This is a genomic window from Marinimicrobium sp. C6131, from assembly GCF_026153455.1.
Lineage (GTDB): Bacteria > Pseudomonadota > Gammaproteobacteria > Pseudomonadales > Cellvibrionaceae > Marinimicrobium.
On record NZ_CP110629.1, the window covers coordinates 173,015 to 288,357 of the forward strand.

A 115,343-nucleotide genomic window follows, 5' to 3' on the forward strand; every position below is an offset into this window, starting at 1 on the left:
GTTGGGCGTTAGGGCCGGATAAGCAGGTCTGGTTTACGGAGAATCAGGGGGAATTTGTGGGCACGTCAAAACTGTTTGTGCTCAAGAAAGATGCCTTTTTTGGTCATCCCTCCGGTCTGGTCGACCTGCCGGGAATGACGCCTGAATCGCCGGAAATTGCCTGGGATCGAGTGCAGGGTAAGCGCGAGCCCGAACGTTTGTTGATGCCTCAGAATTTACTCGCCAACTCTCCGGGACATCCCGTATGGGACACCACGAATGGGCGGTTTGGCGCGTTTGCGGGACAGATGCTGATCGGGGACCAGACGCAGTCCAACCTGTTTCGCGTCGCGTTGGAGGAGCTGCCGGATGGAACCGTTCAGGGAGCGGCCATGCCGTTCGCCCGGGACCTGGCGTCCGGTGCGATGCGTCCTGTGTTCTTGCCTGACGGCAGCCTGCTGTTGGGGCAGACCGGTCGCGGATGGCAGGCTAAGGGAGGTCACGTTGCCAGCTTGCAACGTCTGAGTTGGCATGGCGATCAGGCGCCGCTCGCCCTGGAGCGGATTTCGGTTACCCAGGAAGGTTTTACGTTGCGCTTCACCCGGGCGCTGCCGGAAGCAATGACCCACGAGGATCTGGCGGATGCGCTGGAAGTCAGCTCCTGGACCTATCGGGACGCGCCGGACTATGGTTCAGAGCAATTGGGGCAACGCGACGAAGTGCTCGCCGACCTGACCGTCAGTGACAACCGCACCGCCGTGACAGTGAAGCTGGAAACAACCAAAGTGCCGGAGGTGCATCCGCAACAGACGGCTCGGGTATACCACTTCAAGCTCGAATCCGATGCGTTGACCCGCGATCATGGCGGCGTGCCGATGAGCGCGTTCTATACCTTGCATCGCTTCTCCCCCTGAACATAGGTGAGACATCCAGGGATGGATGTATTTATTGTTTTCATCTGGATTTTCCCCGTCAGGTTTGCTTAGATGCCTCCATCGACCAGCCTGATGGACACCTGTTCTATGAGTACCGCAACCGGCACCCTCACGATTGATCTCTCTGCCTTGTGTGCCAACTGGCATACCGTCTGTTCCGCTCTTGAGCGTAAACCGGCGGCGGTGATTAAAGCCGATGCCTATGGGTTGGGGGCCGAAACGGTTGGAGCGACGCTTTACCGGGCGGGCTGCCGGGAGTTCTTCCTGGCTACTCTGGAGGAGGCGTTGACCGCCCGCAGTTTTCTGCCGGATGATGCCATTCTCTATATCCTCGGAGGCGTTCGGCCCGGGGAGGAGGATGAGTGCATCAATGCTGGACTGATCCCGGTGCTGTACAGCAAGTCCGCCATGAAGCGCTGGGCGTCGGTGTGCCGGGAGCTGGATGTTGTCTCACCCTCAGTGATCAAGGTTGACACGGGCATGACGCGTATGGGACTCAGTCTGGAAGACTGGCACGCTTGCGTTGAGCAGCCCGAGGTGCTTGCGGACTGTCACCCTGTACTGGTGATGAGTCATCTTGCCTGTGCCGACGAGCCAGATCACCCCATGAACAGGGATCAGCAGCAGCGGTTTGCCCAGGTGGCTCAGAGTGCGCGCGGTCTGTTCCCGGGCATACGCTGCAGCCTGGCTAATTCGTCTGGTATTTTTTTGGGGGCCGATTGGCACTTTGATTTGGCCCGTCCGGGCGCCTCCCTGTATGGCTTTGATCCCCTGGCAGGTCGTGAGCCGGCCATGAAAGCGGTTGTGAAACTCGAGCTGCCGGTGCTGCAGGTACGCGAACTGGGTCAGGCGGCGAGCATCGGCTATGGTGCGGAGACCCAACTGCCGGCCGGGCGCCGCCTGGCGGTGGTGGCCGGGGGCTATGCTGATGGCCTCAATCGCACCATAGGCCGTGAAGGCGGCGTGGGCTATCTGGGGGATACGCGCGTTCCGGTGGTCGGTCGTATTTCCATGGATACCACCATTTTCGATATCACCGAAGCATCGCTGCCGTCATCTCCGGACAATGCCCGGATCACCGTGCTTGACCATCGCCTGCGCGTGGCCGATGTGTCCCGTCGCATTGGTGCACTGGGTTATGAAGTCCTCACCAGCCTGGCGGGACGTTATCGTCGTATCTATCGAGAGGTGGCGCAATGAGTCGTGACGAGGCGACCCTGTCCAGGCTACTGCAAACGCTCTCCAGCGGTGACTACCACTCCGGGGATGAATTGGGACAACGGCTTGGCATCAGCCGGGCGGCGGTGTGGAAACAGTTGCAGAAGCTGGGTGAGTTGGGTGTCGAGCTGGAGTCTGTTCGCGGCAAGGGATATCGTCTTAAGGGCGGGTTGGAACTGCTTGAGCGGGATTGTCTCTGGGCGGGGCTGAGTGACCTGACTCGCGCCCGGCTCACGGAACTGGACGTTCTCTCCGTTACCGACTCGACAAACTCACAAGCCATGCAGCGGGCTGCCCGGGGTCAGAGTGGTTATGTCTGTTTGGCGGAACAGCAAACGGCGGGGCGGGGACGCCGCGGGCGTACCTGGGTCAGTCCGTTCGGGCGCAATCTCTATCTGTCGGTAAGTTGGGGGTTCGACGGCGGCGCGGCGCAACTGGAGGGGCTCAGTCTGGCAGTGGGAGTCGCGATGTGCCAGGTGCTTGAAGCAGAGGGGGTCAAGTCGGTTGGCTTGAAGTGGCCCAATGATGTCCTGTGGCAACAGCGTAAGCTTGCTGGCGTGCTTTTGGAGATGACCGGGGATCCGGCCGGCGCCTGCCAGGTGGTAGTGGGTGTTGGGCTGAACCTTGCGATGCCGGGCTCGCCCGCCCTCGATATCGAACAACCCTGGGCTGATCTGGAAACCGTCTGCGCTGCTGAGCACTGCCCGATGCCGGGACGCAATGCCCTGGCGGCCCGTCTGATTGATGCTTTGGTGGGCCTGCTGTCCAGCTATCACCTTGAGGGCTTTTCGGCCTGGCGCGATGATTGGCTCGCTCGCGATGCGTTCGCAGGGCGGCGGGTGGTCATCAGTTCCGGTGCTCGAACGGAAGAGGGGATTGCTCGCGGTGTCGATATCAATGGCGCATTAATGCTCGAACAGGCGGGTGAGCGAATTCTGTGTCACGGGGGCGAGCTGTCGATGAGAGCTGTGTCATGATTCTGGAAATTGATTGGGGAAACAGCCGGATTAAATGGCGCCTGCAGGGGGAATCCGGTACGCTGGCCGCCGGTACCGAGGCGGAGGATAACCTCGACCGGCTGAGTGAACAGGTGCGCGGAGCCCTGCCTGTTGGCTTGGTGTTGGACGCCGTGCGGGTCGCGTCTGTCCGTCCGGAGGGTGATGAGGCTCGGCTGGTGCAATGGGCTCAGGCGCAGTGGCAGGTTACTCCCTGGTTTGCGCGCGCGAAGGCGCGCTGCGACGGTGTGGTGAGTGCTTACTCGCATCCGGAGCGTCTGGGGGTAGATCGGTGGCTCGCCCTGTTGGCGGCGCGGCAGGTGGCCGAGGAACCCGTCGTGATTGTCCAGGCGGGGACCGCGCTCACGGCCGATCTGATGGATGGGCGGGGAGCGCACCTCGGAGGGTACATCGCACCGGGCTGGCAGGCAATGCGTCGCGCCCTGAATCAGGGGACCGCTCGGGTGCGCAGCCTGCAGGGGCCGCCAGACAGACTTCAGCTGGCGCCTGCGGACAACACCGAAAGGGCGGTAGAGGCGGCGTTGTCCGCGATGGTGGTCGGTTTCGTCGAGAATGCGTGCCGGCAGATTGAGGGATCCGCCCGGTTGGTCGTGGCCGGCGGTGATGCCGGGCTCATTTGCTCTCATTTTACGTGGGCGAGGCTGTGGCCGGAAATCGTGCTTGACGGTCTGGCCGTGGCGCATCGTGCAGAGGGTGTGTCCTGACGGATCCGGATTGGTTTTTTTCAGGGTAGAGCAGGTTTATGCGGGCAATACTGGTGGTCTTGGTGGTAATGAATGTGCTGTTGCTGGCGCTGCACCAGTTGGGCGTTATTTCATCGTCCGGAGCCTCCCGCGCCGGAGAGGCCGCCGTGGTTCCCGATTCTGCGCCATCCCTCCGGCTTCTGTCGGAGGTGTCCGATGATCTGCCCCCGGCTGACAGGACGCCTGGTGGCCAGGGGGGCGGTACCGTCTCGGATGTATTGCCGCTGTGCGCGTTGGTTGGCCCATTCACCGAGCGCGGAGATGCGCAGTCCATCGGTGAGCGACTCCGGGCATTGGACGTGTCGGCTGAAACCCGGGACCTGGAGGTATCCGATGGTCGGGGTTACTGGGTCCATCTGGCGCCGGAATTGTCCCAGCGAGAGGCGCTTCGGCGACTCCATGAGCTGCAGGCCAAGCAGATCGACAGTTATGTGATCCCCCGGGGGGAGCTCGCCAATGGTATCTCCTTCGGCATGTTCAGTCGCAGGGCGCTGGCTGAGGCGCGCCGGGACGAGCTTCAGGCGCTTGGATACGACGCCAAAATCCGCGAAGTGGAGCGAACGCACCGGGAAATCTGGGTTGTAATGCCTGCTTTACAGGCCCGCGCGCTCTCGGACCAGCTGTGGGAAGAGCTGCTGGCCGAGTCCCCGGCGCTGGAGCGAAGACAAAATTTGTGCCCAGGTGTTGCTTCTGAGTAAAAGTTTCTCTAGAATCCCGCCTCCACGTTGAGACGTGGTCAGGTCTAAGTGCTGGCGTAGCTCAGTTGGTAGAGCAGCTGACTTGTAATCAGCCGGTCGGGGGTTCGACTCCTCTCGCCAGCTCCATTTAACCTGAAACCCTGCATGTAACTGTGTGAAAAGATTGAATTTTCGGTTGACAGGCAGGGTTGTGAGCCGGACAATGCCGGCTGCTTTTTGGCAGGGGTTCCCGAGTGGCCAAAGGGATCAGACTGTAAATCTGACGCGCAAGCTTCGGAGGTTCGAATCCTCCCCCCTGCACCATAATTGAAGAACGCTCTTGAGTGTGTTCTGTAAGGCCTGGCTGGAAGCGGGCCCGAGATTGCGGGCATAGTTCAATGGTAGAACCTCAGCCTTCCAAGCTGATGATGCGGGTTCGATTCCCGCTGCCCGCTCCACTTTGCGGTGGAGCCAAGTAAGGCCTGAAACGTTTTCAAAGCTGATGTAGCTCAGTTGGTAGAGCACACCCTTGGTAAGGGTGAGGTCGGCAGTTCAAATCTGCTCATCAGCTCCATTTTGTTGGCTGCAGAGGTTTGCCTCTGCAGCGGTTTTTTGTCTGAGTATCCGTTGTCCTTGTGGCGCTTTGTCGCGTTGGCAGAGCCCGAAGTGCGCGGAATGGTTAACCCATCTGTAAAGCTTGAATGTGAGGAGGCGCTCGCAATGGCGAAGGAAAAATTTGAACGCAGTAAGCCCCACGTCAACGTGGGCACCATTGGTCACGTTGACCACGGTAAAACCACGCTGACCGCGGCTCTGACCCGCGTATGTCACGAAGTCTGGGGCAGCGGTTCTGCTGTTGCCTTTGACGGTATTGACAATGCGCCGGAAGAGCGTGAGCGCGGTATCACCATTGCGACCTCTCACGTAGAGTACGATTCACCGATTCGTCACTACGCGCACGTGGACTGCCCGGGTCACGCCGACTATGTGAAGAACATGATCACCGGTGCGGCGCAGATGGATGGCGCGATCCTGGTGTGTGGTGCGACCGACGGTCCGATGCCCCAGACCCGCGAGCACATCCTGCTGTCCCGTCAGGTAGGCGTACCCTATATTGTGGTATTCCTGAACAAGGCTGACCTGCTGGCAGAAGACTGCGGCGGCGTAGGCACCGACGAGTACAACGAAATGCTGGAGCTGGTCGAGATGGAGCTGCGTGAGCTGCTGTCCGACTACGACTTCCCGGGCGACGACACGCCGATCATCGCCGGTTCTGCCCTGATGGCTCTGAACGGTGAAGACGAGCACGAGCTGGGTACTACCGCTGTGAAGAAGCTGGTAGAGACCCTGGACGAGTACATTCCGGAGCCCGAGCGTGCCATCGATCAGCCGTTCCTGATGCCGGTAGAGGACGTATTCTCTATCTCTGGTCGCGGTACCGTAGTAACCGGTCGTGTTGAGCGCGGCATCGTGAAGGTAGGCGAGGAACTGGAAATCGTTGGCCTGAAGGACACCACCAAAACCGTCTGTACCGGTGTTGAGATGTTCCGCAAGATGCTGGACGAAGGTCGTGCCGGTGAGAACGTGGGTGTTCTTCTGCGCGGTACCAAGCGTGACGAAGTTGAACGTGGTCAGGTTCTGGCCAAGCCGGGTTCAGTGACCCCGCACGCCAAGTTCGAAGGCGAAGTGTACGTACTGTCCAAAGACGAAGGCGGCCGTCACACTCCGTTCTTCAAGGGCTATCGTCCGCAGTTCTACTTCCGTACCACGGACGTGACCGGTGCTTGTGAGCTGCCGGAAGGCGTTGAGATGGTCATGCCGGGCGACAACGTGAAGATGAGCGTGACTCTGATTCACCCGGTGGCGATGGAAGAAGGTCTGCGCTTTGCGGTGCGTGAAGGCGGCCGTACTGTTGGCGCTGGCGTGGTCTCCAAGATCATCGAGTAAGCGTTAAAAGATGTTGTGGCAGGGGCCAATAGGTCCCTGTTCCCTTCAAAAGTTACAGGCCAGTAGTTCAATTGGTAGAGCACCGGTCTCCAAAACCGGCTGTTGGGGGTTCGAGTCCCTCCTGGCCTGCCATCTTTCGAGAGTGCACTAAGGTTTCTGCAAGCCTATGAATACAAAAACCGAAGCGAAAGAGTACCGCATGGACCCACTGAAGTGGCTGTTGGTGCTTGGCCTTATTGCGGTTGGGGTTGTTGGAAACTCGCACTTCTCCGCCGAGCCACTGTTGTATCGTGTGCTGGGTTTGCTGGTTATTGCTGCGGTAGCCATTTTGATCGCTCTGCAGACGGAGAAAGGGGCCGGCTTGTGGCGTCTTCTTCGCGAATCCATGGTCGAAGTACGCAAGGTTGTTTGGCCGAGCCGACAGGAGACCAATCAGACCACGCTGATCGTGATCGCGGTGGTGATTGTCATGTCGATCATTCTCTGGCTGCTGGATACGTTCTTCGGCTGGATTGCATCCCTGATTATTGGGTAGGTGATAAATGGCTAAACGTTGGTATGTAGTACACGCCTATTCCGGTTTTGAGAAAAAAGTCGCTGCGTCTTTGAAAGAGCGTGTAGAGCTCAACAACATGCAGGACTACTTTGGTGAGATTCTGGTTCCCACCGAAGAGGTTGTTGAAATGCGCGGTGGACAGAAGCGCAAGAGTGAGCGCAAGTTTTTCCCGGGTTACGTACTGGTTCAGATGGAGTTGAATGACGATACCTGGCATCTGGTGAAAGATACCCCTCGAGTCATGGGGTTCATTGGTGGTAAGGCCGATCAGCCGGCGCCAATCACCGAGAAAGAGGCTGAAGCGATTCTTCAGCGCGTGGACGACTCCATTGAAAAGCCCAAGCCGAAAACGATTTTCGAGCCGGGCGAGATGGTTCGTGTTATCGATGGCCCCTTCAACGACTTCAATGGTGTGGTTGAAGAGGTTAATTACGAGAAAAATCGCCTGCGTGTAGCCGTACTGATTTTCGGTCGGTCAACACCGGTTGAGCTTGAATTCGGACAGGTTGAGAAAACCTGAGCACTGAAGGAGACGTTAGCCAGGAAGGCAGATGCTTTTTTTACCTTTCTTCGCCTTCGGGCGAAGGGAGGTTTTCGTGTCTCCGGATAAAAATTTTATCCGGAGAGGGGAGCCGGCGACAGAATTCCCTGCCAGGGCATTCTCGAGGCGCTAACACCCAAATTGGGGAGTAAATACTATGGCTAAGAAAGTAACTGCCTATATCAAGCTGCAAGTTGCAGCTGGTAAGGCAAATCCAAGTCCGCCGGTTGGTCCTGCATTGGGTCAGCACGGTGTGAACATCATGGAATTCTGTAAGGCGTTCAACGCTCAAACCCAGAGCATTGAGCCCGGTGCTCCGGTGCCTGTTGTCATCAGCGTATACAGCGACCGCAGCTTCACCTTCACCATGAAGACCCCGCCGGCGTCGTTCCTGCTGAAGAAAGCCGCAGGTATCAAATCCGGCAGTGGCAAGCCCAATACCGATAAGGTAGGTAAAGTCACTCGTGCGCAGCTCGAAGAAATTGCGACCACGAAAATGCCGGATCTGACGGCAGCCGACATGGATGCCGCAGTGCGGACGATCGCGGGTTCTGCCCGTGCCATGGGTCTTGATGTGGAGGGCGTGTAACATGGCTAAATTGAGTAAACGTCAGCGCGCCATCAATGAGAAAGTGGACGCCAACAAGCAGTACAGCATCGACGAAGCAGTGGCCCTGCTCAAAGAGCTGTCTACCGTGAAGTTTCCGGAAACCTTTGATGTTTCCATCAATCTGGGTGTGGATCCACGTAAATCGGACCAGGTAGTACGTGGCGCGACCACGTTGCCCCATGGTACCGGTAAAGACGTGCGCGTCGCCGTGTTCGCTCAGGGCGCTAACGCTGACGCGGCCAAGGCAGCGGGTGCCGACATTGTCGGTATGGAAGATCTGGCTGAGCAGGTTAAAGCCGGTCAGATGGACTTCGACGTGGTCGTTGCCAGCCCCGACGCAATGCGCGTGGTGGGCCAATTGGGTCAGATCCTCGGTCCTCGTGGCCTGATGCCGAACCCGAAAACCGGTACTGTAACGCCGGACGTGGCTACTGCGGTCAAGAACGCCAAGGCGGGTCAGGTTCGCTACCGTGCTGAGAAGGGCGGTATCGTTCACGGCGGTATCGGCAAGATTTCCTTCGACGCCCAGGCCGTTAAAGAAAACCTGGAAGCCTTGGTCAACGATCTGAAGAAGGCCAAGCCCTCTACCGCCAAAGGTGTGTACCTCAAGAAGATTGCCTTGAGCACCACCATGGGGCCGGGCCTGGTCATTGATCAATCCTCTCTGGCGATTTAATCAGCCTTTGAGGTCAACGAGCTTTGGGGTCTGCGCTTCGGCGCAGGCTGTCAAAGACCGTAGGTGATCCGGTTGCACTGGTGGCCGGTTCTTAATACGAGACTGTAGCAATACGGTTTTTGCCTACGCAGACGGTGGGACCCGCTCCGGCTTGCCGGAGGACAGAATATCACCGAGTTAGGGTGTCAGGCTCATAACGAGTCTGATACTGGATGTTAACGACAGAAGGCTTAGGCCCGCTCTGTCAAACCCAGGAGAAATCCCGTGGCATTAGGACTTGAAGGCAAAAAAGCGATTGTCGCAGAAGTCCAGGAAGCTGCGAAGAGTGCTCTGTCGGCGGTCGTTGCGGATTCCCGCGGCGTTACCGTCAGCGACATGACTGCTCTGCGCAAAGAGGCCCGCGAGAACGGCGTTTGGTTGAAAGTCGTTCGCAATACGCTGGCCCGTCGCGCGCTCGCCGGTAGTGACTACGAATGTCTCACAGAGAGCTTCGTTGGTCCTACTCTTATCGCTTTCTCTAACGAACATCCTGGTGCGGGCGCCCGCATCCTCAAGGAGTTCGCCAAGAGCAACGATAAACTGCAGATTAAGCTGGCCGCCTTTGAAGGTGAGCAAGTGGACTTCTCTATGTTGGCAACTCTGCCGACTTACGAAGAAGCCCTGGCGAAACTGCTGAGCGTGATGAAAGAAGCTTCTGCTGGCAAGCTGGTCCGCACTATTGCGGCCGTTCGCGACGCGAAAGAACAGGAAGCGGCCTGAGGTACTCGGCGCTTCAACTGAACCCACGAGCACTTTGCTCAATTTTGTAGGAATAGCATCATGGCTGTAACTAAAGAAGATATCATCGAAGCGATTGCGGAAATGTCCGTAAGAGACGTTGTCGAGCTGGTTGAGGCAATGGAAGAGAAGTTTGGCGTTAGCGCCGCTGCTGCCGTTGTTGCTGGTCCGGCCGGCGACGCGGGCGGTGCCGCTGAAGAGCAGACCGAATTTGACGTCGTTCTGACCGCCATTGGCGAGAAGAAAGTCAACGTCATTAAGGCTGTTCGCGAAATCACCGGTCTGGGCCTGAAAGAAGCCAAAGACATGGTTGAGAACGCACCGAAAGCGGTTAAAGAAGGCGCTTCCAAGGAAGAGGCCGAAGAAGCCAAGAAGAAGCTGGAAGACGCCGGCGCTTCTGCCGAACTCAAGTAATTGGGTTCGTGCTTCGTCTGTCCAAATGCGTTTTTGGACCGAGGCTGGTGGGCTTTCGCCCGCCAGCCTTTTTCCGTTTCCGGTCGTCGGTAACGGCCGAAGTAGTGACCAGGCACTGATTTAGCGCCTCGTCATGGTTAGCCTACCACGGTTTCTGGCCGGGTAGTGCAGGGTAGAGCAACGATACTCGAGGAGATTTTCTCCCGGTGTCAGCCCGATCCGTGAACAAGCTGGGGATTACAGATGGCTTACTCATACACTGAGAAAAAACGTATCCGTAAGGACTTCGGCAAATTGCCGCATGTTATGGATGTTCCTTACCTTTTGGCAATTCAGCTGGATTCGTACAGACGATTTGCCCAGGCAGATGTCCCCCCCGAAGAGCGGGCCGATATGGGTCTGCATGCCGCATTTCGCTCGGTTTTCCCCATTGTCAGCTACTCCGGCAACGCGGCGCTTGAGTATGTGAGCTATAGCCTCGGCAAGGCGGCGTTTGACGTCAATGAATGTATTCTGCGCGGGGTGACCTACGCCGTGCCGCTGCGCGTCAAAGTGCGGCTGATGATTTATGATCGCGATTCATCCAACAAAGCGATCAAGGACATTAAAGAACAGGAAGTCTACATGGGTGAAATTCCCGTGATGACTGAAAACGGTACCTTTGTCATCAACGGTACCGAGCGCGTGATCGTCTCCCAGCTGCACCGCTCACCCGGTGTGTTCTTCGATCACGACAAGGGTAAAACCCATTCGTCGGGCAAGCTGTTGTACTCCGCTCGCGTGATCCCCTACCGTGGCTCCTGGTTGGACTTTGAGTTTGATCCCAAGGATCTGGTGTATGTGCGCATCGATCGCCGTCGTAAGTTGCCGGCGACTATTCTGCTGCGCGCCCTGGGCTACAGTTCCCAGGAAATGCTGGACATGTTCTACGACACCAGTACTTTCCAGGTGGGTAAGGACGGCCAGTTCCTGTTTAAGGTGGTGCCGTCACGTCTGCGTGGCGATGTGGCCACGTTTGACATCAAGGACAAGAAAGGCAAGGTGTTGGTCGAGGAAGGCCGCCGCATTACCGCCCGTCATATCCGCCAGTTGGAGAAAGCCGGCGTCGATGAGATGATCGTGCCCCCTGAGTACCTGTTGGGGCGCGCGCTGGCCCGGGATGTGATCGATAACGAAACCGGTGAGCTGCTGGTCGAGTGTAATACCGAGATCACCGAAGAAGTACTGGCGATTCTGGAAAAGCAGGGTGCAGAGACCATTGAAACTCTGTACACCAACGAACTGGATTGCGGTCCGTTCATTTCCGACACTCTGCGCCTGGATCCGACTCGCACCGAACTGGAAGCGCTGGTGGAAATCTACCGGATGATGCGCCCGGGCGAGCCGCCGACCAAAGAGTCGGCCGAAGCGCTGTTCCAGAATCTGTTCTTCACCCAGGAGCGCTACGACCTGTCCTATGTGGGCCGGATGAAGTTCAACCGTCGCCTGGGTCGCGAAGACGAGACCGGTGAGGGCACGCTGTCCAATGACGACATCGTCGATGTCCTGAAGACCCTGATTTCCATTCGCAATGGTCAGGGTACCGTGGATGACATCGACCACCTGGGGAACCGTCGCGTACGGTCCGTGGGTGAGATGGCGGAAAACCAGTTCCGCGTGGGTCTGGTACGGGTCGAGCGGGCCGTCAAGGAACGCCTGTCCATGGCCGAAAGCGAAGGCCTGATGCCTCAGGATCTGATCAATGCCAAGCCGGTGGCCGCTGCGGTGAAGGAGTTCTTTGGCTCCTCTCAGCTGTCCCAGTTTATGGATCAGAACAACCCGCTGTCGGAAGTGACACACAAGCGTCGCGTGTCGGCGTTGGGCCCGGGTGGTCTGACCCGTGAGCGCGCCGGCTTCGAAGTGCGTGACGTACACCCGACTCACTATGGTCGCGTATGTCCGATTGAGACGCCGGAAGGTCCGAACATTGGTCTGATCAACTCCCTGGCGACCTATTCGCGCACCAATAGCTACGGTTTCCTGGAAACTCCCTACCGCAAGGTGGTGGATGGCAAGGTTACCGATGACATCGAGTTTCTGTCGGCGATCAATGAGTCCGAGTTTGTCATCGCCCAGGCGTCCGCCAAGGTCGACAAGAACGGGAAGCTGTGCGAAGAGCTGGTCTCGGTGCGTCACCAGAACGAGTTCAACCTGAAGAGCCCGGAAGAAGTCCAGCTGATGGACGTTTCTCCGCGTCAGGTGGTGTCCGTTGCCGCCGCCTTGATTCCGTTTCTGGAGCACGATGACGCCAACCGCGCACTGATGGGTTCCAACATGCAGCGCCAGGCAGTGCCGACCTTGCGCGCGGAAAAGCCGTTGGTTGGTACCGGCATGGAGCGCAATGTGGCCTCCGACTCCGGTGTCTGTGTGGTCGCACGTCATGGCGGCGTGGTCGACAGCGTGGATGCGGGCAAGATCGTGATCAAGGTGAACGACGACGAAGTCGAAGAAGGCGATGCCGGTGTCGACATTTACAACCTGATCAAATACACCCGTTCCAACCAGAACACCTGCATCAACCAGCGCTCCATCGTGAACGTGGGTGATGTGGTGGCCCGTGGCGACATTCTCGCTGACGGTCCGTCGGTCGATATGGGTGAGCTGGCCCTTGGCCAGAACATGCGTATCGCCTTCATGCCCTGGAACGGCTACAACTTCGAAGACTCCATTCTGGTCTCGGAGCGCGTGGTGCAGGAAGACCGCTTTACCAGCATCCATATTCAGGAACTGACCTGTATCGCCCGTGATACCAAACTGGGTAGTGAGGAAATCACCTCGGATATTCCCAATGTGGGCGAGAGTGCGCTGAGCAAGCTGGATGACTCCGGCATTGTCTACATCGGGGCCGAAGTCGGTGGTGGTGACATCCTGGTCGGCAAGGTGACCCCCAAAGGGGAAACCCAACTGACACCGGAAGAAAAGTTGCTGCGTGCCATTTTCGGTGAAAAAGCGTCAGACGTTAAGGATACGTCCCTGCGTGTGCCGGCCAGCACCAAAGGCACCGTGATCGACGTTCAGGTGTTTACCCGAGATGGCCTGGAGAAGGATCAGCGCAGCCTGGAAATCGAGCGCGATCAACTGGATGAAGTCCGCAAGGATCTCAATGAAGAGTATCGCATTGTTGAACGCGCCATTTTCGGTCGCCTGCGCTCTGCGCTGGTGGGTCAGAAAGTGTCTTCCGGTAAAGGCGTCAAGAAGGGCGAAGTACTGACCGACGAGAAACTCGACGAACTCGAAAAGGATCAGTGGTTCAAACTTCGTATGGCGGACGACGCGCTGAACGAGCAACTGGATTCCGCCGAGGCTCAGTTGATCGAGCGACGCAAGATTCTGGATGATCGCTTCGAAGACAAAAAGCGCAAGCTGTCTACTGGCGACGATCTGGCGCCGGGCGTGCTGAAAATCGTCAAAGTGTACCTGGCGATCAAGCGTCGTATCCAGCCGGGTGACAAAATGGCCGGCCGTCACGGTAACAAAGGGGTTATCTCGGTGATTATGCCGGTTGAAGATATGCCCTATGACGACAAAGGCGAGCCGGTGGACATCGTGCTCAACCCGCTGGGTGTGCCGTCGCGGATGAACGTGGGTCAGATTCTGGAGACTCACCTGGGTATGGCTGCCAAGGGGCTCGGGGTCAAGATCAACGAGATGCTCAAGCAGCAAAAAGCCGTCAAGGACATTCGCGATTTCCTGGAAGAAATCTACAACAAAACCGGTGACTCGCTCACCAAAGAGGATCTGGCATCGTTCAGCGATGAAGAAATCCTGGAGCTGGCTCGCAACCTCACCGGTGGCGTGCCCATGGCAACACCGGTGTTCGATGGTGCCCAAGAGCATGAAATCAAGGCGCTGTTGAAGTTGGCGGACTACCCGGATTCCGGCCAGTTCACGCTGTATGACGGTCGTACCGGGGACAAGTTTACCCGTCCGGTGACCGTGGGCTACATGTACATGCTCAAACTGAACCACCTGGTAGACGACAAGATGCACGCTCGTTCCACTGGTTCCTACAGCCTGGTTACTCAGCAGCCGCTGGGTGGTAAAGCCCAGTTTGGTGGCCAGCGTTTCGGGGAGATGGAGGTCTGGGCTCTGGAAGCCTACGGTGCCGCCTATACCCTGCAGGAAATGCTGACCGTCAAATCGGACGATGTGGCCGGTCGGACCAAGATGTACAAGAACATCGTGGATGGCGACCACCGGATGGAGCCCGGTATGCCCGAATCCTTCAACGTGTTGGTGAAAGAGATTCGCTCGCTCGGGATCAGTATGGAGCTGGAGCAAGACGACTAGCCCCGCTGGACCCACTTAAGGTGCGAGGCCGGATTTTCCGGCCTCGCTGTGCGGAACCCACGCACTGATGCCCACTAGAGCTTACTGGAGAAAACGCCTTGAAAGACTTACTGAATTTGCTCAAGTCCCAGGGACAAGTCGAAGAATTTGACTCCATTCGGATCAGCCTGGCCTCGCCGGAAATGATTCGATCCTGGTCGTTCGGGGAAGTAAAAAAACCCGAAACCATCAACTACCGTACCTTCAAGCCAGAGCGCGAAGGCCTGTTCTGTGCCAAGATTTTTGGCCCGGTAAAAGATTACGAGTGTCTGTGCGGCAAGTACAAGCGCATGAAGCACCGTGGCATCATCTGTGAAAAGTGTGGCGTTGAAGTCACCTTGGCCAAAGTGCGTCGTGAGCGCATGGGTCACATTGAGTTGGCAAGTCCGGTTGCCCACATCTGGTTTCTGAAGTCCCTGCCCAGCCGTATCGGTTTGCTGCTGGATATGACCCTGCGCGATATCGAGCGGGTGCTGTACTTCGAGTCCTACGTGGTGACCGACCCGGGCATGACCACCCTGGAGCGCGGCCAACTGCTGACCGATGAGCAGTACTTCGAGGCCATGGAAGAGTTCGGGGATGAATTCGAAGCGAAGATGGGGGCGGAAGCCATCCAGATTCTGATGAAAGACATCGATCTGGAATCGGAAGTCAATCGTCTGCGCGAAGAGATCCCGAACACCAACAGTGAAACCAAGATCAAGAAGTTTTCCAAGCGTCTGAAACTACTGGAAGCCTTCCTGCACTCCGGAAACAAGCCGGAGTGGATGGTCATGGAAGTGCTGCCGGTACTGCCGCCGGATTTGCGTCCGCTGGTGCCGCTGGATGGGGGCCGCTTTGCGACCTCTGACCTGAACGATCTGTATCGCCGGGTGATCAACCGTAACAACCGCCTGAAGCGTCTGTTGGATCTCAATGCGCCGGACATTATTGTGCGCAACGAAAAGCGCATGCTGCAGGAGTCTGTTGACGCCTTGTTGGACAACGGCCGTCGCGGTCGGGCGATTACCGGTTCCAACAAGCGTCCGCTGAAATCCCTGGCCGACATGATCAAGGGTAAGCAGGGCCGGTTCCGCCAGAACCTGCTGGGTAAGCGTGTGGACTACTCCGGTCGTTCGGTGATCGTAGTGGGCCCGACCCTGAAGCTGCACCAGTGTGGTCTCCCCAAAAAGATGGCTCTGGAGCTGTTCAAGCCGTTCATCTTCAGCAAGCTGGAGCTGCGCGGTCTGGCCACTACCATCAAAGCGGCCAAGAAAATGGTCGAGCGTGAAGAAGCGGTGGTGTGGGACATCCTTGACGAAGTGATTCGCGAGCACCCGGTGCTGCTGAACCGCGCGCCGACATTGCACCGTCTGGGTATTCAGGCGTTCGAGCCCGTGCTGATTGAAGGTAAGGCGATCCAGCTGCACCCGCTGGTGTGTGCGGCCTATAACGCCGACTTCGACGGTGACCAGATGGCGGTTCACGTACCGCTGACCCTGGAAGCCCAGCTCGAGTCCCGTGCGCTGATGATGTCCACTAACAACATCCTGTCGCCGGCATCGGGCGATCCGATCATCGTACCGTCTCAGGACGTGGTTCTGGGGCTCTACTGGATGACCCGTGAGCGGATTAACGCACAGGGCGAAGGCATGGTGTTCTCCGATGTGGCGGAGGTCTCCCGGGCCTACTATGCCAAACAGGTGGATCTGCAGGCGCGCGTCAAAGTCCGCCTCAAGGAAACCCTGGTCGGCGCTGAGGGTGAGCGTGAGGAAAAAACCCATATCGTCGATACCACCGTCGGTCGTATGCTGTTGTGGGAAATTGCCCCTGAGGGCATTCCCCTGGAGTTGATCAACCGGCCGATGGTCAAAAAGGCCATCTCCGGAGTGATCAACTACTGCTATCGTGTGGTCGGCCTGAAGGCCACGGTCATCTTTGCTGACCGCCTGATGTACATGGGTTACGACTTCTCCACCAAATCCGGTGCGTCCATTGGCGTGAATGACTTCACCATTCCGGAAGAAAAGGCCGGCATTATCGGTCGCGCGGAAAAAGAAGTTAAAGAGATCGAGACCCAGTTCGCCTCGGGTCTGGTAACCGCGGGTGAGAAGTACAACAAAGTGATTGATATCTGGTCCCGGGCCAACGACCTGGTTGCCAAGTCAATGATGGAAGGTATCAGTAAAGAGTTTGTGACCAATAAAGACGGTGAGGAAGAAGAGCAGGACTCATTCAACTCGGTCTTTATGTATGCCGACTCTGGTGCTCGTGGCTCCCCGGCGCAGATTCGTCAGTTGGCGGGTATGCGGGGTCTGATGGCCCGCCCGGACGGTTCCATTATCGAAACGCCGATTGTTGCCAACTTCCGTGAAGGTCTGAACGTACTGCAGTACTTCATCTCCACCCACGGTGCCCGTAAGGGTCTGGCGGATACCGCCCTGAAGACGGCCAACTCCGGTTACCTGACCCGTCGTCTGGTGGACGTCTCCCAGGATCTGGTGGTCACTTCTGTAGATTGTGGCACCGATGAAGGCCTGAAGATGTCGCCGGTCATTGAGGGCGGTGACGTCATCGAGTCGCTGGGTGATCGTATTCTCGGTCGCATCGTGGCGCGTGACGTGGTTCGTCCCGACAGCGACGAAATCCTGGTGCCGGCCGGCACCATGATTGACGAGGCTTGGGTTGAACGCGTTGAAGCCATGGGTATCGATGAGGTGATTGTCCGTTCACCGGTGACCTGTGCCTCGCGCAACGGTGTCTGCTCCATGTGTTATGGCCGTGACCTGGCTCGTGGTCATCGGGTGAACCAGGGCGAAGCGGTGGGGGTTATCGCCGCCCAGTCCATTGGTGAGCCGGGTACCCAGCTGACCATGCGGACTTTCCACATCGGTGGCGCGGCGTCCCGAGCCTCTGCGGCCGACAATGTGCAAGTGAAGCAGGAAGGCAAGGTCCGCCTGATCAACGTCAAGGTGGTGACCAACAAAGATGGTCACCTGGTGGCAGTCTCTCGTTCCGGTGAGCTGGCGGTAGCCGATGCCGCCGGCAGTGAGCGTGAGCGTTACAAGATCCCTTACGGCGCCCTGATCACCGTCAAGGACGGAGACCAGGTCGACGGTGGGCAGATCATCGCCAAGTGGGATCCGCACACGCACCCGATTGTCAGTGAGGTGGCCGGTAAGGTCCGCTTCTCCGGTATGGAAGACGGTCTGTCGATTCGTCGCCAGACGGATGAGCTGACCGGCCTGAGCTCTATTGAGGTGCTGGATCCGTCAGAGCGTCCCTCCGCCGGTAAGGACCTGCGTCCGGCAGTGACCCTGGTGGACGAAGCCGGTAACGAGCTGATTCAGGCGAACTCCAACGCGCCCGCTCATTACCTGCTGCCGGCGAAAGCGATCCTGAGTATTGCGGATAACGACGACATCCAGGTGGGTGACGTTATTGCCCGTATCCCACAGGAAGGTTCCAAGACCCGGGATATTACCGGTGGTCTGCCGCGTGTGGCCGACCTGTTCGAAGCGCGCAAGCCGAAAGAGCCGTCCATCCTGGCGGAAATCTCCGGTACGGTGAGCTTCGGTAAAGAGACTAAAGGCAAGCGTCGTCTGGTGATTACCCCCACCGATGGTCAGCCCCTGCCGGACGGCTCCACGCACTACGAGGTGCTGATTCCGAAGCATCGTCAGCTGAACGTGTTTGAAGGTGAGAAGGTCGAGAAAGGGGAGATGATCTCCGACGGCCCGAGCAATCCTCACGATATTCTGCGACTGCAGGGCATCGAGGCGTTGGCTCACTACATCACCAACGAAATTCAGGATGTTTACCGTCTGCAGGGCGTGAAGATCAATGACAAGCACATTGAAACCATTGTTCGTCAGATGCTGCGCAAGGTTGAGATCACCGAAATGGGCGACTCCAGCTTTGTGAAGGGTGAGCAGGTTGAATTGAGTGCCGTTCTGGAAGAGAACGAGCGCCTCCGTGCTGAAGACCGTCAGCCGGCCCAGTTCGAGCGGCTGTTGCTGGGTATCACCAAGGCGTCTCTGGCGACGGAGTCCTTTATCTCGGCGGCCTCTTTCCAGGAGACCACCCGGGTACTGACCGAAGCCGCTGTCACAGGCAAGAAAGACGTCCTGGCGGGCCTGAAAGAGAATGTGGTCGTGGGTCGTCTGATCCCGGCCGGTACGGGGCTGGCCTACCATGCCGAGCGGAAGCGTCGTCGCGAAGCGGCCCTCAATGCCCCGGATGCGGGTGTGAGCGCTGAGGATGTCGAAGCGGCGCTGACCGAGGCATTGAAGTCCAGCAGCTGACAAAAGGTGGGGACGGACCGGCTTCGGCCGGCCCGTCAGGTGCAGAGAGGCTCTTTGGCTTGACGCTGGGGGTTGACCTCATTACAATGCGCCACCCGCTTTTTCCAAAGTGGGGAGCGGACTTGACCGCTCTCTTTAATCAAGCCTTCCAGGGGAAGGCGTTTTTATACTTGTGGAGTTTATTTTCATGGCAACGATCAACCAGTTGGTTCGTAAGCCGAGAAAACGCAGGGTTCAAAAGAGCGACGTTCCCGCTCTGCAAGCCAACCCTCAGAAGCGCGGCGTTTGCACCCGCGTTTACACCACCACGCCGAAGAAGCCCAACTCGGCCTTGCGTAAGGTTTGCCGTGTGCGCCTGACCAATGGTTTCGAAGTGTCTTCTTACATCGGTGGTGAAGGGCACAACTTGCAGGAGCACAGCGTTGTTCTGATCCGTGGTGGCCGAGTGAAGGACTTGCCGGGTGTGCGCTATCACACCGTGCGCGGTTCTCTGGACACCTCCGGGGTCAACAACCGTAAGCAGGGTCGTTCCAAATACGGTACCAAGCGACCCAAGTAACCCTGAGTGGACCATCTGGTCCCCCGGGTTGTTATGCGTTTTCGGCGGCGCCTGCGGGCGCGAACCGAGTAAGGCTAAGCGCGGCATAAGCCGGAGTCTTAGACAAATCCTGAAGAGAGGCTATTTAAGATGCCAAGAAGAAGAGTTGTCGCCAAGCGCGAAGTTCTGCCGGATCCCAAGTACGGCAATGTGACGCTGGCGAAATTTATGAACCACGTGATGGTCAGCGGCAAGAAGTCCGTGGCTGAGCGTATTGTGTACGGTGCTCTGGAATCGGTTGAGTCCAAGCTGAATCGTGACCCCATCGAAGTGTTCGATGAAGCGCTGGAAAACATCGCACCGCTGGTGGAAGTTAAGTCCCGCCGCGTGGGTGGTGCCACCTATCAGGTGCCGGTTGAGGTCCGCCCGAGCCGTCGTATTGCCTTGGCAATGCGTTGGTTGGTGGACTTCTCTCGCGGTCGCAGCGAGAAATCCATGCCCCAGCGTCTGGCCGGTGAGTTGATCGATGCCTCCCAAGGCAAAGGTGCAGCGGTCCGTAAGCGTGAAGATGTTCACCGTATGGCCGAGGCCAACAAGGCCTTCTCGCACTATCGCTTCTAAGGCCGTCGCCTGAAAAACGCCGATAGATAGAGAGGGTGAGGGCAGCCAAGTGGCTGCCTTTTCCCGTTTTAATGAATTAGCAATTGGGGATACTGTCGTGGCACGTAAAACTCCTATCGCACGCTACCGCAATATTGGTATCGTTGCCCACGTAGACGCCGGTAAGACCACCACTACCGAGCGCGTTCTGTTCTATACCGGCCTGTCTCACAAGGTGGGTGAGGTTCATGATGGCGCGGCTACCATGGACTGGATGGAGCAGGAGCAAGAGCGCGGTATTACCATTACCTCCGCAGCGACCACCTGCTTCTGGCAGGGCATGAGTCAGCAGTTTGATCAGCACCGTATCAACATCATCGATACCCCCGGGCACGTTGACTTCACCATCGAGGTGGAGCGTTCGCTGCGGGTACTGGATGGTGCTGTTGTGGTGCTGTGTGGCTCCTCCGGTGTGCAGCCGCAGACCGAAACCGTATGGCGTCAGGCCAACAAGTACGAAGTTCCCCGTATGGTCTTCGTCAACAAGATGGACCGCACCGGTGCCAACTTCAAGCGTGTGGTTGATCAATTGAAAACCCGTCTGGGCGCCAACGCCGTGCCTTTGCAGATGACTATCGGTACTGAAGAAGACTTCAAGGGCGTGGTTGATCTGATCGAGATGAAGGCCATTCTGTGGAATGAAGCCGATCTGGGTATGACGTTTGATTACGCGGAAATCCCGGATGACCTGAAAGAAACGTGCGAAGAAATGCGCGAATTCATGATGGAAGCGGCCGCAGAAGCCAACGAAGAGTTGATGGAAAAATACCTGGAAGAAGGGTCTTTGACCAACGACGAGATCAAGGCCGGTATTCGTGCCCGCACCCTGGCCAATGAAATTGTTCCGGTTCTGGGTGGTTCAGCCTTTAAAAACAAAGGTGTGCAGGCAGTGCTTGACGCTGTTGTTGAGTACCTTCCGGCCCCGAACCAGGTTCGCGCGATCGAAGGGGTTCTGGATGACGGGAAAGACACCGTTGAAACCCGTGAGGCGGACGACGACGCACCGTTTGCGGCATTGGCTTTCAAGATTGCCACCGACCCCTTTGTGGGCACGCTGACGTTCTTCCGGGTTTACTCCGGCAAATTGAACTCCGGTGATTCGGTGTTCAACCCGGTAAAAGGCAAAAAAGAACGTGTTGGTCGTATGGTGCAGATGCACTCCAACAACCGCGAAGAGATCAAGGAAGTACTGTCCGGCGATATCGCTGCGGCCGTAGGCCTGAAAGACGTTACCACCGGTGACACACTGTGTGACCCGAACCACATCATTACGCTTGAGCGAATGGAATTCCCGGATCCTGTGATTCACGTTGCGGTTGAACCGAAAACCAAGGCGGATCAGGAAAAAATGGGTGTGGCTCTGGGTAAACTGGCTCAGGAAGACCCGTCATTCAGCGTCAAAACTGACGAAGAAAGCGGTCAGACCATTATCGGTGGCATGGGCGAGCTTCACCTGGACATCATCGTTGACCGCATGCGTCGTGAGTTCAAGGTTGAGGCAAATATCGGTAAGCCCCAGGTGGCTTATCGTGAAGCGATTCGCAACACCTGTGAGATCGAAGGCAAGTTTGTTCGTCAGTCTGGTGGCCGCGGTCAGTACGGTCACGTCTGGATCCGTTTCGAGCCGGGCCAGGACGAAGACGCCGAAGGCCTGGAGTTCGCCAACGAGATCGTGGGTGGTGCCGTTCCGAAGGAATACATCCCGGCGGTACAAAAAGGTATTTCCGAGCAGATGCAGAATGGTGTTCTCGCTGGCTATCCGCTGCTGGGCCTGAAAGCCACTCTGTACGATGGTTCGTTCCACGATGTTGACTCCAACGAGATGGCCTTTAAAATTGCTGCCTCTATGGCCACCAAGAAATTGGCGCAACAGGGCGGAGCCGTCCTGCTTGAGCCGATCATGAAAGTGGAGGTCGTGACGCCTGAAGAGAACATGGGTGACGTGGTGGGTGACCTCAACCGTCGTCGCGGCATGATTCAGGGCATGGAAGAAGGTGTATCCGGCAAGATCGTTAATGCTGAGGTGCCTCTCGCGGAGATGTTTGGTTACGCGACGGATCTGCGCTCGGCCACCCAGGGTCGCGCTACCTACGCGATGGAATTCAAGGGTTATGCCGAAGCTCCCCGCAACGTAGCCGATGAAGTGATTGCCAAAAGCAAAGTGGCTAAAGACGATTAATTTCTGATTTGCAGACATTCTAGAGGAAGAAGACAGTGGCAAAAGAAAAGTTTGAACGCAGTAAGCCCCACGTCAACGTGGGCACCATTGGTCACGTTGACCACGGTAAAACCACGCTGACCGCGGCTCTGACCCGCGTATGTCACGAAGTCTGGGGCAGCGGTTCTGCTGTTGCCTTTGACGGTATTGACAATGCGCCGGAAGAGCGTGAGCGCGGTATCACCATTGCGACCTCTCACGTAGAGTACGATTCACCGATTCGTCACTACGCGCACGTGGACTGCCCGGGTCACGCCGACTATGTGAAGAACATGATCACCGGTGCGGCGCAGATGGATGGCGCGATCCTGGTGTGTGGTGCGACCGACGGTCCGATGCCCCAGACCCGCGAGCACATCCTGCTGTCCCGTCAGGTAGGCGTACCCTATATTGTGGTATTCCTGAACAAGGCTGACCTGCTGGCAGAAGACTGCGGCGGCGTAGGCACCGACGAGTACAACGAAATGCTGGAGCTGGTCGAGATGGAGCTGCGTGAGCTGCTGTCCGACTACGACTTCCCGGGCGACGACACGCCGATCATCGCCGGCTCTGCCCTGATGGCGCTGAACGGTGAAGACGAGCACGAGCTGGGTACTACCGCTGTGAAGAAGCTGGTAGAGACCCTGGACGAGTACATTCCGGAGCCCGAGCGTGCCATCGATCAGCCGTTCCTGATGCCGGTAGAGGACGTATTCTCCATCTCTGGTCGCGGTACCGTAGTAACCGGTCGTGTCGAGCGCGGCATCGTGAAGGTAGGCGAGGAACTGGAAATCGTTGGCCTGAAGGACACCACCAAGACCGTCTGTACCGGTGTTGAGATGTTCCGCAAGATGCTGGACGAAGGTCGTGCTGGTGAGAACGTGGGTGTTCTGCTGCGCGGTACCAAGCGTGACGAAGTGGAGCGTGGTCAGGTTCTGGCCAAGCCGGGTTCAGTGACCCCGCACGCCAAGTTCGAAGGCGAAGTGTACGTGCTGTCCAAAGACGAAGGCGGCCGTCACACTCCGTTCTTCAAGGGCTATCGTCCGCAGTTCTACTTCCGTACCACGGACGTGACCGGTGCTTGTGAGTTGCCGGAAGGCGTTGAGATGGTCATGCCGGGGGACAACGTGAAGATGAGCGTGACTCTGATTCACCCGGTGGCGATGGAAGAAGGTCTGCGCTTTGCGGTGCGTGAAGGCGGCCGTACTGTTGGCGCTGGCGTGGTCTCCAAGATCATCGAGTAACAGCGGCACAGGCCCTGAGAAGGCCCCTGCGGGGGCCTTTTTTTGTCCCTGGAGTGTTTTTGGGCGTCTCGCCGGGGCGTTTAATAGCGATAAGTCCTTGATTTTAAAAAGTAATGGTGAATCACCCGGGATTCCGGGAATATTCCGGCATATCCCTTGACAGGGGCCGGCCTCGCCATTAGAATTGCGCCTCCATTTTGCAGGGTATCAACGAGCTCAGCTCGGACGCCATCGCCAATTTGGATAGTTCTTTAAAGTTTATTACTGGAGTTTGGTTCACATGCAGAATCAACGCATTCGGATTCGCCTGAAGGCCTTTGATCATAAGCTCATCGATGCCTCTACCCAGGAAATTGTTGAGACCGCAAAGCGCACAGGCGCACAAGTCCGTGGCCCGATTCCGCTGCCGACTCGCAAAGAGCGCTTCACTGTATTGATCTCCCCGCACGTCAACAAGGACGCGCGTGATCAGTACGAGATTCGTACACACAAGCGTTTGCTGGACATTGTTGAGCCCACTGAAAAAACCGTTGATGCCCTGATGAAGCTGGATTTGGCTGCAGGTGTAGAGGTTCAGATCAGTCTTAACTAATACAAAGTAAATGTTAATCCCGGTTTCGGCCGGGTTTGTGTAACGCTCTGAAATGGGCGGCCATAGCGGGTAAAAGCCCCGTACACTGAGAGGTTAGCAACATGACGATTGGTATTGTCGGCCGCAAGAGCGGCATGACTCGCATATTTACCGATGATGGTGTTTCCATTCCTGTTTCCGTGATTGAGGTCTCCCCCAATCGCGTCACCCAGGTGAAGAATGTAGAAACCGACGGATACTCTGCAGTGCAGGTTACCGTAGGGTCTCGTCGCGCCTCACGTGTTACCAAGCCCGCAGCGGGCCACTACGCCAAGGCGAATGCCGAAGCTGGTCGTGGTTTGTGGGAATTGCGTAACGATACTCAAGAATCCTTCGAAGTTGGTGCAGAGATTACGGTTGACGCCTTTGAGGCTGGCCAGAAGATCGATGTCACCGGTTCTTCCAAAGGTAAGGGCTTTGCCGGTACCGTCAAGCGTTGGAATTTCGCCACGCAGGACGCTACCCACGGTAACTCCCTTTCTCACCGTGCCCCCGGTTCCATCGGACAGTGTCAGACACCGGGTCGCGTCTTTAAGGGCAAGAAGATGTCAGGTCACATGGGTTCCGAACAGGTAACTGTTCAGAATCTGGAAGTGGTCCGCGTCGACGCTGAGCGTAATCTGCTGTTGGTCAAAGGCGCCATTCCGGGAGCTCCCGGTGGTGACGTCATTGTTCGTCCCGCAGTTAAAGCGCGCAGTAACGGTTAATTGTCCGAGGGGAAACGACCATGGAATTGAATATTGTAAAGCCCGATGGTGCCAAAGATACGCTCAACGTATCTGAGGTGGCGTTTGGCAAAGAATTTAATCAAGACCTGGTGCATCAGGCGGTAGTCGCCTACCTGGCGGGCGGCCGTCAGGGTACCAAGGCTCAGAAAACTCGCTCTGAAGTATCTGGCGGCGGCAAGAAGCCGTGGCGTCAGAAGGGCACCGGTCGTGCGCGTGCGGGTACCATCCGCAGCCCGATCTGGCGCTCTGGTGGCAAGGCATTCGCTGCCAAGCCGCGCAACTTCGAGCAGAAGCTCAACAAAAAGATGTACCGTGCGGCACTGCGCTGCATTCTGTCTGAGCTGAATCGCCAGGAGCGTCTGGTGGTGGTGGAAGAATTTTCCGTCGACGCGCCCAAGACCAAAAGCCTGGTACAAAAGCTGGCTCAGTACGATCTGTCAGAAGCGCTGATCGTGACTGAGGATGTGAACGAAAATCTTTACTTGGCGTCTCGCAACCTGCATAAGGTTGATGTTCGCGACGTCCAGGGTGTTGATCCGGTTGCCTTGATCGGCTTTGAAAAGGTTGTGGTCACCGTTCCGGCTCTGAAAAAGTTCGAGGAGATCCTGGGATGAACCAAGAACGCATCTACAAAATCTTGTTGGGTCCGGTAGTGTCCGAAAAGTCCGCCATGGCGGGTGAGAACGGCAACCAGGTTGTTTTCAAAGTGGCCACTGATGCCAGCAAGCTCGAAATCAAAGCGGCCGTGCAGGCGCTGTTTGATGTCAAAGTTGAAAGTGTTCGCGTGCTTAACGTGAAGGGCAAGACCCGCCGCACGCGCTTTGGTATCGGTAAGCGCAGCGACTGGAAGAAGGCCTACGTTCGTCTTGAGCAAGGTCAGGATATCGACTTTGCGGTAGCTGAGTAAGAGGATTGTTGCAATGCCTATTGTAAAACGTAAACCAACCTCGCCCGGTCGCCGCTTTGTAGTAAGTGTCGTCAATCCGGATTTGCACAAGGGTGCTCCCTACGCACCGCTGCTGGAGAAAAAGTCCAAGAGCGGTGGCCGTAACAACGGTGGTCGTATTACTACCCGCCATGTTGGTGGTGGCCACAAGCAGCACTACCGTGTAATTGATTTTCGTCGTAACAAAGACGGCATTCCGGCCACCGTAGAGCGGCTGGAATATGATCCGAACCGCACTGCCTACATTGCGCTGGTTTGCTACGCGGACGGCGAGCGCCGCTACATCATTGCCCCGAAGGGCTTGAAGGCGGGAGATAAAATCGAATCCGGTGATGCGGCGGCAATCAAGGTGGGTAATGCCCTGCCGTTGCGCAACATCCCGGTCGGTAGCACCGTTCACTGTGTTGAGCTGAAGCCTGAAAAGGGCGCTCAGCTGGCTCGCTCCGCTGGTGCTTCTTGCCAGTTGGTGGCTCGCGATGGTACTTACGCGACGCTTCGTCTGCGTAGTGGTGAAACCCGTCGTGTATTGGTGAACTGCCGTGCAACCCTGGGTGAAGTGTCCAATAGCGAGTACAGCTTGCGTTCATTGGGTAAAGCCGGTGCCAAACGTTGGCGCGGTGTTCGTCCTACGGTCCGTGGTGTCGCCATGAACCCGGTGGATCACCCGCACGGTGGTGGTGAAGGTCGTACATCCGGTGGTCGTCATCCGGTAACACCTTGGGGTGTTCCGACCAAGGGTTACAAGACGCGCAAAAACAAGCGCACTACCAAGATGATTGTCCGTAGTCGCTCCAAGCGCTAACGGTAAATCAACAGCGGAAAAGAGGAAGCAACAGTGCCACGTTCACTGAAGAAAGGTCCTTTTATCGATCTTCACCTCATTAAGAAGGTCGAAACAGCGATCGAAAAAAATGATCGTCGTCCAATTAAAACCTGGTCGCGGCGCTCAATGATCATGCCAGAAATGGTTGGTCTGACGCTGGCAGTACACAATGGTCGTCAGCACGTGCCCGTCCTGGTGAATGAAGAGATGGTTGGACACAAACTTGGCGAGTTTGCGGCTACCCGCACCTATCGCGGTCACGCTGCAGACAAAAAAGCGAAAAAGCGCTAAGCGCTAATAGTGCCTACGAGGTAACACGATGGAAGTAGCAGCAAAACTCAGCGGTGCTCGTCTGTCGGCGCAAAAAGCGCGCTTGGTAGCCGATCAGATTCGCGGAAAAGGTGTTGAGGAGGCGTTGGACCTTCTGGCATTCAGCCCTAAAAAAGGCGCCGCGATTATCAAGAAGGTGCTCGAGTCCGCAATTGCGAATGCCGAACACAACGAAGGCGCCGACGTCGATGAACTGAAAGTGTCCACGATTTTTGTGGATGAAGGTTTGAGCATGAAACGCATCAAGCCTCGCGCTAAAGGTCGTGCTGATCGCATTCTTAAGCGCACTTGTCATATCACCGTTAAAGTAGCCGACCAGTAAGAGAGCAGGCGTTATGGGTCAGAAAGTAAATCCGACAGGTATTCGTCTGGGTATCGTCAAGAAGCATACCTCAGTGTGGTATGCCGGCAGCGATCAGTACGCAGACAAACTCAACAATGATTTGGCAGTGCGTTCTTACATTCAGGACAAGTTGTCCAGTGCGTCTGTAAGCCGCGTGGACATTGAGCGTCCCGCCAATACCGCACGTATTACCATTCACACCGCCCGTCCGGGCATTGTGATCGGTAAGAAAGGCGAAGACGTGGATCGTCTGCGTGCAGAAGTGAGCGAGCGCATGGGTGTGCCAGTGCACATCAACATTGAAGAGATCCGTAAGCCTGATCTGGATGCTTCACTGGTTGCCCAGAACGTCGCTCAGCAGTTGGAGCGCCGCGTGATGTTCCGCCGTGCCATGAAGCGTGCCGTGCAAAACGCCATGCGTCAGGGTGCGGAAGGTATCAAGATCCAGGTGGGAGGCCGCCTGGGGGGTGCCGAGATCGCTCGTAGTGAGTGGTATCGTGAAGGCCGCGTACCGTTGCACACATTGCGTGCAAACATCGACTACGCAACCGCCGAAGCGTCAACCACCTACGGCATCATCGGTGTGAAAGTTTGGATTTTCAAGGGTGAGGTCATCGGCGATATCGACGAAGCTGAAGCTGCACCTAAGAAAAAAGGCTCTAAGTCCAAGTAAGGGGTACGCAAGATGCTGCAACCAAAGCGTACGAAGTTTCGCAAGCAAATGAAGGGCCGCAACCGCGGCTTGGCCCATCGGGGCGCCAAAGTAAGCTTTGGTGATTTTGGCTTGAAAGCTACTGGTCGCGGTCGCATTACAGCTCGCCAAATTGAGGCGGCCCGTCGTGCGATGACTCGTCACATTAAACGTGGCGGTAAAATCTGGATTCGTGTGTTTCCGGATAAACCAATTACCGAGAAGCCCCTGGAAGTGCGTCAGGGTAAAGGTAAGGGTAACGTGGAATATTGGGTCGCGCAGATCCGTCCTGGTAAAGTCCTGTATGAAATGGATGGCGTCAGTGAAGATCTGGCTCGTGAGGCCTTTGCGTTGGCCGCAGCCAAGTTGCCTATTACAACAACTTTCGTAAAACGTTCGGTGATGTGATGAAAGCTTCAGAACTCCGGGAAAAATCCGTTGAAGAGCTGAACGGCGAACTGCTGACTCAATTGAAGGAGCAGTTCAAGCTGCGTATGCAGGCTGCTACTGGCCAGCTGGGTCAGACTCACCTGCTCAAGCAAACTCGCCGCGATATTGCTCGAATTAAAACGGTGCTTAAACAGAAGGCAGGTAATTAACGATGACTCAGGCAGATAATCTGGCTCGTACACTGACCGGCAAGGTTGTTAGCGACAAGATGGATAAAACCATCACAGTGCTGATCGAGCGTCGCGTAAAGCATCCGCTTTACGGCAAGTATGTGAGCAAGTCATCAAAGCTGAAAGCGCATGATGAAAACAATGACTGCAAGATCGGTGATACGGTGACTATCGCTGAATCTCGTCCGCTGTCAAAGACCAAATCATGGGCTTTAGTGAACATTGAAGAGCGCGCTACTGAAATCTAAGTGATTCAGGCGACTTAATAGTTTCGGAGACGGACGATGATTCAAACAGAAACCTACTTAGATGTAGCTGATAATAGCGGCGCTCGTCGGGTTCAGTGCATCAAGGTTCTTGGCGGCTCCCATCGGCGCTATGCCGCTGTGGGTGACATCATCAAAGTTACTGTGAAGGAAGCGATTCCTCGCGGTAAGGTGAAGAAAGGCCAGGTGATGAAAGCGGTGGTAGTGCGCACCAAAAAGGGTGTTCGCCGCCAGGATGGTTCGTTGATCAAGTTCGACGACAACGCTGCTGTGCTGCTGAACAACCAGGATGCTCCGGTGGGTACTCGTATCTTTGGGCCGGTGACTCGCGAGTTGCGTGGCGAGAAGTTCATGAAAATCATTTCTCTCGCACCGGAAGTGCTGTAAGCACTTGGTACGGGCAGAGAGCTGAGGGCAGACAAATGCGAAAGATTAAACGTGATGACGAAGTGATTGTTATCGCTGGTCGCGACAAGGGTAAGCGCGGGAAAGTAACTCGCGTAATGGCTGATGGCCGCCTGATCGTGTCTGGTATTAACATGATCAAGAAGCACCAGAAACCGAATCCGCAAATGGGCGTGCCCGGCGGAATCGTAGAGAAGGAAGCCTCGATCCAGGCCTCCAATGTTGCCATTTACAATCCGGCGACTCAGAAGGCGGATCGTGTTGGCTTCAAGATCCTTGAAAACGGCGACAAGGTCCGCGTTTTCAAATCCAATGGCGAAGCCGTAGAGGCGTAAGTAGACATGGCTAGGCTAAAAGAACTGTACAGCAAAGAGCTCGCGCCCAAGCTGAAAGAAGAGCTGGGTCTCGCGAACGTGATGGAAGTTCCACGCATCACCAAGATCACCATCAATATGGGTGTCGGTGAGGCTGTGGGCGATAAGAAAGTGCTTGAGAATGCGATCGGTGACTTGGAGAAAATTGCCGGCCAGAAGGTCGTCGTTACCAAGGCACGCAAGTCAATCGCGGGTTTCAAAATCCGTGATGGCTGGCCGATTGGCTGCAAAGTAACTCTGCGTAAAGATCGTATGTATGAGTTTCTGGATCGCCTGGTCAGCATCGCCATTCCGCGCATTCGTGACTTCCGTGGTATCAGCCCGAAGCAATTTGACGGCCGCGGTAATTTCTCCATGGGCGTAGGCGAGCAGATTATCTTCCCGGAAATTGACTACGATAAAGTCGATAAGCTCCGGGGTCTGGATATTTGTATCACAACGACAGCACGGAACGACGAGGAAGGTCGCGCGCTGTTGAAAGCGTTCAACTTCCCGTTCAAAGGTTAAGGGTAGCGTCATGGCTAAGAAATCAATGGTTGCACGTGAAGTGAAGCGTGCCCGCACAGTCGCCAAATACGCCGCTAAGCGCGCGGAATTGAAAGCGATTATTGCCAGCCCTGCTTCTTCCGAAGAGCAAGTCTGGGAAGCGCAGATCAAACTGCAGCAACTGCCTCGCGATGCGAGCCCCAGCCGCGGGCGTCGTCGCTGCCGCGTAACTGGCCGTCCGCACGGTGTGTATCGCAAGTTCGGCTTGTGTCGTCACAAGCTGCGTGAAGCTGCCATGCGGGGCGACGTTCCCGGTTTGGTCAAGTCCAGCTGGTAAGCCCAGGGCTTAACATTAGGAGCAGAATCAGATGAGCATGCAAGATCCGTTGGCCGATATGCTGACTCGCATTCGAAACGCCCAGCAGGTGGGAAAGTCGAATGTCACCATGCCCTCTTCCAAACTGAAGGCCTCTGTGGCAAAAGTTCTGGCAGAAGAAGGCTACGTTGATAGTTTCTCAGTGAGTGAAGGCCCGAAGCCTGAGCTGACCATTGAGCTGAAATATTTTGAAGGTAAGCCGGTTATTGCTGAGCTGGATCGGGTCAGTCGCCCCGGCTTGCGCAGTTATGCTGGTAAGTCGTCCATTCCGTCCGTGCGTGGTGGGTTGGGCGTTGCCATCGTTTCTACCAGTAAAGGTGTAATGACTGATCGTGCCGCTCGCGCCGCTGGCGTCGGTGGTGAAGTCCTCTGCACAGTATTTTAACGGGAAGTCGTCATGTCACGAGTTGCAAATAGTCCGGTTGAAGTACCGTCCGCTGTTAAGGTCACCCTTCAGGGTCAGAGCCTTAGCGTCAAAGGCGGAAAAGGTACATTGGCTCTGGAAATTCACGACAGCGTTGAAATCAAGCAGGAAGATAGCCTGCTCAAATTCACCGCTCGTGATGGGGCCAAGCAGTCCCGCGCGCTGGCAGGCACCATGCGTGCTCTGGTCGGCAGCATGGTAAAAGGCGTAGATCAGGGCTTCGAAGAGAAGCTGCAACTGGTCGGCGTCGGTTATCGTGCCAAGGCGTCGGGTAAAACTGTAAACCTGTCTGTCGGTTATTCTCAGCCGATCGATTACACCTTACCGGAAGGTGTAACGGCAGAGTGTCCGGCCCAGACAGAAATTGTGCTGAAGAGCGCTGACAAGCAGCTGCTCGGTCAGGTGGCATCCGAGATTCGCGCATTGCGTGAGCCAGAGCCCTATAAGGGCAAAGGCATCCGCTATGCGAGCGAACAGGTTCGCCGTAAAGAAGCCAAGAAGAAGTAGGGCCAGGATATGAGCGATAAGAAGCAATCTCGTCTTCGCCGTGCGCGTCGTGCCCGTGCCAAGATTCGTGAACTGAGTGTAAACCGTCTGTCTGTTCATCGTACGCCGCGTCATATTTACGCGCAGATCATTGCAGAAGACGGCGGCCGCGTATTGGCCAGTGCCTCAACGTTGGATAAAGACCTGCGTCAGGGCAAAACGGGTAACAGCGAGGCGGCGAAAGCTGTCGGCGCTCTGATCGCAGAGCGCGCTAAAGCTGCCGGTGTCTCCCGGGTGGCGTTCGACCGTAGTGGTTTCAAGTTCCACGGTCGTGTAAAAGCCCTGGCAGACGCTGCGCGTGAAGCTGGACTGGAATTCTAAGGGTTAAGATATGGCATACGCGAAGAAAGAAGAAGGCAACAACGAAGGCTTCCAGGAAAAGCTGGTTCAAGTCAATCGTGTTGCCAAGACTGTTAAAGGTGGTCGTATCTTTGCCTTCACCGCACTGACTGTCGTTGGTGACGGTAACGGTAAGGTCGGCTTTGGCCGCGGTAAGGCACGTGAAGTGCCGGTTGCAATCCAGAAAGCGATGGAAGCAGCTCGCCGCAACATGATCGACGTTGAGTTGAACGGCGACACTCTGCAGTACCCGACCAAAGGCCGTCATGGTGCCTCCAAGGTGTTCATGCAGCCCGCCTCACAGGGTACGGGTGTTATTGCTGGCGGCGCCATGCGCTCTGTACTGGAAATTGCCGGTGTTCAGAACGTACTGGCCAAGTGTTACGGCTCTACCAATCCGGTAAACGTTGTTCGTGCCACTTTTAATGCGCTGAAGTCTATGGCGTCTCCGGACTCTGTAGCAGCCAAGCGTGGCAAAAGTGTCGAAGAGATCCTGAATTAATTGGCATTGCCAGTTAACTGATTGCGGAATACGACCATGGCTAAGAAAATGATCAAAGTGACTCAAATCCGGAGTACAGCGGGTCGCCTGAAGAAGCATCAGGCTAGCGTCGCCGGCTTGGGTCTGCGCCGTATCGGCCACACCGTTGAGGTGGAAGACACTCCCTCCGTGCGTGGGATGATTAACTCTGTAAACTATCTGGTACAGGTAGAGGGAGAATAAGATGCGTCTTAACGAGCTGAGTCCCGCCCCCGGTAGCACCCATAGCAAAAAGCGCGTGGGTCGCGGTATCGGTAGTGGCCTGGGTAAGACCGCAGGCCGCGGTCACAAAGGTTTGAAGTCCCGCTCCGGTGGTAGTGTTGCTCCGGGCTTCGAAGGCGGCCAGATGCCGTTGCAGAAGCGTCTGCCGAAGTTTGGTTTCAGTTCTCGTATTGGTCGTGTCACTGCCGAAGTTCGTCTCTCTGAGCTGAACAAGGTAGAGGGCGATACCATCGATATCGAAACTCTGAAGCAGGCCGATGTCATTGGTGCTAATATGAAGCGCGCCAAGATCTTCGCATCTGGCGAGCTGAAGAAAGCGGTTACCGTACGCGGTATTGCGGTCACCAAAGGTGCCAAGGCTGCGATTGAAGCGGCTGGCGGGAAAGTCGAAGAGTAAGGGGCGCCAACATGGCAACTCCCGGTAATCCTTCGTTGGGGAATCAGAAAGGTTTGGGCGAGCTTTGGGCTCGCCTGCGTTTTTTGTTCCTGGCGATCGTAGTCTACCGAATTGGTACTCATATTCCGGTTCCCGGTTTGGATCCCGAGCGGATTGCCAACCTGTTTAATCAGAATCAGGGTACCATTCTGGGTATGTTCAACATGTTCTCCGGGGGTGCCCTGGAGCGCATGAGTATCCTTGCGCTGGGCATTATGCCGTACATCTCTGCATCGATTATCATGCAGCTGATGACCGCAGTGACCCCCTCGCTGGAACAGCTTAAAAAAGAAGGTGACGCGGGCCGCCGTAAAATCAACCAGTACACACGCTACGGTACAGTAGTGCTGGCGACGGTGCAGGCCATGGCGATGTCAGTGAGTTTTTCCGGTTTTGCCTATGGTGGCGAAGCGGATTTTGCGTTTCACTTCATTGCGGTCACTTCTCTGGTTACCGGCGCGGTCTTCATGATGTGGCTGGGTGAGCAGGTTACTGAGAAAGGTATTGGCAACGGTATCTCAATGCTGATTTTTGCCGGTATTGTGGCTGGTTTGCCAAGTGCAGTGGGGCAGGCGTTTGAGAGTGCCCGTCAGGGTGATCTTCATCTGTTGCTGCTGTTGGTTATTGCGGTAATCGCTCTGGCCGTTATCTGGGGTGTGGTCCGGGTTGAACGCGGACAGCGTCGTATTACGGTAAACTACGCCAAGCGTCAGCAAGGCCGAAATGCCTACGCCGCTCAGACCAGTCACCTGCCGCTCAAGATCAACATGGCGGGCGTGATTCCGGCGATCTTTGCCAGCAGCATCCTGCTGTTCCCGGCGTCCATTGCCCAGTGGTTTGGCGAGGGCGGTGACGGCTTTGCCAGCGACTTCCTTCAGGATCTCGCTCTGGCTATTGGTCCGGGTCAGCCTCTGAACATTCTGCTGTTCGCGGCACTGATCTCGTTTTTCTGCTTCTTCTACACGGCGTTGATGTTCAACCCGAAAGAGGTGGCGGATAACCTGAAGAAGTCCGGTGCCTATATCCCGGGGATCCGCCCGGGTGAGCAATCGGCCCGCTATATCGACAGTGTTCTGACCCGTTTGACGGTGGTGGGTGCTGTTTATATGTCGGCTGTGTGCCTGATGCCCCAGTTCCTGGTGGTGGCGGCAAATGTTCCCTTCTATTTGGGGGGGACGTCGTTGCTGATCGTGGTAGTGGTGGTCATGGACTTTATGTCCCAGGTTCAGGCGCACTTGATGTCTCATCAGTACGAGTCACTGATGAAGAAGTCTAACTTGAAGGGATATGGCAGCGGCAACGCTCGCTAATCCCCATTACTAGGGTAGGATCATGAAAGTTCGTGCTTCTGTTAAAAAGATCTGCCGCAACTGCAAGATGGTTAAGCGCAATGGCGTTCTGCGAGTAATTTGCCACGCTGAGCCTCGTCACAAGCAGCGGCAGGGTTAAGAATTGGACGCCAAGCCCCCTCCAGGGGCGGGGCGTACATGAGGGGGCGTTGACTGTCGTCCGGGGAGAAATCCCCGGGCTATTGATTTTTGGTGATTTTACCGCTATCCTTGCGCGCCTTTTAGGGTGTTGGGTGGCGTAAGTTGCCGTCAACGCTGCAATTTTAGTGTTACTGGAGTAATTTGAATGGCCCGTATTGCTGGTGTAAACATACCAGATCACAAGCACGCGGTTGTCTCCCTGACTTACGTCTATGGGATTGGCCGTACTACTGCGCAACAGATCTGTGCCGCTACTGGCATCGCCGAAGACGCCAAAATGGGTAGTCTTTCCGAAGAACAGCTCGACGCGATCCGTAACGAGCTTGGCAAGCATACCGTAGAGGGTGACTTGCGCCGTGTTGTGTCGATGAACATCAAGCGTCTGATGGACCTGGGTTGCTACCGCGGTCTGCGTCACCGTCGGAGCTTGCCGGTCAATGGTCAGCGCACCAAGACCAACGCTCGCACACGTAAGGGCCCGCGCAAGCCGATTAAACGTTAATCGATCTGCGCCAGTCATTCAAATACGGTAACTACAGGTTAGGAAGAGATTGCTATGGCGAAGCCAGGTAATAAAACCGCAACGAAAAAGAAAGTCAAAAAGACGGTGGTCGATGGGGTTGCCCACATCCACGCGTCTTTCAATAACACCATTGTCACTATCACCGACCGTCAGGGTAATACCCTGAGCTGGGCCACCTCTGGTGGTTCTGGTTTCCGCGGTTCGCGCAAAAGCACCCCGTTTGCTGCCCAGGTGGCTGCGGAGCGCGCCGGTGAGGCAGCGAAAGAATACGGTCTTAAGAACCTCGACGTAGAAGTGAAGGGCCCTGGCCCTGGCCGCGAATCTGCGGTCCGTGCACTTAATAATGTTGGTTACAAGATCACCAACATTGTCGACGTTACGCCGATTCCGCACAACGGCTGCCGTCCTCCCAAGAAACGTCGAGTGTAAGGGGAACTAGATAATGGCTCGTTATATTGGACCTACATGTAAACTGTCCCGTCGTGAAGGCACCGACCTCTTTCTGAAGAGTGGTGCTCGCGCGCTGGATTCGAAGTGTAAACTGGAAAGCGTCCCTGGCCAGCATGGCCAGCGTCGTGGTCGTCTGTCGGACTATGGTGTACAGCTGCGTGAAAAGCAGAAGGTACGTCGTACCTATGGCATGATGGAAAAGCAGTTCCGCAGCTACTACAAAGAGGCTGCTCGTCGTAAGGGCGCCACCGGTGAAAACCTGTTGAAGCTGCTCGAAGGCCGCCTTGATAACGTTGTGTACCGGATGGGCTTCGGTTCTACCCGTGCAGAAGCGCGTCAGCTGGTCACTCACAAGGCGATCAGCGTTAACGGCAAAACGTTGAACATTCCCTCCTACCAGGTGCAGGAAGGGGACGTGATTGCCGTTCGCGAAAAGGCCAAGAATCAGTTGCGTATCCAGAACGCCCTGACCCTTGCCGGCCAGCGCAGCAATGTTGAGTGGATCGATGTGAACGCGGACAAGAAAGAAGGTGTCTTCACCCGAGTTCCCGATCGCAGTGAATTGCCCGCTGAAATCAACGAGAACCTTATTGTCGAGCTTTACTCCAAGTAAGGGACTAACCGCTAACAGGTGTGGCTATGCAGACTGCAGTAAACGAATTTTTGACTCCGCGTCATATCGATGTGACCGAAAACAGCCCAACTCACGCTCGCGTGGTGTTGGAGCCGCTTGAGCGCGGTTTTGGTCATACTCTGGGCAATGCCCTACGGCGTATTCTGCTCTCCTCCATGGCGGGCTGTGCCATTACTGAAGCCGAGATCGATGGTGTGCTGCACGAGTACAGCGCGATTGAGGGTGTGCGGGAAGATGTCATTGAAATCCTGCTCAACCTGAAAAACGTCGCTGTCGTGATGCACGGTAAAGATCGCGCGGTTCTGACTCTCAAGAAGAAGGGCCCGGGTGTCGTTACCGCTGGGGATATTCAGGTTGATCACGATATCGAGGTAAAAAACCCCGATCACGTGATCGCCCATATCACCGGTGATACCGAACTCAATATGCGCCTGACAGTGGCCCGTGGCCGCGGTTATGAGCCGGCCGATGCCCGTCGTCATGACGAGGACGAAAGCCGCGCTATTGGTCGTTTGCAGTTGGATGCGACTTACAGCCCGGTTCGCCGGCTTGCGTACACGGTCGAGAGTGCCCGTGTTGAGCAGCGTACGGACCTGGATAAGCTGATTCTGGATCTGGAAACCAATGGTACGATTGATCCCGAAGAAGCGATTCGTCGTGCGGCGACCATCTTGCAGCAGCAATTGGCTGTGTTTGTCGACCTGGAGGCCGAGAAGCAATCTACACCGGAAGAGAAAGAGGAAGCGATTGATCCTGTTCTTCTGCGTCCGGTGGATGATCTCGAGTTGACAGTTCGCTCCGCGAACTGCCTGAAAGCAGAGAATATTTACTACATCGGTGACTTGATTCAGCGCACTGAAGTTGAGCTGTTGAAAACACCGAACCTGGGTAAGAAGTCTCTGACAGAGATCAAAGATGTCCTCGCCTCGCGCGGTTTGTCACTCGGTATGCGTTTGGAAAACTGGCCGCCGGCCAGCTTGAAAAACGAAGACTGATAATACATTGTTTCGTCGCCGGTCGTTTGACCGGCGGTTAACGAGATCGCTGTGAAGCGATCGTTAGTGAAGGGTTTAGCGTCATGCGTCATCGTCATAGTGGCCGTCAACTGAATCGTAACAGCTCTCATCGCAAAGCCATGTTTCGCAATATGACCGCGTCTCTGGTTGAGCACGAGCTGATTAAAACCACCTTGCCCAAGGCCAAAGAACTGCGTCGCGTAGCCGAGCCGCTGATTACTTTGGCCAAGAAGGACAGTGTAGCCAACCGTCGCCTGGCGTTCAGTCGCCTGCGTGATAAAGAAGCGGTAGGCAAGCTGTTTGCCGAGCTGGGTCCTCGTTATGAGTCTCGCCCCGGTGGCTATATCCGCATCATGAAGTGTGGCTTCCGTGCCGGCGATAAGGCCCCCATGGCCTATGTTGAGCTGGTGGATCGCCCTCAGATTGAAGCGGGTGAAGAGCCGGTAGAAGCGGCAGCGGATTCCGCCGAGTAAGTAATATCGGTTCCGCGTTAATGGTGTCTTTTGTGGACGTCATTGAAGCAGATACAAAAAAGCCAGGCTGATGCCTGGCTTTTTTGTATCTGCGGGAAATGCCTATACTCAGGCTTTCTCGGCTTTCTTTTTACTTTTCTTGCGTTTTGTCGCCAGCTTCAGCATTGGTTTGAGAAACCGACCGGTGTGCGATTGTGGTTGCTCAGCAACAGCTTCCGGCGTACCGGTGGCGATAATCTCCCCTCCACCCGAGCCTCCTTCCGGCCCCAGGTCGATAAGCCAGTCAGCGGTTTTGATCACGTCGAGATTGTGCTCAATCACCACCACGGTATTGCCGTGATCCCGCAATCGGTGCAGAACTGCCAGAAGCTGCTCGATATCGTAAAAGTGCAGGCCGGTAGTCGGTTCATCGAGAATGTAGAGGGTCTGGCCGGTGTCCCGTTTTGAGAGTTCGCGGGAGAGCTTGACCCGCTGCGCTTCCCCGCCGGACAAAGTCGTCGCCGCCTGGCCGAGCCGGATGTAGGAAAGTCCCACGTCCATGAGCGTTTGCAGCCGATTGGCAATCGCCGGGACCGGATCGAAGAAGGTTCTGGCTTCTTCGACCGTCAGTTCAAGCACTTCGTGAATGCTTTTGCCTTTGTATTTCACCTCCAGTGTCTCGCGGTTATAGCGCTTGCCTTTGCACACGTCGCAGGGCACATAGACGTCCGGCAGAAAGTGCATCTCCACTTTGGTGACGCCGTCTCCCTGGCAGGCTTCGCAGCGGCCGCCTCGGACGTTGAAGCTGAATCGTCCGGGTTTGTAGCCGCGTGAGCGGGCTTCCTGGGTTCCGGCAAACAGCTCTCTGATGGGAGTAAAAATACCGGTATAGGTTGCCGGGTTGGAGCGTGGCGTGCGGCCGATCGGGCTCTGATCAATGTCGACGCATTTATCGAAGTGATCCATGCCTTCAACGGTTTCATAGGGCGCCGCTTTGAGCGTGGTGGCGCCATTGAGTTCCGTCGCCGCCAGTGGGTGAAGGGTGGCATTGATCAGTGTGGACTTTCCGGAACCCGATACCCCGGTTACACAGGTCATCAGGCCCACAGGGAGCTCCAGGGTGACACTTTTCAGGTTGTTACCCCGGGCGCCGGTGATTCGGAACATACGGTCAGGGTCCACAGGACGACGTTCCGCCGGCACGGCGATTTCCCGCTTGCCGCTGAGGTATTCCCCGGTAATCGAGCCGTCGGTGGCCATGATGGCGTTGACGTCGCCCTGGGCGATCACCTGGCCGCCATGGACGCCGGCGCCCGGGCCGATATCGATCACATGGTCGGCCTGGCGTATGGCATCTTCATCGTGTTCGACCACTATCACCGTATTGCCGATATTGCGCAGGTGCGTGAGCGTGCGGAGTAAGCGCTCATTATCGCGCTGGTGCAGCCCGATCGAGGGCTCGTCCAGAATGTACATGACGCCCACCAGGCCTGCACCGATCTGACTCGCCAGGCGGATTCGCTGCGCCTCGCCCCCGGACAGGCTGTCCGCGCTGCGGTTCAGGGACAGGTAATTCAGACCCACATCCACCAGAAAACGGAACCGGTCGCGCAGCTCCTTGAGTATTTTCTCGGCAATACTCGCCTTGCTGCCGTGAAAGTTGAGGGCGCTGAAGTAGTCGTAGGCTTCCCCCACCGGCAGTTCGGTCATCTGGGGCAGGGTGTGTTCGTCGATGAACACATTGCGCGCCTCCTCTCGCAGACGCGCGCCGCCGCAACTGGGGCAGGATTGGGTGGACATGTACTTGGCCAGTTCCTCGCGAACCGAAGAGGATTCGGTGTCCCGATAGCGCCGTTCCATATTGGGAAGGACGCCTTCGAACCGGTGTCTGCGCCGATAGAGGTCGCCGCGCTCGTTGATGTAACTGAAGTCAATTTCCTCATCGTCCGAGCCGTAGAGCACCACCCGCCGGTCTTTGGCTTTAAGCTTCTTCCAGGGGGTATCGATATCGAAGCCGTAGTGCTCAGCCAGCGAGTCCAGCATGTGGTAGTAGTAGATATTGCGCCGATCCCAGCCGCGAATGGCACCTTCGGCCAGGGACGCCTCGGGGTTCTGGATCACCCGGGATTCATCAAAGAACTGCTTCACACCCAGGCCGTCGCAGGTCGGGCAGGCGCCGGCGGGATTGTTGAACGAGAACAGGCGAGGCTCCAGCTCACTCAGGCTGTAATCGCATACCGGACAGGCGTGTTTGGCGGAGAACAATTGGTCGCTCTGCTCGCCGTCCATAAAGCTGATGCCGGCCAACCCTTCGGTCAGGTTCAAGGCGGTTTCAAAGGACTCGGCAAGCCGGGTCTGCAGATCGGGCCGGACTTTGAACCGGTCTACCACCACTTCGATGGTGTGCTTTTTCTTCTTGTCCAGCTTGGGCAGATCATCCAGATCCACCAGAATGCCGTCCACCCGGGCACGAATAAAACCCTCCCGCTTCAGCTGCTCGAAGATATGTAGGTGCTCACCTTTGCGGTCCCGGATAACCGGGGCCAGAAGCATGAGCTTGGTCCCCTCGGGCAGGGCGAGTACCGTATCGACCATTTCGCTGACTGTCTGGGCCGACAGCGGTTCACCGTGGACCGGGCATCGCGGCTCGCCCACGCGGGCAAACAGCAGGCGCAGGTAGTCGTAAATTTCGGTGATGGTGCCCACGGTGGAGCGCGGATTGTGGGAGGTGGATTTCTGTTCGATGGAGATGGCCGGGCTCAGCCCTTCCACGTGGTCGACGTCGGGCTTTTCCATCATGGAGAGAAATTGCCGGGCGTAGGTGGACAGGGATTCGACGTAGCGCCGCTGGCCCTCGGCGTAGAGGGTGTCGAAGGCGAGTGAGGACTTACCCGAGCCGGACAGGCCGGTAATCACGACGAGTTTGTCCCGCGGTATGTCGAGGTCGATATTCTTGAGGTTATGGGTGCGCGCCCCCCGAACCAGAATGGTATCCATCATGTCTCCCGAAACGACCAAATCCCCCATTATACGCATTCCCACCGAGGGGCGGTCACCCGGGTTGTAAAGGATTGTAGGTCTTTGGATTGGGACAATATCAGTGGTTGAGTGAAGACCGGGAGCAAATGGATTGGGCGTGCAGTGTGTTAGAATCCGGCTCCCATTTACCCATGTGAATCAGGAGCTGTCCTTGCCGATTGTTCAGGCCCCTTTCGAGCGCCGCACGGTGGTCTCCCTGGCACTGCTGTACGCCTTCCGCATGCTCGGGCTGTTCATGGTCCTGCCGGTGCTGACCCTCTATGGCGACGACTACCGCCACGCCACGCCACTGCTGCTTGGTCTGGCCTTGGGCGCCTACGGTTTCAGTCAGGCTCTACTGCAGATACCCTTTGGCATCCTCTCTGATCGCATCGGCCGAAAGCCCGTCATCACCGTCGGCTTGTTGGTATTCACTCTCGGTAGCGTGGTGGCCGCGCAGGCCGACTCGGTCTATGAACTCGTGCTCGGGCGCCTCCTCCAGGGCGGCGGCGCCATCGCTGGAGCGGTGATGGCGCTACTGGCGGACCTGACCGCCGAAGAAAACCGCACCAAGGCCATGGCAACCATTGGTGGTGCGATCGGTCTCTCCTTCTCGCTGGCGCTGGTGATCGGTCCCCTGTTGGCCAACTGGGGCGGTCTGGCCGCCGTTTTCTGGCTTACGGCCGCCCTCGGACTGATCGGGCTCTGGATCGTCTGGCAACTGGTGCCAACGGTACGGCGTCCACCTCGGAGGCGGCGTGAGGTGGGGGCCGTGCCGGAGCTGGTCCGACAGGTCCTGGCCAACCGGGAGCTGCTGCGCCTGAATCTGGGCATCTTTGTGCTGCATTTTGTGCTGATGGCCCTGTTTCTGGTCATGCCCCAGCGCCTGGAGGCCGACCTCGGTATTGCCCGGGGGGACCACTGGTATGTCTACCTGCCGCTGCTGGCCGGTGCGTTTGCGGCCATGCTGCCATTCATCATCATCGCCGAGAAGCGACGGCAGATGAAGCCGGTGTTCCTGGGGGCAATTGCCTTGCTGGGTATCGCGCTGGCGGCGCAGCCTTGGGCGAGCTCCATGCCCGCAGTGCTGGCGATACTGTTTGTGTTTTTCATGGCCTTCAACCTGTTGGAAGCCAGCCTTCCCTCGCTGGTGAGCAAGATCGCGCCAGCGGGGGGTAAGGGCACTGCCACCAGCATTTACGCCAGTTGCCAGTTCTTCGGCGCCTTTGCCGGCGGCGCCTTGGGCGGCTGGGTGTTTCAGGTGGGCGGGCTGCCGGCGGTATCGGCCGTGGCGGTAGGGCTGGTGTTGCTCTGGTGGCTGGCCGCAGTGGGCATGCGCCCGCCCCGTTACCTGGCCAGCGTTCTGATTCCGCTCAAGGGCAAGGTCAGCGACCGGTTCAGTGAGGAGTTATACGCCGTGCCCGGCGTGGCTGAAGTGGTGGTCGTGGAGAGTGAGGGGACCGCTTACCTCAAGGTGGACCCCCGGATGGTGGACCGCAAGCGGCTGTCCACCATTGCCGAACAGTGTGTGTTGGCCCGGTGAACCCATTCACCGACTGACAGCCACGGGCCGCTGGTGTATCCTGACGGCCATTTAAGACAGTTTTTTGAACAGGAGAAAATCATGGCTCGGGGAATCAATAAAGTCATTCTGATCGGGAATCTGGGCGCCGATCCGGAAACCCGCTACATGCCTTCTGGTGGGGCAGTGACCAACGTCAATCTGGCCACCAGTGAACAGTGGAAGGACAAGCAGACCGGCCAGCCTCAGGAGCGTACCGAGTGGCACCGTGTGGTCTTTTTCAACCGCCTGGCCGAGATTGCGGGCGAGTATCTGAAAAAGGGCAGCAAGGTCTATGTCGAAGGCTCCTTGCGTACCCGCAAGTGGCAGGGGCAGGATGGTCAGGACCGCTACACCACTGAAATCGTCGCCAACGAGATGCAGATGCTTGACGGCCGTGGCGGCGATAACAGCAATTACGGCGGCGGTGGCGGTTATGGCAATCAGTCCGGTCCGTCGGACGATTACTCTGCGCCACAAGGTGGGGGCAGCTACGGTGGTGGCGCTCAGAACGCGCCCGCTCAGGGGGGGCAGCAGAACGCGCCTCGTGGCGGCGGCCAGCCTCAGCAGCCGGCAGGCGGCTTTGACAGCTTTGATGACGACATTCCGTTCTAGACCCGTGTCAAGGTGAGTTGCCGCGTTTGAAACTGCTGTTGACTGACGCCTCCCACGCCCTGGGAAAAGCGCTTGAGCATGAGCTTGAGCGCGAACCCTTTGCGCTGATCATGCCTGAGTCGGCCCGTCTGAACTGGACCGATATCGGGGAGGTTCGTGCCTGGATCGAGCATCAGCGTCCCAAACTGGTCATCAACACCCTTGGTTGGGCCGATCGGCCCGATAGTGCCCACTGCTCACTGATTCCCCGGGCGGCCGCTATTCTGGCGCAAGTCTGTGAGGAACAGCGCCTTCCGATGATCCAGCTTTCCAGTTATCAGGTCTTTGGCGGGGACAATAAAAGCAGTCACGCCGAGAAAGACGAACCCATGCCGCAAAGTGAGGCCGGGCGCGCCTGGCTGGCCGCAGAGCAGGCGGTCAACGAGGCGCTGTCAAAGCGGCTGATTCTGCGTTTGAGCTGGATGATAGGCAGTTATGGTGATAACCGCCTGACCCGACTTCTTGGTGCGATTTTCAGCGGTCAGGGGGCTGTACCGGTCCATACTCGGCTTAAAGGCTCACCCACGGCGTTATCCGATGCGGCGAGGGTCATTGTGGGCGTGGTCAAGCAGATTGATTGTGGTGCCGAGAATTGGGGAGTCATGCATTACGCCAGTCGTGAACCCTGCAGTGAAGCGGATTTTGCGGAAAAGGTGATCGGTGTACTCCGTCAGCTTGATAGCCTGCCGGAGGGCGTTGAGCTGACAAAGCTGGAGTCATTGCCGCCGGATGAGCCGATCAGTGCGGTGTTGGGGGGGCGTCGGCTGCGAGATGGCTTTGGCGTGCAGGCGCGAGCCTGGGAGCCCTACCTGGTGCCCATGATCAAACAGTGGCTTCATCAGCGCCGGGGTTGATCCGCAGGAGGGGGCAGAAGCCCAGACACAAAGAACGCGGCCTTGGCCGCGTTTTTTGTGTCCATCTGAACAGGCTCTGGCAGATCAGTCTGCCATGCGCTGGAAGACCAGGCAGGCATTGGTCCCGCCAAACCCGAAGCTGTTGGACATGACCCGCTCCAGGGTCACCCCATCCTGACGTTCGGTTGCAATGGGCAGTCCCTCGGCTTCGGGGTCCAGTTGAGTAATGTTGGCCGAGGCACAGATGAAGTCGTGTTTCATCATCAGGAGGCTGTAGATGGCCTCCTGCACGCCGGTGGCGCCCAGAGAGTGCCCGGTGAGGGATTTGGTGGAGCTGATGGTCGGCACCTTGTCGGTAAAGGTGGCGCGAATGGCCTTCAGTTCGGCCAGGTCGCCCACCGGCGTGCTGGTGCCGTGGGAGTTGATGTAATCAATATCACCATCGGTTGTGGCCAGTGCCTGTCGCATGCAGCGGATGGCGCCTTCACCGGAGGGGGCCACCATGTCATAGCCATCGGAGTTGGCGCCGTAGCCAACCAGTTCGGCGTAGATTTTAGCGCCTCGAGCCTTGGCGTGTTCGTACTCCTCCAGCACCAGGCAACCGCCTCCACCAGCGATGACAAAGCCGTCACGCTCGGCATCATAAGCGCGAGAAGCCTGCTCCGGCGTATCGTTGTATTTGGTGGACAGGGCTCCCATGGCGTCGAACAGACTGGTCAGCGTCCAGTGTTCTTCCTCGCCACCGCCGGCAAAAACGATGTCCTGCTTACCCAACTGGATTTGCTCCATGGCACTGCCAATGCAGTGGGCACTGGTGGCACAGGCGGAGGAAATGGAGTAGTTCAACCCCTTGATTTTGAAAGGAGTGGCCAGGCAGGCGGAGGTGGTACTGCCCATGGTCTGGGTGACCCGGTAGGGGCCAACCCGCTTCAGGCCTTTTTCCCGCAGAACGTCTGCCGCTTCCACCAGGTTCTTGGAGGAGGCGCCGCCAGAGCCCATGATGATGCCGGTGCGTTCGTTCGACACCAGTGACTCATCGAGACCGGCGTCTGCAATGGCCTGGTCCATGGAAATATAGGCAAAGGCGGCCGCATCGCCCATAAAGCGAAGCACCTTGCGATCAATGCGCTCTTTCAGGTCAATGTCGATGGAGCCCGCCACCTGGCTGCGGAAACCCATCTCGGCGTAGCTGTCCTGAAATTTGATACCGGAACGGCCTGCGCGCAATGCCTCGAGTACGGTGGCAATATCATTACCTAAGCAGGACACAATGCCCATGCCGGTAACTACAACGCGTTTCATAGGCTACCTCTTATCTCTGTTTGTAGCGGAAGCAGTGGGCGCCATTATGCCATACAAACCGCTCTGTCGGGGCGGCGATTGGACCGCTCGACAGAGGCTGAGTTCAGCGCCACGGGCTGGCCCGGCTGCACGATTTAGAAGGAATCGGTGTTCTGAAACAGACCGACGCGCAAATCCTTGGCAAAGTAGATGTCTTTGCCATCGACGGACACCCGGCCATCGGCAATACCCATGATCAGTTTGCGCTCAATGACCCGCTTAAGGTTGATGTGATAAGTGATCTTTTTGGCGGTGGGCAGAATCTGCCCGGTGAATTTCACTTCACCACAACCCAGGGCGCGCCCTTTACCCGGGTTCCCTTTCCAGCCGAGGAAGAAGCCCACCAGTTGCCACATAGCGTCCAGGCCCAGGCATCCGGGCATCACCGGGTCACCGGGGAAGTGGCACTCGAAGAACCACAGATCGGGAGAGATGTCGAGTTCAGCGATGATTTCGCCTTTGTTGAATTCCCCGCCAGTTTCGCTGATATGGGCTATCCGGTCGAGCATCAGCATATTGGGCACAGGCAACTGGGCGTTGCCGGGGCCAAACAGGCGGCCGTGGCCACACTCGAGCAGTTCGTCACGGCTGTAGGCGTTCTTTTGGGCAAAGGCGTTCATAATCGGAGCTCTGTTACAGTCTATATCGGCCCCGAAAACACCGGTCTCGATGGATTCAGGGCGGCAAAGGTCGCCATTCTACCGACTGTGGGGAGCTTGTCTAGTGAGTCCTGGCCAGGGCGAACTCGGCCACCTCGGCCATGGCCCGGGTAAAGACGTTGTCCGGAAGGGCCGCCAGCTGCGATTTTGCACTGGCCACCTGGGCGCGGGCGCGCTCCAAAGTGTACTCCATGGCACCAGTTTCGTCGACGATACTCAGGATTTCGGGCAGCTTGGCCGCATCTCCCGCGCGGATAGCGCTCGCCACCAGTGCCCTTTGGGCCGGGGTCCCTGCCTGCATGGCGTAAATCAGGGGCAGGGTGGGCTTGCCCTCCGCCAGATCGTCACCGACATTCTTGCCCAGCGCCTCGGCATCGCCCTGATAGTCGAGGGCATCGTCCACCAGTTGAAACGCCATGCCGACGTGGTGGCCATAGGCCCGCAATGCCTGTCGTTGGTGGGGGGCAGCCTCACAGAGTGCGGCCGCCACCTCGCAGGCGGACGCAAACAATATGGCGGTCTTCTTGTCGATCACCGAGAAGTAGTTGCTTTCCGTGACGGCAGGATCCTTGGCGTTGACCAGTTGCTGGACCTCTCCCTCGGCGATGCGGTTGGTGGTCTCGGACAGCACCGACATGATGTCCATGCTACCAATGGCCACCATCATCTGAAACGCCCGGGAATACAGGAAATCTCCCACCAGTACCGCCGGGGCGTTACCCCACTGGGCGTTGGCGGTAATGCGCCCCCGCCGGCGCTCCGAGGTGTCGACCACATCGTCGTGGAGCAGGGTGGCGGTGTGGATAAACTCGATGATCGCCGCCAGGTCCAGGTTGTCCCGTCCTCTATAGTCCAGTGCCCGGCAGGTGAGCAGCACCATCAGCGGGCGCAACCGCTTGCCCCCGGCTTCAATAAGGTAGTGACCAATATTCTCGACCAGCTCTACATCGGAGTGGAGCTGCTCGATGATGCGCTGGTTAACCGCTTCGAAATCGTCCGCGACAACCTGGTGGAAAGGCAGCATGGGGCTTGGGCTCTGTTGCTGATAAAGGAAAGGCATCCTAGGCAGGGCCGGGGTGGCTGTCAAGAATTCCGTCGGGCCCCCAACTGGATCATCCGTCACAAAACCTTCACAAAACTGTCGCCCAAGGTTCATAAAAGTTGTTGAACATAGGCGCCACATGGAAAGGGGGATTTGAGGCCAATCTCGATTCCTTCTCCCGCGCAGACATGGGCTATGGGCCGCGGCCGGTAGTCCCCATTTTCAAAAAAAGCGATCCATCAGGAGTGCTCAACCTATGAAAATCACGACCCTTGTTAGCGTAACCGCTTTGACTGCAGTACTGGCGGCCTGCGGCGGCGGCGATATCGAAATCGATGCCCGCAACCAGTCCACCACTGACAATTCAGTGGGCGACAACAGCAACAACAATACCAGCGGTGGTAACAATCCTCCGGCCGAAGAAAATCCCTGCGCCTCTTATGAGCAGGACGGAGAGACCTTCCAGGGTTCCTACGATGCCCCCAACTGCGTATACGGCACCGATTTTGTCAGCCTGAGCAAGCCCTACACAGCGTCTGAAGAGCTGGTTTTTGGTGATCTGTCCAATGACGGTGCCCACATCTTCAATGACAGCCTGATGATCGGTCAGGGCTTCGACAACGACGCTGACATGGAAGCGGCGGGCATCACCCAGGGTGGTGACGGTTCCGTATTGCGTCTGGAAGCGGGCGCCATCCTGGCTTTCCGCTCCAACGACGATTACTTTGTGATCAATCGCGGCTCCCAGATTTTCGCCGAAGGTACTGTGGACGAGCCGGTTGTCGTGACCTCTACCTCCGACATCGAAGGTACTGTAGGCGCTGAAGACGTCCAGCAGTGGGGCGGCATGATCATCAATGGTTTCGGTATCACCAACAAGTGTGCCTACACCGGCACCATGATGGATGGCGACCTGGCCACTTCAGACTGCCATATCGCCGCTGAAGGTAAGGCCGGCGCTGGTCAGACTTACTACGGTGGTGACAACAACGAAGACAATTCCGGCTCTCTGGAGTACTTCATGGTCAAGCACACTGGTGCCCAGGTGGCTCCGGGTAACGACCTGAACGGTATTTCTTTCAACGCTGTAGGCTCGGGCACCGAAGTCAACTTCCTGCAGGTTTACTCAACCTACGACGACGGTATCGAATTCTTCGGTGGTGCCGTTGATATCAACAACTATGTGGGTCTGTATGTTCGCGATGATTCCATTGATATCGACGAATCCTATGTCGGTACCATCAATAACGCACTGGTGATTCAGGGCGAGACCGATGGTGACCACTGCATCGAGTCCGACGGCATCGGCAGCTACAGCAGCCAGGACCAGGCCACCATCGACGATTTCGTGGCTCGCGGCCTGAACTCTCGCGCTACCATCAATAACCTGACCTGTATCGTCTCTCCGAACGCGGCGGGTACTCACGCCGATGGCCACGGCTGGCGTATCCGGGAAGCGCACTTCCCGACCATCCGCAACTCCATCCTGACCACCGCTTACATGGGTGACCAGGCGGACGATAACTACTGTGTTCGCATCGAATCAGCTGAAGGCCTGCAAGCGGCCCAGGACGGTGACCTGGTGATTGAGGAGTCGATCATCGCCTGTGCCACCCTGACCAACGGCGGTCCGCTGCCGGACGGCACTACCACTCGCGAGTTCCTGGAAGCCAGCAACGACGTTATGCAGACTGCGGCTGACGGTGAAGATCCGACCGCTGACGACGTCGATGTCAACCTGGCCATCCTGGATGGTTTCTATTCCCTGCCGCTGGGCGACATGGTGGTCAACGGTAACGCCACTCAGGTGACTCCGGTAGATGCAGACTTTGTCGGTGGCGTGACTGCTGACAACGACTGGACCGCTGGATGGACTTACGGCCTGCACCCGGACAATCGTGCCCAGCCGCTGTGGTTCGAAGCGGCTGAATAAGCCCCGACTGCAACGAGTCAACACACGATTGCCGTAACGAAAGGGCGCCTTACGGCGCCCTTTCTACTAGGCGGCTCTCTACAGCTTCACTAGATAGGGCAGTTCAGATGAACAGCAAACAATTTTCAACTCACCTCGTTCGTGCCGGCTTCAGCGTCAGTCTGCTCAGCGCGTTGATCAGTGCCTCGGCTGTGGCCCAGGACGATGACAGTGCACCGACCCAGCCGCCGGTGATGGCACCGCCGGTAATGGAAGAGTTGCTGGTGACCGGCGGCCGCCTGATGAGCGGCGCGGAAAGTCTGGCCGTGGAGCGCCAGGAAGCGGCGGTGGCGACTGACCTGCTTGGCGCGGATCAGATCAGCCGGATTGGCGACTCCACCGTCGCGCTGGCGTTGACACGCGTTCCGGGTGTCACCCTGGTAGATGGCAAGTTTGTCTTTGTGCGCGGGCTGGGTGAGCGCTACTCCAACACCACGCTCAACGGCGCCATGGTGCCGTCACCGGACCTGTCACGCAACGTGCTGCCGTTGGACATTATTCCGACCTCCATTGTGGATTCTCTGGCGATTCAGAAAGTGCCGTCAGCGGACAAGCCCGCCGCCTTCGGTGGTGGTAGTGTCGATATCCGCACCACCAGTATTCCGGACGATATTCTGTTCAACATTGAGCTGGGCACCGGTACCAACACCGCCTCCTCGGATTTTCTGACCTACACCGGTGGCGAAGATGACCGCTGGGGCTCAGATGATGGTTCCCGGGCGCTGTCACCTCAGTTGAGCGCGGCTCTGGATCAGTACCGCGGTGATGTATCCATCAACAATATCAACACGGTTGCCCAGTTGGATTCCATTGAGGACGCCGCGGCGATCAACCGTCAATTGGCCGCCGGTCTCAATCGGGACATCAGCCCTCGGGAAACCTCCGGTGAGCCGGATATAGAAGCAGAGATCAATCTGGGTAACAATTATTACCTACCTAATGACATGGAGTTCGGCTTCCTGGCTGGTGCAGCCTATGACAGCGGCTGGCGTAACCGCGAAGTGGTTCAGCGCCGCTTTCAGGACCCTGAGAACCAGGTGGTCACCGAGGATGAAACCGTCCACTCGGTGGATATTTCCGGCAACCTGAGCTTTGGGCTTCGGCTGAACGCGGAAAACTCCATTGAAACCACCAGTATCTGGTTGCGCAATACCGATGACGAAGTGTCGGTGCGGGATTACTTCAACGCCAACCGTCTGCTGTCCGATGGACAGGGTTTCCGCAATACCGAGCTGCGCTACGAGCAGCGTGAACTGGAAGTGCACCAGGTTCACGGCGAGCACGAGCTGGGTTGGGATACGCTGGATGCCCTTGGCCTCAGCGACAGCCTGGACTTCCTGCGCGGCCTGAGCTTCGACTGGTACATTTCGGACAGTGAGGCGTCTACCGATCTGCCGAACGAAGTCAATGCGCTGAGTTTGACGGTAACCGACCCGCAGACCGGTGAGGTTCAATCGTCAGCGTTCAGTGGTGCCAACAATACGGCTGCGAGTTATCGCTACTCGGATCTGCGCGATTACGTTGACAGCAATGGCTTCACCCTGACCATGCCGGCCACTCTGGGTAACTGGGAGGTTGCCCTGTCCGGGGGGATGGATTACTGGCAGAAGTCCCGCACCTACGAGCAGTATGAGTTCTACCTGGGCAGCACCACGCTCGGAAACAGCGATCCACTGTTCACTCAGGATCTGAGCAGTATCCTGGCGGATGACAATCTGCTCGATCCGGCCAATGGCTTCCAGATCACCAACAACTCCGGCAACGCCAACAGCTATATCGCCGCGAACAAGGTGAATGCCGCGTTTGGTCAGTTGGATATGACCTGGGATTACACCTGGCGCCTTGTCATCGGCAGCCGCTGGGAAGACTATCAGCAGGTGAACCTGCCGTGGAACCCGGTCAACTATGACGGCAGTCAGTTCCCGGGCATGGAAGACCCCGACCCGCAGGTCGTGGCCGACTACTTCCAGGAAGTGACTTACACCGAGGACGATGTGTACAACTCGGTGGCACTGACCTGGATGGTCCAGGACTTCTGGGCGGAAGATTTCCAGCTGCGGGCCAGCTTCGGTGAAACCACCGTCCGTCCGGATCTGCGGGAAATCTCCGGTTCCAGCTACTTTGATCCGATTACCGACATTGTGGTGAACGGCAATCCGGATGTGGTGCCTTCCCAGATCGATAACTTCGACCTGCGTGCCGAGTGGTTCTTCTCGGGCGGTGACAACTTCACCCTGTCGATGTTCTACAAGGACATTGTGAACCCGATTGAGCAGTTTGAAGGGGCCGCCACCGATGACAATATCCGGGCCGAGATCCACAACGGCGACAGCGCGGAGCTGTACGGGCTGGAAGTCGAGTTCCTGAAGAGCCTGGGCGATATGGCGGCGGTGCTGGACCCCTTCTTTGTGCAGGGTAACTTCACCTTCATGGATCAGGAGCTGGTGGCCGGCAACAATGCCGATGCACCCACCAACCCGATTCGCCCGCTTCAGGGCGCCTCCGATGTGGTCAGCAACCTGATTCTGGGCTTTGACTCACCCGATGGCATGCACTCGGCCACACTGTCCTACAACTCCTTCAGCGAGCGCCTGTTCTTCGCGGGTCGCAATGGGGCACCGGACAGCTTTGAGCAACCGTTCCACTCACTGGATTTCACCTACTCTTTCTATCCCAGTGACAACTTCACTGTGAAGCTGAAAGTGAAGAACCTGCTGGACGAGAACCTGGTGATCGAGCGGACCAATACCGCTTCCGATGGCAGTACGCGGGATGTGGAGATCTACAACCAGGAGCGGGGCCAGGATCTCAGTCTGAGTGTCCAGTACCGCTTCTGACGGTATCCCGGATGCTTTTCTGCTGCTTGAGCCGCTCTTTTGAGCGGCTTTTTTTTGCTAAAAGCGGAAACTGTCATAATAAATTAACATAACTCTGTTAAGCGCAATGCTACTCTTTGGGCATGGGATAGAGGTTTTATAGCCGGATTTGCGCCGTCCGTCATCCAACAAACCCCCTCAGTGCCAATGAAAGAGGAATAAGAGCATGAAAAAAGTCGTAGTCAGCGCCCTGGTCGCGCTGGGCCTGGGTTCAGTGGGCAGTGTCGCGGCCGAACAATATCAGCCTGCGGGCTTTGGTGAAGATACACTCCGCTATCTGGAGGCCGCAGTGGCGCCTCCATCCTTGACCGCCGATACCCCGGTGGCCTCCGTTTACTGTCAGTCGGATGTCGGTACCGATGGTCTGACCCGCAATGTCTCCTGTTATGAGCGTGACGGTTTCACCGAGCTGCGGGATCAGGTGGAAGAGGCCATGGCGACCCGGCGCTTTTCCGCCGCTACCGTCGATGGTGAGCCAGTGCCGGTGCGAATGGTCTTCCGGGTGGTCTATGCCGACCTGGACGGTCAGCCTCCGGTCATGTTGCTGCCCAACCTTGGCCACATGCAGGGCGACTTCGGGTATCAGTACAGCGCTCCCCAGGAGCGGCTGGATGACCGCAATTGGTACTCCCTGTACCGCAAAAACGATTGGAGTCAGGGGCAGCCGTTCTTCAGCGATGAGGGCGAGTTGACCCGGGTATTGGCCTGGGTGAACGACAGCGGGCGAGTGATTTCAGCGCGTAGCCTGGAGAGTCACAGCGAGCATCGGCGCGATGCACGGGCGGTGGAAAAAGCCCTTGAAGCCTCCCGCTTTCTGCCCGGCATGGTCAGTGGCAAGCCGGAAAAAATGCGCTACGTGGCGGTACTTCACTACCCGAACTGAGCCGTTTCCAGAAAAACGCGCCGATCCACCGGCTGACCGAGAGGTCAGCCGGTTTTTACGTCTGGCTTTTCCATTCCAGCGATAGAATCAATCCGGTAAAGAGGTTGACCTTTTGCTTAAGTGTCGATATGTTTAGACATATGGAAATTAAAGACGCTATACCCAGCTTTGCCGCCCTTTCCCAGGAAACCCGTCTGGCGGCGTATCGGCTGCTGGTCCGCCACGAACCCGAGGGACTGGCCGCCGGTGAGATCGCTCGTCAGTTGGGGGTGCCTCACAACACCATGTCCGCACACCTTGCCACGTTGGCCCGGGCGGGCTGGGTTGTTTCTGAGCGGCACAGCCGGTCCATTATCTACCGCGCCAACATCCAGCATATGAACGAGGTGGTCGAGTTTCTGGTGCGCGACTGCTGTGCAGGACATCCTGAGGTTTGTGAACCACCGGGTTATTCGGCTGGCGGCGCATGTACCCCTTCAGATGGAGATTTATGCAATGAGTGAAGGTCCGGTTGTTGACGGCCTGCTGCATATCGACCCGGCGCAACTGCAACCGGTCGATGTGGAGGCGCTTGCAGGGCCTGGCGGGCCTCGTCATGCACCACGGATACTGGTGCTTTACGGTTCGCTTCGAGAGCGCTCCTATTCCCGGTTGCTGTCGGAGGAGGCGAGCCGGTTGCTGCGCTGGTATGGTTGCGAAGTGCGCACCTTTAATCCGTCCGGGCTGCCCCTGCCAGATGACACGGATGCCGATCATCCGAAGGTGCGAGAGCTGCGTGAGCTGGCTCATTGGTCGGAAGGTATGCTCTGGGTCAGCCCTGAGCGCCATGGCGCCATGACGGGCATTATGAAAACCCAGATCGACTGGATTCCCCTGGCCCTGGGCGGGATTCGTCCGACTCAGGGGAAGACCCTGGCAGTCATGGAGGTGTCCGGGGGCAGCCAGAGCTTCAATGCCGTGAACCAGATGCGCCTATTGGGCCGCTGGATGCGCATGGTCACCATCCCCAACCAATCATCGGTGCCCAAGGCGTTCAACGAGTTTGACGAGGAGGGGCGGATGAAGTTTTCCCCGCTCTATCTGCGCGTGGTCGATGTCTGTGAGGAACTGGTGAAATTTACCTGGCTCACACGAGGGCGCTCAGCCTACCTGACCGACCGGTATTCGGAGCGAGTGGAAACGGCGGAGGCGGTATCTCGCCGGGTCAATCAGAGGAAACTCTGAATGGCGGGGCACAACGGGCTCACTGCAACGCTGTGGCCGCTAAGGCCCACCTTTCCCATCGACATCCATAGCGAGGAGATTTTATGGCGATCAAGATTGGCATTAATGGCTTTGGCCGCATGGGGCGTCTGGCCCTGCGCGCTGGCTGGAACTGGACGCAGGTGGAGTTCGTGCAGATCAACGACCCGGCGGGCGATGCCGAGACGTTGGCGCACCTGTTGAACTTTGATTCGGTGCACGGGCGCTGGGAACACGAGGCACGAGCGGAAGGGCCGGCAATCGTCATCGGAGAGCGGCGGTTGGCGGTGACCGCCAACCGCGCCATTGGCGATACCGACTGGTCTGGTTGCGATGTGGTCATTGAGGCCTCGGGCAAAATGCGGGACCGGGATCTGCTGCAGGCCTACCTTGATCAGGGAGTGAAGCGTGTGGTGGTCACCGCACCGGTCAAGGCCGATGACATCCTCAATGTGGTAATGGGGGTGAACGAGGATCAATACGATGCCGATCGCCATCGCATTGTGACTGCCGCCTCCTGTACCACCAACTGTCTGGCGCCGGTGGTCAAAGTGATTCACCGCGAGCTGGGCATCAGACATGGCTCCATGACCACCCTGCACGACATCACCAATACCCAGAGTATTCTCGATCAGCCCCACAAGGATCTGCGCCGCGCCCGGGCCAGCAGCATGAGCCTGATTCCCACCACCACCGGGTCGGCCAAGGCGATTACAGAAATTTTCCCGGAACTGAAAGGGCGGCTCAATGGCCACGCTGTACGTGTTCCCCTGGCCAACGCCTCGTTGACCGATTGTGTCTTTGAGGTGGAAAACGCCACGGACGCTGCTCAGGTGAATCAGCTGTTGAAACGCGCGGCTGAAGCAGAAATGCCGGGTATTCTCGGTTACGAAGAGCGGCCTCTGGTGTCGGTGGACTACAAAACCGATCCGCACTCCAGCATCATTGATGCCCTGTCGACGTTGGTGATCGACGGTACCCAGGTAAAACTCTACGCCTGGTACGACAACGAATGGGGCTACGCCAACCGCACGGCGGAATTGGCGCGTATGGTCGGCCTCACTGATCAAGCGGGTTAACCATGCTGGCACACCTGTCCCCGGCCATTCGCCAGTACCTGCTGATTACCGCCAATTATTGGGCCTTCACGCTGACCGATGGCGCCCTGCGAATGTTGGTGGTACTGCATTTTCACCAACTCGGTTACAGTCCGCTGGCCATTGCCATGCTGTTCCTGTTTTATGAGATCTTCGGCGTGATCACCAATCTTGTGGGCGGCTGGCTCGGCGCTCGCCTGGGGTTGAACCGGACCATGAATCTGGGGCTGGTGTTGCAGGTCGTGGCACTGTCCATGCTGTTGGTGCCGGCCGCCATGCTCACGGTGCCCTGGGTAATGGCGGCGCAGGCGCTGTCTGGGGTGGCGAAAGATCTGAATAAAATGAGCGCGAAAAGCGCCATCAAGTTGTTGGTGCCAGACGGGCAGGGCGGTGCGCTTTACCACTGGGTGGCGGTGCTGACCGGCTCGAAAAATGCGTTGAAAGGCGCCGGGTTTTTCCTGGGCGGCGCGCTGCTGATGGTCATGGGCTTTGCCGGCGCCGTGGGTGCCATGGCCGCCGCGCTGCTTGTGGTCTGGATGATCAGCCTGATTTATCTGAAGAAGGATCTGGGCCGGGCCAAAAGCAAACCCAAATTCTCCGAGGTGTTTTCCAAAAGCCGTGCCGTCAACGTGCTGTCCGCGGCCCGCCTGTTTTTATTTGGCGCCCGGGATGTCTGGTTTGTTGTGGCGCTGCCGGTGTTTCTGGCCAGCCAGTTCGACTGGGACCACTGGCAGGTGGGTGGCTTTCTGGCGTTGTGGGTGATTGGCTACGGTGCGGTGCAATCGCTTGCCCCCAGAATTACGGGGCGCTCCGGACGTGGCTTGCCCGATGGACGAACGGCGTTTGGTTGGGCGTCCGTGTTAACGGTCGTCCCCGCTCTGATTGCGTTGGCTTTGTGGCAGGAGTGGGTGCCGGGTGTGAGCCTGGTGGTGGGCCTGTTGATCTTTGGTGTGCTGTTTGCGGTAAATTCTTCCCTGCACAGTTATCTGATTGTCAGCTACGCCAAGGAGGACGGGGTCTCGTTGGATGTCGGCTTTTACTATATGGCCAATGCGATGGGGCGCCTGGTGGGCACGGTGCTCTCCGGCTGGGTGTATCAGGTCGCGGGGCTGATCGCTTGCCTGTGGATCTCGGCCGCCTTTTTGGCCCTGGCGGCGATAATCGCCCTCTGGTTACCGCGTAGGTTGGTCGATGAGAGTTAGTAACGCTTTATTCGGTATTTCGCGAGTAATGCTCCGTCTAGGAAACGGCGGAGCACTCCGCCACGAAGTACTAGGTCAACCTAATAAATACCATCAATGCAACTTCAACCGCGGTCGTAACCACCGATTGATTTTACCTGCCAGCATCAGTAACCCGGTCTTGATCAAACCGTGCACCGCGACCTGATGCATCCGGTAGAGCGAGATATAAACCACTCGTGCCATCCGTCCCTCGATAAACAGGCTGCCCCGAGTCAGGTTGCCCATCAGGCTTCCCACCGTCGAGTAATTCGCCAGGGAAATCAACGAGCCGTGGTCTTTGTAGTGGTAGGTTTTCAGCGGCTTGTTGTGCAGGCAGGCGACCAGGTTGTCGTAACAGGTGTCCGCCATCTGGTGTGCCGACTGCGCGCGCGGTGGTACCCGCTTGCCATCTTCCTGAATGAACTCCGCGCAATCGCCAATCGCGAAAATCCGTTCGTCCCGAGTGGTCTGCAAATGTGCATTGACGGTCAACTGATTGATCCGGTTGGTTTCCAGGCCACCGATGTTGGCCATAAACTCCGGCACCTTGATGCCGGCGGCCCAGACCATCAGGTCCGCCTCGATGAAATCACCGTCTTTGGTGTGCAGGCCGTTATGCTCGGCGGAGGTCACCATCGTCTGAGTGCGCACTTTGACCCCGATGTTGGTCAGCTCGCGGGTGGCCGCGGCGGAGATGCGTTCGGGTAGAGCGGGCAGGATCCGCTCGCCGGCCTCCAGCAGCGTCACATGCAGGTGCTCATTGGTGATGGCATCGAAGCCATAGTGGTGAAACTCTTTGACGGCATGATGCAGCTCCGCCGAGAGCTCCACGCCGGTTGCGCCGGCGCCCACAATGGCAATGCGTACTTCATCCGGTTCGTCGGGCACGCGCTGAATCCGCAAGAACCGATTGAGCAGTTTGTTGCGGAACCGGTGGGCCTGTTTGGGGCTGTCGAGAAAGATGCAGTGATCTTTCACGCCGGGAGTGCCGAAATCATTGGATACCGACCCCAGAGCCATCACCAGGTAATCGTAATCGATTCGGGTCGATGGAATGTATTCCACGCCCTCCTCATCGAGAACCGGCGCCAGTACGATCTGGCGCCGCTCCCGGTCGATATCGGTCAGTGTACCGATGCGGAAGTGGAAGCCTTTGGCGTAAGCCTGGGCGCGATAGCTGACCGCATCGTTGCCCTCATCCATGGTGCCCACCGCTATTTCATGAAGCAGCGGTTTCCACAAGTGCGTGGTATTGCGGTCCACCAGGGTAATATGGGCTTTCTTCTTTCGGCCCAGCTTGCGACCGAGTTTGGTGGCGAGCTCCAGTCCGCCAGCGCCACCGCCGACAACAACAATCTTTTCCACGTAAACCCTCTCCCTAATCCAGGTTGACCCAACGGCTTTCGTCCGAGCTGGTAAACAGCGCATCAATGACCCGCATATTGGCTTCGGCGTCCCACAGCGGGGTGGGGGCAGGGGTACCTTCCTGAATACTTTTGGCGAAGGCATCCACCATCAACTGGTATTGGTTGGGCTCGGGAAAACTGAATGTCTGCTTTTCCCCCTTGATCACCAGAGTTACCCGGTTTTCATCACCGGGTTCGGGGTTGAAAGGCTTTTCCAGTCGGATCATGCCCTTTTCACCATGAATTTCCGCCCACTGGGTAGCCTCAGTTTTGGTGGTGACGGTAAAAGTGGCGGTACCGTCGGGGAACTCCATGATGGCTGAGGTAAGACAGTCCACCTCGTAGCCGGCCAGGGGTTGTACGCTGCCCACAACGCGCACCGGCTCCGCGCCGTACACGTGGCGAGCGGAGGAAATGCCGTAGCAGCCGATGTCCATCAGTCCGCCACCGCCGATATCCGGCAGGTTGCGGATGTTCTCGTCGTCCCGGTTGTTGTAGGCAAAGAACGCGGTGTAAGTCCTTACTTGCCCCAGATCGCCGCGCTCGAGCCATTCGCGTACATGTTGCCACTGGGGGTGGAAGCGGTACATGAAGGCTTCCATCAGCTTCTGCTTGGGGTGGGCTTTGGCAGCGGCTTTGAGTGCCTGAAGATCTTTGACGTCCAGGCTGATCGGCTTTTCACACAATACGTGCTTGCCGGCCTCCAGTGCCTGTATGGAGAGCGGGACGTGCAGATGATTGGGCAAAGGGTTGTAGATCGCGTCTATATTCGGATCCGCCAGCAGCGCCTCGTAGCTGCCGTGGGCAACCGGAATGCCCAATTCGTCGGCAAAGGCCCGGGCGCTGGCCTCGGTGCGTGAGCCCACGGCGACCACGTCACCCCGCTCGGAGGCCTGAATGGCGGGAATGACTTTCTTGCGACCAATATTGGCGGTGCTGAGCACCCCCCAGCGAATCTTGCTCATGACAAGCTCCCTAGCGTTGTGGGGACGGAATGGGTAGGCCGCTAGTGTACACCAGCGGGCAAAAAAGGCCTCAACTTTGCCGGTTTCCCGCCGAGAACCTTCAGTGAGGCCGGTGCGTCGTAAGGGCATGATGCTGTCGTAAGGTCCTTTAAAGGCTCACCAGTGCTTTCTGGATATTAAATAACCGTTTCGAAGGCTGCGGGAACACGTCCGACCTCGGTGTGGCGGTCTTCATATTGGCGATCATGGGCAAGCATTAGGGAAAAACAACAGCCCGGGACTCTGGGATACAGACTATGTTTTTACGTGCATTGAATATCGGCCCCCGATTGGCGGCTGGCTTTGGGGCGATACTCCTGTTGCTGATTGGCTTGGGCCTTTTTGCGTTGTATGAAATGTCCCAGATGGATGAAATTTCCACCGAAATCAACGAAGACTGGCTTCCCGGGGTTCGCGCGGTAGGGGACCTGGGGACCAGTATGATGCGCTACCGGGTGTTCACCCTGCGGGCCGCCGCCGATGAAGACCCGGTGATGGTTGAGCAGAATATTGAGCGCATGCAGACCGTCAAAGCGGAAGTCCGAACCAATCAGGAGCGCTACGAGCGGGTGATCAACAGCCCGGAGGAACGGGCGGTCTATGACCGGTTTATTGAGGCTCAGTCCGAGTACTTCGATAATGCCGACATTCTCGTTGATTATGTGCGGCAGGGCGACTTCTCCTCGGCGATGGGGATTGTGACTATCGCTTTGGGCGCACCGGCCGATCAAATGGCGGAGGCTTTGCTGGAATTGTCTGATATCAATCAGGAGGGGTCTCGTCTGGCGGATGAGCGTGGTGCCGAGGTTATTGCCGAAGCAAAAATGGCTGTGATTGCGGCCATTGTGGTGGCGGTGCTGCTCGGTGTCGGACTGGCGATATTCCTGGCACGTAGCATTGTCCAGCCATTGGCCCAGGCCCTGGATAATGCGGAGACAATCGCCGGCGGCGACCTCAGTCAGCCCATTGAAGTCAAAGGGGACGACGAGCCCGCTCGCCTGCTGAATTCGCTGGCGGTCATGCGGGAGAACCTGCGCAGTGCCATCAGCCAGATTTCCAACTCTTCCACCCAACTGGCTTCGGCGACGGAAGAGCTCAGCTCTGTGGCGGAAGACTCCTCACGCAGTCTGCAGGAGCAGACCGATGAGATCCAGCAGGCGGCCAGTGCGGTGACCGAAATGACCGCCGCTGTGGAGGAGGTGGCCCGAAACGCGACGGAAACCTCCGAGTCCTCCGGCGAATGCGCCAGCGCCACCAAAGATGGGCTGGCCAAAGTGCGGGAGACCCGCAAGTCCATCCAGTTCATGACCGATGAAATTGACAAGACGTCCGAATCGGTCAATGGCCTGGCGGAGCAGGCCAATGATATCGGCAAGGTGATGGATGTGATTCTCGCCATTGCTGAACAGACCAACCTGCTGGCGCTCAATGCGGCCATTGAGGCGGCCCGGGCCGGTGAGGCCGGTCGCGGCTTCGCCGTGGTGGCGGATGAGGTGCGCGCGCTGGCCCACCGGACTCAGACCTCCACCAAGGAAATTGAGACCATCATCAACAACATCCAGAACGGCACCAAAGACGCGGTGTCATCCATGGAGTTGAGCAGCACCCGCGCCACCGAGACGCTGGCGGTGGCCAAGGCCGCTGGCGAGGCCCTGGACCGAATTGCCGAGGGGATCGACGATATCAACGAGCGCAACCAGGTCATTGCCAGCGCATCGGAAGAGCAGGCCAGCGTGGCCCGGGAAGTGGACCGCAACCTGGTCAAGATCAGCGATATCGCCACCCAGTCGGCCGCCGGGGCCAATCAGACCAGTGCCTCGGCCGAGGAGCTGTCCAGGTTGGCGGTGGAGCTCAATACGCTGGTCAGCCGATTCCAGTTGTAGTGCGCTGGTTGCGGCTGCGGCACCCCTGGGGTGCCGCGCCGCATTCCCGAATTTCCCCTGCCCTGAATCCAAACTCCTCCCTCTCCTCGTCTCAACATATAACCCAGCGCCACGCTGGACGAGCTAGAATGAAACCGACGAGGATACGGACCATGAACCACCTGACCTTAAGTAACTTTTTGCGCGGCACTGCGCTGCTTCTGCTGGCCGTTGGCTTGATCACCGGTGCCCTGCCTGCGCTGGCTGAAACCGCCAATTGGCAGCAGCATATGCCCGAGCATATCCCCGGAGGCGATGCGGCGGCCCTGATCATTCCGGTTGTCGCCATCCTGATGGTGTTCGGTGCTCCGGCGCTGGCCGTGATTCTGATTGCCCTGTTCGTGTTCCGTCACAGGGAGCGGCGCCAGCAGTTGCTCAACGAGCGTATCCAGAAGTTTCTGGAGGCCGGCCAGCCGGTGCCCGAGAATCTGATGGAGGACGCGCTGCCGAGCCCGGTCCGGAACCTGAATCAGGGGTTGGTACTGCTGGGTGCGGGTATCGGGCTGACGGTGTTCCTGACCCTGATGACCGGTGTCGCCATCGGCAGTCTGGGATTGATCCTGGTGGGCGTTGGCCTGGCCAAAATCCTGATCTGGAAACTCGCTGAGCGTCAGGCCCAGCAATGACCCGGACCCCTGAGCCGATGTCTGACGCGGGCCTGATTGCCCGCGTCATGACCCAGCAGGACCAACACGCCTTCCGGCAGTTGGTCCTGCGCTATCAGTCGCCGGTGCGCCGGTGGGCCCGGCGCCTGTGCAATGGCGATGAGGCGGCGGCCGACGATCTGGCCCAGGAGGTGTTTATCAAGGTCTATCGCTCACTGCACAGCTTTCGGGGTGAGGCGCGTTTTTCCACCTGGTTGTATCGAATCGCCTTCAACCTGGCGGTCAGCCAGAAGCGGCTGGCGCGGGAGCGCTGGACCCGGGTTGACCTGGAGGACGTCACGCCAGAGCTTGAGTCCCATCAGGTGCAGCCCGGACACGCCGGTTCCGTGGACGCCCGGCGTGATCTGGAGGCGGCCATGGCTCAGTTGAGTCAACCTCAGCAGTGGGCCCTGCGTCTGAGCCTTGAAGAGGAGCTCACGCAGGAGGAGGTGGCCGAGGTGATGGGTATCCCCCTTGGCACGGTGAAAACCCATTTACTCCGTGGTAAAAAAGCGCTGAGAGCCCAACTCTCATCCTGGCAGGAGACGGCACAATGAAATCTGATACTCTGAACGACGATCGCGAACTGGACGCCTGGCTGAGCCACGCGCTGCAGCGTAACAGCGATCATATTGATGATGCCGGTTTTACCGATGCGGTCATGCACCGGTTGCCGGCGCGCCGCGCGGAGCGTTTGCCCGGAATCCTCTGGGTGCTGTTGATGGCGGTGTTGGCCGGTCTGTTGGCACTGGTGCTGATTCCCGCCCCAACCTGGGCCTATGCCCTGGCGGGGGCCCTGCTGACAACGCCGCTGACGGTCCTGATTCAGGTGGGGTTACTGGCGACGGCAGTATTGGTGGCCGGTGCCGGCTACTGGATCTGGCATGAGGATTGATTGTTTGGCGCTCGCCCGCCATTCGCGTTAGAATTGGTGCCACTCCTCGGGGAGGTTATAGACCTGAGACGCTCTGGGCACAGAGCGGACCCGTTGAACCTGATCCGGTTAATGCCGGCGTAGGGATAGGAAGAGGAACCAGCGCCCCGCAATGGCTTGGGGGTGCCGTCGGCCAGTCCTCTGGCCCGCCACAATAAATAGCGTTCCAGCACACTCCCGCTCGCATACCGGGTCTCCACTTAACCGATGTTTTGGAGACTCTGCCCATGAACCCGACACGCTTTTCGCTTTCCGCTTTGACGGCCGCGCTTTTGACGGTCAGCACCCAGGCCCAGGATCTGGCCCGGATCGATGAAGAAATTCTGGTCACCGCCGATTTTCGCCAGTCCAGCCTTCTGGATCTGGCCGCCAGCGCCTCGGTCATTGATGCCGACACCATCCGCCAGCGCGGCGCCGATCACCTGTCCCAGGTGCTGAACACCGCGCCGAACGTCAACTTTTCCGCCGGTACCTCCCGGGCGCGCTTCTTTCAGATTCGCGGTATCGGCGAGCGCAGCCAGTTTGTCGAGCCGGTCAACCCGTCAGTCGGCCTGATCATCGACGGTATTGACATGACCGGCATCGGCGCCGGCGCCACCACCCTGGATATCCAGCAGGTCGAAGTGCTGAGAGGTCCCCAGGGCACGCTTTATGGCGCCAATGCCATGGCGGGCCTGATCAATATGGTCTCGGGCGCGCCCACCGAGTCGTTTGAGGGTACAGCCAGCCTGGGGGTGGCCGAGTACAACACCCGCACTGCCAGCGGTGTCATCAGCGGCCCGGTATTGGACACCCTCAGCTATCGCCTGGCGGCGGGCACCACCCTCAGTGATGGCTATCAGGAAAACGCCTTTCTCGGCATCGACGACAACGCCGATATTGATGAGCAGACCCTGCGGGGCAAGTTGCACTGGGACCCCAGAAGCGATCTGAGCGTCGACATCACCGCTTTCTATGTGGATGTCGACAACGGATACGACGGCTTCTCCCTGGACAACACCCGCACCACCCTGTCGGACCAGCCCGGCCACGACCGCCAGGAGAGCACCGCCGGTTCGGTGCGCCTGCAGTGGCAGGCCACCGAGGCGTTTGATGTGGAGGCGCTGGTCAGCCACGCCCAGTCCGATCTCGAATATGGCTACGACGAAGACTGGGCCTACGAAGATATCTGTGTCGATTTCGAGTGTGTTTTCGACGGCTACAACTCTTTTGATAACTACCTGCGGGACAACGACAATACCAGTGTCGATCTTCGCCTGGTGTCGCGCAATGCAGAGGATGAGCTGGGCTGGGTGGTCGGTGCTTACTACCGGGACCAGAGTGAGGACTTACGCCGCGAGTACACCTACCTGGAAGAGGATTTCCGAAGTGCCTTCAGCACCGAGAACACCGCGCTCTATGGCCAGTTGGATATCCCCTTGGCGGAGCGCCTGACCCTGAAAACCGGCCTGCGCCACGAAACCCGCGATGCCGATTACGCCGACAGCGACGGTGCGGTGTTCAGCCCCTCGGAAGACATGTGGGGCGGCAAGCTGGCCCTGGAATATCGGGATCAAGCGGATAACCTGTGGTACGCCCTGGCCTCGCGCGGCTTCAAGGCCGGCGGCTTCAACAGCAGTCAGACGTTGGCGGCGAATGAGCGGGAGTTTGACACCGAAACCCTCTGGAATTACGAGGCCGGTTGGAAAGGCGAAGCGCTCGAGGGCGCCCTGCAGACCCGGGTGGCGGTGTTCTATCAGGACCGGGACGACGTGCAGACCAAACAGTCCCGGGTGGTTCCGGACGAGGGTGACAACTGTCCCTGCAGCTTTATCGACTACACCACCAACGCCGCCGCGGGCAGTGCTCGGGGCCTGGAGTTCGAGGCCAACGTCCGGCTCAATCGTATGACTGACGTGTTCGCCAGTGTGGGCCTGCTCGATAGTGAGTTCGATGATTTTCAGAGCTTCGCGCATGTCGGCGCCAACGAAGAGACCGGTGAGCCGCAAGACCTGAGTGGCCACGATCTGCCGCACGCCCCGAGCTATCAATTTGCGGTGGGTGCGCTGTTTAACCTGACGGAGCACTGGTATGCTCGCGTGGAGTTGGAGGGCAAAGATGATTTTTATTTCTCCAGCCGCCACGAGGCGCAGTCCGATGCGTATGAGTTGTTGAATGGTCGTGTCGGTTATCGTGCCGACAGCTGGGAGGTGGCGCTCTGGGGCCGCAATCTGACCGATGAGGATGTCAAAACCCGGGGTTTCGGCGCCTTCGGTAATGACCCGCGGGATGGTTACGAAACCAAGCCCTATTACCAGTTCGGCGAACCGCGGGTTGTGGGTGTTGATTTTAATCTGCGGTTCTAGGCGGGCTTTTTTAGATTCGGGGGCGTCGGTGTCAGGAACCTTGGATCAGGACACGCCCCCAACATCTAATCAAAATATTCCGAGTAGAGAGGCAACACCATGAAACTCTCCGTAGAAATCAGTATGTACCCGTTTAATGGCGACTACATTCCGCCCATCAAAGGGTTTATCGATTGGCTTAACCAGCAGGAAGGCATTCTGATTCAGACCGTGCCCACCTGCACCATCATCACCGGCGACTACGACCGGGTGATGGACATCCTGCGCGACGGCATCAAATACAGCTATGACCAGTATGGCAAAGCCGTATTCGTCACCAAATTTCTGCCCAACTATGAAGCTCTGAACTGATGGAAGCCCTGAGTTGATGAACGACATCACCCAACAAGTGGCCGACACCTGGTCCCAGTGGCTCGGCTGGGAACTGGTCGCGGTGACGCTCGCGCTGGCCTACCTGGTACTGGCCGTGCGCCAGAACGCCCTGTGCTGGTACGCGGGCTTTCTGAGCACTGCCATCTACACGGCGCTCTACTGGAACGTCAGCCTGCTGATGGAGTCCGCGCTCAACGTCTATTACATGGTCATGGCCGTCTACGGCTGGTGGCAATGGCGTCACGGCGGCCGGGGCGATACCGAACTGCCCGTGCAGACCTGGCCCTGGCGTACCCACGCGCTGGTAATGGGGGGCATCTTTCTGGTCAGCGTGGCCTCGGGCACCTGGCTGAGCTACTTCACCCAGGCCGCCTGGCCCTACCTGGACTCCTTCACCACCTGGGCGGCCGTGGTGACCACTTATATGGTGGCCCGTAAAGTGCTGGAAAACTGGCTCTACTGGATGATCATCAACAGCCTGCAAATGATCATTCTGTGGGAACGCAGCCTTTATCTCACGGCGCTTCTGATGGCGCTGTACCTGGTCATCTCGGTGTTCGGTTGGCTGAGTTGGGTTCGGGATTATCGGAGCCAGAAACGGGATGATGCCCGGGAAGCCGCCTGTGCCTGAACCGTTTATCAGCCTTGAGGCGGCCCTGGCAACCTGGCGAGAGTGGGAGCTGCCGATCACCGATACGCCCCATGTGCTCGGCCCTATTGAAGGGGGGCGAACCAATCGCAGTTTTCGTCTCCGTGCGCCGGGGCTTGGCGATGATCTGCTGATTCGCCTGAACAACCCGCAAAGCCCACGCCTGGGTATTAACCGAGAACAGGAGGCGGTAATTCTGGATACGGTCGCCGCGGCGGGGCTGACCCGGGGCGCCTGTTACTGGTCACCACGGCGAGACTTTACGGTTTTCCGACACATCGAGGCGCGCACCTGGGGCACTGATGATTTTCGGGATGCCCGTCAACGCCGCCGGCTGATGGAGTGTCTGGGGGTGGCGCAAGTTCTGGCGCCGGGCACACCTCGCCGCTCCTATACCGCCTATCTGGATCATTACTGGCAGCAGTTGGAAGATGCGGGCGCGATTGATATGGCGTTGGCACGGCGATGGTGGCGTTTTCGCGACACACTGGTGGCGTTTGATCGGACGGACTGGCCGGCGGTCCTGACTCATCACGATCTGATTCCGGAAAATGTGCTGGAGACCGCTGACCGCCTGTATCTGATCGACTGGGAGTATGCCGCCGTAGGGCATCCGGACATTGATCGCTGGTGTCTGGATCCGGCGTTGGTGCGAGAGCCCTTTATCCACGAGTTGGCCCGGTGGACCAACGAACTGTGGGAGCGGATTGTCCGACTGTCAGGCGGACAGTAGCCGGCGATTCAAAGCGGTTCGTCGCGGCCTTCATCTGGCACTTTGTGGTGAAAACGTGCAGCATAGCGGGGGAGGCCGGCTGGTCTCGGCTACCAAAGTCAATGTGAAGGTGAACGAGAGTCATGAGCAGATCCGTCCTGATCCAGCGCGCCGATGATGCCCACGACGTCGATGATGTATCGGTCAATCCCTGCAACAATCGAAGCCTCAATCAAATCAGTCAGTCCCGACGCCGTTTACTGAAGGGGGGCCTGGGCCTGCTGGCGGGTCCCTTTGCGGCTTCCACCTTGCTGACGGCCTGTGCCAGTCGGGAAGACGCGCCCGCCGCCTTTCGGGACAGCCCGCGCCCGATCATCGGGTTCAAGCCGGTGCCGGTGGCGAGTGATCCGGATTACGACCGGGTGGATGTGCCCGAAGGCTATACGGCCCGGCCTTTTTTCAGTTGGGGGGACCCGGTCGAAAAAGGGGCGCCCGAATGGCATCCGGAGGCGAAAAACACCTGGACGGAACAGGCCCTGCAGTCAGGTCAGAACCACGACGGCATGCATTTTTTCCCTTTCCCGGATGCGCCCAATGAGCGCGGCCTGTTGGTGATCAACCACGAGTATATCAACGCGACCATTCATCCAGACGGGCCTACCGTGACCCGGGACGCTCAGGGGCGGCGAGTGCGACCGCTTGAAGAGGTGCGCAAGGAACAGGCGGGCCACGGGCTGAGCATTATTGAGCTCCGCAAGGATGCCCGGGGCGACTGGCAGCGCGTGTACCCGTCGCGCTATAACCGCCGCCTGACGGCGTATACACCCATGACCCTCAGCGGCCCCTGCGCGGGTGCGGAAGCCATGAAGACCGCCGACGATCCGCAAGGGCGGGAAGTACTGGGGACTCTGAACAATTGCTCCATGGGGGTGACGCCCTGGGGCACTTATCTGATCGCCGAGGAAAACTGGAAAAACTACTTCGTCAATCGCGACCCGGAGGACCACGCCCGTCGGCGGGAGCACCATCGCTACGGCATAGCCGTCGGCTCCAACAGCCACTACAACTATTGGGAGTCGGCCGATCCACGCTTTGATGCGACCCCTCAAACCGACCAGCCCCACGGTGGCCATGTGAACGAACCCAGCCGGTTTGGTTGGGTGGTGGAGGTGGATCCGTTTGACCCTGATTCCAGGCCGGTCAAGCGCACCGCGTTCGGTCGCATTGTGCGCGAAGGCTGCACCTGTGTTCAGCATCCGGACGGCACCCTTGCGTTTTATTCCGGCGATGACAGCCGGGGCGAATATGTTTACAAATTTGTACCGGAAGGTCGCTTTGATTCAGAAAACCCGGAGGCCAATCGGGACCTGCTGGACAAGGGTACGGTTTATGTCGCGGTCTATCACGACGACGGCACCGGTGATTGGCGGCCTCTGGTCTGGGGAGAGCCGGGCTTGACCGAGGCGGATGGCTTCCGCGATCAGGCCGATGTGCTGATCAACTTGCGCAGTGCCGCCGATGCGGTCGGCGCCACACCCATGGATCGCCCCGAGTGGACCGCGGTGAACCCCTTTACCCGCGATGGCTACGTGACCCTGACCAATAACACCGATCGGGGTGTCGATCCGAACGAGCCGGTCGACGCCGCCAACCCGCGCCCGGAAAATCACCATGGCCAGATTCTGCGCTGGCGGGAAGCGGAACGCCACCCGGCCGCCACCACCTTTCAGTGGGAGCTGTTTCTGCTCGCCGGGGAACAGCCCCCAGCCGGAGAAAGCTGGCAAACCGATCATCAGTACGGCACCATCGAAGGTGATATTTTCGCCTGTCCCGATGGCCTCTGGTTTGATCCGGATGGCCGTCTGTGGATTCAGACCGACTTCGGTGATCGGCAAGCCGAGTACGATGCCATGGGCACCAATCAGATGCTCTGCGCCGATCCGGTGACCCGGGAGGTGCGTCGTTTTCTGACCGGTCCGTCCGGCTGCGAAATCACCGGTATTACCGCGACTCCGGATGGCACCGCGATGTGGATCAATGTGCAGCATCCCGGAATCAGTTTCCCGGCGAGCGATGGAAAAACCCGGCCCCGTTCTACCACGGTGCTGATTACCAAAAACGACGGTGGCGTGATTGGCACCTGAGCGTTAGACGCTGGAAGGTCATGCGGCGTAAACGGTCAGCGATCCGTCAATAGAGAGACTATTGATGAACCTTGGCGCAAGCTCCTCAGTTATCACCGTAGTGGCCACGGCGGTCGTGGTGGCCCTGGGGGTGGTGTTTCATTACGAAGTGATCCAGTGGCTCAACCGCTGGCATGTCGACCGACACCGGCGCTTTGGCCGCAACCACCGGACCCGCCCGGTCGTGCTGCTCACCATGTTGGTTCTGCTCTTCGCCCATGTGGTTGAAATCTGGATGTTCGGTTTTGTGTTCTGGTTGCTATTAGGGATGGACGGCTACGGAGTGATTCAGGGCTACAGTGAGCTGACGCTGCTCGATTGCGTTTATTTTTCGGCCGCGAATTACACCACGGTGGGGTGGGGTGACTTGTCGGCTGCCGGTGACATACGCTTTCTCGCCGGTACGGAGGCCCTGGTGGGTTTTATGATGATCACCTGGTCCGCGTCGTTCAGTTACCTAGTGATGAACCGGGCCTGGGGTAGCGATTAGGGGCGGCGCTCCGGGTCGCGTAGGGCGGATAAGCGACATTGTCGCGCATCCGCCGTAATTCAACTTACGCAAACTGCGCGACCAACAACACCAACAGAATCAACGACACCCCCTGCCAGAACAATACCGGGTTACGCTCAATCAACGGCGGTCGCGATTGTCGAACGAACGCGGGGTTGGGGTTGTTAAGGTCATAGGTAAACTCGGATAATTCGGCATAGCGCTTGTGCGGACGGATCTGAGTGGCTTTGCGCAAGCATTCATCCACCCAGTCGGGAACCGAAGGCCGGTGTTCCTGAGCACTGCGGTAACGCAGTTTGTGTTGTTCGGCTCGGGTCCGGGTCCTGGCCACTCTTGGCCCATAGGGGTGCTCGCCGGTCAGCATCTGATAGGCGAGCACGGCCAGGGAATAGAGATCGCTGCGCGGGTCTCCCGGTTCGCCGAGAAAATATTCCGGGGCGGCGTACAGGGCCGCGCCGTAAATCACCCCCTCGCGGCTTCGTCCTTCATTGAGCCCCGCTACGCTGGCGGAACCGAAATCAATAATTTTGACCGTTCCCTGAGCGTCGATCATAAGGTTGTCCGGGCGCAGATCGCGGTGCACCATGGCCTGACGATGCAACGCCTGCAGTCCGCTCGCCACCTGTTGCACGATATCCCGAACCCGGGCCAGATCGGGATTGGGGTTATCTTTCAGCCACTGTCCCAAGGTCTGGCCTTCAATATATTCCAACGCAACGTATAGAAAGCCGCGTTCCTGCTCCCGCCGAGCGGCTTTAAGCAGGTGGGTGTGGTTAAATCGCCGTGCGATCCAGTCCTCCATCAAAAAGCGTTCGAGATAGTGCGGATTGTCTCGGCCCTCCACGGCTGGCACTTTGATGACCACGGATCCATTGTTAAGCGTATCCCGGGCAAGGTAGACGTGGCTGCGGCTACTGATATAGAGCGACCGGAGAATCCGGTAGCCGTCAAAATCCGTACCCGCATCCAGGGCGGGGGGCAGCGTCAGTAGCGAAGCCTGGCGGGAAAGCTCCCCCACGGTGGGGTCCGGTAGCGCTTCCACCCGGGCAATCTGGACGCTCAGATTATCCCGGCTGCCGCGGGCCAGCGCCTGCTCCACCAGGTTTCTGGCCGCGCCGTTGAGGTCATCCCGCTGGGCGTCGATGACCTGTGCGATGTCCGGGGCGTCGAAAAATTCGTAGGCTCCGTCGCTGGCGAGAATAAAGGTATCGCCCGCCTCAAGGTCGAGTTGGTGATAGTCGAAACGCAGATGGGGGTGAACCCCCAGCGCCGAGGTCAGGTAGTGGGTGTCGGCATCCACGCAGTGGCGATGATCTTCCGTCAACGGTTCCAGCTGTTGATTCGCCAGCCGGTAGATGCGCGTGTCCCCCGCGTGCAACAGGTGGGCCTGACGGGCTTTGAAAATCAGCGTGCTGAAGGTGCAAATGTAACCTCTGTCCCGTTCAAACCGGTATGGGCTGTTGCGCGTCTGCGCGAACAACCAGGCGTTGAGTGCCTGCAGCACCCGCTCCGCCGACTGCTTGACCGACCAGGCTTCCGGCGTGCAGTAATAATCTTCAATAAAACCACTGACCGCGGTTTCACTGGCGATCTGGCTGACGTCGCTGCTGCTGATGCCATCGGCAATGGCCAGCACCACTCCTTTGTGCCCGAGCGTGACGCCGGTTGGTAAACGGGCACCGACAAAATCCTGGTTCACGGGTTTGAGGCCGGAGTGGGTGTGCTGGCCGATGCGAATGCGTAGAGGTTGCGTCATAAAGGTTGGGCCGTCGTGATGAAACGACGGCCCGGGTCTCTGCGATTAAGCCAACCGACGAGCGGGGCTGGTGCGCACGTGGGTGTAATACAGGGGCAGGCCTACCAGTAGAAAGCCTCCGATCAGGTTGCCCAGAACGGTGGGCAGTTCATTCCAGAGAAAGTAGTCGGCCACGGAGAAGTCACCGCCCATGATCAGGCCAAACGGGAACAGAAACATGTTCACGATGGAGTGCTCAAAACCCATGTAGAAGAACAGCATGATGGGCATCCACATTGCGGCCATTTTGCTGCCGGCGGAGGTGGAAATCATGGCGCCGACCACGCCCATGGAGACCATCCAGTTACACAGGATGCCGCGAATGAAAATGGTCATCCAGCCGGACAGGCCGTGCTCTTTGTAGCCGACGGTGCGCGACTCACCAATCTGGGCCGCTTTGGCGGCAATCTCACCACCATCGATGCTGTAACCGTAGGTCAGAATGAATGACATGCCCACGGCCACGGTCAGCGCACCGGCAAAGTTGCCAAGAAAGACCAGGCCCCAGTTGCGCAACACCTGATTGAGGGTCACACCGGGGCGCCTATCCAGGTAGGCCAGGGGTACCAGCGTAAACACACCGGTCAGCAGATCGAACTTCATCAGGTAGAGCATGATAAAGCCCACCGGGAAAAGTACCGCGCCCAGTAGGGGGGAGCCGGTGTTGACCATGACGGTGATGGCGAACATGGCGGCCAGTGCCAGAATGGCGCCGGCCATAAAGGCGCGGATCAACGTGTCCTTGTTGGACATGTACACTTTCTGTTCGCCGGAATCCACCATCTTGGTGACGAATTCACTCGGTTCGATATAGGCCATGAAGTTGTTTCTCCTGAATTGAGGCGGTGATGCGTGCCGGGCAAAGACGTGCTTCGCGGGCCAGTACCCAATGAATTGCAACCGTCGTGCCACAGCAGAGAAACATCCGACTGAGGGGTGGGTATTGGTGAAATTAGGGCCGGATTCCAGCCTCTCCGAGGGCGATTGCTCCACTGAAGGGCGCTTTTTGTGATCCTGTGCTCAGATCTGGTTCATCGGAAAAGAGGCGGTGTGCACGGAAGCTGTGCGCCGATGGGCAAAAAAGCACCAAAGCGGAACGCGGCTCAGGTCCGGTTGCGGCGGATACGCGCTATTCAGACTGAGTTCAGATTCCCGAAGGCATACTGAACCCACTGTTTCGAAAGACCGATCTGGAGGTGTTGAGTATGAAAACCCTATTGTCTGCTACCCTGGCTGGTCTGGTGCTGGTGGCTCCGGTAGCACTACATGCCGCTCCACCGCCTCACGCGGCGGTCTGGGAGCACAAAAAACACCATAAAGAACGCGAGCGAGAAGCCCGGAAATGGGAGCGGGAGAGAGAGCGTGAAATGAGGAAGTGGCGCCGGGAGCGCGAACATGACGCGTATCACCATCGCCACGAAAGCTATCGGGACGACGCCTATCGTTATCGCTCAAGAAGTCATGATCACCACGATCATCACGAGGAGCGTTCCAGCCTGAGAATCTATCTGGAACTTTGAGGGGTGAATGCTCAGTCCCTGAGCGAGTGAGACGCACTGGGGCCGTGTTCAGCGGCCCCTACTGAGCGGCTCTTATTGATTGGAGGCCAGAGGCGTGACATTCGCGCTCTGGTCTTCCGTTCCTTCCAGCAACACTTCCGGCTTGCCCTTGCAGGCCTTGGCCAACTGGTCGCTGCGCTCGGCGAGCAACAGGCCAATGGCCTCGCTGTGAGCTTCGCTGATACCTTCCACCGAGTTTTCGATCAACTGGGTGATATTGGCAGCCAGCTCCAGCATTTTGTCGTGCGCTTCCGCGGCTTTCTTATCGTCAAACATCTTGCCATCCCGATCACATTTCCAAACGGCGACTACAGCCATGGTTTTACCTCCTGGGTCATTACTGTTTTTTTATACAGTATGGGTTGGGCGGCTCATTGTCAACTCCCGATATTGACCAGAGCCAGGATCAGGCAGGTCAGAATCAGGGCCATCTGGGGCCAGGGGAGGAGTTGGCCTTGCCAGAGGGTGCGCCAGGGTTGGCCGGGTGTGGGGCTTTGGCGCTTTACCATGGTGGATGACGGGCCCGATGGGCCCTTATCCACCCTACGGGAATATTTGGACGTGAGGCGGAGTGTGTAAATCCGGGCGCCGGAGGCGGCCAGGGCGGTGAGCATCAGGCCGAACAGGAACCAGAGGAAGCGGGTGGGCTGGCCGCCGAAGGTGCCGAAGTGCAGTGGGTCGGCCGCCTCGGCGATGCGTTGATGCAGATTGAGCTGTTCACCGTGCACACGACCCAGAGACTCGCCGGTGGTCGGGTCAATGAGCAGCGTGTTGGCACGGGGGCGCACCAGCAGAGCCTTCTCTTGCCCCTGGAGAATCAACGGCTGGTTTTCGCCGGGGAACCAGAGGCTGTCCAGTTGATACTCCGGCCAGTGGCTCAAGGCCTGCTCAATGGCGCGGTTGAGTGTGTTCGCGTCTCGGGGCAGGGCGTTGGCCTCGGGCAGCGGGCGCAGCTCGGCGCCCGCCGCGGGGGCCGCACCACCCCACTTTTCCACCAGATACCAGACGCCGGTGAGGCCGATCACCAGAATGAACGGCAGGCTCCACAGGCCCAGCCACCGGTGCAGGTTGCCCCACCAGCGCCGGGGTGGCTCCCGGCGTTTCGGTGGTTTGAAAAAGCCGCGCCACCAGCGTTTGAAAATGGGGAAAGCGGAGATCATTGACAGCAACAGCGGGAAACTGAGCAGGGTCACAATGGTCAGGCCCCACTGCAGCGGTAGCATCAGGTGTCGGTGCGCTTCGCGCAGAAAACGGTGAACGTTGTACCAGTTGGCGTGCCCCTGCACCTGGGCGGTGTAGGGATTGACGTAAATTCGCCGCCGCTCGCCGTTCTCGTTCACGGCAATCAGTTCCGCGGCCATGTAGTCGGGGAGGTTGAGATACATAAAGCTCGGCCGCCACCCGGGATACGCTTCGAGGGCGGCGGCGAGCAGGGTGCCGGGCGGTTGGCGCTCGGCACCCTCGCCACTTTCCGGGGCCTGCACGCGCAGGGCGGGGGTGAACAGCCAGTCCAGCTCGTAGGCGTAAACCGCGAGGGTGCCGGTCAGACTGACGAAAAAGAACAACAGGCTGAACTTCAGTCCCACCCACGAGTGCAGATTGAACCAGCGACGTCGCCCGCCGGTGCGGGCGCGTTGCGTGGAAGCTTCGGGAGACACCTCAGAACTCGCGGCTCAGAGTGACCGTGACCCGGCGGGGTTCACCGGGGAAGTGGCCGGTGCGGGTAATGAAGCCGCTCTCCGCGTAGGTTTTGTCAAACAGGTTGCGCAGGTTGATCTGCAGCTTCCAGGCCTCAAACTGGCTTTGCCAGCTCGCGTCGAACACGGTGTAGTCGTTCACCGGGTCACCCTGGATACCGATCTGCTCACCTTTATACTCGGCCCCGAACGCAATGGCGGAGCTGATGCTCGGGAAGTCGTAACGGGTCCAGAGGCCGGCCTGGTGATCCGGGGTATTGGCAAAGTCGTCGCCGGTGGCGTTGGTGATGCCGCTGGTGGCTTCAATGACCTTCACGTCGTTGAAGCCGTAGTTGAAGGTCAGGGTCCACTGGGGCAGCAGATCCGCGCTCAGATCCAGCTCGGCGCCGCGGCTGCGCACCCGGCCCACTGGTGCCAGGTCGTCCACGCCGTCGTCACCCACATCGCCGGCCGGATCGGCCTGCAGCACGTTACGCCGTTCGATGTCGTAGGCGGCCAGGTTCAGTCGGGCACGGCCCTCGAACAGCTCCAGCTTGGCGCCCACTTCAAACTGCTCGCTTTCCTCGGGGTCGAAGGGGCCGCCCGCTCTCGGGTCCTGACTGCCCGCCGACTGGGGGACGAAGCCTTCACTGATGCTGGCGTACAGGTTGACGGAGCGGTTCAGGTGGTAGACACCGCCGAAGCGGTAGGTCAGTGCCTCGTCGCTGTCTTTCTCGACACTGTCGCCATCACTTTCAAAGCGACTGTAGCGCAGGCTGGCGAGTAAATCCCACTGCTCGGACAGGCGTATCAGGTCCTGCACATACACGCCGCTTTGAGTCTGTTCGCTTTTACGCGGTGTCTCCCAGGGGTTGTCGTCCAGACCGTACTGGGCCCGCGATGTCTGGCCGTAAACCGGGTTGTACAGGCTGAGTGGGGGCACCACGCCGCCGTCCTCGATCGGGGCGCCGCGCTTGGCTTTGAAGTCGTCCTGCTGGTCGAAGATTTCCGCGCCCACCAGAAATTCGTGTTCGACGCTGCCCGTGTCAAAGGCGGTCATCAGATTGGCGTAGGCGGACAGTCCCTCGTTGTTACGCACCTGATCCCGGAACTGACGCTTCATCATGTCACGCGTGCCATCGCCGTTTGAGTCGTACAACCCCCGGGGTTCGTGATAGTTCTGTTTTTCCTGATTGTCGTAGTAGCGGGCGGCCAGGTCGATGCTCAGGTTATCGCTGAAGGCGTGCTGCAGTCGGCTGTAGAGGATATCCGCTTCCAGGGAGAGGAAGTCGGTGACCTCATTGTGGTTCCAACTTGTATCCACCAGAAATTCACCGTCCTCATCAATGGGAACCCCCCGAAGGCGATTGCCTCCCAGGTTCTGGTCCACGAAGGAGTATTTGAACAGGGCCCGGGTGTTGCCCGAGGGTTCCCACACCAATCCGAGGTCGCCCTGATCGTTCTCATTGGTGGTGTTGTTGCGGAACGGCTCCTCGGTTTCCTTGAGCATGGCTACCCGGTAGCCGAGATCGCTGCCGTCAAAAGCACCGGTGGCCTCAACGTTGACGCCGGTCAGGTCGTAGTTTCCCGCGATGACTTGCGCGCGAGCGTAAGAGTCCAGCGAAGCCTGGCTGGTGTTGTAGTTGATCAGCCCGCCGGGCTGGCCCGCGCCGTAGATGGCGCCACTGGGTCCCTTGAGCACTTCCACCTGATCCACACCAAACAGGCGGGGAACGGAGAAGCCGGCATAGGGATCGCCGCGCAGACCGTCATACAGGACTTCATCCTGGCGGAAGCCGCGAAAGCTCACGCCGGAGTAACTGAAGAAGTTGACGCCACTGATGCTGCGGTACAGATCCCGGGCATCCCGGGCCCCCTGGTCCTGGATCAGATCCTTGTTGAGAACCTGGACCGACGCGGGAACGCGGGTCAGATCCGCGGACAATCGTGTGGAAACCGACGACTCCGATACCTGATACAGGGTTTGTGCCCGGCCGGTAACGATAAACTCCTCGGTGACTGCCGGGGCTTCCTGTGCCCAGCTCTGTCCGGCCGCCAGTAGTGCGACCGTCATAAGGGACTGTTTGAACATGTGTGTGGACCTCCGCTTAATCAAGTTTTGCGAATAATAATACTTCTCGTTTAGTTTATCAATAATATGTGCCAGCCGAGGATGGTTTTGGAGAGCGGAGGTGTGGTTGGACCACCAGGAATGGATGCCGATCGATAGCGGGAGATGACGGAGTGGCCCGCCGCACGAGAGGCGGCAGGCTCGTTCAGAATGGATCAGGTGCGGGCGGCGCCAAAGCGCAAGTACATCGCCGGAACCACCAACATATTCAGTGCGGTGGAGCTGAGCAGCCCCCAGAGAATCACAATGGCCATGGGCGCCTGGATTTCACTGCCGGGTTCGCCGCCCGCGAGGGCCAGGGGCACCAGCGCGAGGGCCGTGGCGAGGGCGGTCATCAGAATGGGCACCAGTCGTTCTTCGGCCCCCTGGCGAACCGCCTGTTCCGGCGTGAGGCCTCCGTCGCGGATCAGGCGGCCGATGTGGTCGATGAGAATCACACCATTGCGAGTGGCAATGCCGAACAGGGTGATAAACCCGATCAGCACCGCGACGGTGACAATGCCGCCGGCAAACCAGACGCCGGCCACGCCGCCAATCAGAGCCAGAGGCAGGTTGAGCATCACCAGCACCGCATCCCGGGTTCGGCCGAACGCCGCGACCAACAGCAGGAAAATACCCGCGATCACCAGAGCGCCGAGCAGCAGTAAGCGGGTGCTTGCCGCCTCGGCGCTCTGGAACTGACCGCCATACTCCACCCGGTAGCCGGTGGGCAGCGTGACGTTGCCGGCGATGGCGGTTTCAATGTCTTCCACCACGCTGATCAGGTCCCGTTCGGCGACGTTGGCCATGACCACCAGGTTGCGCTGAACATTCTCCCGGCTGATGGTGTTGGGTCCGCGCTCGCGCCGGATATCGGCCAGGGCGGCAAAGGGGACCTGAGCGCCCGAGGCCAGGGTGAGTTGGGTATCGCGCAGGGTATCCAGGTTTTCCTTGGCGCTCCGGGGCAGACGCACCACCAGATCAAAGCTCGCCTCTCCCTCCAGTAATCGTCCGACGGTGGTGCCATTGAAGGCGGTTTCCAGGGCCTCGGCGGCTTCGGTCATACTGAGGCCATAGTTGGCCAGGGCTGCCCGGTCAAAGCGGACGGTGACAAACGGGATCTGGCTCTGCTCGTCCATGGCCACATCCACCGCCCCGGGAACGCCGCCCACAATGGACTCGATCTGCCCTCCCAGGCGGCGCAGCTCCGAGAGGTCATCGCCAAAGAGCTTGATGGCGATATTGGCCCGGGTGCCAGAGAGCATATGGTCGATGCGATGAGAAATGGGCTGACCAATAATGACGTTGGTCCCGGGCAGCAGGGCGAATTCCTGACGGAGGGCCGCCAGCAGCTCCGCCTTATCCCGCTCCCGCATGTCGAGGGAGACATCGATTTCCGAGGCGAATACCTGTTGGGCGTGAGGGTCCAGCTCGGCCCGGCCGGTGCGCCGGGCGGTGGCGACCACTTCCGGCTGCTCCAACAGAATCTTCTCCACTCGTTGGCCGATGTCATCGGAGGTCTCCAGAGAGGTGCCGGGCAGGGTCACCACACTCAGGGTCAGGCTGCCCTCGTTGAACTCCGGCAAAAAACCCCGACCCGCGATCGACAGTCCCAGCAGTGACGCCAGCAGCAATGCCAGGGCGCCGCCGATCACGACGCGCCAGCGGCGCAGAGACCACGCCAGCAGGGGACGGTATCCCGATTTCAGGGCGGCGATCAGACGGGTATCGTGATCCTGGGTTACCGTGCGACTGCCCGGCAGCCCGAGCAGGCAGAGCACCGGGGTGACGGTGACCGCCACCAGCAGCGACGCCGCCAGGGAAACGACGTAGGCCAGACCCAGAGGCTCCAGCAGCCGCCCCTCGACTCCGCTGAGGAAAAACAAGGGGAGGAAGACCAGAATGATGATCAGGGTGGCGAAAACGATGGAGCCCTCGATTTCCCGGGTCGCGTTCGAGACAACGCGCAGCGCCGACTGCTGTTGCGCTTCGGGACGGTCGGCATTTTCCCTGAGCCTGCGGACAATGTTTTCCACCACGATAATGGCGTCGTCCACCAACGCGCCGAGCGCAATGGTCATGCCCCCGAGGGTCATGGTATTGAGTGTGCCGCCGAGCCAGCGGATGGACAGTACGGCCACCAGCAACGACAGGGGAATGGCTACCAGGGCGATAGCGGTGGCCCGCACGCTGTACAGAAACAGGAACATGATGGCCACCACCAGAATGGCGCCGTCCCGCAGTGCGGCGCTGAGGTTGTCGATGGAGACAGTAATGAAGTCCGCCTGGCGGAAAGCGTCGGTTTCGATCCGCATGCCCTCGGGCAGTGACCCCTGAAGCTCGTCGATGACGCCATCCAGTCGGCGGGTCAGTTCGAGGGTGTTCGCCCCCGGCTGTTTCTGAATACCCAGCACCACACCCGGATCGCCCTTGTAGCTGCCGGTGCCCCGGCGCGGTGCCGGTCCCGTCTGGACCAGGGCCAGATCCCGTACCAGCACGGGGACATCGTCCCGGGTGGTGACCACCGCCTGCTCCAGGTCTTCAATGGTGCGGGCCCGGCCGATGCCCTGGATCAGGAATTCCTGGCGGTTTTCGGTCAGAAAACCGGCGGAGGCATTTCGGCTGGCCTCGGCCACCGCCTGGCGCAGTTGGTCCAGCGTTACCCCATAGGCGGACAACCGCTCCGGTGAGGCGACGACCTGGAACTGGCGGGTTTCGCCCCCGGTGGGGATGACCTCGGCCACCCCCGGCACGGCCAGCAGCCGCCGCCGGACCTGCCAGTCGGCGGCGGTTTTCAGGGTCATTTCATCGTGCTGCTCCGAGGTGAGCGCGATGAACAGAATCTCTCCCATGATGGAGGTGACCGGTGCCAGTACGGGCGGCGGCAGGTCCTGGGGCAGGGCCGCCGAGACATTCTGCAGCCGTTCGGCGACGCGCTGGCGGGCGCGATAGATATCTGTGCCCCACTCGAACTCCACGGTCACCACACTGATACCGACCCCGGTGTTGGAGCGGACCCGGCGGACGCCGCCGGCACCGTTCATGGCGGTCTCGATGGGAAAGGTCACCAGCCGCTCGACATCCTCGGGCGGCATGCCGTGGGCTTCCGTCACGATGGTGACCGAGGGGGCGGTCAGGTCGGGAAAGACATCCACCGGAGCCTTAAGGGACGACCAGCCGCCCCAGACCATCAACAGGCCCGCCGCGACCAGGACCAGCAGCCGGTTGTCCAGCGACCAGCGAATGATGCGATCAATCATGGAACACTCCAGGGGTTAGTGGGCGTGACCGTGGCCGATTTCGTTGCCGCCAGCCGATGCCAGCTTCACCAGGTAGGCGCCTTCGCTGACCACCCGTTCGTCGCGGCTCAGACCCCGCTGGACTTCCACCCAGGCACCGTCGCGCAGGCCGAGTTCCACCGGGCGACGTTCAAAGCTTTCACCGTTGATCTGGACATAGACCACAGGGCGGCCGTCATCGTCGATCACCGCGCTGCGGGGAATCGCCAGCCGGTCGGAGGCGGGCTCGGTAAAGACATGGGCCGCCACTCGGGCGCCGAGCAGCGTGGGGCCGACCTCGGTGGGGTACTCCACGGTGACGCCCGCAGTGCGAGTGCGCGGATCCACCGAGCTGTCGTAGCGAACCACCCGGGCGCCCCACTGCGCATCCAGCACCAGCGGGCCGTCGGGTTGATCGAGCCAGGCGCCGCTACTGTGGGCAAGCTCCCCGGCAAAGCGCTCCGGAACCCGGATGGCCAGCCAACGACGCTCCGGCGCGGCAATCCGGAAGAGTGGATCACCAGCCTTGATAAAGGCGCCGGGACTGACATGGGTGGAGACCACCGCTCCGGCCACCGGCGCGCGCAGCGCGAGCCCCGCCTCGGCATTGCCGGACTCATATTGCTCCACCCGGGCGCGGGCGGCGCGGAATTCGGCGCGGGCGACATCGAGGGCCTCCCGGGCGTCCAGTAGCCGCCGTTCGGGAATGGCTCCCTGAGCCAACAGGCCGGTCAGTCGTTCAACATCACGCTCCGCCAGCACCCGCCGGGAGCGGGCCTGTTCCAGCGCGACCATCAGGCTGCCGATATCGGACTGGTCACCCAGACGGGGAATCAGGACGCCCAGTGTGGTCCCCTGTTCAACGCGCTGACCCGGCTGAATGAGCGGGGTACTGGCGATATAGCCGTCGGCCGGTGCCCGCACGGTGGCGTCGCCATCCGCCGGAGCGGTGACGGTGCCAAAGCCGGGAACCGAGCGTCGTAAGGGGCGGGGTTGAACGGGTATCGTCGCGAACGGGTTGTCCCACTGCTGCTCTTTCAGATACGCGATATCCCCGTCGGGATGATCGGGCAGACCCTGAATCGCCTCATTGTCCGCAAACACGCTGATTTCGCCCAGGGAGTGCCGCGCGGTCATATTTCCCTGAGTGATCTCAATGACCAGGTCGAAGTCACCACTATCGCGGGGCGTGACGCTGGGCCGAAAGATGCCGCGACTGGTGGGCTCGTTCACCCGGAAACGGGCGACGGTGCGCCCTTCGCGCAGCAGCAAAACGTCCAGGCGCCCCTCAGTCAGCGGCCTAAAATCACTCAACCGGGTCACGTGGGCGGCAAAGCGTGAACTTTGTCCGGCCACCAGGGGCGGAAATTCCACATACAGTTCGGTGTGTTCACTGAAGTCGGTGTACACCAGGGCCGGTGAGTCATGCGCCTCATGGTCGGCGTGATCCCCGTCGGGGCCGTGGTCATGACCGTGTCCGCCCGGAGGTGCGTCAGAGCAGGCGGTGATCAGCAGAGCCAGACCGAGCGCCCAAAGACGTGAATCAATGGGCATGGTCGTGGTCTTCGCCGTGGTCATGGTCGTCATGGTGTGACTCGGTGTCGGTGGTCTCCGCCTCCGGTTGCTCAGCATCGTCGCCGTAGTAGGCTTCCGTGTCTGAGTGATCGTGATCGCCGTGGTCGTGTTCATGACTGTCCTCGTGGGAATGACCCTCTTCGTGCGGGTGGCTATTGTTTTGCTCATGCGCGTGGTCGTCGCCATGCTCGGCGTCACCGTCGTGCGCGTGCTCGGCATCGCTGCAGGCGGTGAGGGTCAAAACCAGTGCGCCGAGAGTGAGTAGGGGCTTCAATGACTTCATGGTGTTTCTCCGGTCAGTAGTGTCAGTTGGATAAAGGTGGTGCGCGCTTCCAGCTCGCGCTGGATAAGCGCCCGGCGTGTGTTCAGTTCAGATCGATGAGCGTCAATCAGCTCGGCAATGCTCAGCTCGCCGGCCGCATAGCTGCTCTCGGCGATGTCAGACAGTGACTCCGGTGACGCATCGATGCTTTCCCGTAACGCCGCAGCGGACGCCTGTTCAGCGGCCAGATCGCGCTGCAGCGAGTGCAGTCGGGTGGTGAGCTCGGCGCGGGCGAGCGCGAGCTCCGCCCGTTGTTGTTGGGCGTGGCCTCGCTGGGTTCGGGCCTGGCCAGAGTGTCGGTCGAACAGGGGGATCTCAATACCGATGGAGATGACGTTGCCGTCCGCCTGAAAGCCGGGCTCAACGATCTCCTTGCGGCCGACCCCCAGGGTCAGCTCCGGCCAACGCCGGCGCTGGGCGGCCTCGGCGCGGAGCTCGGCGCTTTCGGTCTCCGCCGACAGCGCTTGCAACAATGGGCTTAGGGCGACTGCGGAGGAATCCTCCGGGGTGCGTGGGGGCGGCAGTAGACGGCCCGTGAGGGGTCGCTGGCCGTCACCAATCCGCTGTGCCAGTCGGTCTCGGGCCGAGGTCGCGTGGGCGCGGGTACTCAGGCGTTCACCCGTCAGCAGCGCCAGTTCCTGGCGAAAGCGTGTGTGATCGTAGCGGGAGGCGTCGCCCGCCTCGACGCGCTGTCCAATGGCCTTGGTCAGCTCGGTCAGCCGCCGGTGCCAGTCGGCGATGAGGTCCGCTTCCCGTTGCGCCGCCAGGGCCTGATAGAAATGCAGGCGGATATCCGCGGCCCACTCCCGGCGGGCGTGGTCGTTGCGAAGATCCGACGCCCGCAGCTGGTGGCGTGCCGCTTTGCGCGTCAGCCCGGGGACGCCGGCCAGATTGAGGCGTTGGCGGATCGACCAGGTATTCTCCTCGGAGTCGCCCGATGGCAATTCCAGGGCTTCGCGACTGTATTCAACTTCCGGGTTGGCCCAGCGGCCGGCGGATTCGAGCTGGCCCTCGGCAATGTCGGTGTTGGCGTCCCAGCGGGCGGCGACCTCCGGGTGCTGTAGGCCCAGTTGAACCGCCTCCTGTTCGGTTAGCGGCGTGTCAGCAACGGCCTGGCCGGAGGCGAGCAGCAGGAGACCAAAGATCGGGGAAAGGGGGAGCTGCACGGTCAGACTCCTACCAGAAAGCCGAGAAGGGTTTCGAGGGGATGATGGGCGATCACGAGGACCGCGACACTACCCAGGCAGACGGTGAAGGCCGCAATGGTCGTGACCGGTGTGGCCCGGGATGCCCCGCAGGGCTGGGCATTGAGCAGCCGATGGATGCGAGGCAGCAGTTGGCCGCCGCTCGCCGGAAGGCTGCCTGTGGGCGCCGGCCCGCTCAGGCGCGCCACCCTGATCAGGGTCGCTGCAACGGCCTCGGGGCCAAACCGCCGGGCCGCCCGGTCATCGGCTTGCTCCTCCATGCGTTGCCGCCACAGGGCTTGAAGGACCCGTGCCGAGGATGGCCAGTGCGGCATTAACACGACATTGAACATCAGGTTGCGCAGCGGGTCGCGTTGCCGCAGGTGGGCGACTTCATGGGCCAGAACGATGCGACGCTCCCGGTGATCAAGCCGGTCAGTCAGCCCGCGGGTCATGAACAGTGCCGGGTAGCGGTAGCCCGCGGTGCAGGCAAAGGCCTCCGGGATGTCGAGACGGCGCAGTCGCCCGTGACCCCGGCTCAGGGCCATCAATGCAGTGGTGTTGCGAGCGGCCTTGGACTCTCGGATTAAAAAAACCATCAGGACTCTGATCAGCAGGCTTGCCAGGGCCGCAGCACCGAGCAGGTGGATCCATTGCAGGTCGAGGGCGGGCCAGTGTTCAAAACATAAATGTGGGTGATGCATACCGTGGTGTGCGCAGTGATCGGCGATCCAACCCAGGGGTTTGGCGGCCGCGATGACACACATGGCGATGACCGGAGCGGTGATCGCCAGCCAGGGCGTTACAGCCAGTAGCCATAGGCAGTGACTCTGGCGCTCGGGGCGGAGCCAGCGCCCGACCAACCAGAGCGCCCCGCTGGCGAGAAACCAGCCCATCAGAGCCCCGAGCGCCAGCAGATAGAGGAAGTCGAGCCACACGGTCATGACGATGTACCTTCGCCGCGCCGTTCTTTCAGCACTTGCTCCAGCTCGTCCAGCGCCCCTTCGTCCAGTTGATCGGCAGCGTCCACAAAGGCGGCAAGGGAGGAGCGGGCGTCATTGGTGAAGCGGCCCAGCAGGTCGTTGATCAGTCCGGCAATCAGTTGTTGTCGGGCTACCTGCGGCTGATAGTGAAAGGCGTGAGCTACTTTGGTACGGCTGAGCAGTTGCTTGCGGTACAAGCGGTCGAGGGTGGATTGAACGGTGTTCACGGAAATGCCCCGGGCCGATCCCACAGTGGCATGCAGGTTTTTGGCGGATTGTCCGGGAGCCCGCCACAGGGCTTCCATAACGGCAATTTCCAGCTCGCCGAGAGGCGGCGTCCTGTTCGAGGGGGATTCTTTGCCGGGCACGGGGCCTCCGTTGGCGTTGTCGTTATTGGGGTTGCGGAGATGATGGTGTTCAGCCTAGTAGTCAAAAAACCGATAGTCAATCGGTTTTTGTGTGACGGGCTGCGCTATCTCTCAAGGGTCGGAGTGTGGATAATGCGCCTGTCAATGCCGAGGATCAGGAACGACTGTGTCAGACATTCAACCATCCCCTGCCGCACCCGTGAAGCGTGCCCCCAGCCTGTTGCGCTCCAGCTCGCTGGTCAGTGCCTTTACCATGCTCTCCCGAGTGCTCGGGCTGGTGCGGGATATGGTGTTTGCCCGGGTCATCGGCGCGGGGGCCGGGGCCGATGCCTTTTTCGTGGCCTTCAAAATCCCCAACTTCATGCGCCGGTTGTTTGCCGAGGGCGCCTTTGCCCAGGCGTTTGTGCCGGTGCTGTCGGAATATCGACAGCGAGGACCTCACGAGGCGGTGAAAGCACTGGTGGACCGCGTGGCCGGTTGCCTCGGATTGGTGCTGGTCTCGGTGACGGTACTGGCGGTGGTGGGGGCGCCATTGGTGACCGGGTTGTTTGCGCCAGGCTTTTGGCTCAATGACCCGGACAAGTATGCCCTGACGGTGGATATGGTGCGGGTGACCTTTCCCTACCTGCTACTGATTTCCCTGACCGGCTTTGCCGGCGCTATCCTCAACAGCTATGACCGCTTTGCGATACCCGCCTTTACCCCGGTGTTGCTGAATCTCAGCCTGATTCTGGCGGCCTTGATGGTGGCCCCCACTATTGAGACGCCGGCCTATGCGCTGGCCTGGGGGGTGCTGGGAGCGGGCGTGGTGCAGCTCCTGTTCCAGCTGCCGTTTCTACAGCGGGTACACCTGTTGCCGGCACCCAAGGTGGACTGGCGGGATCCGGGCGTCAAGCGCATTCTCTGGTTGATGGCACCGGCCCTGTTTGGTGTGTCGGTCAGCCAGATCAACCTGCTGTTGGATACGGTGCTGGCCTCGTTCCTGCCCACGGGCAGCGTCTCCTGGCTCTATTACTCAGACCGTCTGGTGGAGTTGCCCCTGGGGGTGTTTGGCATCGCCCTGGCGACGGTGATCACCCCGAGCCTGTCCCGTCAGCACGCCGCCGAAGACCCCGAGACCTTCAGCCATACACTGGACTGGGCGGTGAGAAGCGTCCTGTTGCTGGCGCTGCCCGCGACCCTGGCGTTGATGCTCTTGGCCGAGCCTATCCTGATGACGCTGTTTCAGTATGGCGAAACCACCGTGCGGGACATGCAGATGGCTTCCTACAGTCTTCGGGCCTATGCGTTGGGGCTGCTGGCCTTTATGTTGATCAAAGTGTTGGCGCCGGGCTATTTCGCTCGCCAGGATATGAAAACCCCGGTGCGCATCGGTATTTACGCCATGCTCGCCAATATGCTGCTCAATGTGGTTTTCGTGTTACCGCTCTACCTGGTTTTCAATATCGGGCACGTCGGGCTGGCGCTGGCCACGGCGGTTTCCGCTTATCTGAATGCGTATTTGCTCTTCCGTGGTTTGCGTCGGCTCGGCGTCTACCGTCGAGAACCCGGTTGGGCTCGTCGATTGCTGGCCTTCGGTGGCGCCAACGCTGTCATGGTGGCGGCACTGATGGGAGGACTGTCGGCCTGGGGGGGCTGGCAGGACTGGTTCTGGTGGCAGAGAGGCTGGCGTCTGGCGGTGTTGTGCGTTCTCGGGCTGGCGGTATATGGCGTGAGTTTGCGCATATTTGGTATCAAGTTCAGTGAATTTCGCTCGAACCACTGAAAACTGGCAGTTTGAGGCGTATGTGCTACGATTGTTGACATGGGCGACAATCGTAAATCCACACCGCCTGGTGCGCCCGCTTCTGAAAAGGGCACTCCAGCCCCTCAAGAGGCGCCGGCCCCCGCCGGATCTGCCTCGGCGAACCCGCGCGCGGCCCAACTGAACCCATGCGCCATCACGCTTTCGATGGATGAACCCCGTGGCCTGCTGCAGGGGCGGCTGGAGCCGTCGACCGAGGAGCAGCCCTGGGATCTCGATCGCCTCAGAGTGCGTTTGGCAGAGGCGGGGTATGGTGAATGGTTCGCTCCGCAAGCCACCCTTGAGTCGGCGGTGCAGCAGGCCAACAACGGCCGTTGCGGGGATCTGGTTCTGGCCGAGCGCCGCGATGCCCGGACGGAATGGCGCATTGCCGAGGACCGCCAGGCGGCCTTTCTGACCCTTCACCCGGCGTGGGGCGGGCACAAGCTGACCCGGGAGGCCCTGCTCAAGGAGCTGTTGGCGCAGGGTGTCGTCAAGACCTGTATCCACCTGCGAGCCCTGACCCATGCCGCCGAGGCGGGGCACGCCGAATCCATGTGTGTGGCCCGGGCTCGCCTGCCCCAGCCGGGTGAGGACGCCCGTTTTGTGTCTTTGGTAGCGCGGGACGATCAACTGGCATTGCAGGAGGATGATCAAGGGCGCGTTGATCTGCATCATCTGCACGAGTTCGTGGTGGTGGATCCGGGCATCCCCCTGCTGCGCCGTATTCCCGCGACCCAGGGCGAGCCGGGCGAAGATGTCATGGGGCAACCCCTGATGCCGACGCCGGGTCGTGCTCGGAGCTTCGATTCCCAGAATGATGGGGTTGCCCCGGACCCGGACGATGCCAACGTGCTACGGGCCGCCATCAGGGGGCACCCCGTGTTTTCATCCAGCGGCGTACGGGTGGACCCCACCTTGCGCCTCAAAGCGGTGGATGTTTCCACGGGCAGTATCGACTTTGAGGGCTCGGTGGAGGTGGCGGGGGATGTCGCTAGCGGTTTTGTTCTCAACGCAACGGGAGACATTCTGATCCGCGGGATGGTTGAAAAAGCCGATATTCGCGCCGGTGGTAATCTTACGGTGCTTGGCGGAGTTGTGGGGGAGGAGGTGGGTCGACGCCACGATGGCGACCTGCGGTTGCGAACACACCTCACCTCTGGCGGAACACTGAGCGCGAAATTTATCAATCTGGCGTATGTTAACGTCCGCTATGATCTGCTGGTGCGCGAGTATGCCCTGCAGTGCCGGCTGGTGGCGGGACGGGACATCAGCCTTGGGCAACCGACGGGCAAAGGCAGCCTCATCGGGGGTAGCGCCAGCGCCGGCCGGGCGCTGGTGGCCAATACCTTGGGCAGCGAGGCCGGAGTCGCCACCGAAGTGTCCGTGGGGCGCCCCAACCGCCGGCGTCGCCTGGTGGGGCAGCTCAAAGAAGCCTTGACGCTGTGCGAGCACAACTGGCAGCGGGTGTGCGACACCCTGGATTGTATCCAGCGGGGGGAGATGGCCACGCCGCCCACCGATAAACTGAAACGACTTTATGCGACCCGGGACTCACTGCGGGCGCGCCGCCAGAGAATCCGTGGATTGATCGACCGCCTGGTGGGGGCTCGGCAAAGTGCCAGGCCCAGTCGGGTAGAGGTCAAAAAGCGTCAGCATGCCAACCTCAGCCTCAACATTGACGGCGTTCGCCGCTACTTCAATACCGAACATGGTCCCTCGTGCTGGCACAGGCAAGGCGCCGAACTGGTGCGCGGCTCCTGAATCGGTCTTCCCCCCAAGCCCTAGTCACCTCTTACTCCAGCCCGCCCGCTCCTGTACCTCTTACCCCCACCCGCCCGCTCCTGTATACTCACGCGTTTTGTAAAGTCGACTGAGCGAGGCGAGCGGGCATCACTGTGAAACCGGCCCCCAAAGAGTTCATCCGCGGGCTGCACAACCTGCGCCCCCGACACCGGGGCTGCGTGGCGACCATCGGCACCTTCGATGGCGTGCACCTCGGCCACCGGGCCATTCTGCGCCAGCTGACCGACGCCGCCGAACAGCACCAGCAGCCCGCCGTGGCCATCATATTCGAGCCCCAACCGCACGAATACTTCGCCCGCGAACGGGCCCCGGCCAGGCTGATGCGACTGCGGGAAAAAATCCAGGCCCTGTTCAGCGCCGGCGTCCAGCGGATACTGTGCCTGCGCTTCAACGAAGAACTGCGCAGCCTCACCGCCCAGCAGTTCATCGACCGCATACTGGTGCAAGGCCTCGGCATCCACCACCTGGTCGTGGGCGACGACTTCCGCTTCGGCTGCGACCGCGCCGGCGACTTCGAACTGCTCACCGCCGTGGGCCGGGAACAAGGCTTCACCGTCAGCGACACCTGCACCCTGGAACACGCCGGGGCGCGAATCAGCAGCACCCGCATCCGCCAGGCCCTGGAAGCGGGCGAATTCGGCCTCGCCGAACAACTGTTCGGCCACCCCTACCGCATCGGCGGACGGGTCGGCTACGGCAAACAACTGGGCCGACAACTGGGCGTACCCACCGCCAACGTGCAACTGCGACGCTACCGCTCGCCCCTGCACGGCGTCTTCGCCATCACCGCCCACCGGGCCGATGGCAGCGCCCACCCGGGCGTCGCCAACGTCGGCGTACGCCCCACCGTCAGCGGCTCCACCCGGCCGATCCTTGAAGTCCACCTGCTGGACTTCACCGGGAACCTCTACGGGGAGCGCATCGACGTGGAATTTCACCGCAAACTGCGGGAAGAACAGAAGTTTGAATCGATCGACAAACTGCAAGAGCAACTGCAGAAAGATATTGCAGAAGCAAAACAGTTTTTTAAGCAAGGTAAAGGGACACACTGAACTCAGAATTTGGCACGGAGGCCCGAAGCGGGTAAAGCCTTCCCGGACCGTGGAGCCGGGGACCGGCGATTCGAGCCCCCAGGGATGGGTTTACGGCGTGTCCGGGAAGGCTTTACCCGCTTCGGGCCGGACTTAAATTTGGCACGAAGGTTCTGTGGTGGGCGACCCCACAGCGGGCCGAACCGACTTACGAAGCACCACAAACAGACGTGAAAGCCACAAATACTTGGCGAACTGACGATTATGAGCGACTACAAAGCAACCCTGAATCTGCCCCACACCGCCTTCGCCATGAAGGCCAACCTGGCACAGCGCGAGCCCGAAATGCTCAAACGCTGGCAGAAAGACGATCTTTACCAGCAAATCCGAAAGGCGCGCTCTGGTCGGGAGCAATTCATCCTGCACGACGGCCCCCCCTACGCCAATGGTGACATTCACATCGGCCACGCCGTCAACAAAATTCTGAAAGACATCATCGTCAAAAGCAAAACCCTCAGCGGCTTTGACGCCCCCTACGTGCCCGGCTGGGACTGCCACGGCCTGCCCATCGAACACAACGTCGAGAAAAAGCACGGCAAAGCCGGCGTCAAACTCGATCACAAAGCCTTCCGGCAAAAATGCCGCGACTACGCTGCACGTCAGGTCAAAGGCCAGAAAGAAGACTTCATCCGCCTGGGCGTGCTCGGTGAGTGGGACAATCCCTACCTCACCATGGACTACAAATTCGAAGCCGACATCATCCGCTCGCTCGGCAAAATCGCCGACCAAGGCCACCTGCACAAAGGCTTCAAGCCCGTCTACTGGAGTGTCGTGGGCGGCTCCGCCCTGGCCGAAGCCGAAGTTGAGTATCAGGACAAAACCTCCTACTCCATCGACGTCAAGTTCGCCTTCACCGATCAGCACGCCCTGGAACACGCCGTACCGGGCCTGACCGGCAGCGGCGACGTGTCGCTGGTGATTTGGACCACCACCCCCTGGACACTGCCCGCCAATCAGGCCGTCAGCGTCAATCCGGAACTGGACTACGTCGTGGTACAGGTCGGTGATGAGCGACTGCTGGTGGCCGAAGCGCTGCTCGAATCGGTGATGCAGCGGGCCGGGCAGGAGGACTACAAAGTGGTCGGGCGGACGCCGGGCAAGGAGCTGGAAAACCTGCAGGTGCACCATCCGTTCTACGCCCGGCAGGTGCCGGTCATCTGTGGTGACCACGTCACCACCGACGCCGGTACCGGCTGCGTACACACCGCCCCGGACCATGGCATGGATGACTTCGTGGTGGGTCAGAAATACGGCATCGGGACCCTGAACTACATCGACGACAACGGCCTGTATCGCGACAGCGTGGAGATCTTTGCCGGCGAGCACGTCTACAAAGTGGACGAAAAGGTCGTCGCCCTGCTGGAAGAAAAGGGCGCCCTGCTGGCCCAGGGTAAAATCACCCACAGCTTCCCTCATTGCTGGCGCACCAAAACTCCGCTGATCTTCCGGGCCACACCCCAGTGGTTCGTGAGTATGACCAAGAACCAGCTGCGCGAGCAGGTGAGCGATGCGGTCGATCAGGTGCAATGGGTGCCGGATTGGGGGCGCGCGCGCATCGACTCCATGCTGGCCTCCTCGCCGGACTGGTGTATCTCACGTCAGCGCACCTGGGGTGTGCCCATTGCTCTGTTCGTTCACAAGGAAACCGGTGATCTGCACCCGGAAACGCCGGCATTGATCGAAGCGGTGGCCAAAAAAGTCGAGCAGGACGGGATGGACGCCTGGTTCGACCTGGATGCCGCCGAATTGCTGGGCGACGATGCCGAGCGCTACCAGAAGGTCACCGATACCCTGGATGTCTGGTTCGACTCCGGGGTGACCCATTTTGCGGTACTGCAGCAGCGCGGTTATCTGCGCTACCCGGCGGACCTGTACCTGGAAGGCTCGGATCAGCATCGCGGCTGGTTTCAGTCCTCCCTGAAAACCGCCATGGCCATGAACGGTACGCCGCCCTATAAAACCGTACTGACTCACGGCTTCACCGTGGATGCTCAGGGCCGGAAAATGTCCAAGTCTGTGGGCAACGTGGTGCCGCCCCAGAAAGTCATGAAAGAGCTGGGCGCCGATGTCCTGCGCCTGTGGGTGGCCGCCACGGATTTCAGTGGCGAGATGAGCGTCTCCGATGAGATCCTCAAGCGCACCGCCGACTCTTACCGTCGCATCCGCAATACCACCCGTTTCATGCTGTCCAATCTGAACGGGTTCGAGCCTTCTGAACACGCTGTGGCACCAGAGAAAATGGTGGCCCTGGACCGCTGGATCGTCGGACGCGCCGCGGAGCTGCAGGCCGACATCATCAATGCCTACGACCAGTATCAGTTCCACCTGATTTACCAGAAGCTGCACAACTTCTGCGTAGTGGAGCTGGGCGGTTTCTATCTGGACATCATCAAGGACCGCCAGTACACCACCCAGGCGGACAGTCTGGCGCGGCGTTCGGCCCAGACCGCGCTCTATCACGTCACTGAAGCCATGGTGCGCTGGATTGCACCGATTTTGAGCTTCACCGCCGATGAGATCTGGCCGTTGGTGCCCGGTGAGCGTCAGGGACCGGTGTTTGCGGCTGAATGGTACGCGCTGCCCGACGCCGGGGAGTCCGAATTCAGCGAAGAGGATTGGCACCAGATTGCCGAAGTCAAAGATGCCGTGAACAAGGTGCTGGAAACCCAGCGCGCCAATGGTGTGATTGGTGGCGCTCTGGGCGCGGAAGTGACTCTGTTTGCCGACGACGACCTGCGAGCCGTGCTGCAGAAACTGGGCGACGAGCTGCGTTTCGTGCTGATCACCTCCACCGCTCAGGTGCGCCCGCTCGATGAGGCCACGGAAGCGGAATTGACGGACGTTGAGGGACTGAAGGTCGCGGTGGAAAAATCCAGCTACGACAAGTGCGAACGCTGCTGGCATCACCGGGCCGATGTGGGCAGCGTCGCCCAGCACCCGACCCTGTGCGTCCGTTGTGTGGACAACGTCGAAGGGCAGGGTGAGGAACGCCACTATGCTTAAATCCGCTTGGCGTTGGTACGCCCTGGCAATTGCCGTGATCGCGCTGGACCAGATCAGCAAACACTGGGTATCCGCCGCACTCACCTATGGCGAGCCCGTGGTGTTCACGCCGTTTTTCAACTTCACCCTGCTGCACAACCCCGGCGCGGCGTTCAGCTTTCTGAGTGATGCCGGGGGTTGGCAGCGGTGGTTCTTTACCGTGGTGGCCGCCGTGGTCAGCGTGGTGCTGGTGATCTGGCTGGCGCGGGTGAGCGAAAAACGCTACGAGGCGTTGGCGCTTGCGCTGATTCTGGGCGGTGCTATCGGCAATCTGTACGACCGGGTGGTGCTGGGCTATGTGGTGGATTTTATCGTGGTGCACTATCAGGATTATTACTGGCCGGCCTTCAATATCGCCGATTCGGCCATTACCGTCGGCGCCGCCCTGTTGATCCTGGATATGTTATTTGGCAAGGACAAACGTCATGACTGAACAGCTGCCCGTGGGGCCCGGGACCACCGTCACGCTCCACTTTTCCCTGCGCCTGGAAGATGGCGAGGAAATCGACTCGAACTTTGATAAAGACCCGGCGACCTTCACCGTCGGTGACGGTAATCTGCTGCCCGGGTTTGAAAAAGTGCTGTTTGGCCTCATGCCGGGTGACCAGCAGGAATTCACCATTCCGCCCGAGGATGGTTTCGGTCAGCACAACCCGAGCAATATGCAGGAAATGCCCCGGGATCAGTTCGGCCCCGATATCGAGCTGGAAGAGGGCCTGATGCTCTCCTTCGCCGACGCGCAGAAGGCCGAGTTGCCCGGCGTGGTGCGGGAATTCGACGATCAGCGGGTGCTGATCGATTTCAACCATCCGCTGGCTGGGCGGGATATCCTGTTCAAAGTGGCGGTTTTGAACGTCGAGCCGGCTCAGGTACACTGAACACCTGCGCCGACCGTCGGCGCTCACTTTGCGCGGGCCCCGCCCGCCGGAACCTCTCAGGTTGTCTGACACTATGCAAATCAAACTCGCCAACCCCCGTGGCTTCTGTGCCGGTGTCGACCGGGCAATTGATATTGTCAATCGTGCCCTGGATGTCTTTGGCGCCCCCATTTACGTTCGCCACGAGGTGGTCCACAACAAATTTGTGGTCGACACCCTGCGCGAGCGCGGTGCGGTGTTTGTGGAGGAACTGGAGCACGTGCCGGACGATGTGATCGTGATTTTCAGCGCCCACGGTGTCTCCCGCGCCGTGCAGCAGGAAGCCCGCGATCGCGGCCTGCAGGTGTTCGATGCCACCTGTCCGCTGGTGACCAAGGTGCATGTGGAGGTGGTCCGCTACAGTCGGGAAGGCCGCGAGTGCGTGCTCATCGGCCACGAGGGTCATCCGGAAGTGGAGGGCACCATGGGTCAGTACGACGCCAGCAATGGCGGTGCCATCTATCTGGTCGAAGATGAAGACGATGTGGCGGCGTTGGAGGTCAAAAACCCCGACCATCTGGCCTACGTCACCCAGACTACCCTGTCCATGGACGATACCGCCAAGGTGATCGACGCCCTGCGGACCAAATACCCCAATATCCTGGGGCCGCGCAAAGACGATATTTGCTACGCCACCACCAACCGTCAGGATGCCGTGCGCCAATTGGCGCTGGAGTGCGATCTTGTGCTGGTGGTCGGATCCCACAACAGCTCCAACTCCAACCGTCTGCGCGAGCTGGCCGAGCGCTGTGGCACCGAGGCATACCTGGTGGACGGCCCCGAGTGCATTCGCCGCGAGTGGCTGGAGGGCAAAGAGAGCATCGGTATCACTGCTGGGGCCTCTGCACCGGAAGTGCTGGTGGAGCAGGTGGTACAGAGGCTGCGCGGCTGGGGCGCGTTGACGGCCGAAGAGGCCGCGGGGACGCCTGAAACCATCAGTTTCAGCCTGCCCCGGGAATTACGTTAGTCAGAGCTCGTGCAACTGTCTGCACCAATCGGCTCTCGACGAACCCGCCCCATTCTGGCCAACACCAGTTTATAGCCCTCGGCGCCATCTGATGTACAGATGGTGATGGTGCCGGCCTGAAAGCCGCCTCTGGGTGTCCCCGAGGCATGTCGGCTTTGCCCGCTGCCAACGTAGGACACGTAGGAACTCACTGGCTGATTTCCCTCAATCCGTACAACCCTGCCGTCCAGTGAGTGGCTGAGGATGAGGGGCTCACCCTCATCCCGGACGCCGTTGTGGTTCAGATCGTCAAACAGCTCCCAGCCGTTCTCCCAGCCCCCCTGGGCCCTGAGTGTGGCTCGTCCGTTGCGGGCAATAGCACGATGCCGGGTGGCCTGAAGGGCGCTCATCAAAGACTGGGTTGCAGTGTGTGCCCGGGACTGGTCGATCTGGCGCTGGAAAGAGGGCAGGCCAATCGAGAGTAGCAGGGACAGAATCACCAGAGTGATAAGCAGTTCCAAAAGGGTGAATCCGCGCTGTGGCATACTTTTCCTCCATGAAAACCATCGGCTCCCACCAGGGAACCGTTCATACATCCTTGTTGACCACATGTCGCGTGTCGGCCGTCTAGAGCCGTGGCCTGTGGTAGCGTGGATACTATAAAGTCCGACTTTGCGTCCGTCCAGTGGGCGTTAGGACAAAATCGTTATAAGCAGCCGCCGGCTAACAAAGGTTCGCAGACTTATGAATCGAACACATCCTGAAAATGTGAAAGGGTTCACGTTAATCGAGTTGATGGTCACGCTGGCCGTGCTGGCCATTGTGCTGACCATCGCTATCCCGAGCTTTACCAGTCAGGTTCGGGACAACCGGTCATTGACCTTTGGGGATGAATTCGTGACGGCGCTCAACTTTGTTCGTAGTGAGGCGGTCAAGCGGGGCCGTAACGTATCGCTGTGCGCGGCGAATGAAACGCAAACCGGGTGCGGCAACGATTGGGGTAATGGCTGGCTGGTGGCGGTCGACAGCGCCGCAGAGAACGATAACAGTGTCGATATTGATGATGTGGATACCGATATTCTGAGGGTGTGGGATGCTTTCGGCGATGAGATGGAACTGACTGTCACCCGCAATAACGCGGTGAGTTTCGTCCGATTCACTCGCCAGGGGGGGCTACCCCGGAACAGCGTCAATCCTGTGCTGGCGACGGCGAAACACGAAAGCTGCACGGGGGATTCGGCGCGGTCGATCAGAGTGGCTGTGTCGGGCGCGGTGCGAGCTGTGCGGGTGGAGTGTTAACCGATGGCAAATAGAATAGTGCAACAGGCGATGTCACGCCAGCGCGGTGCCGGACTGATCGAAGTGCTGGTAACAGTGTTGATTCTGGCTACCTCTCTGCTCGCGATGGGCGCGCTGCAGAACCGGTCATTGCAGTTTAATCACAGCGCTTATCTGCGCTCGCAGGCCAATCTTTTGGCCTACGACATATTGGACCGGGTGCGTATCAACAGTGACGAATTTGAAGCCTACTCCCACGATTTGGGCGACGATGCGCCTGGCGGGGGTGATGTGACCAATGCGGATATCAGTGACTGGTTGAACGCCGTCGCCGGTACTCTGCCCGGTGGCGAGGGCGGTATTGACTGCGAGGACGCCACTTGGGTGTGTACCGTGACCATTCGTTGGATCGATGACGACCGGCTGGCGGCAGAGATCGATGAAGACGCGGCTCAAGAGACCACCACTTTTACCTATTCGACCCGGGTTCGAGCGAAATGAATATGCGTAGCCAGAAAGGTCTGTCTTTAATTGAATTGATGATTTCGCTGACTCTGGGCATCGTGTTGATGACCGGTGTGATGCAAATGTTTCTGACCAGCCGGATGACTTACAGCACGCAGCAAGGGATCTCCAGTATCCAGGAAAGCGGCCGTATGGCCATGGATTTCCTGGCCGAGGATATCCGCATGGCGGGCTATATGGGGTGTTCTTCCCGCAACCCCAACCTGACCAATGGCCTGGAGGCCTCGGGTAACTTTCTGTATGACTTTTCACAGATGGTCGTAGGGTACGCATCCGACACGGTGTTGCCTGGAGTCAATAACGTGGCGGATGACACGGACATTCTGGTCATCCGGCGGGCTTCCGATGCCAGTGTACATCTGGTTCAGCAGCACAATGCCGGTAGCAATGCCAACTTCCGGATTGATGAGGAGCCGGTCAATAGCTGCTTGTTTGATGGGCAGCTGTGTGACGACAACATTGCCATCATCTCGGATTGCTCTAAAGGGAGAATTTTTCGCGCGGTCAATGTACAGGACTCGTCGGGCGGAGGTGCGGAAGGGCTCGTCGTGCACAGCAACGGTGGCTCTACACCGACCAACATTGATTCCCAGCTCGGTGGCCAGCAGTTCGGTGTCGGGTCGGAAATCATGGCGTTCAACACCATTGTGTATTTTATCGCGCCCAGTGCGTTTCAGGGGGGAGGAGCGCAGGTGCGCAGTCTCTGGAAAAAAGTGGGGGAACGCGATGCTGTCGAGTTGATTGAGGGCGTGGAGCGGATGCGGCTGCAATTTGGCGTCAGTGACGGCTCTGGGACACTCGATCGGTACGAATGGCGGGAGGATATGGTGGCAGACGACTGGGCCAATGTGATCGCGGTACGGGCGCATCTTCTGGCAACCGGACTGGACAATAATGTGCTGCCTGAACCGCAGGTGATTCAGTTTGCGGGTGAAGCTTTGAGCGCGGATCTGGTGGCGGATCGCCGGATGCGGCAGGTTTTTACCAGTACGGTGGGTGTCCGCGGGCGCCTGGATTGAGGTGAACAGTATGGTATTGAACGAAGTGATGCAGACGGGTGCCACACCGGCTTCCAACCAGCGGGGCGCCGTATTGATTGTCGGTCTGATCATGCTGCTGCTAATGACCATTGTCGGGCTTGCCGCCATTCGGGGCAGCGGTCTTCAGGAAACGATGGCGGGGAATATGCGTGAGCGCAATGTTGCTTTTCAAGTGGCGGAAGCCGGCCTTCGTGTCGGTGAGAGCCGGGTGGAAAATACAGAATGGGATGCGTCGGATTTCGATGGCGGCATTGCGGGCTTCTATCGAGACCTCGGAATTCCGGCGAATAACGCATTTGACTCGCCGATGCGCGCCTGGGGGGACGATGAGTGGGATCAACGCGCCATTGAGGCGGATTTGGAGCTGGATGATTCAGTTCAGGATAGCCCCCGCTACCTGGTGGAGAGAGTTACGGTGTTGGCACTGGATACGGCGACACAATCCGGAAGTTGTATTGATATTGAATGTCTTGATTCGGTTGAGGATGAATTCTATCGGGTTACCGCTCGGGGCCAAAGTGCATCCGGGACCTCAGACGCTGTCGTGCAGTCAACGTACAGAGCGCAGTAATTAAGGTTTTTTGAGCTTAACCCATGTTGAGCCGGGGATATAAAGATGAACATGAACAGTTTTCAGACGAAAGGGTATTGGTCGTTGTTGGCTGGCTTTTTGGCGGTTGCCATCTCGCATTCCGTGGCCGCAGTCAATATCGCCAATGACCCGCTGTTTCTACAGCAGCCGGTGCGGCCAATCGTCATGTTGAATATGTCGAATGATCATCAGCTTTTTTTCAAAGCCTACGATGATTATTCCGATAGGACGGGTGACGGTAATGTCGATAACACCTACGTTCATGATCCGGAAGATAACCCTTACTATGGGTATTTTGATAGCGATAAATGCTATACCTACAATACAACTCAGAACCGTTATGATCCCTCTCGAATGGTCGACAGTGATGGCTACTGTAACGCCGGAGTCTCCAACGAGTGGAGCGGCAACTTTCTGAACTGGGCCTCCATGACCCGTATGGATGCGGTACGCAAGATTCTGTACGGTGGCTTGCGTTCCACCGACACCGCTGACACCACTGTGCTTGAAAGGGCCTTTCTGCCTCAAGATGCACACTCCTTTGCCAAGTACTACAACAAATCTGACCTCGGACGCTTGACGCCATTCGGAGGTGCGCTCGATGCGGCCGGGGGAGCGGTGTCGGTGGGTGGGACCTCGCCTGACTCGGGTATTACCATCTGTAATACCACCGAGCCCTCCAATCGTAATCAACTGTCCCAGAATGTCGATGCGCCCCCGATTATGCGAGTCGCTCGTGGCAACTTCTCCCTCTGGGCGAGCAATGAACGGTGGCAGTGTCGCTGGGGGCAGGGCAGCAACGATAACAACTCGACACTGAGCGGGATCAACGCTTACTCAAGCAGTCCGGGCCGTACGACGCGGCGTCTGGGTGGGCGGGACTTCAATGTCAGGGTCAGAGTCTGTGACGCGAGCCTGGTGGGTCCCCGGAACAATGAAAATTGCCGGGCCTACACGGCGGACGGTGGCGAGGAAAACCTGAAGCCATCCGGATTATTGCAGGAGTTTGGTGAAGACGGTCGAATACTGTACGGCCTGATGACCGGCTCTTATGCCAAAAATAAATCGGGGGGGGTGTTGCGTAAAAACGTCGGCGATCTGAGTCAGGAGATTAATGACGATGGGACCTTCGTTCGTCCAGAGGGGGAGGGCATCAACACCTACAATGGAATTATTAGCACCCTGGATCGCCTGAGAATCTATGGCTACCGGTTTGATGACGGCACCTACCACCGCGGCAGCCACGGTTTTGATAACAGTGGCAGTGACGGTTGTCTATGGTCGCGAAGCGCATTTTCCGACGGGCACTGCTCCAACTGGGGTAATCCACAGTCGGAGATCTATCTGGAATCACTGCGTTATCTGGGGGGCTTCGATGCCCAGAGCGACTACGATGCAGACGATTCATCGTATATTACCGGACTCAATACTGCGGACTGGGTGGCACCGGTCACTAACGACAATTATTGTGCGCCGCTGAACGTCATTCAGTTCAATGCCTCCACTAGCTCTTACGACGGTGATCTGGCAGATGGTGTCGCCTCCGACATTGGCTTGACCAGCATCAATGCCGCGACTAACTCGGTCGGCAGTGCAGAAGACCTGCATGGTAAGGATTATTTCGTCGGTGCGATTAGCGGGGCAGAGGGTGCCAATGCCGACCAGCTATGTACGCCCAAGCGGGTGAATGGCCTGGCGGATGTGCGCGGTACCTGTCCTGACGCACCGCGACTTGACGGGTCTTATAAAATTGCGGGTCTCGCCTACCACGCGAGAACGGAAGGTATTTCACTGAAAGGTGTGACCGAGGCGTCCTCTCAGGAGGTGCTGACTTACGGCGTGACGCTGGCCCCGGCCATTCCGCAGGTGTCCATTCCGGTACCCGGATCTACTACAGAGCGGATTACCCTGTTGCCTGCTTGCCGCAACACCAATTCAACGCTGAATAGTCCTGCCAACTGCGCGCTGGTGGACTTTAAAGTGGTGGAGCAGGATGTGGAACGTGATGAGGATGGCAATGAGACGCGTACCGGTAAGCTCTATGTCAACTGGGAAGACAGTGAGCAGGGGGGTGACTTTGACCAGGATATGTGGGGCATTATTGAGTACGCCGTCACCGCCGATAAAGTCGATGTAACCACTCAGGTGATTGCCCAATCCACCGGTGACCCCATGGGCTTCGGGTACGTCATCGGTGGAACTGAGGCCGACGGCTTCCATGTGCACTCAGGGGTCAACGGGTTCCGCTATACTTCGGCCTATCCGGACCTGTTTGACGGCTGCGGTAATACCGACGGTACGCGCTGTTCCTGCCGGGTAGGCAGCGGGTTTGGTGGTACCGCCGGCCCTTGTAATTACTCGAGCGCGGACGCACAGGCCCGCACCCAGAGTTATGAAATTGGCTCGTCCGCCGAGCTGCTGCAGCCACCGCTATACTACGCTGCAAAATGGGGCGGCTTTGCGGAAGACGTCAAGGTGGAAGATGTCAAAGACGGTGATGTTGAATCTTATTATTTCGCAACCGATCCCAAGGAACTCGAAGATGGTCTGCGTCGACTGTTTGGTCAGGTCGAGGCGAGAATTGGTTCGGCGGCCTCGGTGGCGACCAACTCGACCAACCTGACTGAGGGATCCTTTGTTTTCCAGGCCCGATTTAACAGCGAAGACTGGTCCGGTGAGCTCTTGGCATTCGAGGTGGGTAGTGATAACTCCATCAGTGACACATCCGCTTACTCGACCGACGCCACGATGAGAACCTCTGAGGCGCTGCCGCCCAGACGGATCATTTCAGTCAATGAAGCGGGTGATCAGATCAATTTCCAGTGGAGCAGCCTCTCGGCAGGTCAGCAAGCGCTGCTAAACGGCGAAGATGGCCGAGGTGAGGATCGCCTGCGCTGGCTGTGGGGCAGTAACGCCAATGAAACTGCAACGGGAGGGCTGCGCCAGCGCCCGCGCGGCCGTGCGTTGGGAGATATCGTCAATTCAAGCCCGGTGTATCTGGGTGAGCGGGATCGTGGTTATAGGTTGTTAGGTGGCACGGAGGGTAGTCGTTACGCGGCCTACTTGCGCGACGATAAGCGAGAGCAACCCCACACCCTATTTGTTGGCGCAAACGACGGTATGCTACACGCCTTCGATGTGGAAAATGATGTGCTGCGAGAGCTGTTTGCTTACGTCCCCGGTGGTGTCTACGATAAACTCGCAAATATTTCAAAGCCTAATTACGGTAGTCAGGATAACCCCCATAAGTACACAGTCGACGGGCCGCTGGCAGTTGGTGATGCCTACTTTAATGACCGCTGGCGCAGTGTCGTGGTGGGTACGCTCGGCGGTGGTGGCAAAGGAGTGTTTGCTCTGGATGTAACAAATCGGAATAATCCGCAGGTCATTTTTGAGCTCAATGGCGATGACGTTCCTGGTCTTGGTCATGTGATGGGGGCGCCATTGATTGTCAAAATGGCGGATGGAAAGTGGGCTGCGGTATTTGGTAACGGGTATGGCAGTGACAGTAATTCATCGCAGCTTTTTGTCGTCGATTTTGATAATCCCGACAGCCCGACTGTACTTGATGCTGGTGCCGGACGAGGCTTGTCGGGTGTGGCGCTTCTGGGGAATGCTTACGGTCAGGTACAAGCGGCATATGCCGGGGACCTTCAGGGGAATCTATGGAAGTTCGACCTCAGTGGCAGTAACAACCGGAACGGCTGGGGCCGAGTCTATGGTGGAGCCATGTTCCAGGCCAGAGATGAAAATGGCAACCCTCAACCAATATTTGGCGCGCCGACCCTGGGCCGAAACGACGAAAAGGGTAATGCCGTCATGGTGTATTTTGGTACGGGTAAGTACTTCGAAATCAATGACAACAACGTTACGGCCAATGATCCGGATCACCACAGCTTTTACGCCATCGCGGATACTAACACAGCGCACAGTGGCGACCGTACCAGTTTCCTGCATCAGCGGTTTATCCAAGACAATGGCACAACCCGGGTGGTGAACGATGGTACCGGCGTCGATTGGACAGCCGACGATGGCTGGTTTATGGATTTCAGTACCCGGGTCGGGGAGCGCGTGATCAACAAGCCTCTGTTGCTGTACGATAAGCTCATTTTCCCCACCATCATTCCGTCGGCCACGCCGTGCCAGTTTGGCGGCCAGAGCTGGTTGATGGAGTTGCCAGCTGTGGGCAACCGTAACGTGGGCGAAAGTATTTTGGCGCAAGATGGCGAAAATCCCAATCAGCTAAATGACTCGTTGATTCTTGGTGACCCGACCCACAATCTGGTTGATAATGAAACGGGCAAACTGATCAGCAGTACCTCGGATGGTTCGTTGCGTGAAGATGACACTAACGTTCCGAAGGGGACTTACGGCCGCCAGTCCTGGCGCCAGCTTCGCTAATAAATGGGGGGGAGATAATGAAGTCGGGTCACAATACAGGGTTTACCTTGTTGGAGGTAATGATCGTGGTGGCGATCATTGGCATCATCGCGAGTGTCGCTTATGCGTCCTATACCAACCAGGTGATGCGCACCAACCGGTCGGACGCAATCGCGATGCTCAACGATGCGAGCCAGCGTTTGCAGCGTTGCTATACGACGTACAGCCGTTACGATAGTGATGACTGCGCCGCATTTTCGACCTACGAGGCGGGTGTCGAATCTTCCGAGGGGTACTACGAGGTGGAGCTGACGGCGTCAACGGCGACGACCTACACGCTGACGGCAACCCCTATCAGGGCTCCTCAAACAAATGACACTAATTGCCCAACGCTTACCTTGACTCACGCGGGTGTGCGCTCCCCTGAGGATTGTTGGTAAACCCTTTATGGTTTAGGGCAGTGAATCAGTCGTCGTCCAGCCCCAGTTTCTGTAGCCGGTAGCGCAGTGACCGGAAGCTGATGCCCAGGTTTTTTGCCGCTTGGGTTTTATTCCACTTGGCCTGCTCAAGTGCATTGCACAGGATGTCTTTCTCGACTTCCTGAAGATAATGATCCAGAGAAGGGTACTCCGCGCAGCGGGCGACATGGTTGCCTGCGCCGTCATTGGCGGGTTCCATGCCGTTACCCATCGGGTCGGTATTGTCCGGGAGGTGCAGATCAGCCGGGTCGATGACCTGGCTTTCACAGAGCGTAAACGCTCGTTCCAGAATGTTTTCAAGCTCCCGGACATTCCCCGGGAAATGATACTCGCAGAGCTGTTTCATGGCCGGTTGGCTCAGCTGTGGCGTGGGGAAATTGACCTCTCGGGCCAGTTGTTCGAGTATGTGGCGGGCCAGCATGGCGATATCCTCCCGCCGTTCCCGCAGCGGTGGCACCCGCAATTGAATAACATTCAGTCGATAGAAAAGATCCTGACGAAACCGGCCCTGCAGCACTTCCTGATCCAGCGCTTTGTGGGTGGCGCAGAGTATGCGCACGTCCGTACTGATTTCGTTTTGGCCTCCTACCGGGCGCACGGCTTTTTCCTGGATGGCCCTCAACAGTTTGACCTGCATATCCAGCGGCAGGTCGGCCACCTCGTCCAGGAACAGTGTGCCGCCTTCGGCAACCTGAAACAGCCCCGCCTTATCTTGGTGGGCACCGGTAAAGCTGCCTTTCTTGTGACCGAAAAACTCGCTCTCCATCAACTCCCGGGGAATGGCACCACAGTTGACCGCCACGAACTCACCGTCGGCCCGCGGTCCCAGTTTATGGATGGAGCGGGCCACCAGCTCCTTACCCACCCCGGATTCTCCCGAGATATACACCGGTGCCTGGGAACGGGCCAGCTTCTGAATGCTGGCGATCAGATGCTGAATGGCTTTGGATTGGCCAATGATCGGACACTCCGCCGGCAGCGGCATGGGCGGCAGCTGGCTGGACTGGATGGCGCTGCTGACCAGCTTGCGTAATGCGGTGAGATCGACCGGCTTGGACACAAAGTCAAAGGCGCCGGCTTTCATGGATTCGATGGCGGCATCGATACTGCCGTGGGCCGTAATCACGGCGACCGGCAACCGGGGATATTCCTGCTGAATGAATTCCACCAGCTCCAGACCGTTCCCGTCAGGCAGGCGCATGTCTGTCAGGCACAGGGCGTACTGGGATTGCTTCAGACGCTCCTTGGCCAACGTCAGGTTCTCCACACAGTCGGCCTCAATGCCCATCCGCCCGAGGGTGATATTCAGCAGCTCGCGAATATCGGGCTCGTCATCAATAACCAGAACGCGTTGATTGCTCATAGAAAACCTGTGTCAGAGAGTCTGTCTGTGTCGGCCGCATGGACCACTAGAGTGCCCGGTCCGGGTGCGCCAACTGAATATGAAATGCACTCAGTCCATCGGACGTGCGTTCATAGTGTATTAAAGCCTGATTGGCTTCGCAAAGCTCCTTGCAAATGAACAGTCCGAGGCCCGAGCCGGTGCTTTCCGTGGTAAAAAACGGCTCGAAAATATGCTTGCGACGCTCCTCATCAATACCCTCACCCCAGTCAATGACTCGGATGAAAGGCTGCTGGTTACGCGTTTCGAGGCCCGCCTCAATCCTGACCCGGCGCTCTCCGGTAGTGGCCTCACTGTAGCGCAGGCCATTGTCACACAGGTTGGTCAGCACCTGATGGAGCTGGCCCGTGTCAAACTTGGCTCCAATGTCGGCACGATCCAGAGATAACTCCAGTGTGCACGGAGTGGGCTGGCCGGAGCGGAACTCTTCCGTAAAATGCTGGAGCCAATCGTTCAGTATGATCTGCTCGGGCCGCGCATTGCGCCGGCGCGAAAGCTGCAGAACATTCTCGATGATTTGGTTCACCCGCTTGCTGTGATTGTCGATGATCTGAAGCAGGCGCTGGTCGCCGCCGGTGAGCTGATCCGATTCGCTGAGCAGTTGGCTGGCGTGGCTGATGGCGCCCAAGGGGTTGCGTACCTCGTGGGCGATACTGGCGGTCAGTCGTCCCAGAGAAGCGAGTTTGAGTTGCTGAGCCTGCTGGGCAATCAGACGGTTGTCTTCGACAAAGACCAGAGTTTCTGAAGCGGTGCTCGGATCCAGCGCCGCGAAGTTGATTTTCAGCTCGTTGTTGGACGACTGATCCGTGGTCACAACCGATGAGGTGCGACTGTCGGCTTGCCACTGATCAAACTGATTTTTGAGCAGGGGAATGTCATCGAGCGTCCTGGGTGTCTCGCTCACGCCCAGCAGCTCGGCGGCCGAGCGGTTGATCAATTCAATGGACTGGTTCCCCCCCAGAACAACGATACCGGTACGCATGCGCTCCACAATCAATTGCGCCAGCCGCTGCAGGTGTTGCGCCTGCCGAGCCTGGGCCAGCGCCTCCTGGCTGCTGGTGCGGATCTTCCGCGCCAGATATTGAAAGGTGAGGGCCGTAGTGAAGAGCAGGGCGCCCAGGGTGCCGGCGGAGAACAGGGTGCGGTTGTCGATCGACAGCAACCACAGCCGGGTGATGCTTTCACCCACCACGGCGATGCTGGCCAAGGCCGCCAGCAGAATCGCCAGCTGCGCGGGCAGCAGCATGCCGCCGGCCGCCACGACCACCAACTGCAGGTAGCCCAGGCCGCTCAAGGCACCGCCACTGGCGTACATCATCAGCGCAATGGCCGCCACGTCCAGAACCAGAAGAATAAAACTCTGTTGGTTGGACGGCAGAAATTTCACCCGCCAGAGCAGGCCCAGGGTGATGATGTTGATACTGGTGTAGATGATCGAGGTATAGAGAAAGACGTCCGGCTGGTCATTGCCGAGAATATTGGGCGCAATGTTGCCCTGAAACATCAGCAATAGCAGGCTGCCCAGCAGCGTGCGATAGTAGGTGTATACCCTCAGCAGGTCGTAATTGCTGTAGCTGGATGCGCGGGCCATGACAGGGTTGTCGTTGACGGGCATGGGGGACAGGGTACCTTGGCTGTGAGTCTGACCGATCGGGGTCGGATATTATCGCTTTGCGTCGAATCCGCAATTGGCGGACAATACGCGTCGTTTTCCCGCAGTTTATCAGGATGCAGGCCCCTTTATGTCAAGTTTGAGTATCGCAATGGCCCAGATCAACCCGCTGGTCGGGGATATCCCCGGCAATGCCGAGCGGATTCTGGAGCAGGCCCGTCGGGCGGAGGCCCAGGGGGCGGATGTCATCGTCTTTCCGGAGCTGACTCTGTCGGGCTATCCGCCTGAGGATTTGCTGTTGCGCCCGAGCCTCGCGCTGCGGATTGATCGCGCTCTGGACCAACTCAAGCAGGCAGAGCTGGGTGTTGTGCTGGTGCTCGGGTACCCCAAGGTGGTGGCGGGCCGCGTGTTCAATATGGCCGGCGTGGTTGCTCGTGGGCAGTTGGTGTGCGAGTACGCCAAACAGTGCCTGCCGAATTACCAGGTGTTCGATGAGGTGCGCTACTTTGTGCCGGGTGATAGCGCCTGTGTCTTTGACCTCAAGGGCGTGCCGACGGCGCTGACCATCTGTGAGGACATCTGGCAGCCCGGACCGGTGGAACAGGCCCGGGACGCTGGCGCCAAATTGATGCTGAATCTGAATGCCTCGCCCTTCCACAAAGGCAAGCCGCGTGAGCGGGAGCAGTTGCTGGCCGAGCGCGCGCGGCAAGGGCGTATGCCCATCGTTTACGTCAATCAGGTGGGCGGCCAGGACGAGCTGGTATTCGACGGCGGCTCGGTGGCGGTGAACGCCCAGGGCGACCTGTGCCGGCGCCTGCCCGCCTGGCAGGAGTCGCTGGAGCTGTTGCAGACCAACTGGCACGATGGCTCGGTCCATATGGCCCATCAGGCGCTGGCTCCCCAGCAGCAGGACCTGGACTCCGTGTATCAGGCGCTGGTGACGGGTACGCGGGATTATGTGAGCAAGAATGGTTTCAAAGGGGTGGTGCTGGGCTTGTCCGGCGGCATCGACTCGGCCCTGACGCTGGCCATCGCCGTGGATGCCTTGGGACCAGAGCGGGTAACGGCCATCATGATGCCGTTTCGATACACCTCGGAACTGAGTCAGACCGACGCCGCCGAACAGGCCCGCCGAATGGGCGTGCGTTACCACTCACTGAGTATCGAGCCCATGTACGAGGCCTTTATGGCGACCCTGGATCCCGTCTTCGAGGGGGCCAAACGGGATACCACCGAGGAAAACCTGCAGGCCCGCTGTCGAGGCGTCCTGCTGATGGCCTGGTCCAACAAGCGGGGCGACCTGGTGCTGACCACGGGCAACAAAAGTGAGCTCGCGGTCGGTTACTCCACCCTGTACGGCGATATGGCCGGCGGGTTTGATGCGCTCAAAGATGTTCCCAAAACCCTGGTGTTTGAACTGGCCAGGCACCGCAACGATCAGGGCGAGGTGATTCCCCCGTCCGTCATTACCCGCCCACCGTCTGCCGAGTTGGCGCCGGATCAGAAGGATGAGGACAGCCTGCCGCCTTACGAGGTGCTGGATCAGATACTGGCGTTGTATGTGGAGCAGGACTTCAGTGCCGAAGCCATTATTGCCCGGGGCTTTGAGCGTGAGGATGTCGAGCGGGTGGTCCGTCTGGTGGACATCAATGAATACAAGCGCCGCCAGGCCCCGATTGGCGTGCGCATCACCCAGCGCGGCTTCGGCCGCGATCGGCGTTATCCCATTACCTCGGGGTGGAAACTGGGCGAGTAAGAAGGCATACATACGGTAGGGGGCGACTTTCTCGCAGGTCGGGTTAGCGCCCAGCGCGTAACCCGACACGGTCACACCAAAACAGCCATCAAACCCCTGAAGGCGGCTGCGGTGCGTCCTGATACTCCGGGTTATAAAGCTCCCGGGTATCAAAACCCGGTGGCTCACTCTTGTCGAACAAGCCGAAGGTAATCAGGCTCAGCCAGCTGCGATCACCCTCATCCGAACTGTACTGGAAATCAAAAGAGCCATCGTCGTTCAGTGCCGGGTGGTCCGGGTAGTTCAGCTTGAGGATGTCCAGCATCTGGGCTGAGAGTTCCGGCATGTCCAGCAGGTCATAGCCCTGTACCATCACCGCCAGGGCATCCGGGACCGCCGGTGTGGTATCAAAGTTCTCGAGTACGTAGCGTCCCCGGTTGGTGGCGGCCACATAGGCCCCCCGCTTGAAGTAATAGTTGGCCACGTGGATTTCATAGCGGGCCAGCCGGTTGCGCAGGTACAGCATGCGGCGCTTGGCGTCCGAGGCGTAGATGCTGTCCGGAAAGCGGGTGAGGAGCTGGGCGAAGTGGTCCAGGGAGTCCCGTGCGGCGCCGGGGTCGCGCTGGGTGAGGTCCGTCGGCAGCACCCGCTCGAACATGCCACGACCCTCGGTAAAGGAGCTGAGCCCTTTCATATAATAGGCGTAATCCACATTGCGGTGCTGGGGGTGAAGACGGATGAATCGGTCGGCCGTGGCCGATACCATATCGGCGTCGCCGGAGCGGTAGTAGGCGTAAATCAGCTCCAGCTGGGCCTGCTCGGCATAGGTGCCAAACGGGAAGTTCTCTTCCAGTGATTGCAGGTTGCTGATGGCGGTTTCCCACTGACTGCGGCGCATTTGCGCCTGCGCGGCCTCGTAAAGGTCGGCCTCACTGGTATACTCTGGCTCGCGATCGGTATTGGAGCAGGCGGTAATCAGCGCCAACAGGCCGCCGAGCAGTAGGAGTTGCAGGACTCGCATAGGATTCAAAACTCGTTCACGATTCAAAAGTCAGTGGGCTCCGTACCGGCCCACTGGAGCAGCGGGCTATTAAAACACAGAGCGTGCGTATACCAAAGCGCCCCGGTGGGGCCGCGCACTCTCGCACTCGATAGAGGTAATCACGCCCCATGGCGGATCAATTGCAACAGAGCACCCGCGTGCCCCCGGATATGGCCGGCATGCGCTTCGACCAGGTCGCCTCCGGGTTGTTCCCTGAATTCTCACGGGCCCGGCTCCAATCCTGGATAAAGGACGGCCAACTGACCCTGGACGGACGTATTGCCAAGCCCAAGGAGCGCCTGCTGGGCGGGGAGACCCTGCGCCTGGAGGCGGAGCTCGAAGCGCAGGGAGAATGGGAGCCCGAGGCCATCGACCTGAACATTGTTTATGAAGACGACGACCTGCTGGTGATCAACAAGCCCGCCGGTCTGGTGGTGCACCCGGCGGCGGGCAATCACACCGGGACCCTGCTGAACGCGCTTCTGCATCACTGCCCGGCCCTGGAGGGGGTGCCCCGGGCGGGCATCGTGCATCGTCTGGATAAAGACACCACGGGCCTGATGGTGGTGGCCAAGACACTGTCGGCCCACACCGACCTGGTAGAGCAGTTGCAGGAGCGCATTGTCAGTCGCGAATACGAGGCGGTGGCCATTGGCACCATGACCGGTGGTGGTACCGTGGATGCGCCCATTGGTCGCCACCCGCGCCAGCGCAAATTAATGGCCGTTCTGGAGCGCGGCGGCAAGCGCGCCGTGACCCACTATCGGCTGCTGGAGCGCTTTGCGGCCCACACCCATATCCGGGTCAAGCTGGAAACCGGCCGCACCCATCAGATCCGGGTGCATATGGCGCATATCCGCCACCCGCTGGTGGGTGATGCCACCTATGCCGGGCGCTTCAAAATTCCCAAGGGTGCCAGTGACGAGCTGATTCACGAGCTGAAAAGCTTCCCCCGTCAGGCGCTGCACGCGGCGCGGCTGGGGCTGGAGCACCCTGGCACAGGGGAGTACCGCGAGTGGACCGCGCCCTTGCCCGACGACTTCCAATCTTTGCTGGCCGCCCTTCGGGCCGGCTGAGTCAATCACCGGAGACTGCTATGTCCGAGCTCGAGCTTATCCGCCCCGACTGGCCCGCCCCGGAGCGCGTGCGGGCCGCCATCACCACCCGCCAGGGGGGCGTGAGCGAGGGCCCCTACGCTCAGTTCAACCTGGCGCAGCACGTCGGGGATGACGCCTCGGCGGTGCAGCGCAACCGTGCTCTGCTGCAGGCTGAGCTCGGACTGGAGCGCGAACCTCAATGGCTGGAGCAGATTCATGGCACGGCGGTGGTCGAGGCCCAGGACGATGGCCGGGTCTTGACCGCCGATGGCTGTCATACGAAACAGCCCGGACTGGCCTGCGCGGTGCTTACCGCTGATTGCCTGCCGGTGCTGTTGTGCAACCAACAAGGCACGCGAGTGGCGGCGGTGCACGCCGGCTGGCGGGGCTTGGCCCAGGGCGTACTGGCCGCGGCAGTGGCACGTTTTAGTGAGCCCTCGGCGCAGTTACTGGCCTACCTCGGTCCCGCATTGTCTCAGCCCCACTTTGAGGTGGGGGTGGAGGTACTGGAGGCGTTTTTTGAACAGGCGCGCGACGAAGCCCACAATGAGGCCATTGCACAGGCCTTCCAGCCCGGTCAGAAGCCGATGCATTTTCAGGGCGATTTGTATGCTCTGGCTCGCGCCGAGCTTGAGGCGCTGGGGGTGACCGCCGTTTACGGCGGTGATTTCTGCACCTACCGCGACCGCGAGCGATTTTATTCTTATCGCCGGGATCGCGACACCGGCCGGATGGCGAGCTTGATCTGGATCAACCCCTGATACAAAGCGCGGCCTCGCGCCTTGCTTTTTCGGGGTGTGCCCCCATTCTTTTAACCATACCTGGTTATCAGTAATGACTATTCTTGAGGCACACCCATGCGCATTGATCGATTGACCAACCAGCTGCAAACCGCGTTGTCTGACGCTCAGTCCCTGGCAGTGGGCCGGGATCATAGCCAGCTGGAATCCTACCACCTGCTCCAGGCGCTTCTGGATCAACAGGGCGGCACGGCTCGCTCACTCCTGGCGCAATCCGGCTTCAATATGACCGGCCTGCGCAATGAGCTGGCCAAGCAACTGGAGAACCTGGCCAAAGTGCAGAATCCGACCGGCGATGTGGGTATGTCCCAGGAGCTCGGCCGCCTGCTCAATCTGGCCGATCGTCGCGCCCAGAAAGCTGGTGACAAATTTGTCTCCAGCGAGTCGGTCCTTTTGGCCGCCATGCTCGATGGCGAGAGCCAGTTGGGCAAACTGCTCAAACAGTTTGGTGACGCCACCAGCCTGGAGCAGACTGTAGAGAAAGTCCGCGGCGGTGAAACCGTGGACGATGCCGACGCCGAGGGCAATCGCCAGGCGCTGGAAAAATACACCCTGGATCTCACTGCCCGGGCCGAAGCCGGGAAGCTGGATCCGGTGATTGGCCGGGACGATGAAATTCGCCGGACCATCCAGGTCCTTCAGCGCCGCACCAAAAACAACCCGGTACTGATTGGTGAGCCCGGTGTCGGTAAAACCGCCATCGTGGAAGGGCTCGCCCAGCGGATCGTCAACGGCGAAGTCCCCGAAGGCCTGAAAAACAAACGTCTCCTGTCGCTGGATCTGGGCAGCCTGCTGGCGGGTGCCAAATTCCGTGGCGAGTTTGAAGAGCGCCTGAAGTCCGTGCTCAAAGAGCTGGCCCGGGAAGAGGGGCAGGTCATTCTGTTTGTCGACGAACTGCACACCATGGTCGGGGCCGGCAAGGCCGAAGGCGCCATGGATGCGGGCAATATGCTCAAACCGGCACTCGCGCGCGGCGAACTGCACTGTGTCGGGGCCACCACCCTGAATGAGTATCGCCAGTACATCGAGAAAGACGCCGCACTGGAACGTCGCTTCCAGAAAGTGCTGGTGGACGAGCCGAGTGAGGCCGATACCATCGCCATTTTGCGCGGCCTGAAAGAGCGCTACGAAGTCCACCACGGGGTAGACATTACCGATTCGGCCATTATCGCCGCCGCCAAACTGTCCCAGCGCTACATCACCGACCGGCAACTGCCAGACAAGGCCATTGACCTGATCGATGAGGCGGCCAGTCGTATCCGGATGGAGATTGATTCCAAGCCGGAGGAGATGGACCGGTTGGAGCGGCGTCTTATCCAGCTCAAAATTGAGCGCGAGGCGGTCAAAAAGGACGAGGACGAGGCGAGTAAAAAGCACCTGGAAAAAATCGAGTCGGATATCGACCGGCTCGAGCGTGAGTATGTCGATCTCGACGAAGTCTGGCGTGCGGAAAAAGCCGCGCTGCAGGGCTCCCATGAGATCAAAAGCAACCTGGAGCAGGCCCGGCTGGATATGGAGGCGGCGCGCCGAGCGGGCGATCTCGCCCGTATGTCGGAGCTGCAGTACGGCGTCATTCCTGAGCTGGAGAAGCAGTTGGATATGGCCAGCCAGGTCGAAATGATGGAAATGAAGCTGCTCCGCAACCGGGTGACCGATGAGGAGATTGCAGAAGTGGTCTCCAAGTGGACCGGCATTCCGGTTTCCAAAATGCTTGAGGGCGAACGGGACAAGTTGATCCGGATGGAGGATGCCCTGCACCAGCGGGTGATCGGTCAGCACGAAGCAGTGGTCGCTGTGGCCAACGCGGTGCGTCGTTCCCGGGCCGGCCTCTCGGACCCGAACCGCCCCAACGGCTCTTTCCTGTTTCTCGGGCCAACCGGGGTGGGTAAAACCGAGCTGTGTAAGTCCCTGGCGGAGTTCCTGTTCGACAGCCAGGAAGCCATGGTGCGCATCGACATGTCCGAGTTCATGGAGAAGCACTCCGTGGCTCGCCTGATCGGTGCACCCCCTGGCTATGTCGGCTACGAAGAGGGCGGTTATCTCACAGAAGCGGTGCGCCGTCGTCCCTACTCGGTGCTGTTATTGGATGAGGTGGAAAAAGCCCACCCGGATGTGTTCAACATCCTGTTGCAGGTGCTGGAAGATGGCCGACTCACCGATGGCCAGGGCCGGACCGTGGACTTCCGCAATACCGTGATCGTGATGACCTCCAACCTCGGTTCGAATCGCATTCAGGACCTGGCGGAAGATCGCTCTTACGACACCGTGAGCTTCGACGAAGAGAAAACCGGAGACTCCCTGGGCAATGAAAACCGCTATGCGGCGATGAAAGACGCGGTCATGGAGGTGGTGGGACGTCACTTCCGGCCGGAGTTCATCAACCGGGTAGACGAAGTGGTGGTGTTCCACCCATTGGGTCGTGAGCAAATTCGCGGCATTGCCGATATTCAGCTCAGCCTGCTGCGCAAGCGTCTGGCTGAGCGGGATCTGACCTTGAGCCTGGACGATGCGGTGATGGATAAACTGGCCGAATCCGGGTTCGATCCGGTCTACGGCGCCCGGCCACTCAAGCGGGCGATCCAGCAGCAGATCGAAAACCCGCTGGCCCAGGATATTCTTCAGGGGCGCTTTGTGCCGGGGGATAATATCCATGCGGTGCTCAAGGGCGACCGCTTGAGCTTCGAGAAGCGCGCGCTCCACTGAGTGCGCGCTCGGAGTTGCTTCAGCAGGCTCGGTCCATAATCTGGCGGGCGGTTTCCGCCCGTTCGGACAGCTCCTCCTCGCCCAGGTAACGCCGACTGCCGTCCTCGGTCTCTACGGCAATCCGGCCTCCCCGCTCCAGGGTTTCCAGGTTCTGACGGGCCCGTTGGCAGGCCTCGTCCAGCTCCTGTTGCGAGGGTTGCCCGGCATTGCTGGCTGCCGATTGCGGTTCCGGTTGCTCGGGTTCGGGGCGCGGATACTGGCTGGAGTAATCCACCGGCTCGCTGTGGCCTGTCCGGGTGCGCAGCGACTCTGATGGACGTCCCTTGGGCGGATGAGCGGTAAAATGCGTTACCCCGTCATCATCCACCCAGCGGTAAACCTGATCGGCCAGCCCCGTCAGTGGGGTGGCGCAGAGCGTGATGGCCAGCACGGCCAGAAGCGGGTGTTTCATGTTGGGCTCCCTTCGTTGGCGGGCGGCGGTAGTGGGCCGGTAAAAGCCATCCTGCGCTCATGGCCTCGCGCCGCATGTATCATGGATACACTATAGCCCGGTGGGCCCCGTCGAGAAAGGTGTGTCCCGCGCCAGCGGCTGAACTTGTCCCCGATTTGTGAACTTATCGCCCAAGTCCCTGTTTACTCTTGACTTTCCGGAGCATTTTCCGAACAATAGCAGATCGCACGATGGCGTGTAGAGCCAGCCGACAACCTCGGTGCCGTACTCTACACCGGAGGCCGACCCGGCCCCCGAACCATCCGCAGCCGCGAAGGCGCGTTAACCTACGCCGCCTGCCCAGAGCCAGCCCGCAATTGCTACCCGCGCGGGAGGTCGGGGAATCCCAAGACTGACTCGATTCAGAGAAGCACAGCTCCCGATCCGAAGGGCGGGCAGGCCGTGGCTTCGTGGTTTGTGGTTGTTGCGACCCCTGAGTTCATACATTCATGGTTATTTGAGAGGTTACCCAGTGGAAATGCTATCAGGCGGAGATATGCTGATTCGCTCCCTGCGGGACGAAGGCGTCAAGCACGTGTTCGGTTACCCGGGCGGTGCGGCCCTGCATATTTACGATGCCATATTTCGGCAGAAAGACGTCAAGCACATCCTGGTCCGTCACGAGCAGGCGGCCACCCACGCGGCGGACGCCTACGCGCGTGCGACCGGTCAGGTGGGCACAGTGCTGGTGACGTCCGGCCCCGGTGCGACCAATGCCATTACCGGTATTGCCACCGCCTATATGGACTCGATTCCGATGGTGGTCATTTCCGGTCAGGTGGTCTCTGAGCGCATTGGTGAAGATGCGTTTCAGGAAACGGACATGGTGGGTGTGTCCCGGCCGATCGTAAAGCACAGCTTTATGGTCAAGCATCCGAGCGAGATCCCGGAAATCGTCAAAAAGGCTTACTACATTGCCTCAACCGGTCGTCCCGGTCCCGTGGTCATTGATATCCCCAAAGACATCACGGCGCCCGGTGAGACCTTCCCCTACGAGTACCCGGAAAAGGTCAAGATCCGCTCCTACAATCCGGCCACTCGCGGGCATACCGGGCAGATTCGCAAAGCCGTCCAATTGTTGCTGGAATCCAAGCGTCCGGTCATTTATGCCGGTGGTGGTGTTATTCAGGGTAATGGTTCCGATTTGCTGACCGATCTGGCCAAACGCCTGAACTTCCCGGTCACCAATACCCTGATGGGGCTGGGGGCCTACCCGGGTTCCGACCGCCAGTTCCTGGGTATGCTGGGCATGCACGGCACCTTTGAAGCCAATACCGCCATGCATCACAGCGATGTCATTCTCGCCGTGGGCGCACGCTTTGACGACCGGGTAACCAACACCGTCAGCAAGTTCTGCCCCAATGCCAAGATCATCCACATTGATGTGGATCCGGCCTCCATTTCCAAAACGGTTGCCGCCGATGTGCCTATCGTTGGATCGGTGGAGAGCGTGTTGACCGAAATGCTGGCCATGGTCAAAGAGAGCAAAGAACAGCCGGACGCGGATGCGATCAAGGCCTGGTGGAAGCAGATAGACGAGTGGCGCACCCGTCACGGTCTTTACACAGCGCCGCGCTACAACACGGACGGCGACAAAATCATGCCTCAGGATGTGATCAAGGCGCTGTACGAAGTGACCGGGGGCGATGCCTACATCACCTCTGACGTGGGTCAGCACCAGATGTTTGCCGCCCAGTATTATCTGTTCGACAAGCCGCGTCGCTGGATCAACTCCGGTGGCCTGGGCACCATGGGCTTCGGTCTGCCGGCGGCCATGGGCGTGCAGATGGCGCACCGCGATGCGGTGGTTGCCTGCGTGACCGGGGAAGGCAGCATTCAGATGTGCATCCAGGAGCTGGCGACCTGTACCCAATATCACCTGCCGGTGAAAATCATCTGCCTGAACAACCACGCTTTGGGCATGGTCAAGCAGTGGCAGGATATGCAGTACGAAAGCCGTTACTCCGAATCACTGTACGAGGAGACTCTGCCGGACTTCGTCAAGCTGATGGAATCCTACGGGCATGTCGGTATTCGCGTGGATCGCAAAGAAGACCTCAAAGCCAAGATGGAAGAGTGCTTCGCCATGAAAGACCGGGTGGTGTTTATGGACATCCAGGTTGACCCAAGCGAACACGTATACCCCATGCACGTTGCACCCAATGGGTCCATGCGCGACATGTGGCTGAGCAAGACGGAGCGTACCTGACATGAAACGTATTATCTCGGTATTGATTGAAAACGCCCCGGGTGCACTGTCCCGGGTCGTCGGGCTGTTTTCCCAGCGTGGCTACAACATTGAAACCCTGACGGTGGCCCCCACCGAAGACGAGACGCTGTCTCGCCTGACGTTGACCACCATCGGGGACGATCACAAGATTGAGCAGATCACCAAGCATCTCAACAAGTTGATCGACGTAGTCAAACTGGTGGATCTGACCGAAGGTGCCCACATTGAGCGTGAGCTGATGCTGGTCAAGGTCAAGGCCTCCGGTGCCCAGCGCGCGGAAGTGAAGCGCTGTGTGGATATTTTCCGTGGTCAGATTGTGGATGTCACCAGCTCGCTGTACGTCATCCAGATCACCGGGACCAGTGACAAACTGGACGCCTTCTTCCAGGCCGTGGGCGAAGCGTCCATTCTGGAAGTGGTGCGCTCCGGCGTATCGGGTATCTCCCGCGGGGAGAAAGTGCTCAGCCTGTAAGAAGGTCGCCACTCCGCCTCCTTGATGTTAGAGGGGGCATCATCAAGCATCAAAGTTTGCCTGGCTTCAGGGAGGAAGCCGTATGAGTAAGATGCAGGGTTGCGCTTTTCAGGAATAGTGATAGAATCTCCTCGTAACCGATTACAAACCGTTTGGCTCCCGTCTCCTATCCGGGAGCTTTTTTTTGCCCGGATGCTTTACCCTCCCAGATTGATCGCCTTCTGCCAGTGGCAGACTGTGGATAACCCTCTTTTCTATTCTTCTCCTATTTCTTGTCTGGTTGGCAGTCTCTGGTCTTGCGAGGTAAGCCAGTTATCTCGCTGTGTAACGAAAAAGGCCAGTGCTTTAGAGAGCGTTAAACCTTCAGTTTTTGTGTCGTAAAGTAACCGATTACAGAAAGGGTGATGATTGTCCCTTAATAAATATCGGTATAAGAGTCGGCTCAGCCGGCAAAAA

The 115,343-nt window shown here is 58.9% G+C and carries 108 protein-coding genes, 5 tRNA genes and 1 riboswitch (1 of these 114 cut by a window edge); of the genes, 91 read left to right on the top strand and 22 right to left on the bottom strand.

The features are described from left to right. From OOT55_RS00665 to rplQ, 51 genes are all read left to right on the top strand, one after another. Positions 1-893, top strand: the 3' portion of a protein-coding gene (locus OOT55_RS00665) for a family 16 glycoside hydrolase (RefSeq protein ID WP_265368768.1). Its footprint begins 2,428 nt before the window's first position; 893 of the gene's 3,321 nt are visible here — the last part of the coding sequence; its start codon lies off the left edge, out of view; its stop codon occupies positions 891-893. A gap of 108 nt (positions 894-1,001) precedes the next feature. Beyond that, positions 1,002-2,114 carry an alanine racemase gene (alr, locus tag OOT55_RS00670; protein WP_265367271.1) on the top strand — a complete coding sequence of 371 codons (1,113 nt, stop codon included), beginning with the start codon at positions 1,002-1,004 and terminating at the stop codon, positions 2,112-2,114. Continuing rightward, positions 2,111-3,109 (top strand): bifunctional biotin--[acetyl-CoA-carboxylase] ligase/biotin operon repressor BirA, encoded by a 999-nt coding sequence (birA, locus tag OOT55_RS00675; protein WP_265367272.1) that lies wholly within the window; start codon positions 2,111-2,113, stop codon positions 3,107-3,109. Before alr ends, birA begins: the two co-directional genes overlap by 4 nt. Continuing rightward, a complete protein-coding gene (locus tag OOT55_RS00680) occupies positions 3,106-3,852 on the top strand; it encodes a type III pantothenate kinase (RefSeq protein WP_265367273.1) in 747 nt (248 codons plus the stop codon). Before birA ends, OOT55_RS00680 begins: the two co-directional genes overlap by 4 nt. Before the next feature lie 38 nt (positions 3,853-3,890). Beyond that, positions 3,891-4,589: an SPOR domain-containing protein gene (locus OOT55_RS00685; protein ID WP_265367274.1), complete on the top strand. Its 699-nt coding sequence runs from the start codon at positions 3,891-3,893 to the stop codon at positions 4,587-4,589. Positions 4,590-4,639: 50 nt separating this feature from the next. Beyond that, a tRNA-Thr gene (locus OOT55_RS00690) sits at positions 4,640-4,715 on the top strand. A gap of 93 nt (positions 4,716-4,808) precedes the next feature. Further along, a tRNA-Tyr gene (locus OOT55_RS00695) sits at positions 4,809-4,892 on the top strand. Between the two features lie 60 nt (positions 4,893-4,952). After that, positions 4,953-5,026 (top strand) — tRNA-Gly (locus tag OOT55_RS00700). A 40-nt stretch (positions 5,027-5,066) separates the two neighbouring features. Next, positions 5,067-5,142 (top strand) — tRNA-Thr (locus OOT55_RS00705). A 146-nt stretch (positions 5,143-5,288) separates the two neighbouring features. Next, entirely contained in the window at positions 5,289-6,515 is a 1,227-nt protein-coding gene (gene tuf / locus OOT55_RS00710; protein ID WP_265367275.1) for an elongation factor Tu, read from the top strand. Positions 6,516-6,571: 56 nt separating this feature from the next. Further along, a tRNA-Trp gene (locus OOT55_RS00715) sits at positions 6,572-6,647 on the top strand. Positions 6,648-6,681: 34 nt separating this feature from the next. Continuing rightward, positions 6,682-7,050, top strand: coding sequence for a preprotein translocase subunit SecE (secE, locus tag OOT55_RS00720; RefSeq protein WP_265367276.1), 369 nt, complete (start codon positions 6,682-6,684; stop codon positions 7,048-7,050). Between the two features lie 7 nt (positions 7,051-7,057). After that, the gene (gene nusG, locus OOT55_RS00725) at positions 7,058-7,591 is read left to right on the top strand and encodes a transcription termination/antitermination protein NusG (RefSeq protein ID WP_265367277.1); all 534 of its coding nucleotides are present in this window, start codon (positions 7,058-7,060) and stop codon (positions 7,589-7,591) included. A gap of 178 nt (positions 7,592-7,769) precedes the next feature. Continuing rightward, entirely contained in the window at positions 7,770-8,201 is a 432-nt protein-coding gene (rplK, locus tag OOT55_RS00730; RefSeq protein WP_265367278.1) for a 50S ribosomal protein L11, read from the top strand. A 1-nt stretch (position 8,202) separates the two neighbouring features. Next, the gene (gene rplA / locus OOT55_RS00735) at positions 8,203-8,898 is read left to right on the top strand and encodes a 50S ribosomal protein L1 (protein ID WP_265367279.1); all 696 of its coding nucleotides are present in this window, start codon (positions 8,203-8,205) and stop codon (positions 8,896-8,898) included. Between the two features lie 264 nt (positions 8,899-9,162). Continuing rightward, on the top strand, positions 9,163-9,657 hold the full coding sequence (rplJ, locus tag OOT55_RS00740; RefSeq protein ID WP_265367280.1) for a 50S ribosomal protein L10: 495 nt from the start codon (positions 9,163-9,165) through the stop codon (positions 9,655-9,657). A 60-nt stretch (positions 9,658-9,717) separates the two neighbouring features. Continuing rightward, positions 9,718-10,089 carry a 50S ribosomal protein L7/L12 gene (gene rplL, locus OOT55_RS00745; protein WP_265367281.1) on the top strand — a complete coding sequence of 124 codons (372 nt, stop codon included), beginning with the start codon at positions 9,718-9,720 and terminating at the stop codon, positions 10,087-10,089. A gap of 243 nt (positions 10,090-10,332) precedes the next feature. Beyond that, a complete protein-coding gene (gene rpoB / locus OOT55_RS00750) occupies positions 10,333-14,418 on the top strand; it encodes a DNA-directed RNA polymerase subunit beta (protein ID WP_265367282.1) in 4,086 nt (1,361 codons plus the stop codon). 98 nt (positions 14,419-14,516) lie between these two features. Then, the gene (rpoC, locus tag OOT55_RS00755) at positions 14,517-18,740 is read left to right on the top strand and encodes a DNA-directed RNA polymerase subunit beta' (RefSeq protein ID WP_265367283.1); all 4,224 of its coding nucleotides are present in this window, start codon (positions 14,517-14,519) and stop codon (positions 18,738-18,740) included. A 187-nt stretch (positions 18,741-18,927) separates the two neighbouring features. Beyond that, positions 18,928-19,299, top strand: coding sequence for a 30S ribosomal protein S12 (gene rpsL, locus OOT55_RS00760; protein WP_024462568.1), 372 nt, complete (start codon positions 18,928-18,930; stop codon positions 19,297-19,299). A 129-nt stretch (positions 19,300-19,428) separates the two neighbouring features. Then, positions 19,429-19,899: a 30S ribosomal protein S7 gene (gene rpsG, locus OOT55_RS00765; RefSeq protein WP_024462567.1), complete on the top strand. Its 471-nt coding sequence runs from the start codon at positions 19,429-19,431 to the stop codon at positions 19,897-19,899. A gap of 97 nt (positions 19,900-19,996) precedes the next feature. Continuing rightward, a complete protein-coding gene (gene fusA / locus OOT55_RS00770; RefSeq protein WP_265367284.1) occupies positions 19,997-22,117 on the top strand; it encodes an elongation factor G in 2,121 nt (706 codons plus the stop codon). A gap of 35 nt (positions 22,118-22,152) precedes the next feature. Then, the gene (gene tuf, locus OOT55_RS00775; protein WP_265367275.1) at positions 22,153-23,379 is read left to right on the top strand and encodes an elongation factor Tu; all 1,227 of its coding nucleotides are present in this window, start codon (positions 22,153-22,155) and stop codon (positions 23,377-23,379) included. 280 nt (positions 23,380-23,659) lie between these two features. Further along, positions 23,660-23,971, top strand: a complete 312-nt coding sequence (gene rpsJ / locus OOT55_RS00780) for a 30S ribosomal protein S10 (protein WP_024462473.1) — start codon at positions 23,660-23,662, stop codon at positions 23,969-23,971. Between the two features lie 101 nt (positions 23,972-24,072). Continuing rightward, positions 24,073-24,717, top strand: coding sequence for a 50S ribosomal protein L3 (gene rplC / locus OOT55_RS00785; RefSeq protein WP_265367285.1), 645 nt, complete (start codon positions 24,073-24,075; stop codon positions 24,715-24,717). Positions 24,718-24,737: 20 nt separating this feature from the next. Beyond that, entirely contained in the window at positions 24,738-25,352 is a 615-nt protein-coding gene (gene rplD, locus OOT55_RS00790) for a 50S ribosomal protein L4 (RefSeq protein ID WP_024462475.1), read from the top strand. Then, positions 25,349-25,645, top strand: coding sequence for a 50S ribosomal protein L23 (gene rplW, locus OOT55_RS00795; RefSeq protein WP_024462476.1), 297 nt, complete (start codon positions 25,349-25,351; stop codon positions 25,643-25,645). The genes rplD and rplW overlap by 4 nt, the downstream gene beginning before the upstream one ends. Before the next feature lie 13 nt (positions 25,646-25,658). Next, positions 25,659-26,486: a 50S ribosomal protein L2 gene (gene rplB / locus OOT55_RS00800; protein WP_265367286.1), complete on the top strand. Its 828-nt coding sequence runs from the start codon at positions 25,659-25,661 to the stop codon at positions 26,484-26,486. A 33-nt stretch (positions 26,487-26,519) separates the two neighbouring features. Continuing rightward, on the top strand, positions 26,520-26,798 hold the full coding sequence (gene rpsS / locus OOT55_RS00805; protein ID WP_265367287.1) for a 30S ribosomal protein S19: 279 nt from the start codon (positions 26,520-26,522) through the stop codon (positions 26,796-26,798). 28 nt (positions 26,799-26,826) lie between these two features. After that, a complete protein-coding gene (gene rplV, locus OOT55_RS00810; RefSeq protein WP_024462479.1) occupies positions 26,827-27,159 on the top strand; it encodes a 50S ribosomal protein L22 in 333 nt (110 codons plus the stop codon). Between the two features lie 13 nt (positions 27,160-27,172). Further along, positions 27,173-27,853: a 30S ribosomal protein S3 gene (gene rpsC / locus OOT55_RS00815; RefSeq protein WP_123639558.1), complete on the top strand. Its 681-nt coding sequence runs from the start codon at positions 27,173-27,175 to the stop codon at positions 27,851-27,853. A gap of 12 nt (positions 27,854-27,865) precedes the next feature. Continuing rightward, complete coding sequence (gene rplP, locus OOT55_RS00820; protein ID WP_024462481.1) at positions 27,866-28,279, top strand: 50S ribosomal protein L16; 414 nt, start codon at positions 27,866-27,868, stop codon at positions 28,277-28,279. Further along, positions 28,279-28,470: a 50S ribosomal protein L29 gene (gene rpmC, locus OOT55_RS00825; protein ID WP_024462482.1), complete on the top strand. Its 192-nt coding sequence runs from the start codon at positions 28,279-28,281 to the stop codon at positions 28,468-28,470. The genes rplP and rpmC overlap by 1 nt, the downstream gene beginning before the upstream one ends. Positions 28,471-28,472: 2 nt before the next feature. Beyond that, complete coding sequence (rpsQ, locus tag OOT55_RS00830) at positions 28,473-28,739, top strand: 30S ribosomal protein S17 (protein WP_024462483.1); 267 nt, start codon at positions 28,473-28,475, stop codon at positions 28,737-28,739. 36 nt (positions 28,740-28,775) lie between these two features. Next, positions 28,776-29,144, top strand: a complete 369-nt coding sequence (gene rplN / locus OOT55_RS00835) for a 50S ribosomal protein L14 (RefSeq protein ID WP_024462484.1) — start codon at positions 28,776-28,778, stop codon at positions 29,142-29,144. 35 nt (positions 29,145-29,179) lie between these two features. Continuing rightward, the gene (gene rplX, locus OOT55_RS00840; RefSeq protein ID WP_265367288.1) at positions 29,180-29,497 is read left to right on the top strand and encodes a 50S ribosomal protein L24; all 318 of its coding nucleotides are present in this window, start codon (positions 29,180-29,182) and stop codon (positions 29,495-29,497) included. A gap of 6 nt (positions 29,498-29,503) precedes the next feature. After that, positions 29,504-30,043 (top strand): 50S ribosomal protein L5, encoded by a 540-nt coding sequence (gene rplE / locus OOT55_RS00845; RefSeq protein ID WP_265367289.1) that lies wholly within the window; start codon positions 29,504-29,506, stop codon positions 30,041-30,043. Between the two features lie 10 nt (positions 30,044-30,053). Then, positions 30,054-30,359, top strand: coding sequence for a 30S ribosomal protein S14 (gene rpsN, locus OOT55_RS00850; RefSeq protein WP_024462487.1), 306 nt, complete (start codon positions 30,054-30,056; stop codon positions 30,357-30,359). 31 nt (positions 30,360-30,390) lie between these two features. Next, positions 30,391-30,783 (top strand): 30S ribosomal protein S8, encoded by a 393-nt coding sequence (gene rpsH, locus OOT55_RS00855; RefSeq protein ID WP_265367290.1) that lies wholly within the window; start codon positions 30,391-30,393, stop codon positions 30,781-30,783. A 12-nt stretch (positions 30,784-30,795) separates the two neighbouring features. Beyond that, positions 30,796-31,329 carry a 50S ribosomal protein L6 gene (gene rplF, locus OOT55_RS00860; RefSeq protein ID WP_265367291.1) on the top strand — a complete coding sequence of 178 codons (534 nt, stop codon included), beginning with the start codon at positions 30,796-30,798 and terminating at the stop codon, positions 31,327-31,329. A 9-nt stretch (positions 31,330-31,338) separates the two neighbouring features. Continuing rightward, positions 31,339-31,689 (top strand): 50S ribosomal protein L18, encoded by a 351-nt coding sequence (gene rplR, locus OOT55_RS00865; protein ID WP_265367292.1) that lies wholly within the window; start codon positions 31,339-31,341, stop codon positions 31,687-31,689. Between the two features lie 10 nt (positions 31,690-31,699). Beyond that, positions 31,700-32,209: a 30S ribosomal protein S5 gene (gene rpsE, locus OOT55_RS00870; protein WP_265367293.1), complete on the top strand. Its 510-nt coding sequence runs from the start codon at positions 31,700-31,702 to the stop codon at positions 32,207-32,209. A 36-nt stretch (positions 32,210-32,245) separates the two neighbouring features. After that, entirely contained in the window at positions 32,246-32,431 is a 186-nt protein-coding gene (rpmD, locus tag OOT55_RS00875) for a 50S ribosomal protein L30 (protein WP_265367294.1), read from the top strand. 1 nt (position 32,432) lies between these two features. Beyond that, positions 32,433-32,867 (top strand): 50S ribosomal protein L15, encoded by a 435-nt coding sequence (gene rplO, locus OOT55_RS00880; protein WP_265367295.1) that lies wholly within the window; start codon positions 32,433-32,435, stop codon positions 32,865-32,867. Between the two features lie 11 nt (positions 32,868-32,878). Beyond that, positions 32,879-34,216: a preprotein translocase subunit SecY gene (gene secY / locus OOT55_RS00885; RefSeq protein ID WP_024462494.1), complete on the top strand. Its 1,338-nt coding sequence runs from the start codon at positions 32,879-32,881 to the stop codon at positions 34,214-34,216. Positions 34,217-34,238: 22 nt separating this feature from the next. Continuing rightward, a complete protein-coding gene (rpmJ, locus tag OOT55_RS00890; RefSeq protein ID WP_081666256.1) occupies positions 34,239-34,355 on the top strand; it encodes a 50S ribosomal protein L36 in 117 nt (38 codons plus the stop codon). Between the two features lie 186 nt (positions 34,356-34,541). After that, positions 34,542-34,898: a 30S ribosomal protein S13 gene (gene rpsM, locus OOT55_RS00895; RefSeq protein ID WP_024462495.1), complete on the top strand. Its 357-nt coding sequence runs from the start codon at positions 34,542-34,544 to the stop codon at positions 34,896-34,898. Between the two features lie 54 nt (positions 34,899-34,952). Further along, positions 34,953-35,348 (top strand): 30S ribosomal protein S11, encoded by a 396-nt coding sequence (gene rpsK / locus OOT55_RS00900; RefSeq protein WP_024462496.1) that lies wholly within the window; start codon positions 34,953-34,955, stop codon positions 35,346-35,348. A 13-nt stretch (positions 35,349-35,361) separates the two neighbouring features. After that, entirely contained in the window at positions 35,362-35,982 is a 621-nt protein-coding gene (rpsD, locus tag OOT55_RS00905) for a 30S ribosomal protein S4 (RefSeq protein ID WP_265367296.1), read from the top strand. A gap of 26 nt (positions 35,983-36,008) precedes the next feature. Further along, positions 36,009-36,998 (top strand): DNA-directed RNA polymerase subunit alpha, encoded by a 990-nt coding sequence (locus OOT55_RS00910; RefSeq protein WP_123639555.1) that lies wholly within the window; start codon positions 36,009-36,011, stop codon positions 36,996-36,998. A gap of 83 nt (positions 36,999-37,081) precedes the next feature. Continuing rightward, on the top strand, positions 37,082-37,492 hold the full coding sequence (gene rplQ / locus OOT55_RS00915; RefSeq protein WP_123639554.1) for a 50S ribosomal protein L17: 411 nt from the start codon (positions 37,082-37,084) through the stop codon (positions 37,490-37,492). Between the two features lie 108 nt (positions 37,493-37,600). Here the strand turns inward: rplQ and uvrA are convergent, their stop codons facing one another. Then, the gene (uvrA, locus tag OOT55_RS00920) at positions 37,601-40,468 is read right to left on the bottom strand and encodes an excinuclease ABC subunit UvrA (RefSeq protein ID WP_265367297.1); all 2,868 of its coding nucleotides are present in this window, start codon (positions 40,466-40,468) and stop codon (positions 37,601-37,603) included. 193 nt (positions 40,469-40,661) lie between these two features. On the opposite strand from uvrA, the gene OOT55_RS00925 reads away from it, so the two are divergent. The 3 genes from OOT55_RS00925 (at position 40,662) to OOT55_RS00935 (ending at position 43,558) form a co-directional block, all read left to right on the top strand. Next, positions 40,662-42,032 (top strand): MFS transporter, encoded by a 1,371-nt coding sequence (locus tag OOT55_RS00925; RefSeq protein ID WP_265367298.1) that lies wholly within the window; start codon positions 40,662-40,664, stop codon positions 42,030-42,032. Between the two features lie 81 nt (positions 42,033-42,113). Then, positions 42,114-42,665: a single-stranded DNA-binding protein gene (ssb, locus tag OOT55_RS00930; RefSeq protein ID WP_322113822.1), complete on the top strand. Its 552-nt coding sequence runs from the start codon at positions 42,114-42,116 to the stop codon at positions 42,663-42,665. 26 nt (positions 42,666-42,691) lie between these two features. Next, complete coding sequence (locus tag OOT55_RS00935) at positions 42,692-43,558, top strand: sugar nucleotide-binding protein (protein ID WP_265367299.1); 867 nt, start codon at positions 42,692-42,694, stop codon at positions 43,556-43,558. Positions 43,559-43,642: 84 nt separating this feature from the next. Here OOT55_RS00935 and fabB read toward each other — a convergent pair whose 3' ends face one another. The 3 genes from fabB to OOT55_RS00950 form a co-directional block, all read right to left on the bottom strand. Beyond that, positions 43,643-44,860 carry a beta-ketoacyl-ACP synthase I gene (gene fabB / locus OOT55_RS00940; protein WP_265367300.1) on the bottom strand — a complete coding sequence of 406 codons (1,218 nt, stop codon included), beginning with the start codon at positions 44,858-44,860 and terminating at the stop codon, positions 43,643-43,645. A 134-nt stretch (positions 44,861-44,994) separates the two neighbouring features. Then, on the bottom strand, positions 44,995-45,519 hold the full coding sequence (fabA, locus tag OOT55_RS00945; protein ID WP_265367301.1) for a 3-hydroxyacyl-[acyl-carrier-protein] dehydratase FabA: 525 nt from the start codon (positions 45,517-45,519) through the stop codon (positions 44,995-44,997). Between the two features lie 100 nt (positions 45,520-45,619). Then, entirely contained in the window at positions 45,620-46,582 is a 963-nt protein-coding gene (locus OOT55_RS00950) for a polyprenyl synthetase family protein (RefSeq protein WP_265367302.1), read from the bottom strand. A 274-nt stretch (positions 46,583-46,856) separates the two neighbouring features. Here OOT55_RS00950 and OOT55_RS00955 point away from each other — a divergent pair, with 274 nt between their 5' ends. The 7 genes from OOT55_RS00955 to arsJ all read left to right on the top strand — a co-directional run bounded on the left by OOT55_RS00955 (position 46,857) and on the right by arsJ (position 55,872). After that, on the top strand, positions 46,857-48,533 hold the full coding sequence (locus tag OOT55_RS00955; RefSeq protein WP_265367303.1) for a serine/threonine protein kinase: 1,677 nt from the start codon (positions 46,857-46,859) through the stop codon (positions 48,531-48,533). Positions 48,534-48,640: 107 nt separating this feature from the next. Then, positions 48,641-51,409: a TonB-dependent receptor domain-containing protein gene (locus tag OOT55_RS00960; protein WP_265367304.1), complete on the top strand. Its 2,769-nt coding sequence runs from the start codon at positions 48,641-48,643 to the stop codon at positions 51,407-51,409. 205 nt (positions 51,410-51,614) lie between these two features. Beyond that, positions 51,615-52,331 carry a hypothetical protein gene (locus tag OOT55_RS00965; RefSeq protein WP_265367305.1) on the top strand — a complete coding sequence of 239 codons (717 nt, stop codon included), beginning with the start codon at positions 51,615-51,617 and terminating at the stop codon, positions 52,329-52,331. 128 nt (positions 52,332-52,459) lie between these two features. Then, complete coding sequence (locus tag OOT55_RS00970; RefSeq protein WP_265367306.1) at positions 52,460-52,834, top strand: ArsR/SmtB family transcription factor; 375 nt, start codon at positions 52,460-52,462, stop codon at positions 52,832-52,834. Beyond that, the gene (gene arsH / locus OOT55_RS00975; protein WP_265367307.1) at positions 52,827-53,555 is read left to right on the top strand and encodes an arsenical resistance protein ArsH; all 729 of its coding nucleotides are present in this window, start codon (positions 52,827-52,829) and stop codon (positions 53,553-53,555) included. The genes OOT55_RS00970 and arsH overlap by 8 nt, the downstream gene beginning before the upstream one ends. An 83-nt stretch (positions 53,556-53,638) precedes the next feature. Continuing rightward, entirely contained in the window at positions 53,639-54,652 is a 1,014-nt protein-coding gene (locus tag OOT55_RS00980) for an ArsJ-associated glyceraldehyde-3-phosphate dehydrogenase (RefSeq protein ID WP_265367308.1), read from the top strand. A gap of 2 nt (positions 54,653-54,654) precedes the next feature. Continuing rightward, complete coding sequence (gene arsJ, locus OOT55_RS00985) at positions 54,655-55,872, top strand: organoarsenical effux MFS transporter ArsJ (protein WP_265367309.1); 1,218 nt, start codon at positions 54,655-54,657, stop codon at positions 55,870-55,872. Between the two features lie 93 nt (positions 55,873-55,965). Here the strand turns inward: arsJ and OOT55_RS00990 are convergent, their stop codons facing one another. Both OOT55_RS00990 and OOT55_RS00995 read right to left on the bottom strand, forming a co-directional pair. Beyond that, positions 55,966-57,258: an NAD(P)/FAD-dependent oxidoreductase gene (locus OOT55_RS00990; protein WP_265367310.1), complete on the bottom strand. Its 1,293-nt coding sequence runs from the start codon at positions 57,256-57,258 to the stop codon at positions 55,966-55,968. 13 nt (positions 57,259-57,271) lie between these two features. Next, positions 57,272-58,264: a Gfo/Idh/MocA family protein gene (locus OOT55_RS00995; RefSeq protein ID WP_265367311.1), complete on the bottom strand. Its 993-nt coding sequence runs from the start codon at positions 58,262-58,264 to the stop codon at positions 57,272-57,274. A gap of 296 nt (positions 58,265-58,560) precedes the next feature. On the opposite strand from OOT55_RS00995, the gene OOT55_RS01000 reads away from it, so the two are divergent. The 10 genes from OOT55_RS01000 (at position 58,561) to OOT55_RS01045 (ending at position 68,554) form a co-directional block, all read left to right on the top strand. Further along, complete coding sequence (locus tag OOT55_RS01000; RefSeq protein WP_265367312.1) at positions 58,561-60,186, top strand: methyl-accepting chemotaxis protein; 1,626 nt, start codon at positions 58,561-58,563, stop codon at positions 60,184-60,186. Positions 60,187-60,338: 152 nt separating this feature from the next. Further along, the gene (locus OOT55_RS01005; RefSeq protein ID WP_265367313.1) at positions 60,339-60,851 is read left to right on the top strand and encodes a DUF6249 domain-containing protein; all 513 of its coding nucleotides are present in this window, start codon (positions 60,339-60,341) and stop codon (positions 60,849-60,851) included. 17 nt (positions 60,852-60,868) lie between these two features. Continuing rightward, positions 60,869-61,426 carry an RNA polymerase sigma factor gene (locus tag OOT55_RS01010; RefSeq protein ID WP_265367314.1) on the top strand — a complete coding sequence of 186 codons (558 nt, stop codon included), beginning with the start codon at positions 60,869-60,871 and terminating at the stop codon, positions 61,424-61,426. Beyond that, positions 61,423-61,764, top strand: a complete 342-nt coding sequence (locus OOT55_RS01015) for a DUF5056 domain-containing protein (protein WP_265367315.1) — start codon at positions 61,423-61,425, stop codon at positions 61,762-61,764. Before OOT55_RS01010 ends, OOT55_RS01015 begins: the two co-directional genes overlap by 4 nt. Before the next feature lie 37 nt (positions 61,765-61,801). Continuing rightward, positions 61,802-61,908: riboswitch (TPP riboswitch) on the top strand. A gap of 122 nt (positions 61,909-62,030) precedes the next feature. Beyond that, the gene (locus tag OOT55_RS01020; protein ID WP_265367316.1) at positions 62,031-64,148 is read left to right on the top strand and encodes a TonB-dependent receptor; all 2,118 of its coding nucleotides are present in this window, start codon (positions 62,031-62,033) and stop codon (positions 64,146-64,148) included. Positions 64,149-64,247: 99 nt separating this feature from the next. After that, positions 64,248-64,499 (top strand): YkoF family thiamine/hydroxymethylpyrimidine-binding protein, encoded by a 252-nt coding sequence (locus OOT55_RS01025; RefSeq protein ID WP_024462521.1) that lies wholly within the window; start codon positions 64,248-64,250, stop codon positions 64,497-64,499. 16 nt (positions 64,500-64,515) lie between these two features. After that, positions 64,516-65,151, top strand: a complete 636-nt coding sequence (gene pnuC, locus OOT55_RS01030; RefSeq protein WP_265367317.1) for a nicotinamide riboside transporter PnuC — start codon at positions 64,516-64,518, stop codon at positions 65,149-65,151. Continuing rightward, complete coding sequence (locus tag OOT55_RS01035) at positions 65,144-65,902, top strand: phosphotransferase (RefSeq protein WP_265367318.1); 759 nt, start codon at positions 65,144-65,146, stop codon at positions 65,900-65,902. Before pnuC ends, OOT55_RS01035 begins: the two co-directional genes overlap by 8 nt. A gap of 122 nt (positions 65,903-66,024) precedes the next feature. Further along, positions 66,025-68,025 (top strand): PhoX family protein, encoded by a 2,001-nt coding sequence (locus tag OOT55_RS01040; RefSeq protein WP_265367319.1) that lies wholly within the window; start codon positions 66,025-66,027, stop codon positions 68,023-68,025. Between the two features lie 64 nt (positions 68,026-68,089). Further along, the gene (locus OOT55_RS01045; protein WP_265367320.1) at positions 68,090-68,554 is read left to right on the top strand and encodes an ion channel; all 465 of its coding nucleotides are present in this window, start codon (positions 68,090-68,092) and stop codon (positions 68,552-68,554) included. A gap of 64 nt (positions 68,555-68,618) precedes the next feature. Here OOT55_RS01045 and OOT55_RS01050 read toward each other — a convergent pair whose 3' ends face one another. Further along, positions 68,619-70,331 carry a bifunctional protein-serine/threonine kinase/phosphatase gene (locus OOT55_RS01050; protein WP_265367321.1) on the bottom strand — a complete coding sequence of 571 codons (1,713 nt, stop codon included), beginning with the start codon at positions 70,329-70,331 and terminating at the stop codon, positions 68,619-68,621. 45 nt (positions 70,332-70,376) lie between these two features. After that, on the bottom strand, positions 70,377-71,189 hold the full coding sequence (locus tag OOT55_RS01055) for a formate/nitrite transporter family protein (protein ID WP_265367322.1): 813 nt from the start codon (positions 71,187-71,189) through the stop codon (positions 70,377-70,379). Between the two features lie 386 nt (positions 71,190-71,575). Here OOT55_RS01055 and OOT55_RS01060 point away from each other — a divergent pair, with 386 nt between their 5' ends. Further along, positions 71,576-71,890 carry a hypothetical protein gene (locus tag OOT55_RS01060; RefSeq protein ID WP_265367323.1) on the top strand — a complete coding sequence of 105 codons (315 nt, stop codon included), beginning with the start codon at positions 71,576-71,578 and terminating at the stop codon, positions 71,888-71,890. Between the two features lie 72 nt (positions 71,891-71,962). Here the strand turns inward: OOT55_RS01060 and OOT55_RS01065 are convergent, their stop codons facing one another. The 9 genes from OOT55_RS01065 to OOT55_RS01105 all read right to left on the bottom strand — a co-directional run bounded on the left by OOT55_RS01065 (position 71,963) and on the right by OOT55_RS01105 (position 83,425). Next, complete coding sequence (locus OOT55_RS01065) at positions 71,963-72,247, bottom strand: YebG family protein (RefSeq protein ID WP_123639530.1); 285 nt, start codon at positions 72,245-72,247, stop codon at positions 71,963-71,965. Positions 72,248-72,306: 59 nt separating this feature from the next. Then, complete coding sequence (locus OOT55_RS01070; protein ID WP_265367324.1) at positions 72,307-73,587, bottom strand: PepSY-associated TM helix domain-containing protein; 1,281 nt, start codon at positions 73,585-73,587, stop codon at positions 72,307-72,309. A gap of 1 nt (position 73,588) precedes the next feature. Then, on the bottom strand, positions 73,589-75,697 hold the full coding sequence (locus tag OOT55_RS01075) for a TonB-dependent siderophore receptor (protein WP_265367325.1): 2,109 nt from the start codon (positions 75,695-75,697) through the stop codon (positions 73,589-73,591). A 194-nt stretch (positions 75,698-75,891) separates the two neighbouring features. Further along, a complete protein-coding gene (locus OOT55_RS01080) occupies positions 75,892-78,975 on the bottom strand; it encodes an efflux RND transporter permease subunit (RefSeq protein ID WP_265367326.1) in 3,084 nt (1,027 codons plus the stop codon). A gap of 15 nt (positions 78,976-78,990) precedes the next feature. Beyond that, positions 78,991-80,580 (bottom strand): efflux RND transporter periplasmic adaptor subunit, encoded by a 1,590-nt coding sequence (locus tag OOT55_RS01085; RefSeq protein ID WP_265367327.1) that lies wholly within the window; start codon positions 80,578-80,580, stop codon positions 78,991-78,993. Continuing rightward, complete coding sequence (locus OOT55_RS01090; RefSeq protein ID WP_265367328.1) at positions 80,537-80,851, bottom strand: hypothetical protein; 315 nt, start codon at positions 80,849-80,851, stop codon at positions 80,537-80,539. Before OOT55_RS01090 ends, OOT55_RS01085 begins: the two co-directional genes overlap by 44 nt. Beyond that, positions 80,848-82,056, bottom strand: a complete 1,209-nt coding sequence (locus tag OOT55_RS01095) for a TolC family protein (RefSeq protein ID WP_265367329.1) — start codon at positions 82,054-82,056, stop codon at positions 80,848-80,850. The genes OOT55_RS01090 and OOT55_RS01095 overlap by 4 nt, the downstream gene beginning before the upstream one ends. 2 nt (positions 82,057-82,058) lie before the next feature. Continuing rightward, positions 82,059-83,018, bottom strand: a complete 960-nt coding sequence (locus OOT55_RS01100; RefSeq protein ID WP_265367330.1) for a M56 family metallopeptidase — start codon at positions 83,016-83,018, stop codon at positions 82,059-82,061. Next, positions 83,015-83,425 carry a BlaI/MecI/CopY family transcriptional regulator gene (locus OOT55_RS01105; protein WP_265367331.1) on the bottom strand — a complete coding sequence of 137 codons (411 nt, stop codon included), beginning with the start codon at positions 83,423-83,425 and terminating at the stop codon, positions 83,015-83,017. The genes OOT55_RS01100 and OOT55_RS01105 overlap by 4 nt, the downstream gene beginning before the upstream one ends. 166 nt (positions 83,426-83,591) lie before the next feature. Between OOT55_RS01105 and murJ the strand changes: the two genes are divergently transcribed. The 7 genes from murJ (at position 83,592) to ispH (ending at position 93,031) form a co-directional block, all read left to right on the top strand. Next, positions 83,592-85,190 (top strand): murein biosynthesis integral membrane protein MurJ, encoded by a 1,599-nt coding sequence (gene murJ / locus OOT55_RS01110; RefSeq protein ID WP_265367332.1) that lies wholly within the window; start codon positions 83,592-83,594, stop codon positions 85,188-85,190. Between the two features lie 186 nt (positions 85,191-85,376). Further along, entirely contained in the window at positions 85,377-86,972 is a 1,596-nt protein-coding gene (locus OOT55_RS01115; RefSeq protein WP_265367333.1) for a DUF342 domain-containing protein, read from the top strand. Between the two features lie 134 nt (positions 86,973-87,106). Beyond that, positions 87,107-88,066 carry a bifunctional riboflavin kinase/FAD synthetase gene (gene ribF, locus OOT55_RS01120; protein WP_265367334.1) on the top strand — a complete coding sequence of 320 codons (960 nt, stop codon included), beginning with the start codon at positions 87,107-87,109 and terminating at the stop codon, positions 88,064-88,066. A gap of 243 nt (positions 88,067-88,309) precedes the next feature. Next, on the top strand, positions 88,310-91,108 hold the full coding sequence (gene ileS, locus OOT55_RS01125; RefSeq protein ID WP_265367335.1) for an isoleucine--tRNA ligase: 2,799 nt from the start codon (positions 88,310-88,312) through the stop codon (positions 91,106-91,108). Then, positions 91,101-91,580, top strand: a complete 480-nt coding sequence (gene lspA, locus OOT55_RS01130; RefSeq protein ID WP_123639519.1) for a signal peptidase II — start codon at positions 91,101-91,103, stop codon at positions 91,578-91,580. The genes ileS and lspA overlap by 8 nt, the downstream gene beginning before the upstream one ends. Further along, entirely contained in the window at positions 91,573-92,025 is a 453-nt protein-coding gene (locus OOT55_RS01135) for an FKBP-type peptidyl-prolyl cis-trans isomerase (protein WP_024462540.1), read from the top strand. The genes lspA and OOT55_RS01135 overlap by 8 nt, the downstream gene beginning before the upstream one ends. 73 nt (positions 92,026-92,098) lie before the next feature. Continuing rightward, positions 92,099-93,031: a 4-hydroxy-3-methylbut-2-enyl diphosphate reductase gene (ispH, locus tag OOT55_RS01140; RefSeq protein WP_265367336.1), complete on the top strand. Its 933-nt coding sequence runs from the start codon at positions 92,099-92,101 to the stop codon at positions 93,029-93,031. Here ispH and OOT55_RS01145 read toward each other — a convergent pair. Then, positions 93,028-93,555 (bottom strand): GspH/FimT family pseudopilin, encoded by a 528-nt coding sequence (locus tag OOT55_RS01145; protein WP_265367337.1) that lies wholly within the window; start codon positions 93,553-93,555, stop codon positions 93,028-93,030. The genes ispH and OOT55_RS01145 overlap by 4 nt on opposite strands. A 199-nt stretch (positions 93,556-93,754) precedes the next feature. Between OOT55_RS01145 and OOT55_RS01150 the strand changes: the two genes are divergently transcribed. The 6 genes from OOT55_RS01150 to OOT55_RS01175 are packed head-to-tail and all read left to right on the top strand — an operon-like array spanning position 93,755 to position 101,265. Continuing rightward, positions 93,755-94,309: a GspH/FimT family pseudopilin gene (locus OOT55_RS01150; protein WP_265367338.1), complete on the top strand. Its 555-nt coding sequence runs from the start codon at positions 93,755-93,757 to the stop codon at positions 94,307-94,309. Between the two features lie 3 nt (positions 94,310-94,312). Then, positions 94,313-94,789, top strand: coding sequence for a type IV pilus modification protein PilV (pilV, locus tag OOT55_RS01155; protein ID WP_265367339.1), 477 nt, complete (start codon positions 94,313-94,315; stop codon positions 94,787-94,789). Between the two features lie 2 nt (positions 94,790-94,791). Continuing rightward, positions 94,792-95,832: a PilW family protein gene (locus OOT55_RS01160; protein WP_265367340.1), complete on the top strand. Its 1,041-nt coding sequence runs from the start codon at positions 94,792-94,794 to the stop codon at positions 95,830-95,832. Between the two features lie 10 nt (positions 95,833-95,842). Then, on the top strand, positions 95,843-96,424 hold the full coding sequence (locus OOT55_RS01165) for a pilus assembly PilX family protein (RefSeq protein WP_265367341.1): 582 nt from the start codon (positions 95,843-95,845) through the stop codon (positions 96,422-96,424). A 45-nt stretch (positions 96,425-96,469) separates the two neighbouring features. Next, positions 96,470-100,846 carry a pilus assembly protein gene (locus OOT55_RS01170; RefSeq protein ID WP_265367342.1) on the top strand — a complete coding sequence of 1,459 codons (4,377 nt, stop codon included), beginning with the start codon at positions 96,470-96,472 and terminating at the stop codon, positions 100,844-100,846. A gap of 17 nt (positions 100,847-100,863) precedes the next feature. Next, positions 100,864-101,265, top strand: a complete 402-nt coding sequence (locus OOT55_RS01175) for a type IV pilin protein (RefSeq protein WP_265367343.1) — start codon at positions 100,864-100,866, stop codon at positions 101,263-101,265. Between the two features lie 25 nt (positions 101,266-101,290). Here OOT55_RS01175 and OOT55_RS01180 read toward each other — a convergent pair whose 3' ends face one another. Then, on the bottom strand, positions 101,291-102,667 hold the full coding sequence (locus OOT55_RS01180) for a sigma-54-dependent transcriptional regulator (protein ID WP_265367344.1): 1,377 nt from the start codon (positions 102,665-102,667) through the stop codon (positions 101,291-101,293). Positions 102,668-102,713: 46 nt separating this feature from the next. Further along, positions 102,714-104,321 (bottom strand): sensor histidine kinase, encoded by a 1,608-nt coding sequence (locus OOT55_RS01185; protein WP_265367345.1) that lies wholly within the window; start codon positions 104,319-104,321, stop codon positions 102,714-102,716. Between the two features lie 127 nt (positions 104,322-104,448). Between OOT55_RS01185 and OOT55_RS01190 the strand changes: the two genes are divergently transcribed. Continuing rightward, complete coding sequence (locus OOT55_RS01190) at positions 104,449-106,074, top strand: NAD+ synthase (protein ID WP_265367346.1); 1,626 nt, start codon at positions 104,449-104,451, stop codon at positions 106,072-106,074. Positions 106,075-106,162: 88 nt separating this feature from the next. On the opposite strand, the gene OOT55_RS01195 is transcribed toward OOT55_RS01190, so the two are convergent. Next, on the bottom strand, positions 106,163-107,074 hold the full coding sequence (locus tag OOT55_RS01195; protein WP_265367347.1) for an outer membrane protein assembly factor BamD: 912 nt from the start codon (positions 107,072-107,074) through the stop codon (positions 106,163-106,165). Positions 107,075-107,223: 149 nt separating this feature from the next. Between OOT55_RS01195 and rluD the strand changes: the two genes are divergently transcribed. The 3 genes from rluD (at position 107,224) to clpB (ending at position 111,695) form a co-directional block, all read left to right on the top strand. Then, positions 107,224-108,171 carry a 23S rRNA pseudouridine(1911/1915/1917) synthase RluD gene (gene rluD, locus OOT55_RS01200; RefSeq protein ID WP_123639511.1) on the top strand — a complete coding sequence of 316 codons (948 nt, stop codon included), beginning with the start codon at positions 107,224-107,226 and terminating at the stop codon, positions 108,169-108,171. 20 nt (positions 108,172-108,191) lie between these two features. Then, positions 108,192-108,953, top strand: coding sequence for a peptidoglycan editing factor PgeF (pgeF, locus tag OOT55_RS01205; protein WP_265367348.1), 762 nt, complete (start codon positions 108,192-108,194; stop codon positions 108,951-108,953). A 96-nt stretch (positions 108,954-109,049) separates the two neighbouring features. Beyond that, positions 109,050-111,695: an ATP-dependent chaperone ClpB gene (clpB, locus tag OOT55_RS01210; RefSeq protein ID WP_265367349.1), complete on the top strand. Its 2,646-nt coding sequence runs from the start codon at positions 109,050-109,052 to the stop codon at positions 111,693-111,695. A gap of 19 nt (positions 111,696-111,714) precedes the next feature. Here clpB and OOT55_RS01215 read toward each other — a convergent pair whose 3' ends face one another. Next, a complete protein-coding gene (locus OOT55_RS01215; protein WP_265367350.1) occupies positions 111,715-112,146 on the bottom strand; it encodes a DUF4124 domain-containing protein in 432 nt (143 codons plus the stop codon). 511 nt (positions 112,147-112,657) lie between these two features. Between OOT55_RS01215 and OOT55_RS01220 the strand changes: the two genes are divergently transcribed. Beyond that, positions 112,658-114,394: an acetolactate synthase 3 large subunit gene (locus OOT55_RS01220; protein WP_265367351.1), complete on the top strand. Its 1,737-nt coding sequence runs from the start codon at positions 112,658-112,660 to the stop codon at positions 114,392-114,394. A gap of 1 nt (position 114,395) precedes the next feature. Continuing rightward, positions 114,396-114,887, top strand: coding sequence for an acetolactate synthase small subunit (gene ilvN, locus OOT55_RS01225; protein ID WP_024462558.1), 492 nt, complete (start codon positions 114,396-114,398; stop codon positions 114,885-114,887). The last annotated feature ends 456 nt before the right edge of the window (positions 114,888-115,343 follow it).

Bases quoted from the DNA above. Each gene is read 5' to 3' on its own strand.
- alr (WP_265367271.1), top strand. From the start codon at position 1,002: ATGAGTACCGCAACCGGCACCCTCACGATTGATCTCTCTGCCTTGTGT.
- birA (WP_265367272.1), top strand. From the start codon at position 2,111: ATGAGTCGTGACGAGGCGACCCTGTCCAGGCTACTGCAAACGCTCTCC.
- OOT55_RS00680 (WP_265367273.1), top strand. From the start codon at position 3,106: ATGATTCTGGAAATTGATTGGGGAAACAGCCGGATTAAATGGCGCCTG.
- OOT55_RS00685 (WP_265367274.1), top strand. From the start codon at position 3,891: ATGCGGGCAATACTGGTGGTCTTGGTGGTAATGAATGTGCTGTTGCTG.
- tuf (WP_265367275.1), top strand. From the start codon at position 5,289: ATGGCGAAGGAAAAATTTGAACGCAGTAAGCCCCACGTCAACGTGGGC.
- secE (WP_265367276.1), top strand. From the start codon at position 6,682: ATGAATACAAAAACCGAAGCGAAAGAGTACCGCATGGACCCACTGAAG.
- nusG (WP_265367277.1), top strand. From the start codon at position 7,058: ATGGCTAAACGTTGGTATGTAGTACACGCCTATTCCGGTTTTGAGAAA.
- rplK (WP_265367278.1), top strand. From the start codon at position 7,770: ATGGCTAAGAAAGTAACTGCCTATATCAAGCTGCAAGTTGCAGCTGGT.
- rplA (WP_265367279.1), top strand. From the start codon at position 8,203: ATGGCTAAATTGAGTAAACGTCAGCGCGCCATCAATGAGAAAGTGGAC.
- rplL (WP_265367281.1), top strand. From the start codon at position 9,718: ATGGCTGTAACTAAAGAAGATATCATCGAAGCGATTGCGGAAATGTCC.
- rpoB (WP_265367282.1), top strand. From the start codon at position 10,333: ATGGCTTACTCATACACTGAGAAAAAACGTATCCGTAAGGACTTCGGC.
- rpsL (WP_024462568.1), top strand. From the start codon at position 18,928: ATGGCAACGATCAACCAGTTGGTTCGTAAGCCGAGAAAACGCAGGGTT.
- rpsG (WP_024462567.1), top strand. From the start codon at position 19,429: ATGCCAAGAAGAAGAGTTGTCGCCAAGCGCGAAGTTCTGCCGGATCCC.
- rpsJ (WP_024462473.1), top strand. From the start codon at position 23,660: ATGCAGAATCAACGCATTCGGATTCGCCTGAAGGCCTTTGATCATAAG.
- rplC (WP_265367285.1), top strand. From the start codon at position 24,073: ATGACGATTGGTATTGTCGGCCGCAAGAGCGGCATGACTCGCATATTT.
- rplD (WP_024462475.1), top strand. From the start codon at position 24,738: ATGGAATTGAATATTGTAAAGCCCGATGGTGCCAAAGATACGCTCAAC.
- rplW (WP_024462476.1), top strand. From the start codon at position 25,349: ATGAACCAAGAACGCATCTACAAAATCTTGTTGGGTCCGGTAGTGTCC.
- rplB (WP_265367286.1), top strand. From the start codon at position 25,659: ATGCCTATTGTAAAACGTAAACCAACCTCGCCCGGTCGCCGCTTTGTA.
- rplV (WP_024462479.1), top strand. From the start codon at position 26,827: ATGGAAGTAGCAGCAAAACTCAGCGGTGCTCGTCTGTCGGCGCAAAAA.
- rpsC (WP_123639558.1), top strand. From the start codon at position 27,173: ATGGGTCAGAAAGTAAATCCGACAGGTATTCGTCTGGGTATCGTCAAG.
- rplP (WP_024462481.1), top strand. From the start codon at position 27,866: ATGCTGCAACCAAAGCGTACGAAGTTTCGCAAGCAAATGAAGGGCCGC.
- rpmC (WP_024462482.1), top strand. From the start codon at position 28,279: ATGAAAGCTTCAGAACTCCGGGAAAAATCCGTTGAAGAGCTGAACGGC.
- rpsQ (WP_024462483.1), top strand. From the start codon at position 28,473: ATGACTCAGGCAGATAATCTGGCTCGTACACTGACCGGCAAGGTTGTT.
- rplN (WP_024462484.1), top strand. From the start codon at position 28,776: ATGATTCAAACAGAAACCTACTTAGATGTAGCTGATAATAGCGGCGCT.
- rplX (WP_265367288.1), top strand. From the start codon at position 29,180: ATGCGAAAGATTAAACGTGATGACGAAGTGATTGTTATCGCTGGTCGC.
- rplE (WP_265367289.1), top strand. From the start codon at position 29,504: ATGGCTAGGCTAAAAGAACTGTACAGCAAAGAGCTCGCGCCCAAGCTG.
- rpsN (WP_024462487.1), top strand. From the start codon at position 30,054: ATGGCTAAGAAATCAATGGTTGCACGTGAAGTGAAGCGTGCCCGCACA.
- rpsH (WP_265367290.1), top strand. From the start codon at position 30,391: ATGAGCATGCAAGATCCGTTGGCCGATATGCTGACTCGCATTCGAAAC.
- rplF (WP_265367291.1), top strand. From the start codon at position 30,796: ATGTCACGAGTTGCAAATAGTCCGGTTGAAGTACCGTCCGCTGTTAAG.
- rplR (WP_265367292.1), top strand. From the start codon at position 31,339: ATGAGCGATAAGAAGCAATCTCGTCTTCGCCGTGCGCGTCGTGCCCGT.
- rpsE (WP_265367293.1), top strand. From the start codon at position 31,700: ATGGCATACGCGAAGAAAGAAGAAGGCAACAACGAAGGCTTCCAGGAA.
- rpmD (WP_265367294.1), top strand. From the start codon at position 32,246: ATGGCTAAGAAAATGATCAAAGTGACTCAAATCCGGAGTACAGCGGGT.
- rplO (WP_265367295.1), top strand. From the start codon at position 32,433: ATGCGTCTTAACGAGCTGAGTCCCGCCCCCGGTAGCACCCATAGCAAA.
- secY (WP_024462494.1), top strand. From the start codon at position 32,879: ATGGCAACTCCCGGTAATCCTTCGTTGGGGAATCAGAAAGGTTTGGGC.
- rpmJ (WP_081666256.1), top strand. From the start codon at position 34,239: ATGAAAGTTCGTGCTTCTGTTAAAAAGATCTGCCGCAACTGCAAGATG.
- rpsM (WP_024462495.1), top strand. From the start codon at position 34,542: ATGGCCCGTATTGCTGGTGTAAACATACCAGATCACAAGCACGCGGTT.
- rpsK (WP_024462496.1), top strand. From the start codon at position 34,953: ATGGCGAAGCCAGGTAATAAAACCGCAACGAAAAAGAAAGTCAAAAAG.
- rpsD (WP_265367296.1), top strand. From the start codon at position 35,362: ATGGCTCGTTATATTGGACCTACATGTAAACTGTCCCGTCGTGAAGGC.
- OOT55_RS00910 (WP_123639555.1), top strand. From the start codon at position 36,009: ATGCAGACTGCAGTAAACGAATTTTTGACTCCGCGTCATATCGATGTG.
- rplQ (WP_123639554.1), top strand. From the start codon at position 37,082: ATGCGTCATCGTCATAGTGGCCGTCAACTGAATCGTAACAGCTCTCAT.
- uvrA (WP_265367297.1), bottom strand. From the start codon at position 40,468: ATGGATACCATTCTGGTTCGGGGGGCGCGCACCCATAACCTCAAGAAT.
- ssb (WP_322113822.1), top strand. From the start codon at position 42,114: ATGGCTCGGGGAATCAATAAAGTCATTCTGATCGGGAATCTGGGCGCC.
- fabB (WP_265367300.1), bottom strand. From the start codon at position 44,860: ATGAAACGCGTTGTAGTTACCGGCATGGGCATTGTGTCCTGCTTAGGT.
- fabA (WP_265367301.1), bottom strand. From the start codon at position 45,519: ATGAACGCCTTTGCCCAAAAGAACGCCTACAGCCGTGACGAACTGCTC.
- OOT55_RS00950 (WP_265367302.1), bottom strand. From the start codon at position 46,582: ATGCTGCCTTTCCACCAGGTTGTCGCGGACGATTTCGAAGCGGTTAAC.
- OOT55_RS00955 (WP_265367303.1), top strand. From the start codon at position 46,857: ATGAAAATCACGACCCTTGTTAGCGTAACCGCTTTGACTGCAGTACTG.
- OOT55_RS00960 (WP_265367304.1), top strand. From the start codon at position 48,641: ATGAACAGCAAACAATTTTCAACTCACCTCGTTCGTGCCGGCTTCAGC.
- OOT55_RS00965 (WP_265367305.1), top strand. From the start codon at position 51,615: ATGAAAAAAGTCGTAGTCAGCGCCCTGGTCGCGCTGGGCCTGGGTTCA.
- OOT55_RS00970 (WP_265367306.1), top strand. From the start codon at position 52,460: ATGTTTAGACATATGGAAATTAAAGACGCTATACCCAGCTTTGCCGCC.
- arsH (WP_265367307.1), top strand. From the start codon at position 52,827: ATGAGTGAAGGTCCGGTTGTTGACGGCCTGCTGCATATCGACCCGGCG.
- OOT55_RS00980 (WP_265367308.1), top strand. From the start codon at position 53,639: ATGGCGATCAAGATTGGCATTAATGGCTTTGGCCGCATGGGGCGTCTG.
- arsJ (WP_265367309.1), top strand. From the start codon at position 54,655: ATGCTGGCACACCTGTCCCCGGCCATTCGCCAGTACCTGCTGATTACC.
- OOT55_RS00995 (WP_265367311.1), bottom strand. From the start codon at position 58,264: ATGAGCAAGATTCGCTGGGGGGTGCTCAGCACCGCCAATATTGGTCGC.
- OOT55_RS01000 (WP_265367312.1), top strand. From the start codon at position 58,561: ATGTTTTTACGTGCATTGAATATCGGCCCCCGATTGGCGGCTGGCTTT.
- OOT55_RS01005 (WP_265367313.1), top strand. From the start codon at position 60,339: ATGAACCACCTGACCTTAAGTAACTTTTTGCGCGGCACTGCGCTGCTT.
- OOT55_RS01010 (WP_265367314.1), top strand. From the start codon at position 60,869: ATGTCTGACGCGGGCCTGATTGCCCGCGTCATGACCCAGCAGGACCAA.
- OOT55_RS01015 (WP_265367315.1), top strand. From the start codon at position 61,423: ATGAAATCTGATACTCTGAACGACGATCGCGAACTGGACGCCTGGCTG.
- OOT55_RS01020 (WP_265367316.1), top strand. From the start codon at position 62,031: ATGAACCCGACACGCTTTTCGCTTTCCGCTTTGACGGCCGCGCTTTTG.
- OOT55_RS01025 (WP_024462521.1), top strand. From the start codon at position 64,248: ATGAAACTCTCCGTAGAAATCAGTATGTACCCGTTTAATGGCGACTAC.
- pnuC (WP_265367317.1), top strand. From the start codon at position 64,516: ATGAACGACATCACCCAACAAGTGGCCGACACCTGGTCCCAGTGGCTC.
- OOT55_RS01040 (WP_265367319.1), top strand. From the start codon at position 66,025: ATGAGCAGATCCGTCCTGATCCAGCGCGCCGATGATGCCCACGACGTC.
- OOT55_RS01045 (WP_265367320.1), top strand. From the start codon at position 68,090: ATGAACCTTGGCGCAAGCTCCTCAGTTATCACCGTAGTGGCCACGGCG.
- OOT55_RS01050 (WP_265367321.1), bottom strand. From the start codon at position 70,331: ATGACGCAACCTCTACGCATTCGCATCGGCCAGCACACCCACTCCGGC.
- OOT55_RS01055 (WP_265367322.1), bottom strand. From the start codon at position 71,189: ATGGCCTATATCGAACCGAGTGAATTCGTCACCAAGATGGTGGATTCC.
- OOT55_RS01060 (WP_265367323.1), top strand. From the start codon at position 71,576: ATGAAAACCCTATTGTCTGCTACCCTGGCTGGTCTGGTGCTGGTGGCT.
- OOT55_RS01065 (WP_123639530.1), bottom strand. From the start codon at position 72,247: ATGGCTGTAGTCGCCGTTTGGAAATGTGATCGGGATGGCAAGATGTTT.
- OOT55_RS01075 (WP_265367325.1), bottom strand. From the start codon at position 75,697: ATGTTCAAACAGTCCCTTATGACGGTCGCACTACTGGCGGCCGGACAG.
- OOT55_RS01080 (WP_265367326.1), bottom strand. From the start codon at position 78,975: ATGATTGATCGCATCATTCGCTGGTCGCTGGACAACCGGCTGCTGGTC.
- OOT55_RS01085 (WP_265367327.1), bottom strand. From the start codon at position 80,580: ATGACGACCATGACCACGGCGAAGACCACGACCATGCCCATTGATTCA.
- OOT55_RS01090 (WP_265367328.1), bottom strand. From the start codon at position 80,851: ATGAAGTCATTGAAGCCCCTACTCACTCTCGGCGCACTGGTTTTGACC.
- OOT55_RS01100 (WP_265367330.1), bottom strand. From the start codon at position 83,018: ATGACCGTGTGGCTCGACTTCCTCTATCTGCTGGCGCTCGGGGCTCTG.
- OOT55_RS01115 (WP_265367333.1), top strand. From the start codon at position 85,377: ATGGATGAACCCCGTGGCCTGCTGCAGGGGCGGCTGGAGCCGTCGACC.
- ileS (WP_265367335.1), top strand. From the start codon at position 88,310: ATGAGCGACTACAAAGCAACCCTGAATCTGCCCCACACCGCCTTCGCC.
- lspA (WP_123639519.1), top strand. From the start codon at position 91,101: ATGCTTAAATCCGCTTGGCGTTGGTACGCCCTGGCAATTGCCGTGATC.
- OOT55_RS01135 (WP_024462540.1), top strand. From the start codon at position 91,573: ATGACTGAACAGCTGCCCGTGGGGCCCGGGACCACCGTCACGCTCCAC.
- ispH (WP_265367336.1), top strand. From the start codon at position 92,099: ATGCAAATCAAACTCGCCAACCCCCGTGGCTTCTGTGCCGGTGTCGAC.
- OOT55_RS01145 (WP_265367337.1), bottom strand. From the start codon at position 93,555: ATGCCACAGCGCGGATTCACCCTTTTGGAACTGCTTATCACTCTGGTG.
- OOT55_RS01150 (WP_265367338.1), top strand. From the start codon at position 93,755: ATGAATCGAACACATCCTGAAAATGTGAAAGGGTTCACGTTAATCGAG.
- pilV (WP_265367339.1), top strand. From the start codon at position 94,313: ATGGCAAATAGAATAGTGCAACAGGCGATGTCACGCCAGCGCGGTGCC.
- OOT55_RS01160 (WP_265367340.1), top strand. From the start codon at position 94,792: ATGCGTAGCCAGAAAGGTCTGTCTTTAATTGAATTGATGATTTCGCTG.
- OOT55_RS01165 (WP_265367341.1), top strand. From the start codon at position 95,843: ATGGTATTGAACGAAGTGATGCAGACGGGTGCCACACCGGCTTCCAAC.
- OOT55_RS01170 (WP_265367342.1), top strand. From the start codon at position 96,470: ATGAACATGAACAGTTTTCAGACGAAAGGGTATTGGTCGTTGTTGGCT.
- OOT55_RS01175 (WP_265367343.1), top strand. From the start codon at position 100,864: ATGAAGTCGGGTCACAATACAGGGTTTACCTTGTTGGAGGTAATGATC.
- OOT55_RS01180 (WP_265367344.1), bottom strand. From the start codon at position 102,667: ATGAGCAATCAACGCGTTCTGGTTATTGATGACGAGCCCGATATTCGC.
- OOT55_RS01185 (WP_265367345.1), bottom strand. From the start codon at position 104,321: ATGCCCGTCAACGACAACCCTGTCATGGCCCGCGCATCCAGCTACAGC.
- OOT55_RS01190 (WP_265367346.1), top strand. From the start codon at position 104,449: ATGTCAAGTTTGAGTATCGCAATGGCCCAGATCAACCCGCTGGTCGGG.
- OOT55_RS01195 (WP_265367347.1), bottom strand. From the start codon at position 107,074: ATGCGAGTCCTGCAACTCCTACTGCTCGGCGGCCTGTTGGCGCTGATT.
- rluD (WP_123639511.1), top strand. From the start codon at position 107,224: ATGGCGGATCAATTGCAACAGAGCACCCGCGTGCCCCCGGATATGGCC.
- pgeF (WP_265367348.1), top strand. From the start codon at position 108,192: ATGTCCGAGCTCGAGCTTATCCGCCCCGACTGGCCCGCCCCGGAGCGC.
- clpB (WP_265367349.1), top strand. From the start codon at position 109,050: ATGCGCATTGATCGATTGACCAACCAGCTGCAAACCGCGTTGTCTGAC.
- OOT55_RS01215 (WP_265367350.1), bottom strand. From the start codon at position 112,146: ATGAAACACCCGCTTCTGGCCGTGCTGGCCATCACGCTCTGCGCCACC.
- ilvN (WP_024462558.1), top strand. From the start codon at position 114,396: ATGAAACGTATTATCTCGGTATTGATTGAAAACGCCCCGGGTGCACTG.